The following is a 110369-nucleotide window of genomic DNA, read 5'->3' on the forward strand; positions in this document are numbered from 1 at the left end:
CAATTGATCCACCGGATCAATCGCTTAACGTCTTCACCGCGTCAGGCTCATAACCTGAAGGTCAGAGGTTCAAATCCTCTCCCCGAAACCAAAACCTAAAAAGCCCGTTCAATCTACAAATAGTCCACAAGACCGTTTGCTTAACGTCTTCACCGCGTCAGGCTTGTAAGCGCAATGCCCGTTGCCCATCAGCCAACGAAACGCAAGCCAAACCGCCTAAACGGACCTTAATGTTCCGGTTCAGAAAAATTTAGAACCAACTCCCAAGTTTGAACTGTAACCAGAAACGCAGTTCGGTTTTCGAGGAGAGTTCTATGGAAGGTGCACAGGTTCTAAGGCCATACAGAAACGTGTTTTCAGCTATGATTTCGGACTATGCCGAAGCAAGAACAGAACAGTTCAGGCGCAGGGTTTTCGCCAACACTGTAAAAGAGCTGGAGCGATTGAGCGATCGTCAATTGAACGACATCGGCGTCCCACGTGAACAGATAAAGCAAAGGGCATACCAAAGCGTCTATTTTGGCGTTCCCTATCGCCAATCGTAGGAATGAGCGCCGCTGAGTTCAGGTAAAGGAGGTACCAAGAAATGTTTGATGCTGTTCGCCCAACCGACCAGACGGCACCGTCTGCGAGTGCCTTGCTCTTATTCGACAGGGCGATGAGAATTCGGGCAATTCGTGGTGATATTGTTCGTGCCGCCCAATATCTGGACCGTTTCAGCGATAAACAATTATCCGAATTCGGGATCAATCGCGCTGACATTGAGGACACGATTCAAAGATATATTTGATAGCCTTGGGTGTTCCGCAATAGGTTAAGCGAAACTGGCAAGTTCAATAACGGTCAGTCCAGCGATCCTGGAGTGACCGTTTTTTTGTCAGGCTTTGTGCTCAACGATCTGCAAGTGCTGAGCCAGCTTGTCGATCTCTGCCATCCAGCCTTGCACCAATTTGGGGTCGCTTGGGGCAGCATGTACCCCGGCAGGAATTTCGCGTTTCAATACAGACTCAACAGCCAGAGACACAGGGATCGACACCAGCCGCGCCATTGCGGTTCCGCGTTCGTCACCCCAGGCGTCCATCACATAGGTCTTGTGCCAGACCTCAACGCCGTCTTTTTCCGCCTTCAGGCCCACGCACAGAACCACGCGGTCTGGCTCACCTTCGTCATAGGCGTTTTCAGTCCAGAATTGATCCGACATCTCTTTCAGGCGCGCATCCCCTTCGGGACCGGCGAGTGTTTCGATTTCCGTGAACACGTCCGACCAGGCATCTGCCCAACCGTTCAGGCGCAATGTGCCTCGGACGAATTCTTTGACTGGCCAGTGTTCCTCGAAATGGTACTGGGCCATGAAGGGGATCGAGTCGCGGTTCGGATAGACCTCAAAGCTCTCTGGGGTGGGCAGCGGTGCGATATAGCTGCTGATCGCGTCCCACGGGCGGGCGACATCCAGCGGGGCGTAGTCGCGGATCGACTTCGACGGCGAGCGCAGAGCCTTGAGAACCCCCAGCGGAGACCAACTGAACTTGTACCGGAACGGGTTGGGGTTTTTCGGGACACCGCCGCAATAGGAAATAAAGCTCAGGTGGTTTTGTGGGTCGAACGCATCCGAGGCGCGGTAGTCGTCGACCAAGGCGTGCGCCATCAGATGGTCGATACCCGGATCAAGCCCGACTTCATTGACCAAGGCGACCCCGGATTCGCGGGCCTTGTCGTCCAGCGCGCGCATTTCTGGCGCGATGTAGGAGGATGAGACGAAATTGGCCTGTGTTGAGATCGCCAGTTCCGCCAGCGGCACGTGCCAGTCGCCCGGCAACATGGATACGATCACATCGCCTTTTTCCAGCACTGCGCCCAAAGCGTCGATGTCAAAGGCGCGGATATCGTCAGTCAGGTCACCGACTTCGGCGCGGGCCTTGTCGATGGTCCGGTTCCAGACAGTGACCTTGTGGCCGCCCTCGATCAGGCGGCGCAGGCCGGGGATGGCCGACAGGCCGGTGCCACACCAGTGAATCGTCATCGCTCAGATCCCTTCGATATGAGTTTTGTAGGTTGCTTCTGCCCGATCCCAGACACCGCTGTCCAGATCGGTCAGGGTCAGCAGGGAGGGCAGCAGTTGCGCCGCGTAGTCTTCGGAACTTTCGACAGGCAGCATTGACGGCAGGTTGTCGATCGCCATGACATCCATAATCGGATCTGTGGCCACGCGCAGGGCGGGGGCGTCCCAAGTGGTTGCGCGGTCGTAGACCGGCACCGGGTTGTAGTCACTATCCGGGTCACAGGCCACATCGCCAATGGCGGTCAGCTTGCGTGGCGTGTTCAGTGCCTCACGCGGGACAAAGACCGGCGTGCCGGGACGCGCGAAGATGCAGTTCAGGAACAGGTCATGATCAAGGATTTCCGGGAAAGGTCCGCCGCTGGCGGTCTCGGCCATGTCCCATTTGGTGACGGAAACGCCCATCGCCTCGCACATATCCGCAGCGCCCGTGCCCACGCGCCCCAAAGCGCCGATGACGATGGCGCGGGGGCGGATGCCGGTGGCGTCCAGCTCGGCCAGCAATTCGGCGTTCAGCGCGTCTTTGTTCGGATATACCCCGACCGGAGGGCATTCCTGCCCGCGTTGCTGCGCGGCCCATGTTTTCAGCGTGACGGCCGCGCCCGCATACCCTGCCCAATAGCCAAAGGCGGCGACCCGGCGGCCATCTTCGCCGACCAGATATTCCAGATCATAAAGCGTACCGCCCCCGGCCTTGAAGCGTTCCAGCAGAGCGCGCCCCGAATGCTGCCCCTTATAGGCATGGCCGAACATGATGTGGCGATGCGGCAGGGGCGTGCCGTCCTCGGGCAGTTCTTTGAGGCCGAAGATGATCGCATCCAACGGGGCGTCGGGCCATGAATTCTCAGCGGCGATCTCGCAGCCTGCATCCTTGTAACCCTGCAGCGGGATCGCGCGCACGGAACTTTCCTCGACCGTCACGCGGATACCTTCGGCGATCAGGGCGGCGGCGCCTTCGGGGGTCAGCCCAACCCGTTCCTCGTTCGGGCGCTGTTCTGCCCGGACCCAGAGATGTGTCATTGTCGTTCCTTTTGTCAGAGCATTCCGGCGGCGCGTACGGCCTGCACCGACGGCCGCGCCTCCATCGCCTCGCGAAATGCGGTGATTTTGGGAAAGGCTGCGACGTCCACGCCGTCGCCCTCCAGCCAGCTACACACCACGTACAGATAGACATCGGCCAGCGAGATCGCCTCACCCAATACAAATGGTCCACGCAAACCGTTCGCCGAGATATAGTCGCATGACGCAGTCATTGTCTGCGCCACCTTGCCCTGCATGTCTTTCCAACTGGACTTCTTGTCAGCCCAGCGTGCCCCTCGCATCTTGTGCGCGTGGTTCACATGCATGGTCGAGGCAAGATAATACATCACCTCACGCATCCGTGCGGCCATAATCGGGTCAGATGGAACCAACCCGGCCTGCGGCGCAATAGTGGCGATATAATCCAGCAGCGCCCCCGTTTCGGTCAGGATACCCCCATCCACCACCAGCGCAGGCACGCGGCCCTTGGGATTGATCTGCTTGTAGGCGGGCTTGGTCTGCTCGCCGCCCGCAAAATCCAGCTTGATCGCCTCATACTCAAGCCCGGCCTCTTCCAGAGCGATGGCGACAGCGACCGAGATCGTGCGGGGGGCATAGTAAAGCTGCATCGGAGCCTCCGGTTACAGGTGAGTCTGGGCGAATTGCCGGTCTGGGGCCTCCAGGTGCGGAACTGCGTTGAACAGCACCGGGGCAAGCTGCGTGCCGATCGGGTGCAGACGATGCACCGAGGTGTTCATGATGGCAAGCGCCACCCGCGCCATGGATGGAATATCCAACCCCATCGCCTGCCGCACCACCATCGAGATCAACCCGCCCGAGGTCACGACAATCGCTGGACCACCTTCTGTGCCGATGTCGCGCAGCGCACCAGACACGCGGTTTTCAAATTCCTCGAAGGTTTCCGGCGCACCGGTGATTTCGCCCTTGGCCCATGCGTCAAAGGTGCGCGGCAGATGCTCGACAAACCCCTCGCGGTCGGTCGGAACTGCAATGCCGTGTTGTTCTTCAAATAGCTTGGCAATGGTGAAATACTCAAGCTCGTTCAGCCGCGCGTCCCGGGTCGGCTCTGGCAAACCCATGCTGGCGGCAGTTTCGACGTGGCGCGTGAGCGTTCCACAAAAAACCCGCGGATAATGCGCGCGTGTATCCTGTAGATGAGCGCCCAACCAGCGTGCCTGCTGGTGGCCCAACTCGCTGAGCTTGTCATAGTTTATTTCGTCACGCGCGGCAGTGTTCGCTTGGCCGTGACGCACCAGTGTAATATGTGACATGACCGTCCCTCTTGGGCGGAGTCTTAGGGCAGGTTACCGGTCGGGGCCAGAGCCGTTCGACCGGTGTTGGAAAATAATTCTTTTTGTCAGAATGTCTTGCCCAACGCTGACCTAGTCGTGATACATTTCGTGCAGCGCGAGTGTTGCGTAACGGAAAAAAGTTTCCTATACGCTACAAATCTGCTGTATGCCCCCGTATGCCGACCGGCTGGGCGACCATTGCTTTTTGTACAGCATTGACTGACAACGGGTTTGGAAAGGTCACGGATATGACTGACGCACCGAAACGCACTCCGCTTTATGATCTTCACGTCGAGCTTGGCGGAAAGATGGTCGATTTTGCGGGCTGGGAGATGCCGGTTCAGTACCCGCTGGGCATTATGGGTGAGCATAAGCAGTGCCGGGAAAAGGCGGCTGTGTTCGATGTCAGCCACATGGGGCAGGTGATCCTGCGTGGCGACAATGTGGGCGAGAAACTGGAAACGATCTGCCCACAAGCCTATGCGACGCTGAAGGAAGGCAAGGCGCGCTACGGGTTCTTTACGAATGCCGAAGGTGGAATCATGGACGACCTGATCGTGTCAAAAGCGGGCGATCACTATTTTGTCGTCGTGAACGCAGCGCTGCGCCATCAGGACATTCCGCATATGCGCGATAATCTGGACGGCGTCGAAGTGACCGAGATTTTCGATCGCGCGCTGGTGGCCGTACAAGGCCCCAAGGCCGAGGACGTTGTCGGTGCGCTCTGCCCGGCGGCACGAGACCTGAAGTTCATGGAAACCACCGTTGCCGATATCAACGGCGTAGAATGCCGGATATCGCGACTGGGGTATACTGGCGAAGATGGATATGAAATCTCGATCCCCGAGGACAGCGCGATCGAGATTACGCGCGCGTTTCTTGCGCACGAAGATTGCGAACCGGCGGGGCTTGGCGCACGCGATAGCCTGCGGCTGGAGGCTGGACTGTGCCTGTATGGAAACGACATCGACCAGACGACCTCACCCATCGAAGCGTCGCTGGGATGGGCCATCCAGAAACGCCGCAAGGAAGAGGGTGGATTTCCTGGCGCAGACCGTATTCAGCGCGAACTGGCCGATGGCCCTGCGCGCAAGCTGGTCGGCATCAAGCCCGAGGGCCGCGCGCCTGCCCGTCAGGGTGTTGAAATCCAATGTGCCGAGGGCAACACGATCGGCCAGATCACGTCCGGCGGGTTTGGCCCAACGGTCGGCGGGCCGGTTGCGATGGGTTATGTCTCTGCCGGTCATGCCGCGCCGGGCGAGACCGTGAGCCTGATCATCCGAGGCAAGCCGCAACCCGCGCAGATCGCGGCGCTGCCCTTCGTCACCCAGAATTACAAGCGTTGAAGTCAGGAGAGAGACAAGATGGCAACCTATTATTCCGAAGAGCACGAGTGGATCGATGTTGACGGCGACACAGCTACGCTGGGCATCACCAAACACGCGGCCGAGCAATTGGGCGATGTGGTCTTCGTGGAGCAGCAGGAAGTAGGCGAAGAATTCGCCAAAGACGGCGAGATCGGCGTGATTGAATCCGTCAAGGCGGCCTCGGAACTCTACGCGCCGGTTGATGGCGAGATCATCGAGGTGAACGAAACGCTGGCGGACAATCCCGGCGCGCTGAACGAAGATCCCGAGGGCGAAGCCTGGATCTACAAGATCAAGATCACCGACGCCTCGCAGCTCGAAGATTTGATGGACGAAGCCGGCTACAAAGACTTCATCGGCTAAACCCGAAGGGCGGCTCCTTGCGAGGATCCGCCCCTTCATCTGGCTAAAAATATCCCCGCCGGAGGCTCCCTCACTCTCCGCCGGACCTGACCATATGACAGGAGCGCAACGATGGCTTTCAAACTGACCGATTACGAAGCCTATGACTTCGCCAACCGTCGCCATATCGGACCCAGCCCGACCGAGATGCGCGACATGCTCAAGGTGATCGGCTTCAAGACGCTGGACCAACTGATCGACGCCACCGTTCCGCCTGAGATCCGCCAGACCGAACCGCTGGATTGGGGGCCGGCAATGACGGAACGCGACGCGCTGTTTCACATGAAAGAAGTGGCGAGCAAGAACAAGGTTCTGACCTCGCTGATCGGTCAGGGGTATTACGGCACGACAACGCCCGCGCCGATCCTGCGCAACATTCTGGAAAACCCGGCCTGGTACACCGCCTACACCCCCTATCAGCCCGAGATCAGCCAGGGGCGTCTTGAGGCGCTGCTGAACTTCCAGACCATGGTCAGCGACCTGACCGGGCTGGACGTGGCCAACGCCTCGCTGCTGGACGAAGCCACAGCCGCAGCCGAGGCCATGGCGATGGCGAAACGCGGCGGTCGGTCCAAGGCCAACAATGCGGCCTTTTTTGTCGACCGCAACTGCCACCCGCAGACCATCGCGGTGATCAAAACCCGAGCCGAGCCTCTGGGCATCGACGTGCAGGTGGGCGATCCGGACCAACTGGAAGCGGGCGCAGTCTTTGGCGCGATCTTCCAGTACCCCGGCACCCACGGCCATGTCCGTGATTTCTCGGCCGAGATCGCGGCGCTGCATGAACACAAGGCCATCGCTATCGTCGCTGCCGACATCCTGTCGCTGGCGCTGCTGAAATCGCCCGGTGAGATGGGCGCGGATATCGCCATCGGCTCGACTCAGCGTTTCGGCGTGCCGATGGGATACGGTGGCCCGCACGCCGCGTATATGGCGACCACCGACAAGCTCAAGCGCGCGATGCCGGGCCGGATCATCGGTGTCAGCATCGACAGCCGGGGCAACAAGGCGTACCGCCTTGCCCTGCAAACCCGCGAACAACATATCCGGCGCGAAAAGGCGAACTCGAACGTTTGCACCGCGCAGGCGCTGCTGGCCGTTATTGCCTCGATGTATGCGGTCTATCACGGCCCGGATGGGATCAAGGCCATCGCGCAATCGGTGCACCGCAAAACCTCGCGTCTGGCCGTTGGTCTGGAGGAAGCCGGATTTGCCGTTGAACCCGAAGTGTTCTTTGACACGATCACGGTTGAGGTCGGCCACCTGCAAAAGACAGTCATGGAAGCTGCCGTCGCCCGAGGCGTCAACCTGCGCAAGGTGGGTGAGACTAAGGTCGGCATCAGCCTGGACGAACAGACCCGGGCCGAAACGATTGAGGCCGTCTGGGGTGCCTTCGGTATCGACCGCAAGGATGACAGCTCGAACAAGCAATACCGCCTACCGGATTACGCCCTGCGCGAGACGCCCTATCTGACCCACCCGATCTTCCACAAGAACCGGGCCGAGGCCGAGATGACCCGCTATATGCGTCGTCTGGCTGACCGTGATCTTGCGCTGGACCGGGCGATGATTCCACTGGGCTCGTGCACCATGAAGCTGAACGCCACGATCGAAATGATCCCGGTCACTTGGCCCGAATTCGGCAACCTGCACCCCTTTGTTCCCGAAGATCAGGCGCAGGGCTATCACGAGATGATTGCCGATCTGAACGACAAGCTGTGCCAGATCACCGGCTATGACGCGATCTCGCAGCAGCCCAACTCGGGCGCGCAGGGGGAATACGCAGGGCTGCTGACCATTCGCAACTATCACTTTGCGCGCGGCGAAGGGCACCGCAATGTCTGTCTGATCCCGACCTCGGCGCACGGGACCAACCCGGCCTCGGCGCAGATGGTGGGCTGGCAGGTTGTGCCGGTGCAATCGGATGAGAACGGCAATATCGATCTGAATGACTTCCGCGCCAAAGCCGAGAAGCATTCCGATCATCTAGCCGGTTGCATGATCACCTACCCGTCGACCCATGGCGTGTTCGAGACCACCGTGCAGGAGGTCTGCCAGATCACCCATGACCACGGCGGTCAGGTTTATATCGACGGGGCCAACATGAACGCCATGGTCGGCCTGTCGCGTCCGGGGGATATTGGTGGCGATGTCAGCCACCTGAACCTGCACAAGACCTTCTGCATCCCGCATGGCGGTGGTGGCCCCGGTATGGGTCCGATCGGCGTCAAGGCACATCTTGAGGAACACCTGCCCGGCCACCCCGAATACGGCACCGCAGTCGGCCCGGTCTCGGCCGCGCCCTTTGGCTCGCCTTCGATCCTGCCGGTCTCATGGGCCTATGTGCTGCTGATGGGTGGTGCGGGTCTGCCGCAGGCCACGAAAGTGGCGATCCTGAACGCCAACTACATCGCCGCGCGGCTGAAGGATGCCTATCCGATCCTCTATACCTCCGAGACCGGTCGGGTGGCGCATGAATGCATCCTCGACACCCGGCCGCTGGACGCCGAGGCGCATGTGACCGTGGACGATGTCGCCAAACGTCTGGTCGATTCAGGCTTCCACGCCCCGACGATGAGCTGGCCGGTCGCGGGCACCCTGATGGTGGAACCCACCGAGTCGGAACCCAAGGATGAGCTGGACCGCTTCTGCGACGCCATGCTGTCCATTCGGGCCGAGGCACAGGACATCATCGACGGCAAGATTGATGCGGAAAACAACCCGCTGAAAAACGCCCCGCACACGGTGCGTGATCTGGTCGGCGACTGGGACCGCCCCTATACCCGCGAACAGGCGTGTTTCCCTCCGGGTTCCATGGGCGTCGACAAATACTGGTCGCCGGTCAACCGCGTCGATAACGCGTATGGGGACCGAAACCTCGTCTGCACATGCCCGCCCATGTCGGACTATGAGGAAGCCGCAGAGTAACCAGAACCCCGCCACGCGCGGGGTTTTTCTTAGGGTTGGAAATTGTCGGGCACGCCGAATGGCGGCGTGTTCACGCTCGTCCCGGTCAGCGCGTTCAGAAACGCCGCGAGGTTTTGGATATCCGCGTCCGACAGCGTAAGCGGCGTGATGTCGATCTTGCGGCGCTGACGTTCCATTTCCAACCTGTCATCCCAGACCACGAAATCGGCTTTGTGCAGCCAGGGAACCTTGGGCAAAGCTGCCATGTCGCGAGTCCATTGTGACAGGCTGCGTTCCGGGTCCAGATGATGGCGGATCATGCTGTCGAGATCGGGGAAAGCCCCGTTATGTCCGTATGGCGCGGTCAAAGCCACATTGCGCAGCATCGGTGTGCGAAAGCGATAAGCGTCCTCTAGCCGGTCGCTTTCACCCATGCGCCCGACGTCGCGCACGTAGGGGTCCCATTGCCGGGTGCGGCCCGGACCGAAGGGCGGCAAGGCCAGCGCGTGGAACTGTTGATCTGACATCAACGGACCGGAATGGCAGGTGGAACACTGGGCCTTGCCATAGAACAAGTCCATCCCGTCCTTTTGGGCGGGGGTCAGGGCGTTGGCGTCGCCTGCAAGATATTGATCGAACGGGCTGTCCGTGCTGCGCCACTCAACGGCCATGAACGCGGCCAGCGCGTTTGCGATCTGAGTGATCGTGATGTCTTCGGCCGTGTTGACCTCATCAAAGGCGGCGACCATCGCAGGGCCATAGCGCGGATCGGTGCGCACCCGTTTGGCGAGGATCGGCCAGCCCAGATCAATCCGATCAGCAACGGCACCGGTCACCTGATTTTCGCCGACATTTCCGGCCATTTCAAACTGCGAGGTCAGCGGGAACAACGCTTGTGCGGCCAGTAGTGAGTTCAGACCCTCAGGCAACCACTCCTGCGCAGGGGAGTTGAAGCCGTTGCCGTAAACGTCCGAGATACTCAGGCGGCCATCGTGGAAGACCGTGTGAATGTCTTTGGCCCCAAGGTTCCAAAGACCGGGCGAGTTGCGCGGAATGCGTTTGCGGATTTTATCCGCTCCGGTGCCCGGCGTACGATCTGGCCCCAGACCTTGGCCGCCTTCACCGATGCCCAGAGACACCCCGTCGGAGGTGCCGAAATCGGGATGGTGGCAATGGGCGCAGGCGATGTTCTGATTGCCCGACAGGATAGGATCGTAAAACAGTTGATGACCGATGGCGGCCTGTTCCATATCAAAGAGGATAAAGTCATCATCGCTCAGCGGGCGCGGCAAATCCTGCGCCGCCGCTGTACCGACGAAAAGGAAGAAAACCCCATGCGCCAGCTTGTATTTGCCATTTGCCTTTTTGCATCCCCGGCGCTGGCCGAACTGGAACAGGCCCGCGACATGATGGAGGCGGGCGAATTTGAAGCCGCGCGCGAGGAACTGCTGCCAGCCGCGCGATCCGGCAACGCCGAGGCCGAGGAATTGATCGGCGTGATGTATGGCCTTGGGCTGGGGGTCGAGCAGGATTACGAACGCGCGTTTGAATGGTATCTGCGTGCCTCGATGAAAGGGCACCCGGGTGCTCAGTCGGGTATCGGCTGGTATTATGAGCTGGGTTTGGGCATGCCCGCGCCCGACCTGGTGCGGGCCTATATGTGGTACACGCTCAGCGCCATTGGCGGCGATCCCGATGCGGCGATCAGCCTTGAAGAAGTGGTCAAGAAAATGTCGCCGGAGCAGATCGAAAGGGCGCATGTTCTGGTGAATGACTACAAAGGGTGGATGTACCCGTTTCGGTGAGGGCCGGACGCAACGCCCGGCCCTGTTCGCTTAGTTCAGGTCCGCATCGCGCGACGCATTGATGTCGGCTTCAGCCTCGGCAACCGCCTCGGTCAGTGCGTTGAACACCTCATCCCCGCGGCCAACATTGGTCTGGAACCACTCGTAAACGGGGGTTGCGGCCTCTTTGAATGCGGCCTTCTGATCGGGGGTCGGGACATAAAGGTCTCCACCACCGGCGACGAAGTCCTCATAGGCCTGGATCGACTTGCGCTTGGGCGAGGCAAAAGTGGCCTGTTGCAGCGCATAGAACCCGTCGACCACCACACGGCGCAGGTCTTCGGGCATCTCCTGGAACTTGGCGTTATTCATCCACCACAGCGCACCCATATAGGCGTGGCCGTCCAGCGTGACATATTGCAGACCCGCATCGGGGAATTTCATGCCCATGATGTCGGTGATGCCGTTTTTCGACCCCTCAACCACACCTGTCTGGAAGCTGGTGAACAGTTCCGGCCACGGGATAGGCGTGGGCGACGCACCCAGCGCTTTGACCAGTTCCTGCGGCAGGTCGGCGACCACGGTGCGGATCTTCAGACCTTCCATATCGGCGGGTTCAGCAATCCGGCGCTGCGTGTTGGCAAAGTTGCGCCAGCCGCCTGTGTTGCCGATGGTCATCAGACGGATCGCGCCGCCGGAATCCTCTAGGGCCATTTCGCGCATCTTGCGTGTGAAATCGCCGGACAGCACGTGCTCGGCCACGCGGTCATCGGCCATCAGGTAGGGCAGGTCGAGAACCTGTACGTAAGGGAAGATGCCCGACGCACCGCCCGAGGTAGAGATGTAGATGTCGATGGTGCCGTCGGCCACGCCCTGCAGACATTCTGCACCGTTCGAGCAAAGCTGGGTGCCGATGAAAAGTTCCACCTCAATCGCGCCGTTCGATGCGGCTTCGACATAGTTCTTGAAGACGATCAGGCCGTCATAGTCTTCGTCATTTTCATTCGAGTTCGCAGTGGCGCGCAGGGTGAAATCTGCGGCAGTGGCGGCAAGTGCGGATGCAGCCAGCACCGAGGTGGCCACCGCAGCGGTTTTGATAAAGTCTCTGAGCATTCGTTTCCTCCCTGTGATACTCAGTTCAGTTTGCAAATCCCGTTATCCTCGGGATCGTCATGGATAGTGCGGGGACATAGGTGATCAGGAAGATCACTATGATTTCGACAGCCAGAAACGGCAGGATCGCCTTGGCAATGGTCTCGACCTTTTCACGCGACACGGCGGCGGCGACGAACAGGACCAGCCCCATGGGTGGCGTGGCAAGGCCGACGGTTAGGTTGACGCTCATGATAATGGCAAAGTGGATCGGGTCTACGCCAAGGCTGGTGAAGATTGGCGCAAGGATGGGGCCAAGGATGATGATCGCCGGGCCTGCATCCAGGAACATGCCGACGACAAACAGCAGCAGGTTGATCAGGAACAGCAGGATCAACGGGTTTTCTGACAGGCCAAGGATCAGCGCTGCCAGTTGTTCCGGCGCGTGGCTGAGGCTGACAACCGTCTTGAAAGCCATCGCCGCACCGACCAGCAGCAAGACAACCGCCGAGGTCAGACCCGCATTGCTGAGAATCTCGGGCACCTCTTTCAGGGTCAGCGTGCGCAGGACGAAGAAGCCGATGATGAAGGCATAGCCCACGGCCACGGCTGCGGCCTCGGTCGGGGTGAAGATACCACCAAGGATACCGCCCAGAATAATCACCGGCGTCAGCAGCGGAAAGAACGCCTTGAGGCTGGCCTGACGACGCTCGGGCCACGTGTATTTGCGGCTTGCGACGGGGAAGTCGTATTTGTCGGCCATGACCTTGATCATCAACATCAGACCAACGCCGACCATCACGCCTGGCACGATACCCGCAAGGAACAGGGCCGCCACGCTTTCACCCATGACATAGGCGTAGATGATCATGATGCCTGAGGGTGGAATGATCGGCCCGATCACCGAACTGGCCGCGGTGATCGCGGCGGCGAATTTACGGGTATAGCCCTGCTTCTCCATCGCTGGGATCAGCATCGACCCCAGTGCCGAGGTGTCGGCCACCGCCGAGCCGGATAGACCGGCGAACAGGATCGAACTCAGCACATTCACATGGGCCAGACCGCCCCGGAAGTGACCCATCAACGCCTGAGAGAACTCGACCAGACGGATGGTGATGCCGCCGCGGTTCATCAGCTCTCCGGCCAGCATGAAAAAGGGGATCGCCATCAGCGGGAAGCTGTCCATGCCGTTATAGACGTTCCGGTACAGCAACGTGATGTCGTTGGTCTGACCGTTCAGCCACAGCAAAATGCCGGGCGCGGCCAAAAGCGCGAAAAAGACCGGCAGGCCGATCATCAGGAAAATCAGGAAGGTGGGCAGGAACCAGATCAGCATCTATTCAGCCCCCACCGGTCCGTCTGCGATATCGGGCAGCAGGTCTCCGCCCCCCATCAGAGTCACGATGGACCGCAGGATCAACTCGATATTCACCGCGATCAGTAGGATCACCCCGACCAGCAGCGAGGCCATCATCCAGCTACGCGGGACGCGATACCATTCGTCGAACCCGAAGGAGGTAGGGATATACAGCGCGGCCGTCGCGAACTTGCCGCCAAATCCGGTGACTTCGGACCAGCCGATATTGACCGCGACCAGCAGAACGGCCAGCGAGACGATCAGCAAAAACAAGGTCAGCAATTGGCCCAGCACGCGTGGCAGCATCATCGGCACCATGTCGATCGCCACGAACCCGCCACGCCGGAATGCGGTGGGGGCCATCAGGCCGGTCATCCACAACATGCAGAACCGCGCGGCCTCGTCCGGCCAGGGCAGGGCGTTGCCCAGAACGTATCGGAAGAACACCTGAATCAGGATTGCGATCACCATTAATGCAATCGCAACGACGCCAACCGCGCGGCCAAATCGCAGCACGGTTTCGTTCACGAATGCAATCGGCGCAAGCACCGATGCCAGTCCGCTCATGCGGATCCTCCCTTGTTCAGCCGAAGGTTTGGCCCCCGGTCGTCAGATCGCGCTTAGTGCTGCGCGAATTGGCCGAGTTTCCCGGCATAGAAGGTCAGCGCGTCTCCATCCGCCATGCTGACCTTGAGAACTTTGCCCACGACAATCACGTGGTCGCCTGCATCGTGATAGGCGTGCTGTTCACATTCAAACCGCGCCAGACAGTCCGGCAGCAGCGGTGTTCCGTTGCCGCACCGGTCGTGGTCGATGTCGCGCAGCGCAAACGCATCTTTCGAGCACCCGAAACACAGCTCGGCCTGTTCCGACGATAGCACGTGCACACTGAAATGGCGTGCCTTGTGGAAATAGGGGAAACGGCGCGAGCTGCGATCTCCGGCCCACATGATCAGCGGCGGATCCAGCGACAGGGACGAAAAGCTGTTGGCGGTGATGCAGACCGGGCCGTCATCGCTGTTGCAGGTGACAACGGTAACGCCAGTGGCGAACCGACCAAAGGCGTCGCGCAAAGTGCGGGTGTCGTCCTTATGTGGGACGAATGTGTGGGTCATGTCCTTTGAGATTGCATTCATCATGGTACCTCATGCCCCAGTGCCGCCTCGTACAGGCGGAACCAGCTTTCGCGATCCAGATTGACTTTCAATGCGTCCGAGATGGTCTTGATCCGGGACAGATTGTTGGTGCCCATCACCGGAAGGATGCCTGCAGGGTGCGCCAGCAGGAACGCAACGGCCACCGCCGCGCGGTCCACGCCGAATTCAGCGGCGATCTCATCCGCCACCACTCCGACTGGCGGGTTTCCGGCCATCAGCAGCCCGCCCCCAAGCGGCGACCACGCCATCACGGGCTGACCATGCTGCTGGTGAAAGGCTAGATCGCCATTGGTAAAGGGGCCGATCTGACCCAGAGAAATCTCGATCTGGTTGGTGACCAGAGGTGTCTTCATCGCCGATTGCAGCAGCGTCCAGTCCCAAGGGCGGAAATTCGACACACCGACCGCGCCGACCTTGCCGCTGGCGACAACCTCATCCAGCGCGGCTCCGGTTTCGTGGTGGTCCATGAACGGGTCAGGGCGGTGGATCAGCAGTAGATCGATATGGTCGATCGCCATCTCGGTCAAAGAGGTCTCGACCGATTTCAGGATGTGGGCGCGCGAGGTGTCGTAGTATTTGATCTTCGCGTCCGAATAGCGCCCGATCGGAGCCACGATATCGCACTTGGTGACGATCTCCATCTTCGCACGCAGCGCAGGATTTGCGCGCAGGGCATTGCCCAGCACCGCCTCGGCCCCGTAATCGCCATAGATATCCGCCTGATCGAAACTGGTGATGCCCTGATCCAGACAGGCTTGAATCTTGGCCTCGACATGAGCTGCCGACGTGTCGCTGTCATCGCCCAGCCGCCACATGCCGTAGACAAGGCGGCTCATTTCCAGCGTGTCGGATAGTTTTACACGTTGCATCAGCGACGAACTCCGTTGCCCAGCGGGGTAGCCGGGGTCATTGCAGGCACGCGCCCATAGGCTTCGGGCAGCGAGCAGGTTTTCAGGTTGGGCATGACACGCGCACCAAAGTGCTTTGCCTCATCCATGTGGGGATAGCCCGAGAAGATGAAGGCGCGGATGCCCATCTTTTGGTATTCTTCGATCTTGGACATGACCTGATCGGTTGACCCGACAAGGGCCGCGCCGCAGCCGGATCGCGCGCGGCCTACACCAGTCCAAAGACCGGGTTCGACATAGCCATATTCATCCGCCAGATCGCGGTTCTTGGCCTGATGCGCCACGCCCAGAGAGGTTGCGTCCAGCGCCCGTTCCCGGATCGCCCGACCGTATTCGTCATCCAGTTTCGAGACGATGAAATCCGCATATTCCTGCGCCTCGGCCTCGGTATCGCGAACGATCATGTGAACGCGCAGGCCATAGTCCAGCGTGCGGTTATAATTCTCGGCCACCGCGTGGACTGCCTTCATCCGTTCGGCCAATTGGTCCTTGGTTTCGGGCCACATCAGGTAGACGTCGCAATGCTCGCCACACAGGTCCAGCGCGGATGGAGAATACCCTCCGAAGTACAGCATCGGACCGCCGGTCTGATAGGGCTTGGCCGGATCGGTGGTCAGGCCCGAGAAATTGTAAACCTCACCCGCATGATTGATCTCGTCCTGAGTCCACGCCTGTTTCAGGATCTCGACCACTTCGCGCGAGCGCTGATAGCGGAACGCGCTGTCGGCTTTCTCGCCGGGGAAGTCGGACGAGATGATGTTCACCGTCAGCCGCCCTTGCAGCATGTGGTCCAGCGTCGCGATGGTCCGGGCCAGCATGATGGGCTGCATCTCGCCGCAGCGCACGGCGGCCAGCAGGTTGATCTTTTCCGTAATCGGCGCGCAACCGGCGACAAAGCTCAGCGTGTCCTGACCGACCTGATAGGAAGACGGGCACAGGATGTTACGGAACCCTTGCGCCTCGGCCTCTTTGACGATGCCGGAACAATGCGCCCAACTCGACCGCAGGTCACCATCTGGCACGCCCAGAAACTGGTAATCGTCCGAACACAGCGCGGCGAACCACGATACCTCGGCCGCATCCAGATCGGGGGATGTGATGGGGACGATGGTCATTTGATTCGTTCTCCGTGCATCTTTTGACTTTCCTCTTGCGTAGCAATCACTTTGATGTAGATCAATAGTGTATCAATTTTTTCCGCGACTCGGTGAAGCACCCCGAAATGACTGCCAACAGCCGCAACCCCAACGCGCTGCCGATCTATGTGCAGATCGCCGAGCTTTTGATCCGCGACATCGCCGCGGGCCGCCTGATTGATGGTGAGCGTTTGCCGCCTGAACGTGACATGGCCACGAACCTCAATGTCTCGGTCGGGACGTTGCGAAAATCGCTGGCGGAGCTTGAGAAAAAAGGGATGTTGGAGCGTATCCAGGGCTCGGGAAATTACATCCGCGAGACCGGAACGCAGAACAGCGTCTATGCAATGTTCCGGTTGGAGCTGCCCCAAGGCGGGGGCCTGCCGCGCGCCGATATCCTGTCAGTGGACCATCTGGAAAAGCCCGCCGACCTGCCGGAATTCGGGACTTCGACCAAGGGGTCGCGGGTGCGCCGGATGCGCTATTTGAATGACACAATCATCGCGGTCGAGGAAATCTGGCTGGACGACTCAGCCGGTCAGGTGGATCAGACGCTGCTTTCGGATTCGCTATACCGTTACTACCAGCAGCAGCTTGGGTTCTGGATCACACGGGCCGAGGATCGCGTTTCGGTCCGTTCGCTGCCTGACTGGACGCCTGAGACCTTTACAAAACCCGCTGGCGAAACGGCTGGCTATATCGAGCGGTTTAGTTGGTCCGAGGGGCCGGAACCGGTCGAGTTTTCAAAAACGTGGTTCGACCCGGATCGGGCCACCTATGTCCAACGTCTGAAGTAGAAGGAAACGCGCATGACCCGGACCATCCATTACGGGCTGATCGGATGCGGCATGATGGGGCAAGAGCACCTGCACAATATTGCTCTGCTAGAGGGCACGCAGGTGCCGGCGATCTTTGAGCCAGATGAGGCAATGGCCAGCGCCGCGCAAGCGATTGCGCCCGATGCGCAGATGGTGGCGTCGGTCCAAGACCTACTGGCCGTGGACGATCTGGATTGCATTGTGATCGCCAGCCCCAATCATCTGCACGTGGATCAGATTGAGCAGATCGCACAGGCGCGGCCCTTGCCCTTGCTGGTGGAAAAACCTCTGTTCACCGACCCGGCAGATGCGGCGCGGCTAGAGGCCATCCAGCGCGATTACCCCCATCCGATCTGGGTCGCGATGGAGTATCGCTATATGCCGCCGATCGCTGCCCTGATTGATGAGGCGCAGGTGACCGGCGGGGTCAAAATGCTGACCATCAAAGAACACCGCTTTCCCTTTCTGGACAAGGTCGGCAACTGGAACCGCTTCAACCGCAATACGGGCGGCACGTTTGTCGAAAAATGCTGTCACTTCTTCGACCTCATGCGTTTGATCCTGCAATCGGACCCGGTGCGCGTGACGGCCAGCGGCGGGCAGGCCGTTAATCATCTGGACGAGGCTTACGAGGGCGAGACACCTGACATTCTGGACCACGGCTATGTCATGGTCGATTTCGCTTCGGGTGCGCGTGCGATGCTGGAGCTATGTATGTTCGCTGAAGGCGCGCGGTATCAGGAGGAAATCTCGGCGGTCGGTCCAGACGCCAAGATCGAGGCGCTGGTGCCTGGACCGGGGCGTTTCTGGCCCGACCATCTGGGTGACGCGCCGGTGCCGCAACTGATCGTCAGCCCACGCAATCCCAAGGGGCCGGTCGCCAAGGACATCCCCGTCGATCCGCGTCTTCTGGCGGCGGGCGATCACAACGGGTCGACCTTCTACCAGCATCAGGGATTTCTGTCCGTTTTGCGCGGTGAGAAACCCGCCCCCGAGGTGACCTTGCAGGACGGGCTGTGGGCTGTGCGCATGGGGCTGGCCGCGCAGAAAGCGCTGGAAACCGGGGAAACGGTCCGGTTCTCCAGCTAGGACTATTCCGCGGCCTCTTTCTGTTGCGCAGACGCCAGAAGTGTCGCCAGTTCGGGGCGGCACGATCCGCAGTTGGTCCCGGCTTGAAGTGCTTCGCCGATGGCTTCGACGCTCAACAATCCTTGCGACTCGATGGCTGTCAGGATCGTGTTCACGCCCACGTCAAAACAGGAACACAGCACTGGGCCAGGGTCGGGCATATCGGCTGGGGCGCGACCGGACAAAAGATCGGGAACTTGCGGCAGAGTCGCCAGATAGTCGCGCATCACGGCGACGGGTTCCGGCGAGACAAACAAAGCTGCAACCAACTGACCGTTTTCGCGGAACGCCAGCCGTGCGACACCTCGGGCGGGGTCTTCAACCGCAGTGATTTCCGCATTTGGCAGCCGGAACAGTTCGCGTGCGGCGGCTTGCCAATCTTCCGCCATTTGCAAGCCTGCCAGTTCAGCGCGATACCCGGATTTCGTCGGCGTTTGCGCCCAGTACTCGCAAGAGGGGTTCATCTCACGATCCGAGACCGAAAACCCATACCATCTGGCTGCAAATCGGGTGACATTCACCACTGATGCCTTGCTTTCAGGTTGGCCCGAAACCGGGTCTGTTGCGGCGGCAACTACCGTGTCTATCCGGGCCGAAGGCGCGGTTTCTCCGGTCCAGTGAATCGGCGCAAAAACCTGTCCTTGGGTCACGCTGTTACTGATCCTGGCGCGCAGAATGGCCGTCCCTTGCGGGCTGAGCACCTCGACCAGATCGGCAGGGCGGATTCCGGTGCTTTGGGCATCCTCTGGGTGAATGTCCAGAAATGGCTCGGGCAAATGCGCGGACAAGCGCGAAGACAATCCCGTGCGTGTCATCGTGTGCCACTGATCCCGCAAACGCCCAGTGTTGAGCCAGAACGGGTATCGAGGCTCGGTTCTGGCGGCAGGCGGGCGCCAAGAGACAGGTAGCACACGGGCTTTGCCGTCTGGATGGAAGAACTGACCATCGGCAAAGAACCTACCGCCTTGCCGCGCGGCAGTGACCGGCCAGCGGGTGGGCTTCAACATGTCGTATCCGGTCGCATCCAGATCGGCGAGGCCCGAGATATCAAAGTCCCGCCCAAAACGCGCGGCGACGCCAGACAGGGCGGCATATTCAAGGAATATCTCTCTGGGAGACTGATAGTCGAACGCAGATTTCCAACCCATCCGGCGTCCAACTTCGGCCAGGATGTCCCAATCGGCGCGGGCCTGACCGGGCTTGGGCAACACCGAACGCTGACGGCTGATAGTGCGGTCAGAGTTGGTGACAGTGCCATCCTTCTCGGCCCATGCAGCGGCAGGTAGCAGAACATCGGCCAACCGCGCCGTGTCGGATCGGGCCGTGATGTCGGAAACTACGGTAAACGGGCAGGCGGCAATCGCGTCCCGAACGGCGTCGGCGTCGGGCATCGAGACAACCGGATTCGTGTGAATCACCCACAGTGCCTTGATCCGACCGTCACCAACGGCACGGAACATATCAACCGCTTTCAAACCCTGAACCTCGGGCATGTGCGGCGCGGACCAGAATTCACGCACGGCGGCGCGATGATCCGCGTTTTCGATATCCAGATGGCAGGCAAGCATATTGGCAAGCCCACCAACCTCGCGCCCGCCCATGGCGTTTGGCTGACCTGTGACCGACAACGGCCCGCAGCCCGGTTTGCCGATGCGCCCCGTGGCCAAATGACAGTTAAGGATCGAATTGACCTTATCACTGCCTGCGGTCGACTGGTTCACGCCCTGACTGAAGATCGTCACGACCTTTTCGGTGCCGATCCACAGATCGCAGAATTTGGCGATATCTTCTGGTTGCAGCCCCGTGACCGAGACATCGTCGGCCAGCGCGCTGTCCAGAGCTTCGCGAATACCGTTGGTATGCTTCACAAAGTCGGTATCGACCAGTCCACGCGCGTCAATCTGTGTAAGTAGGTGATTGAACAGCGCCACATCGCTGCCCGCTGCCAGCGGCAGGTGCAGATCGGCGCTGTCGCACGAGGCGGTCCGGCGCGGGTCGATCACAATGATCTTGGTCCCGCGTGACTGACGTGCTGCCATCAGGCGCTGATACAGAACCGGGTGGCACCATGCCAGATTGGACCCGACCAGAACCACCAGATCGGCCTCGTCCAGATCCTCGTAAGTGCCTGGCACGGTGTCGGTGCCAAAAGCGCGCTTGTGCCCTGCAACGGTCGAGGCCATGCATAGCCGCGAATTGGTGTCGATATTGGCCGAGCCGATGAACCCTTTCATCAGCTTGTTGGCGACATAGTAGTCTTCGGTCAGCAACTGACCTGAGACGTAAAATGCCACCGAGTCAGGCCCGTGTTCGGCAACGGTTTCTCGAAACCGGTTCGCGACAAGGTCCAGCGCATCGTCCCACCCTGTTTCCTGGCCCGAAACTATCGGAGAAAGCAGACGTTGGGACAGCCCGACAGTTTCGGCCAAAGCCGACCCCTTGGAACACAGCCGACCTAAGTTGGCTGGATGCTCGGGGTCGCCGGTGACTGTCAAACCGCCTGCGTCGTCCTGTTGCAACAGGACGCCGCATCCGACTCCGCAATAGGGGCAGGTCGAGCGGGTCGCGCAGGAACCGAGGTCTTTCACGCGGCGCTCCTTCGCTTAAGCGAGGCGCTGTCCAGCAGGATACGCTCGCCGTCCAGCTGCACCGGATAAGTGGCAATCTGCCCCTCATCCGCGCCCTGCGCCTGACCAGAGTTCAGGTCGAACACCCAGTTGTGCAGCGGGCAGGTAACGGATTGGCCATGCACGATGCCCTCGGACAATGGCCCACCCTTGTGCGGGCAGGTGTCCGAGGCGGCAAAGACTTCGTCCTCAGCCGTGCGGAACAAGGCGATACACCCAACGGGCGTTTTCACCACGCGCGCGCCGCGCAGGGGGATGTCGTCGATATGTCCGATGTCGATCCAGCTCATTCTGCGGCCTCCAGTGTCAGATCAGCGATGGGCGCAAAGCGCTGGGCTTCTTTGGCGTGTTCTGCCCACGGGTCTTTGCGGTAAATGGATTGGCTGAGTTCAAACCGCTCGACCAGAGCGCGGCGGTTGTCCAGATCGTCCACCACCGTTTCCTTGATCCAGTCGAGGCCGACCTTCGCCATCCATTTATACAGGCGGTCCAGATACTTGCCGCCTTCACGGTAGGCTTGGGTGACGGCCATGACGACCTCGATCGCCTCATCCTCGGTTGGCACCTGAACCAGTAGCTCGGTTTCCTTGACGTCCATGCCAGCTGCACCGCCGATGCTGATCTGATATCCGCTGTCGACACAGACCACACCGATATCCTTGCAGGTCGCCTCGGCGCAGTTACGCGGGCAGCCCGAGACCGCCAACTTCAACTTGTGCGGCGTCCACGAGCCCCAGAGGATCTTCTCGAGCTTCACGCCCAGCCCGGTGCTGTCCTGTGTCCCGAACCGGCAGTGATCGGTGCCGACACAGGTTTTCACCGTGCGCAGACCCTTGGAATAGGCGTGACCCGAGACCAGCCCGGCCTTGTTCAGATCGGACCAGATATAGGGCAGGTCTGCGCCTTTCACGCCCAGCAGGTCGATACGCTGACCGCCGGTGACTTTGACCGTGGGAACATCGTACTTCTCGGCTGCATCTGCGATGGCGCGCAGTTCCGCCGGGTTGGTGATGCCGCCCCACATGCGGGGCACGACGCTGAACGTGCCGTCCTTCTGGATGTTGGCGTGTTTACGTTCATTGACGAAACGGCTTTGCGGGTCGTCCTGATATTCCACCGGCCAGTCGGCCAGCAGGTAGTAGTTCACCGCCGGGCGACAGACATGGCAGCCGTTGAGCGTCTTCCAGCCTAGCTCTTGCCAGACGGCCTCCTGGCTTTTCAGCTCTTGCGACTTGATCAGGCGGCGGACGTCTTCGTGGGTCAGGTCGCAGCAGCCGCAGATGGGCTGCGCGGTGGGCATCTGGAAGTCGTCGCCCAGTGTGACCTGCAGAAGTTGCTCGACCAGTCCAGTGCATGTCCCGCAGGAGGCGCTGGCCTTGGTGGTTGCGCGGATCGTGCCCAGATCGGTTGCGCCATCTGCAATGGCCGCTGTGATGTCGGATTTGCAAACGCCGTTGCAGCCACAGATTTCCGCCTCAGGCGGCAATGCTGCAACGGCTGAGAGAGGGTCCGCAGAGCCGCCCCCCTGATAGGCCGGACCAAAGATCAGCGTCTCGCGCATCTCGGATACGTCCTCGGCGTCGCGGATCAGGCCGAAGAACCAGTTGCTGTCTGCGGTGTCGCCATACATGACCGCACCGACCAGCTTGTCTTCTTCCAGAACCAACCGCTTGTAGACACCACGGGCCGGGTCGCGGAACACGATGTCCTCGCGGGTGTCACCTTCGGCAAAATCCCCAGCGCTGAACAGATCACAGCCGGTGACTTTCAGTTTGGTCGACAAGGAGCGCTGTTTGAACGCAGCCTCGTCACCCAGCAGAGTCTGTGCCAGCACCTTGGCCTGATCGTAGAGCGGCGCGACAAGGCCGAAAATTTCGCCCTGATGTTCGACACATTCACCAACGGCATAGATGTCGGCGTCCGAGGTGATCATCTGATCGTCCACATGAATGCCGCGTCCAACCGCCAGACCGGTTTCTTGCGCCAGCGCGATGTTCGGGCGGATGCCCACAGCCATCACCAGCAGGTCACAGGGCAGTTCGGTGCCGTCGTCCAGCAACAGCGCCCGGGCCTTGCCATCCTTGCCTGCGATCTCGGTCGATTTGGCATTCAACAGAACTGTGATGCCTTTTTCTTCCAGCGATTTTTTCAGCAGATAACCTGCGGCGGGGTCAAGCTGACGCTCCATCAGATGGCCCATGATATGCACCACGGTCACGTCAGCCCCACGCGCGGCCATGCCTGCAGCGGCCTCAAGGCCCAGCAAACCGCCGCCGATCACGACCACCTTGTTGCCCGCGCCCATACCCATCATCTGTTCGGTGTCTTCCAGATCGCGATAGGCGATCACGCCGTCCAGATCATGCCCCGGCATCGGGATCATGAACGGGTTCGAGCCAGTGCCGAAGATCAGTTTGTCATAGGGCACATGACCGTTTTCACCTTCGATGACCTTCAGATCGCGATCGATCTTGACGACCTTCTCGCCGAACCGACAAGTGATGCCCCGCTCGGCATACCAATCGTCGTCATGGGTCACGATGTCTTCGTAAGTCTGATCGCCGGCCAGAACCGGGCTGAGCATGATGCGGTTGTAGTTCCCGCGCGGCTCGGCGTTGAACAGGGTAATGTCAAAGGCATCGGGGGCGGCGTCGGTCAGGTGCTCCAACACCCGGCCCGAGGCCATACCTGCGCCGATAACCACAAGTTTCTGTTTCATGTCATTCACTCCGCGGCAATGGCGTTGGGGGCAGGGCTTTTGGGCTTGGGTTTGGCCCCGTGCTCGTATTCCTCGAGGAAATCCAACACTTCTTGCCGGTATTCGTAGTAATCGGGATGGGCCAACAGCGCCTTTCGGGTGCGCGGGCGGGGCAGATCGACATTGGTGATCTTGCCGATCGTGGCCTGCGGACCGTTGGTCATCATCACCACGCGGTCGGCCAGCAGGATCGCCTCGTCCACATCATGCGTGACGCAGATGGTGGTGACTTTGGTACGTGACCAGACCTCCATCAGAACCTCTTGCAGCTCCCACCGGGTGAGACTGTCGAGCATCCCGAAGGGCTCATCCAGCAGCAGCAGCTTTGGTGACAGGGCAAAGGCGCGGGCAATGCCGACACGCTGACGCATCCCGTTTGAAAGTTCGGCCGCGGATTTGTCCATCGCGTCGGCCAGGCCGACCCGTTCCAGATAGTATTCAACCACATCCTGCCGTTCCGCCTGGCTTGCACGCGGATAGACGCGGTCTACACCGACCGAGACGTTTTCCTTGGCGGTCAGCCAAGGGAACAGCGAGGGCGACTGGAACACAACCGCGCGTTCGGGGTCTGCGCCTTCGACGTGGCGGCCATCCAGTTTGATCGCGCCTTTCGAGATTCCGTTCAGACCTGCGGCCATGGTCAGAACCGTGGACTTGCCGCAACCCGAGTGACCGATCAGCGAGATGAACTCACCCCGGTTGAGTTTCAGGTTAAAGTCCTCGACCACGGTCAGCGGGCCTTTGGGTGTGGGGTAGACCTTGTGCAACTGGCTGAAGTCCAGATAGCGTTCTTCGATCAAGCCCTCCTGCGCCTCTTTCAGCGCATTGGGGATGCCGTGGATCGGAGTCACGTCGGGTAGGGTCTTGGTGCCTTCGACTTTGGCCTCGATACCTACGTCCATCAGGTATTTCGTAACTTCACCACGCAGTGCCTTGAACGTTTCGTCATGGTTCATGGCGGAACGATCGCGCGGGCGGGGGATCGAGACCTTGAACTCGGTCCCAAGCGTGCCATCGGGGTTCAGCGGGATGATGCGGTCGGCCAGCAGGATCGCCTCGTCCACGTCATTGGTGATCAGGACACAGGTCTTGCGGTCGGCCTCCCAGATTTTTTCGATCTCTTCCGCCAGATTGCCACGGGTCAGCGCGTCCAGCGCCGAAAGCGGCTCGTCCAACAGTAGAACCTCGGGGTCCATCGCCAGCGCGCGAGCCACGTTCACCCGTTGGCGCATCCCGCCCGACAGTTCGGCAGGGCGGCGGGCGGCGGCGTGGCTCAGGCCGACCATCTTGATGAAATGGGCAACCTTTTCCTCTTTCTCGGCCTTGGGCATCTTGGGGAAGACCGCGTCCACGGCCAGCCGCACATTGCCCGTCACCGTCAGCCAAGGCATCAGCGAGTAGTTCTGGAAGATCACCCCCCGCTCGGGAGCGGGGCCAGTGATGGGTTTCTCGCGGTAGGTGACAGTGCCTTTCGACGGGAACTCGATCCCCGCCATCAGGTTGATCAGCGTGGTCTTGCCTGTGCCGGAAAAGCCCAGCAAAACCACGAACTCACCTTCCTGAACCGAGAGGTTGATGTCTTTCAGCACATCCGTCGCGGCGGTGCCGGTCCCGAAGGATTTGCTGACATTCTTGAAGTCGATCACAGCCATATCGGTCACCGGTTGTTCGAGAATGTGAACAGCGACTGCAGCGCGTACATCACACGGTCCAGCAGGAAGCCGATGATGCCGATGGTGAAGACAGCCACCATGATTTTGGCCAGCGAGCTGGACGAGCCGTTCTGGAACTCATCCCAGACGAATTTGCCCAGACCGGGGTTCTGCGCCAGCATCTCGGCCGCGATCAGAACCATCCAGCCGACACCCAGCGACAGGCGCAGGCCGGTGAAGATCAGCGGCAGGGCCGAAGGCAGCACCAGCTTGGTGATCTTGGTGTAGGTGTTCATTTTCAGAACCTTGGACACGTTCACCAGATCCTTGTCGATCGACGCCACACCCAGCGAGGTGTTGATCAGCGTCGGCCACAGCGAACACAGCGTCACCGTGATGGCCGAGATCAGGAAGGATTTCGCGAACCAGCCGTCGTTGGTGACATACACGGCCGAGACGATCATGGTGACGATCGGCAGCCAGGCCAGTGGCGAGACGGGTTTGAAAATCTGGATCAGCGGGTTCAGCGCAGCATTCGCCGTGGGCGACAGACCGGCAGCGATACCAAGCGGAACGGCGACGATGGTCGCGATCAGAAAGCCGAAGAAGACCGTTTTGATCGAGGTCCAGATTTGGTTGTAATAGCTCGGCGCGCCGGTATAGGCGACATTCTTGACCTTATCCGCCTGACCCGCTTCGATCAGCTTTTGGTTGCGCTTTTCAACCATCGCCTCGAACTTGGCTTTTTTGGCGGCCTTGGCCTGCGCGTCCTGATGAAGGCTGACAGCTTCGTCCCAGACTTGCGCCGGTCCGGGGACCGCGCCCAACGAGGTCTGTACCTTGGGCGCAAGCGTGCCCCAGAGCAGCAAAAAGGCGCAGATGGCCAGCAGTGGCACCGCCAGCAGACGCCAGATTTCGCCCATTTGTGCGCGGGGGTTGTCGCCTGCGGTTGCCCTTAGAATAGGTGTGATCCAGGCGAGGCCCAGAACCTGGAACCATTTGTCGGCGGCGTTGATCCGGGTGAAAAGGCGCGCTTTGCGGGCTTCGCGTTCGGCCTCGTTGGATAGCGTATCGTGGTCGATTGCTGTCATCTTGCGGTCTCCTGGCCCGGACACATGGCGCCGGGCGGGGGTGGAATTCTGTATTGGGATTGGTGCCCCCCGACCACGCAGAGCCGGGGAGCGAGGGGAGTTAGCCCTGAACTTCGGTGCCTATGACGACCTGCTCGCCTTTCAGGCCAATCGGCAGGCTTTGCAGATAGGCGTTGGGTTGGCGTGCGTCATAGGGGATGCCGTCGATGATATCTTCGGCGGGCGTCGGAGCCTTGTAGCCATCGCTGTCCCAGGGGAAGTCGGCTTCGTTCGCCAGACCTTCGTCCACCAGCATGCGGGCGGCGTCCAGATAGATGTCGGGGCGATAGACCGATTTGGCGACTTCATCGTACCATGCGTCGGTCTGCGGCTCGGCGATCTGACCCCAGCGGCGCATCTGGGTCAGGTACCAGATGGCGTCCGAATAGAACGGGTAAGTCGCGTTGTAACGGAAGAACACGTTGAAGTCGGGTACTTCGCGCTTGTCGCCCTTTTCATATTCAAACGTCCCGGTCATCGAGTTCGCGATCACGTCGTAATCGGCACCCACATATTCCGGTTGGCTCAGCATTTCGACCGCTGCGGGGCGGTTGGCGTTGTCGTTTTCGTCCAGCCAGATCGCAGCACGGATCAGAGCTTTGGTCACGGCGCGCGTCGTGTTGGGATATTCCTCGGCGAATTCAGCGGTGATGCCGAAGACTTTTTCCGGGTTGTTCTTCCAAAGTTCATAGTCGGTGATGACCGGCACGCCGATACCCTTGAACACGGCTTGCTGGTTCCACGGTTCACCCACGCAGTACCCATAGATGGTGCCCGCTTCCAGCGTTGCAGGCATCTGTGGCGGAGGGGTTACCGACAGGAAAACGTCTGCACCGATCTGGCCCGTTACATTCTCGGGGCTGTAATACCCCGGATGCAGCCCGCCAGCCGCCAGCCAGTAGCGCAGTTCATAGTTGTGGGTCGAAACGGGGAAAACCATGCCCATGTTGAAGGGCTTGCCTTCGGACTTGTATTTCTCGACCACCGGGGCCAGAGCCTCGGCCGAGATCGGGTGCTGCGGGCGGCCGTCATCCATGGTGGGGATGTTTGGCTTCATTTCTTCCCAGATCTCGTTCGACACCGTGATGCCGTTGCCGTTCAGGTCCATCGAGAAAGGGGTGACGATATGCGCTTCGGTGCCGTAGCCGATGGTCGCGGCCAGAGGCTGACCGGCCAGCATATGTGCACCGTCCAGTTGCCCGTCGATCACGCCGTCCAGCAGCACTTTCCAGTTGGCTTGCGCTTCCAGTGTCACGAACAGACCCTCTTCAAGGAAATAGCCGTTCTCGTAGGCTACGGCCAGCGGAGCCATGTCGGTCAGTTTGATGAAGCCGAAGGTCAGTTCGTCTTTCTCCAGTTCCAGCGTCTCGGCCAGGGCTGGGCTGATCAGGGCGGTGGTGGCGACAAGGCCAGCGAGGAATCGCTTCATGTGGGTCTGTCCCTTTTCTGTTGGTCCCGGTCATCCGGGAGGGGGGTAAAAAACAAAAAGCCGCTGCACGCTCTGGCCGGGAGGAGGGGCCAGAGAGTGAGCGGCTCTGCTCAGTCGTTCCCAATCTTTGGGATGAATTCTAAGGGTACACGCCATTGCGTACCGATGGAGGCAGGGTGCGAAACCGGGCGGTTCAGTTCAAGTCCATTTGCTGCGACGCGGCGTCAAATTCTGCGTTCGCACCATCTGGTGCAGGGCGTTGCATAATTTTTGTGCATCAGATGTCCTGCGGATCAAAAATGCGCCCATCCAAAAAAGCATCCGGCTTCAACGACAATTGCCCGTTATGCGACGCCACGGGGGTCGTTTCCCGAATCGCGCCCTCCAACTTTTCTGACGCGCCGGGCAGATCGGCACCGATTCCAGCAAGCTGACTTCGATAAATATCGCTGCGAAAAACACTACCCGCCTGTGCTAGCGCCATGTGCGGATCAAGATTGTACCGCTGTGCCAGGCGCTGGGCGATCCACTTGGCTTGGCTGCGCCAGGGAAAGTTCGCAGCTCCATCGTGGAACTCGACGAATCCGGGAACCTCGCGTTGTTCGGCCTGTCCTGAAATCGTGAAACGACCCGACAATGCGCGGTCGATAAGTTCAGAGGACAGGTTCAGATAAGTGTCACGCGCCAGAATCTCGGCGGCGGCGGTGTTGCTGCCCGGGCGGTGCAGCCAGCGACCGGCGCGCCACACCGCGCGCATCAGCTTGCCCAGCAAATGGGGTTCCGTGTCTGCCCATTCGGTGCGAACGGCCAGCACTTTTTCCGGCGCAAAGGCCCATATCGCCTGACCCGGCAGCAATAGAGCACCCGCTTGGGATTCCACGGCGACCGAGCCCCAGGGTTCGCCCACGCAGAACGCGTCAACATCGCCTTCGGCCAGCGCCTGCGCCATCAATGGCGGGGGAATCGTGCGCACCTCTATGCCGACGCGGGACAAATCGGTGGCTTCGATCCAGCAGTGTAGCAACTCGACATGCAGGGAAAAGGGAAATGGCACACCAAAGACCAAAGGACGGTCGGTTACCGAGGCCAACGCAGCGGCGGCCTTGAACGGGTCGTGGAAGTCGAAATCATAGCCGGTTTCCCGCAGGCGGTTTTCCAGTGCGCGACTGATGCCGATGACGTCACCGTTGACCGACAGGACCGAAACGGCCGACAGCGGCTGTGTCACCCCTCCCAGCCCCAAGGCCATCGCCACAGGAACAGGGGAAAGCAAATGCGCGGCATCCACGCGCCCAAACGCCAACATGTCCCGGACGGATGACCACGACGGCGCGGCGATCAATTCCAGCTCGATCCCTTCCGCTCGGGCCAGCCCCATTTCGTGGGCAACAATCAGGGGCGCTGCATCTACCAGCGGGACGTAGGCAACGGGGAGTGTAACAGCATTCATGACAGCAACCCCGATGCGGTGACCAAAGCCTCGGCCACGTCTGCCACCCGGCGGCCTTGATCCATAGCGGCCTTGCGCAGCAGGGCGTAGGCTTCTTCTTCTTCGACCCCGCGCGCCTTCATCAGCAGACCCTTGGCGCGGTCTATAACCTTTCGTTCTTCCAGTGCGCGCTTGGTCTCGGCCAGTTCCCGGCGCATCTGGCGCACGATCTGGAACCGGGCGATGGCAGCGTCCAGAACAGGTTTCAATCGGTCAGGCTGCATCCCGTCCACGACGTAGGCCGAAAGCCCGGCCTCAATCGCCGTTGATGCCAGATCGCCCGCCGCGCCCGAGACGAACATTGCCACCGGTCGCTCTAGCGGGCCCGAAGCCAGCGTGAGTTCCTCGAGCATATCTCGGGTCGGGTTGTCGATGTCGATCAGCACCACATCCGGCGTCAGAGCCGCGATCTTGCGCGCAAGGCTCGATACGTTCCCGATGACATGCACATCATATGCGCCAGACGCTTTGAGGGCATCTACGATAGCGATTGCACGTTCGCGGTCTTCTTCTACGACTACAATGGTCAGGGTGTCAGGCATGGCACCTTTTCACCGCCCCTTCGTCTGATCACAAGAGATCAGGGGGCAATCCGTTGAAGCCACGACCAAAGTGCCTAAAAAACAGTCAATTGCCAGCGGCGAGTCGGCAAATGGCCTCGCAACCGACGCCTATCGGAAACTTTTGACCGCGTTTTATGTCCGCAGACGTGTCGTTTTCTGGCAATGAAGTGTCTTTTCTACTTGCTGCATTGCGGCAGGGTTTCTAGGAGTGGCGGTGGGACACCCCTCCCCAACGAGGGGCGTGTATCTGGAAGGATAATACAGATGACTATCGAACAACCGGTCACGCGGCCGGCGAATCCGCGTTTTTCCTCTGGCCCCTGCGCCAAACCCCCCACATTTGATCTGAGCAAGCTGGCCGATGCCGCATTGGGCCGGTCGCACCGTGCCGCTGTTGGCAAGGACAAGCTGAAGGCGGCCATCGAAGGCACGCGCGAGGTGCTGGGCATTCCGGCTGATTACAAGATCGGCATCGTTCCCGCGTCGGACACTGGCGCGGTTGAGATGGCGTTGTGGTCGCTGCTGGGCGAACGCAAGGTCGAGATGCTGGCTTGGGAGAGCTTCGGTGCAGGCTGGGTCACCGATGTGGTCAAGCAACTGAAGATCGACGCCGAGGTGAAAACCGCCGACTACGGGCAGATCGTCGATCTGGCCTCGATCGATTTTGCCAATGACGTGGTGTTTACGTGGAACGGCACGACTTCGGGCGTGCGGGTTCCCAATGGCGACTGGATCGCGGCTGACCGTCAGGGTCTGACGATTTGTGACGCGACAAGCGCCGCCTTTGCGATGGACCTGCCGTGGGACAAGCTGGATGTAACCACCTTTAGCTGGCAGAAAGTGCTGGGCGGCGAAGCGGCCCACGGGATGCTGATCCTCAGCCCCCGCGCGGTGGAGCGGCTGGAAAGCTACACCCCCGCATGGCCGCTGCCCAAGATTTTCCGCCTGACCAAGGGCGGCAAGCTGATCGACGGCATCTTTACCGGGGCCACGATCAACACGCCCTCGATGCTGGCGGTTGAGGATTACCTGTTCGCGCTGGACTGGGCGCGCTCGGTTGGCGGCCTGCAAGGGCTGATCGCCCGGGCCGATGCCAATGCTGGCGCGGTGCATGCGTTCTGCGATCAGAATGACTGGATCGCAAACCTGGCCGAGGATGCAGCGACGCAGTCGAATACGTCCGTTTGCCTGAAATTCACCGATCCACGTATTCAGGATGGTGCGACATTCGCCAAAGCCGTGGCCAAACGGCTGGAGGCCGAGAACATCGCGCTGGATATCGGAGCCTATCGCGATGCCCCTGCCGGCCTGCGCATCTGGTGCGGCGGTACGGTCGAGACCTCGGACGTTGAGGCGATGCTGCCGTGGTTGGCCTGGGCTTTTGAAGCCGAAATCGCGGCACAAACCGAAGCTGCCTGACATTTTTACCGGGCCGCATCCGGCCCGGACCCTCCATACAATTCAAGGACCAGAGAATATGGCTCCCAAAGTACTCGTATCTGACAAGCTCAGCGAAACCGCCGTGCAGATCTTCCGCGATCGCGGCATTGATGTGGATTTCATGCCCGATCTGGGCAAGGACAAGGACAAGCTGGCCGAGGTGATCGGTCAGTATGACGGCCTTGCCATCCGTTCGGCCACCAAGGTCACGCCGACCCTGCTGGAGAAAGCCGACAATCTGAAAGTTATCGGTCGTGCCGGGATTGGCACCGACAATGTCGATAAGGAAGCGGCGTCCAAGAAGGGCGTGATCGTGATGAACACGCCGTTCGGCAACATGATCACCACCGCCGAACACGCGATTGCGATGATGTTCGCCGTGGCGCGGCAAATCCCCGAGGCCAGCACCTCGACCCATGCGGGCAAGTGGGAAAAGTCCAAATTCATGGGGATCGAGCTGACGAACAAGACGCTTGGCGTCATCGGCGCGGGCAATATCGGCGGAATCGTCTGCGAGCGTGCGCTGGGTCTGAAAATGAAAGTGGTCGCCTACGACCCTTATCTGGGCGAAGAGAAAGCCGCCAAGATGGGTGTCGAAAAGGTCGAGCTGGAAGAATTGCTCGCGCGGGCTGATTTCATCACGCTGCACGTGCCGTTGACCGACCAGACCCGCAATGTCCTTAGCCGTGAGAACCTGGCCAAGACCAAGAAGGGCGTTCGCATCGTGAACTGTGCCCGTGGCGGTCTGGTCGATGAGGACGCGCTGGCCGAGCTGCTGCAATCGGGTCATGTCGCTGGCGCGGCCTTCGACGTTTTCAGCGAAGAACCGGCCAAGGAAAACGCGCTGTTCAACCTGCCCAACGTGGTCTGCACGCCTCACCTTGGCGCTGCAACGACCGAAGCGCAGGAAAATGTGGCGCTTCAGGTGGCTGAGCAGATCTCGAACTATCTGCTGACCGGAGCCGTTGAAAACGCGCTGAACATGCCCAGCGTAACGGCTGAGGAAGCCAAGGTCATGGGGCCGTGGATCAAGCTGGCCGGACATCTGGGCAGCTTCATCGGTCAGATGACGGATGAACCGATCAAGGCGATCAACATCCTTTATGACGGTGTCGCGGCTGAAATGAACCTCGCGGCCCTGAACTGCTCGGTCGTGGCGGGGATCATGAAGAAATTCAATCCCGAGGTGAACATGGTCTCGGCCCCGGTTGTCGCCAAGGAACGCGGGATCAAGATCTCGACCACCAATCAGGACAAATCGGGCGCGTTCGAGGGGTACATCAAGGTGACCGTCGTGACGGAAAAGCGTGAGCGGTCCATCGGCGGAACTGTTTTCAGCGACGGCAAGCCGCGCTTCATCCAGATCAAAGGCATCAATATCGACGCCGAAGTGGGTGCGCATATGCTCTATACCACCAACGAAGACGTGCCGGGCATCATCGGCGCACTGGGTCAGACGCTGGGAGAGAGCGACGTCAACATTGCCAACTTCACCCTTGGTCGGACCGAAGCGGGCGGAGAAGCGATCGCGCTGCTTTATGTGGATGAACCTGTGCCGGCCGACGCGCGCGCAAAGCTGGCAGAAACCGGTCTGTTCACCCAGATCAAGCCGTTGCAGTTCGATGTTGCTTAAACGGCTCTGAATGATAACCAACTTGATGCCCGCGCCCAAAAAGCGCGGGCATTGTCTTTTTGCGTTTACCTGAATGGGCCACAATCGCATGACCCATAAGAAAGGCGAGGCAGTGATGACCCCAATCTACGCGATAGGAGATATCCACGGGCAGCTTGATATGCTGCACGCCGCGCTTTCGCGGATCGAGGAAGATGGCGGCCCCGATGCGCGTGTCGTATTCCTTGGCGATTATGTGGACCGGGGACCGAACAGTCGCGGCGTACTGGACCTTTTGATCGAAGGGCAGCGCGCGGGGCGGAACTGGGTGATGATCAAGGGGAACCACGACAGAATGATGGCGCGGTTCGTTCAGGCGACCGAGATCGCCGACACGCATCTGCCGATCACGCTTAGCTGGTTGCATTCGCGTCTGGGCGGGCGCGAGACGTTGGCCTCTTACAGGGTCACGGTCGAGGACACAGATCGCATTTATCAAGTCCATGAACGCGCGCGTCACGCGGTGCCACAGGCACATCTGGATTTCATCAATGCGCTGCCGCATTACCATGTGGAAGATGACCTGCTGTTCGTTCATGCCGGTATCCGTCCCGGTGTGCCTCTGGATCAGCAGTCCGAGAATGATCTGGTCTGGATTCGGCACGAATTTCTTGAGGATAAGAGTGCGCATCCGTGGCTGATCGTACATGGGCATACGCCGGTGGATCAGGCCGAACATTGCGGCAATCGGGTCAATCTGGATACGGGCGCAGGTTACGGCCAACCGTTGACATCGGCCGTTTTCCAAGGGCAGCGGTGTTGGCGTTTGACGGATCGCGGGCGGGTGCCGCTTATGCCTGTGTAAACAAGTCCTGATACCTGTCCCGCAGGATGTTTTTCTGAACTTTGCCCATCGTATTGCGGGGTAGTTCGTCCAGCACGATCAGCTTGCGCGGATGTTTGAAACGGGCCAACGCTTTCTGCACATTGGCCTCAACCAACGCGATGTCGGGCGTTTGGCCGGGTTCCGGCACCAGAATACCCAGAACGGTTTCACCAAAGTCCGGGTGCGGCACGCCGATCACGGCACTTTCCAGCACGCCGGGTTGATCATCCAGCACCAGCTCAACCTCTTTGGGGTAGATGTTGTACCCGCCCGAGATGATCAGATCTTTGCCACGCCCGACGATATGAACGTAGCCATCCGCGTCTACATGTCCGAGATCACCGGTGATAAAGAACCCATCTTTGCGCAATTCAGCAGCTGTCTTTTCCGGCATGCCCCAATAGCCCTGGAATACATTGGGGCCGCGCACCTCGATCATTCCGATTTCACCCTGAGGACGCTCGACCCCGGTTTCCGGGTCGGTGACCTTGAGCTCGACATCCGGCAACGGGAAGCCAACTGTTCCGGCCCGGCGTTCCCCGTCATAGGGGTTGGACGTGTTCATGTTGGTTTCGGTCATGCCATAGCGTTCAAGGATGCGATGGCCGGTGCGTGCCTCGAACCTTTCATGCGTTTCTGCAAGCAGCGGGGCCGAGCCTGATATGAACAGCCGCATGTGCTGCGCCAGATCGCCGGTAAAACGATCATCCGCCAGCAGGCGCGTGTAAAAGGTCGGGACGCCCATCATGGACGTGGCCTGCGGCATCAGGCGCAGCACGTCGCCCAGATCGAATTTCGGCAGAAAGATCATCGACCCGCCCGAGGCCAGCGCCACGTTCGTCGCCACAAACAGCCCGTGTGTGTGAAAGATCGGTAGCGCATGCAAAAGCACATCGTCGCGGGTGAAACGCCACTCCTGCACCAAAGTGTCGGCATTGGACAGCAGGTTGGCCTGCGACAGCATCGCGCCCTTGGACCGCCCAGTGGTGCCCGAGGTATAAAGGAAGGCCGCCAAGTCATCCTCGGTGCGCCGAACCGGTTCAAAGGCGGGCAACATGCCAAGCGCACGCCGCATGAGGCTGCCTTTGCCGTCAGCGCTCAGAGTTTCAAGCCGCGCATTTTGCGCTTGGGCGATTGGCGCAAGATCCGCTTCGGTCCGGGGATCACAAAGGACCAGCGACGCGCCGCTGTTTTCGATAAAATAAGTCAGCTCGCCAACCGTGTATCCCGTGTTGAGCGGCAGAAAGACCAACCCGGTTTGCGCACATGCCGCATAGACGGCCAAGGCTTCGGGCGACTTTTCTACCTGAACAGCCACTCGGTCGCCGGGTTCCAGGCCGTATCCGGTCAATGCGTTCGCGATCCGCGCCGCCATGTCCAGAAACGCGGCATGGGTCAGCGTCTGACCATCTGGCAATTGCAGGAACGGGGTGTCTTTTCCCGCGTGAATGCCAAACAAGCGATCATAGAGCGGGTTGCCCATGCCATCAGTCCTTATGCCGGATTGTCCGGTTCTGAATCTGGCTTGGAATGCGGGGGCGGTAAAGTCAAAATTGCGAGAATCCAGAACCTCTCAGAACTGAGTGGTCATGCGGTACCCGGCTGCAAAATACATCTTGGCAAAGGTAACAGGCTGCCCCTCAAGCCACGTGATACGCTCGCCTGTGAAAACCGGCTCACCTTCGGCGACATCCAGAAAGTCAGCCAGAGTTGCATTTGCGCGGCTGGCCAGAAAGGTCAGTTCCACATTGGTGAAAGGCACGGTCTGGATCAGCCATTCATTCGGGCCGATCTCTGAGAAATCCGCCTGCTTCACCTGCGGCACGCTGTCGGTGACGATCCAGCGATCTTCGTACTGAAAAGGCGTGTTGCCCGAATAGTGCATGCAGCGCACATGCACGACGTCCTGACCCGGCGATAGGGCAAGCCGCGCGGCCAGCCAGTCGGGGGCCGTTTTCTGATCGCAGGACACCAGCGCATAGCGATAGGTCCCGCCCAACGCCTCAACCTCGTCTCGGACCATGGGGATGGTGAACCGCGCCTGACGTTGCGGTGCGCTCAGGACTCGCGTTCCGGCTTTGCGGCGGCGTTCCAGATATCCTTCTTCGGCCAGTTCCCTAAGCGCCCGGTTGACGGTGGTGCGGGTGCACGAGAATTCGGCGGCAAGCGCTGACTCATTCGGCAGCAGCGAATCCGGCTGCCACTCACCAGACCGAATACGTGCCAGAACGGTCTTCTTGATGTCTTTGTAGCTGGTGTTTTCGGTGGGTTGGGTCATGTGGCCTCGGCTTTGGTGCCTTGTCTTAGAGTTCGCTTAGCAGTTCCGCAATCGCTGCCCGGTACGCTGGGATGATCTGTTCACGATGAATGTGTCGCCCTTGTCGCACCATATGGCGTCCAGCCGACCACAGGTCTGTCACCAACCCATCCGGGGCAGCAAAACAAAGACCGTCCAGCACCTGATCGTCACGCAAGGCACACAGCGTCGGGTGGGTGCGGTCGATGGCGACAAGGTCGGCTATTTTGCCCACCGCGATTTCCCCGCTGTTACGCCCCAGCGCCTGTGCGCCGCCAGCCGCGGCACCGGTATAAAGGGCATGGCCAACCGATCCTTCCGGCGAAACCATAATGGTGCGCGCCCGGTCGCGGAGGCGTTGCGAATACTCCAGCATCTGGAGCTCTTCGGGTAGTGAAATCCTGATATTAGAGTCTGATCCGACGCCGAACCGCCCACCATTGTTGATGTACTCCGCCCCGTTGAAGATACCGTCCCCAAGGTTGGCCTCGGTGATCGGGCACAACCCAGCCACGGCTTTGGATTGCGCCAACCGCTGCGTTTCCGCGTTGGTCATGTGCGTCGCATGGATCAGGCACCAGCGGCTATCCACGTCAAAGTTGCTGAGTAGCCAGCCAACAGGACGGTCGCCAAGGGCGGCTTCGACGTCGGCGACCTCCTGCATCTGTTCAGCGATGTGCATATGCACAGGACCGCTTGGTCGTGCGTCGAGTACGGTCTGAATGTGCTGCGCCGTGGTCGCGCGCAGGGAGTGGGGCGCGACCCCGATTACAGAATCCGAATGGGGCAGAGCCCGTTGGCACTCTTCAACCAGCCTTAGAAACCGATCTGCCGAGTTGCCAAATCGCAATTGCCCACCGGTCAGAGGCTCCTGCCGCACGCCGCCATAGGTGTATAGCACAGGCAGATGGGTCAACCCGATGCCGGTCTGACTTGCGGCAGCTAAGATGCGCTGGCTGAGTTCGGAAAGCGTGTTGAAGGGCTGCCCTCCTGGTTGATGGTGGACATAGTGAAACTCACCCACCGAGGCGTACCCGGCCTCCTGCATCTCCATGTAGACCAATGCTGCAATGGCTTGAACCTGCTTTGGGTTCAGCCTGTCCAGAAAACGGTACATCAGCGTGCGCCACGTCCAAAAGCTCTCGCGTCCGGCTGCGCGCACTTCGGTCATGCCCGCCATGGCCCTTTGGAACGCGTGGCTGTGCAGGTTGGCCAAGGCTGGCAGCAGGACATCAACGCGCACGTCATCTGACTTGGCTCCGACCCCGGTTTGTATCTGCGTTATCTGGCCATGCTCAACCTTGACCCAAAGATCGTGGAACCAATCAGAGCCTAGCAAGGCAGTTTTGGCGTGGATCGACATCAGTATCCCAATTTGTGTAGACTTTAAATATTTATACATATACGAAATGACAAATTGCAACGGAAACCCCAAGGAATCGTCATGGCGGCACAATCGGTCCTTTTCTGTTCTCAGGTGGCCTCGATGGTGCCGGGATCAGATCCATATGGTTTGGGCCGGGACATGGCTGTTGCGGTCGAAGGTGAGAGAATTGCGTGGGTCGGCCCAAAGTCGGCCTTGCCCCCTCAATATTCGGCGTGGCCACGCACGGATTTTGGGGACAGGTTGATGACACCGGCCCTGATTGACGCCCATACGCATATTGTATTCGGGGGCAACCGGGCAGCAGAGTTCGAGATGCGGCTGAACGGTGCCTCATACGAACAGATCGCCCGTGCGAGGGGCGGAATCCTGTCGACGGTCACGGCGACTCGGAAGGCCAGCGAAGCAGAGCTTTTGGCCGATGCCCTGACCCGCGTGGATGCTTTGATTGCGGAAGGTGTTGCCTGCATCGAAATCAAATCCGGTTATGGTTTGGATACTGAAACCGAACTGAAAATGCTGCGCGTGGCGCGACAGATCGGGCAGGTTCGCCCGGTTCGGGTCAGAACAAGCTTTTTGGGCGCGCATGCCGTGCCACCTGACTTTGCGGGCCGGCCAGACGACTATCTGAACGAGGTCTGCCTCCCAACCCTGCGTGCAGCTCAGTCCGAGGGGCTGGTGGATGCGGTGGACGGCTTTTGTGAAGGAATAGCTTTCTCACCCGACCAGATTGCTGTTGTTTTTGATGAAGCCAAGCACCTTGGGCTGCCCGTTAAACTGCATGCCGAACAGCTTTCTAATCTTGGCGGGGCAAGGCTGGCGGCCAGATACGGGGCTTTGTCCGCTGATCATATCGAGTATCTGGACAGCGCCGGCGTATCCGCGATGGCAGAGGCTGGCACCGTTGCCGTGCTTTTGCCGGGGGCGTTCTACACTTTGCGCGAGACGCAGGTTCCTCCGGTGCAGATGCTGAGGGACAATGGTGTGCCTATGGCGCTGGCGACGGATTGCAATCCGGGGTCGTCTCCGCTGGCCTCGATCTTGCTGACGATGAACATGGCTTGCACCCTGTTCCGCCTGACACCCGAAGACGCATGGGCCGGGGTCACCCGGAATGCAGCCCTGGCGCTTGGGTTAAGGGATAGCGGCACGATCGCTGTCGGTCAGCGCGCTGATCTGGCGGTGTGGGATGTTCAGCATCCGGCAGAGTTGCCATACCGGATCGGATTCAACCCCCTGCACACGCGCGTATTCGGAGGTCAGGTATGACGCGTTACGCTTTGGTGCCGGGGCAGGTTTCGCTGTCTGATCTTGCGGAAATCTATCGCACGCAGGCTTCGGCCTTTCTGAAAGATGGGTGCCGACCAGCCGTCGATGCGGCAGCGTCGCGCGTTCAGGACGCCGCCGCAGGAGAGGCGGCGGTCTATGGCGTCAACACCGGTTTTGGCAAACTGGCGAGCCATAAGATCAAAGCGGATGACACGGCCAAGCTGCAGTGCAACCTGATCCTCAGCCATTGCTGTGGCGTCGGGCCGGCCGTGCCCCGTCGCATTACACGGCTGATGATGACGCTCAAGCTGATCTCATTCGGGCGCGGAGCGTCGGGTGTGCGTTGGGACCTGATCGAGCTGTTGCAAAATATGTTGGAGCGCGGGGTTACTCCGGTTGTGCCTGCGCAGGGTTCTGTGGGTGCCTCAGGCGATCTTGCACCGCTGGCGCATATGACGGCTGTGTTGATCGGAGAGGGTGAGGCCGATGTCGATGGCCGCGTATTGCCGGGCCGCGACGCGCTGAAATCGGTCGGGTTAGAGCCTGTTGAACTTGGACCGAAAGAAGGGTTGGCCTTTATTAACGGAACCCAGTTCTCAACCGCATACGCGCTGGCCGGATTGTTTGAAGCCTGGCGCGCGGCCCAGAACGCTCTGGCCATTTCAGCGCTTTCGACGGACGCGATCATGGGCTCTACCGCCCCTCTGCGGCCCGAAATTCACGCCCTGCGCGGCCACCGAGGGCAAACCGAAGCCGCCGGAGCCATGCGATCCATTCTGGCCGGGTCTGAAATACGCGAGAGCCATCGTGACGGGGATACACGCGTTCAGGACCCGTATTGCATCCGGTGCCAGCCACAGGTCACGGGTGCAGCGATGGATGTCATGCGCCAGGCGGCGGCCACGCTTGAGGTTGAGGCCAACGCCGCCACGGACAATCCGCTGGTGCTTGAGGATGCAATTCTGTCAGGCGGGAACTTTCATGCCGAACCCGTGGGTTTTGCGGCGGATATGATCGCGCTGGCCCTGTCTGAAATCGGCGCTATTGCGCAGCGCCGTATTGCGCTCATGGTTGATCCGACCCTTAGCTTTGACCTGCCGCCCTTCCTGACGCCTGAACCGGGTCTGAATTCGGGCCTGATGATCGCCGAAGTCACCACTGCCGCGTTGATGAGCGAAAACAAGCATCTGGCGAACCCCTGCGTCACAGACAGCACACCGACATCCGCCAACCAGGAAGACCACGTCTCGATGGCGGCGCATGGGGCGCGACGTCTGATGCGCATGGTCGATAACCTGAGCTACATTCTGGGCGTCGAACTGCTGTGCGCTGCTCAGGGTGTGGAATTTCGCGCACCGCTTGGCACCAGCGCGCCATTGCAGCAGGTCATCCAGCGTCTGCGCGCGGACATCGACCCGCTAAAGGATGATCGCTATCTGGCCCCGGACCTTGAGGCCGCAAAAAGGCTGGTCGCCGACGGGGATATCCTGAGGGCGGTGGGCACCCCGATGCCGGAGCTTAACTGATGCAAGTGGTCAGCGTTCTAAGGGGCGACAGCCCGATCGTGCTGGGGCAACCTCATGGCGGGACGTTTGTGCCTGCCGATATCGCGGTGCGCCTGAACGACACCGGCCGCGCCCTCGCCGATACCGATTGGCACATAAACAGGCTCTACAAAGGGGTTTTCGACGGTGTATCCGTCGTTCAATCCAACATTCATCGCTATGTCATTGACGCCAATCGTGCACCGGACGGGGCGTCATTGTATCCGGGGCAGAATACGACGACGCTTGTGCCTTTGACGGATTTTGACGGGCGCCCGATTTGGGTTGAGGGTCAGGACCCTTCGGCGGACGAAACGGAAAGCCGACGGCAGGCGTTCCACGCGCCATATCACGATGCCCTGCAGCAAGAGTTGGAGCGGGTCCGTAATCGCCACGGTGTTGCGATCCTGTTCGATTGTCACTCGATCCGATCCGTGATCCCATATCTGTTTGAGGGCGAACTACCGGTGTTCAATACGGGCACAAATGGCGGCCAGAGTTGTCATCCCGCTATTGAGCAGGCTGTACATCACGTCGCGACTGATGCTGATGGATACTCATCCGTTTTGAACGGTCGCTTTCGGGGGGGATGGACAACGCGCCATTACGGTCGCCCGTCCGAGGGTATTCATGCGATCCAGATGGAAATCGCGCAGCGGGCGTATATGGACGAAACACCCCCATGGACATGGCGCGAGGAACGCGCCGCATCCCTGCGACCTCATCTGCGCAATATGCTGTCCCGTTTAAGCGAACTGGCGCTTTCAGGCGAACTCACCAACACAGGAGCCCACTTATGAGCGATCCGCGCAAAAACACCCGCGATGTCTATCCGCCGACCGGCCCCGAGTTGAATGCCAAAAGCTGGATGACCGAGGCTCCGCTGCGGATGTTGATGAACAACCTGCACCCGGATGTGGCCGAAAACCCGCATGAGCTGGTGGTCTATGGCGGTATCGGACGCGCGGCGCGGACATGGAAAGATTTCGACACGATCGTCGCTGGTCTGAAGGATCTGGAGGCGGACGAGACCTTGATCGTCCAGTCCGGCAAACCAGTGGCCATCATCCGCACGCACAAGGATGCGCCGCGCGTCTTGATCGCCAACTCCAACATTGTGCCGCATTGGGCGACCTGGGACCATTTTAACGAGCTCGATAAGAAGGGCTTGATGATGTACGGCCAGATGACTGCGGGGTCGTGGATCTATATCGGCACACAAGGTATCGTTCAGGGCACCTATGAAACCTTTGCCGAGGCCGGGCGTCAGCACTATGGCGGCGATCTGACAGGCCGGTGGATTCTGACCGCGGGTTTGGGCGGTATGGGTGGTGCGCAACCTCTGGCGGCTGTTTTCGCCGGAGCCTGTTGTCTGGCGGTCGAGTGCAACCCGGACAGCATCGACTTCCGTCTGCGGACCAAATATCTGGACGAAAAGGCCGACACGCTGGACGAGGCGCTGGCGATGATCGACCGCTGGACCAAAGCGGGTGAGGCGAAATCGGTTGGTTTGCTGGGCAATGCCGCCGAAGTTTTCCCCGAGATCTACCGCCGCATGGCCGAGGGCGGGGTGCGTCCTGATATCGTCACGGACCAGACCAGCGCGCACGACCCGATCAACGGTTACCTGCCGGTGGGATGGTCGATGGCCGAATGGCGCGACAAGCGCGAAACAGACCCTAAAGCGGTCGAAAAGGCCGCATGCGCGTCGATGAAACAACACGTTGCGGCGATGGTCGATTTCTGGAACGCAGGCGTGCCGACGCTGGATTATGGCAACAACATCCGACAGGTGGCGCAGGATGAAGGGCTGCAGAATGCCTTTGCCTTCCCCGGTTTTGTTCCCGCCTATATCCGCCCTCTGTTCTGCAAGGGGATCGGTCCGTTCCGCTGGTGCGCGTTGTCCGGCGACCCCGAGGACATCTACAAGACCGACGCCAAGATGAAGGAACTGTTCCCTGAGAACGAGCACCTGCATCGTTGGCTGGACATGGCGCGGGACCGGATCGCATTTCAAGGGCTGCCTGCCCGTATCTGCTGGATCGGGTTGGGCGATCGGCACCGCGCGGGATTGGCTTTCAACGAAATGGTGGCCAATGGCGAGTTGAAAGCGCCGGTCGTCATTGGTCGGGACCATCTGGATAGCGGCTCGGTTGCTAGCCCCAACCGCGAAACCGAGGCGATGCTAGACGGGTCTGACGCGGTGAGTGACTGGCCCCTGTTGAATGCGTTGATCAACACTGCCAGCGGCGCGACATGGGTGTCCCTGCATCACGGAGGCGGTGTGGGCATGGGGTTCAGTCAGCACGCCGGTGTCGTGATCTGCGCCGACGGAACCGAGGACGCCGCAAGGCGGTTGGAACGTGTGTTGTGGAACGACCCGGCCTCAGGCGTGTGGCGTCATGCGGATGCGGGCTATGACATCGCAAAGGATTGTGCGCGTGAACATGGTTTGCGGTTGCCGGGAATTCTGGGCTAGGCCGCATCAATCTGTCTCTGGTGAAAATGCTGCACCTGCGATATGCGCAGGGCAACTTGCAGGAGACCGAAGATGTACGTTGCCACACTGATCACCAACCCCGACGCGCCGACGCTTAACCAGACACTGGTGGAGTCGTTGCGCAATGCGTGGGGCGGGGGCGACATCGTTTGGCTTAGCCCGGACGAGGCGGCCGAGTTTTCGGTACCTCAAACGCCGGACAATCAATGGGTCGTCTGGGCGGATCTGCAGAACATGGGCGTTGATCTGGTTGTGCAACCCACCGAAGGGCGGCGAAAGAAGATGCTGCTGGCCGATATGGACAGCACAATGATCCAGCAGGAATGTATCGATGAGCTGGCGGATGAAGCGGGCGTAGGCGACCGCGTCAAGGATATCACCGCCCGCGCGATGAACGGAGAGCTGGATTTCGAGGGCGCGCTGACCGAACGTGTCGGTTTGCTGAAGGGTCTGGACGAGGCCGTGATTGCCAAAGTGCTGGCCGAACGGATCACCCTGATGCCCGGTGGCAAGGAACTGGTTGCGACCATGCGCGCAACCGGCGGATACGCAGCGCTTGTCTCAGGCGGGTTCACGGCCTTCACGGCAAAAGTCGCAGAGGTCTTGGGCTTCGATGAGAACCGGGCCAACACCCTGCTGGCCGAGAACGGTGAACTGACCGGCGACGTTCAGCGGCCAATTCTGGGACGGCAGGCCAAGGTGGACGCTCTGGAACAGATCACGGCACGGTTGGGTTTGTCCGAGGCGGATGTGATTGCCGTGGGCGACGGGGCAAATGATCTTGGGATGCTGGGCCGCGCCGGAACGGGGGTCGCGCTGCATGCCAAGCCCTCGGTCGCCGAGAAATGCGATGTTCGGGTCAACCACGGCGATCTGACCGCTCTGCTATATTTGCAGGGATACGCACGGTCCGAGTTCGCCCGGTCGTAACATCGGGGCTTTCCTCAATTTAACAAAAATGTTAATAAGTGGTCATGAACACACTTCTGACCGCCTTTTCCGCATTGTCCGACGCCACCCGGTTTTCGATCGTCGAGCAGTTGATGCAGGATGGGGAATTACCCGCCGGTGACCTGATCGAAGGGCGCGGCATGTCCGGTGCAGCGATCTCGCGGCATTTGAAGGTACTGCGCGAGGCAGGTCTGGTGCAGCAGCGCGTGCGCGGCACTCAGCGCATGTACTCCATCCGGGCCGAAGGGCTGCGGGCTGTCGCTGAATGGACCATCTCGAAACGGCAATTCTGGGAAAGCAGCCTTGATCGGTTGGGCGACGCTATCGAAAAGGAGCAGTCATGGCCGACCTGAAACTGGAACGAGAGTTCCCGATTGACCCCAAAGACCTGTTTGCCTGGATCAGCGATGCAGAAAAGCTGTTGCAGTGGTGGGGGCCGGAAGGCGTGCATGTGCCCGAACACAATCTGGATTTTTCACGCCTTGGCCCGTGGTATTCGGTGATGCAGAACGCAGAGGGCCAGCGTTTCAAGGTATCGGGGCAGGTCACGCATGTCGATCCGCCCAAATCCGTTGGGTTTACGTGGGGTTGGCATGACGATCAGGACCGGCGCGGTGCCGAAAGCCACGTCACGCTATTTGTTGAACCCGCTGGCCAAGGCGCACGGCTGATCATTGATCACCGCGATCTGGGTGACGACGATATCGCGGCCAACCACGAAAAAGGCTGGACGTCGACGCTCGACAAGCTTGCTGCACAGTTGAATTAGATTTCATTAGGGAGGAAAAAATGCCGCAATTTCTATTTGTTTATCACGGTGGCCATACCCCGACCGACCCGGCCGAGATCGAAGCGACCATGGCTGCCTGGGGTGCATGGTTCCAGAATATGGGCGCGGCGCTTGAAATCCCCGGAAACCCGGTTGGCCAGTCTTTTACGGTCAGTTCCAGCGGTGTGGTCGACAATGGCGGCGCAAACCCGGCTTCGGGCTTTACCGTCATCAAGGCCGACAGCATGGATGCGGCAACCGAGATGGCCAAGGGATGCCCAATGGTGGTGAACGGCTCTGGCTCGGTCGAGGTGGCCGAGGTGCACGAGATCGAGATGTGACGCCTAGCCGGGGAACCCCGGCGCTGGGCGGATCAGCCCACATTCCAGACCGCGACGGCTGTATTGCGTGGCGTTCATGAATTTGCGGGTGGCCGGGTGATCGGCCTCCAGCACGCCGAGGCTGACCAGAATGGCGGCAATGGCACATTCGCTTGCACGCGTGGTGCCGTCGGTGATCTTCAGCGCGACCCCCATGCGTTTTTCGGGAACGATGGCGACAAAGACGGCCTCGGCCCCGGTCTTGATTGCTGCACGGCCCTGCATGGCGCGCATCAGCTCGGTGCAGGCGCGGCTTTCCCCGGCAACAAGTTCAGGATGTTTGATCATCGCAGCCGTCAGTTGCGCCGCCGCGTCGCTGGCCCGATCCGACCTGTCTGCGGCGCTGGCGAACCACGCCATCGACCGCGCCAGCCCAGCCAGCGAGGTTGCAAAGTTCGGGGCCGAGCAGCCGTCGATCCCATAGGCCGGGCTGGTTTCGCCCGTTGTTTCTTCGATGGCTGACAGGCAGGCCTGTTGCACGGGATGGTCGATCTCAAGGTATTCCGGCCCGGCCCCCATATGCTGGGTCACGGTCAGGAACCCGCAATGCTTGCCAGAGCAGTTGTTGTGGATCTGGCAGGGCGTGTCATCCGCCAATATCAAACCGTCGCGTGCCGCCATGTCCTGCGGTTCTTGCGGACCGCAGCGCAGGTCATGTTCGGTCAGGCCCAGATGATCCAACCAGGCCGACACCCGATCCGTGTGAATATGCGCGCCGCTGTGGGACGCGCAGGCCAGCGCCAGATGCTCGGAATTCAGCCGGTATGTCGCCGCCGCTCCGGATGTGATCAGCGGCAGCCCCTGGATCATCTTGGCCGAGGATCGCGGATAGATCACCGCGTTGGGATCACCCCAGCTTTGCACGATCTGGCCGCTGTCGTCGCAGATCACCGCGTGGCCCAGATGCAGGCTTTCCAGCAAGGGGCCGCGCCACAGTTCTGTCATTGGTACTGGCTGCGTCATCTGGACCCTCCGTAACATGCGCAAAATTCTGCCAATCGCCCTTTCGCCTGTGGCGAAACCTGCGTTAGTGTGTGTATGTCGACAATCACCGGAATACGCAACTTACAGACGAACCAGGCAGGGTTCGCAGGCGACTCCGGTGGGTATGAGGTATTAGGTCGAGCTAGGAGGCTGGACAGATGGGATCAAAGCTTGTCCGCGTGATCGCGGGCCTTTGCGTGGCAGGGATGGCCACAACAGCAACCGCTCAGCAGGCGACCAGCACAAATCGGGTGGCAGCCAAAACGGACTGGAGCGTGTTCGTCGAGGATGATCCTACCGAATGCTGGAGCGTGTCCGCCCCGAAGGAAACGGTGAACACTCGCGGAGGGCGTGTTGTTTCGGTGCGGCGCAGCGACATCCTGCTGTTTGTTTTCTACCGCCCCAACGCCGAAGTGAAGGGTCAGGTCACATTCACTGGCGGCTATCCCTTTGCAGCCGGTTCGACAGTCAATCTGGACGTTGACGGCACCAAGTTCGAGCTGATCACCGAAGGCGAATGGGCATGGCCCGCGACCGAAGGTGAAGACCTGAAAGTGGTTGCAGCCATGAAGCGCGGCACCGAAGCTGTTCTGACAGCCCGATCCGAGCGTGGCACGCAAACCAAAGACACCTTCTCGCTGTTGGGGTTCACGGCTGCGATCGAAGATGCCGAAAAGCGGTGTACCAGCCAATAAACTTTGCCAAAAGTTCGTTCCGTTTTTCAATGGGTTTCCTTTAGTCGGATGTTGACCCTTAATTTGATCCGTATCAAAGAGAGGGTTCGAATTATCTGAACTAATCGGTTCAGTGAGAACGAAGGAACTTGATATGCTGAATAAATCTCTTGCCATGTTGTTGGTGACGGCTGCCGTATTTCTTAGTGCGTGTGAAAAAGAAGCTGATACCTATCCGGTATCCGGCGAACAGTGCGGCCCGCAAGATCCGGTGCAAACGCTGGACGCCACGGATTGTGATATCCTGCCTGCCGGGGTCTGATCGTCTTTCGGCACCAGAATCCAGTCTGAGCTAGCCTACGGGCTTCGGTCGCATGAGCCAAGCTGATGCGACCGAACCGCGTTTGGGGTCATTGCCGATTGCGTGCTATTGTAGCCGCCATTGCATCAATGATTTCCCCGGGGTTGGCTATGCGTCTCGTCTTTTTTGTCTTGTTGTTCTCGTCCTCCGCCGTGGCGGATCCTGCTTTGGAGTGCGGGGATGCCAGTTCTCAGGTCGAAATCGGAACATGTGTCGGCGACATGGAAAAGCGTGTCGGGCTGGCGTTGGAGACAAGTTTTTCGATTGCGATGCAGGCCGCAAAAGAGTTGGACGAGGTGACACAACGTGTCGTCGCCCAACCCGCTTTGGAAGCCTCACAAGACGCTTGGTTAGGATACAGGGACGCACAGTGCGACGCTGTGGGTGCTTCTTTCGGGGGCGGGTCCGGGACAGGCATCGCCATCACCTCCTGCCGGGTCGAGCTTGGCCGGGCGCGTGTGGACGAATTGTTGCGGCTTGCAAATTGATCGGTACGATTCCTTTTGATCTTTGCGCTGTGTCCTATATAGAGGCGCATCCCAAGCCAGAATCTGCCGAGATAGCCCTATGTCGCCCAAAGCGCCGATCACTCAAGATGTCATGACCATTCCTCGCAAGTTGCCTGAGGGGAAGGTGAACCTTGTCGGGTTGACCCGCGATCGTTTGCGTGAGGTTCTGATTGAACATGGCACGCCTGAGAAACAGGCCAAAATGCGCACCGGTCAGATATGGCAGTGGATCTATCAGTGGGGTGTGCGCGACTTTTCCGAAATGACCAACCTCGCCAAAGCGTATCGCGCGCAACTGGCCGAGAACTTTGTCATCGAAATCCCCGAAGTGGTGACGCGGCAAATCTCTGAGGACGGCACCCGCAAATACCTTGTGCGGATCGCAGGAGGCCACGAGGTTGAGGTGGTCTACATCCCGGAAGAAGACCGTGGGACGCTATGTATCTCGTCTCAGGTCGGATGCACGCTGACTTGCTCTTTTTGCCATACCGGGACGCAGAAACTGGTGCGGAACCTGACTGCGGCGGAAATCGTCGGTCAGGTGATGATGGCGCGCGACGATCTTGAGGAATGGCCGACCCCCGGCGCGCCCAAGGACGAAACCCGCCTTCTGTCGAATATCGTCCTGATGGGCATGGGCGAGCCGCTATATAACTTTGAAAATGTCCGTGACGCGATGAAGATCGCGATGGACCCCGAGGGCATTTCCCTGTCGCGCCGCCGGATCACCCTATCCACATCGGGCGTGGTGCCGGAAATTGCGCGCACCGCCGAAGAGATTGGCTGTTTGCTTGCCATTTCCTTCCACGCAACGACCGACGAAACCCGCGACGTGCTCGTGCCGATCAACAAACGCTGGAACATCGAGGAATTGCTGCAGGCGCTGGCCAGTTATCCCAATGTGTCGAATTCCGAGCGGATCACCTTTGAATATGTGATGCTGGATGGTGTGAACGACAGTGACGAAGACGCACATCGTCTGATTGATCATATCAAACGCCACAAAATCCCGGCCAAGATCAATCTGATCCCCTTCAATGAATGGCCCGGTGCGCCCTACAAACGCAGCTCGAAAAACCGCATTCGGGCCTTTGCGAATATCATCTACCAAGCGGGCTATGCCTCGCCGATCCGCAAGACTCGCGGTGAGGATATCATGGCCGCCTGTGGTCAGTTGAAGTCAGCAACCGAGCGTGCCCGGAAATCCCGTAGGCAGATTGCCGCCGAAGCGGGTCTGGAAGGGCAGTAAGCCTAAAATTTGCGCGACCAGATACCAGATTTCCTGCGCTGAACGCTGTCTATTGCATGCGCAATTTGATATATTTGTCTGGTCAAAGCGGGTGAATTTCTTTCACGGCTGCGCACATTGCGGTGAATGTATTGAACCGAGTTTGGCGAGATTGTTCTTTGCCGCTATTATTTTCTTTTACCTGGCGCGGCTTTCAAATGAACGGAATTGACCAGTTGGGCGATCATTATGTTTTCACGGTTGATAGCACATAATCTCAATTTGCTCTGCATCTTGGCCGTTGCGGGCTTTGCTGCGAAGCAGGTGGCGGCTCAGTCAAGCGATGAGGACGCTCATCTCGCGATTGAGAATCCTGCAGAGCTTTCCAAGGATGAGGCGCTGCGTATTTATGAGTCTTTGCAGAAGCGAATGGCGCAGGGATATGCTGCTGCACAGCTTGAGCAGCTCAGAAATTACCAGAACTGGCCCTTGTTCAATGATGCGCCGTATATTTCAGCAACCCACGGGCAGCGGTTTGTAAACAGTTATGCAAACCGCATGGCACACAACTATGGCACTCTGCAGGACGGTGAGAAACTGCCGATGGGTTCCGTGCTGGCAAAGGACAGCATGACCGTTACGGACGAAGGCAATACGCATCCGGGCGCGTTGTTCATAATGGAAAAACTGGCCGAGGGTGCCAGCCCCGACACGGCAGACTGGCGATATATAATGGTCATGCCGGATGGGTCGCTTTTTGGGGACACGATGGGCGATCGCGCCAGCGCCGTTTCCTATTGTCACGATTGCCACGAAGCCGTCGCGGACCGGGACTACACGTTTTTCGTGCCTGAGGAATACGTGGTGGGGAACTGACCATTCACGTCCGGCTGAAACGCGCTGCTCCGATGACTTCGATCAGCGTCTGCCGAACGGGGTCGGGCTGGGCTTCGACCGCGCTCAGGACCTCACGCAGTTCAGCACGCAGCCCATGCATCTGGTCGATCAATGAGATCATCATGGCCAGGGCATCCGCCTCCATATCGTACTGCTCGTGCAGTTCGCAGGCCAGTTCAAGACGCGCCACGTCCAGACTGTGATAGACGAGTCCCCGGTCTGTTTGCTCGGGGATGACGATCTCGGCGGCGAGGTATTCGGACAAGCGCAGCGACGTCAGTCGGGAAACGGTTTCGATCAGTTCTTCTTCGGTCAGGGAACGGGTCATGACGGCATTCCTTTGCGCGGATCATAGCTGTGGCTCTCGCGCCAAGTCTCGAAAAAGCCCTTCAGTTCATCGTCAACTCGGTCAGGCATCGAGATTGTCAGCTCGATCAATTGATCTCCGCGCTCGTTTGATCCGCGTTTCTTGACGCCTTTCCCGCGTAATCGCAGAGTTTTGCCGCTGCTGGTTCCCGCAGGGACGCTGACATTTACACCGCCATCTATGGTTGGGGCCGGGACTTTGCCGCCCAGTATGGCCTCGTCGATCGAGATTGGCAGTGTGATGTGGATGTCGTCTCCCTCTCGCTTGAATACGGGATGTGGCGCGACCGAAACTGTGACCAGAGCATCACCGGGCGGCCCTTCGCCGAAACCGGGGTCGCCTTTGCCCCGCAGACGGATTGTCTGGCCGTCGGTTATGCCTGCTGGAATTTTGACCTCGATCCGGTCGCCATCGGGCAGCGTTAGCTTCTGGCTAGCCCCGAACACGGCATCCAGAAAGCTGATTTGCAGGCTGTAGGCGCGATTGTGGCCGGGCGCGTGGAAGTCCTGTGTGCGCTGGCCAAAGCCGCCGCGTCCCCGCATGAACTCGGCAAAGATGTCGGACATATCGTCCGGGTCCGCAGCCCGTCCGCGATAGGGGTTTCCGGCGGCCTCGGCATAGTCGCGGTAATATTGCTGCTGCGGACGTTCCTGACCCGAGGCGTCAATCTCACCATTGTCATATCGCGCGCGCGTGTCGGGGTCTTTCAGCAGGTCATAGGCAGCAGCGGCGGCCTTGAACTTGGCCTCTGCCTCGGCGTCGCCGGGTTTCAGGTCCGGGTGACATTCCTTTGCGATACGCCGATAGGCTTTCTTGATTTCGGCGGCGGTGGCGTCTTTCGCAACACCAAGGACGGAATAAGGATCGTCGCTCATCTCACCTCTCATCGGTGGGGGTCTGATCTTGATAGTTCCGTTTTATCATGCGATTTCAATAGGCCAAAAGGAAGGGGCTTTTGAAACGCCTCGCTAAATCTCTTAATCCTGCTAATATCTTCATGTTTCTAATTGATTGCTGACGGAGACCTCAATGACGCGCAGACTCAAGTCCATTCTGGCCCTGTTGGTCGGTAACGCCATCGGGTTGTTGCTTGCCGCGATTTTGCTGCCCGAATTTGCGATCCAGCCGATCTCGTTCATCGTTGTGGTGATCGTCTTCACGCTGGTTCAGTGGATTGCCGAACCGCTGATCCTGAAGCTGGGAGAGAAGCGCGCCCCCGCGATCAAAGGTGGTATCGCGTTGATCGTGACATTCGTTGGCCTGCTGCTGACCGACCTGATTACCAATGGCCTGACCGTGGGCGGCATCTCGAACCTGTTGGCTGCGACCCTGCTGGTCTGGCTGGGGGCGCTGATCGCCAGCATCGTGCTGCCGATCTATGTGTTCACCGAGCTGCGCGAGCCAAAGAAGAAGTAATCACAGTGCATTCAGGCTGCTGTTGATGGCCTGCCACAGCTCCTCGACCGGTTCGCAGCCGACTGAGAGGCGAATGAAGGCCGGGTCCACATCATCGCCCCAGCGCGCGCGGCGCTCGGCCGAGCTGTGGACACCGCCGAACGAGGTCGCAGGCCGCAGCATCGGGCAAGAGGTGATGAAGGTTTCGGCCTTGTCTTCGCTTTCCAGCGTGATTGACAGCAGGAACCCGAACCGCGCGGTCTGAGCCTTGGCCAGCATGTGCGCGGGATCAGAGGGTAGGCCGGGGTAACGAATGGCCTTCACCGCCGGGTGATCTGCCAGCCGTTCAGCCAGCACTTGCGCCGAGGCGCACATCCGATCGAACCGCACATCCAGCGTTTCCAGCCCTCGATGCAGCAGCCATGCCTCATGCGGGCCGGGGATCGCGCCGGACACGCGCCGCCATTCCTCGACCCGCTCCATGATCTGCGCGTTGCGGCTGGAGACATGGCCCATCAGCAGGTCGGAATGCCCGCCCATCGCCTTGGTGTCTGACGCGACAACCACATCCACCCCCAGATCAAGCGGGCGCTGGCCCAGCGGTGTCATGGTGGTGTTGTCGGCAATCGTGATCCCTCCGCCCGCGCGCACGGCTTGGGCAATCGCGGGCAGGTCCATCATGTCGAGGCCGGGGTTCGAGGGGCTTTCGACAAAGACCACGTCGAACCCGTCAAACCCGCCCTCGGTAAAGGTGGTCGTGGGGCGTTCTGTGACCGATATTCCCAGACCCGACAGGAAGCGATCCGCCAGAACGCGGGTGACATAATACCCATCGGACGGGATCAGAATGCGCGACCCGGCCTTGATGGTGGCAAAGAAAGCAGCCGAGATCGCGGCCATGCCCGAGGGAAAAGCCAAACAGGGTGCGTCTTCCAGATGGGCCAGTACATGTTCCAGATGCACCCATGTGGGGTTGTCGACGCGGCCATAGGTTGCCAAACCGTCCGGCGCACCGGGCAGGTGGTACATGCTGCTTTGTGTCAGGGGCAGCGCCACAGGATCACCGGCGTTCAGGGTATTGCCGCGCAGGTGCAGCATCTCTCCGGGTTTGGGGGCCATGGCTCAGCGCCCCGGAATGTCGTCGCGAGGCGGGGCGGGTTCCCAGTTCTCTATGATGTCGACCGCCTCTTGCGCGGTGTCGACAAAGCGGAACAGGTCCAGATCTTCGTCCGAGATGGTGCCCGCATCTGCCAGCGCCTCCCAGTTGATCACCTTTTCCCAGAACGCGCGACCAAACAGCAGGAAAGGCACGCGGTCCATCCGGCCGGTTTGGATCAGGGTCAGCGACTCGAACAGCTCATCCAGGGTGCCAAAGCCGCCGGGGAAGATGGTGATGGCGCGGGCGCGCATCAGAAAGTGCATCTTGCGGATGGCGAAATAGTGGAAGTTGAAGCTGAGTTCGGGCGTCACGAATTCATTCGGTGCCTGTTCATGCGGCAGCACGATGTTCAGCCCGATGGAACAGCCACCCGCATCCAAAGCGCCGCGATTTCCGGCCTCCATCACGCCGGGGCCGCCGCCGGTGACGATCACGTTCTCGCGGCAGCCTGTCAGGTTCGATTTCTCGGTCATCAGCCGGGCAAACTCACGTGCCTCGTCGTAGTATTGCGACAGACCGGCCAGCGTTTCGGTCCGGGCGGTGTGTTTCTGCGACGGTTCCGGGATGCGCGCACCGCCGAACATGACGATGGTCGAGGTGATCTCACGCTCGGACATGATCATCTCGGGCTTGAGCAGTTCCAGTTGCAGGCGCACCGGGCGCAGCTCGTCCCGGCACAGGAACTCGTCATCGGCAAAGGCAAGGCGATAAGCGGGCGAGCGGGTCTGCGGCGTGTCCGGCACCTCGCTCGCGGTCGAGCGGTCGGTCTGCGCGTCGCGGAACGGATTGTGGCGGTCTTCTCTCATGCGTGAAGCTTCCCTGCTTGCGTGTTTCCAAAACAGCTATAGGGTTCGCGGTCAGAGTGCCAGTCACGGAAGAACAAGAATGAATTGGAAGAGCAAAATTTCAGCAGCCGCCGACCGGATCGCCGGGTATGCGCAGGTGACGCCCGTGATGGAAAGCCGTGCGCTGGGGCTGGATTATCCGGTTGAGATGAAGCTGGAGCATATGCAGCACACCGGCAGTTTCAAGGCGCGCGGGGCGTTCAACACGCTGCTCAGCATGGATGTCCCTGAGGCTGGTGTCGTGGCGGCGTCAGGTGGCAATCATGGCGCTGCCGCGGCTTATGCGGCACGGGCGCTGGGTCATCAGGCCAAGATTTTCGTGCCCGAACTGGCCGGCCCGTCCAAGATCGCTTTGATCCGGCAAACGGGCGCAGATTTGAGCGTGGTGTCGGGCGAATACGCCAATGCGTTGACGGCGGCACAGGCGCATGAGGACGCGACCGGCGCGATGCAGATACACGCCTATGACGCGCCAGCGACGGTGGCTGGTCAGGGCACCTGTTTCGCCGAATGGGACGCGCAGGGGTTGCAGGCTGACACTGTTCTGATCGCAGTTGGCGGCGGCGGTCTGATCGCGGGCGCGCTGGCATGGCTGCAAGGGGCGCGTAAGGTTGTGGCGGTCGAGCCCGAGACATCCTGTGCGCTGAACGCCGCGTTGAGGACGGGGGAACCTGTGGATGTCACCGTCTCGGGGATTGCGGCCAATGCGCTGGGCGCGCGGCGGATCGGGTCGATCTGTTTCGGACTGGCACAGGGCATGACATCGGTTCTGGTGTCAGATGAGGCCATTGCCAAAGCGCAGCAAGTGCTGTGGCGCGCCCATCGCATTCTGGTCGAACCGGCGGGCGCAACAGCTTTGGCCGCGTTGCTGTCGGGCGCATACCAACCCGAGCCGCATGAGCGCGTGGCGGTGCTTATCTGCGGCGGCAATATCTCTCCTGACCCTTTGGGCGGCTGAAACCGGCGCAATCGGACGCAAACTGCGCCTTCTGCGTCGCATTGCGGCCAGTCCATTGCTTGCGTATAGGCAAGACCAACGTGAACAGATTCTGCAGGGAGCCCCCCATGTCCAACGCTCAACTCGAAGCCGCCATCGAAGCCGCCTGGGACGCGCGCGACACAATTACCCCCGCCACCACCGGCGAGCAGCGCGAGGCGATCGAGGATACGCTGAACGCGCTGGACAGCGGCGCATTGCGCGTGGCGGAAAAGCTGGAGAGCGGCGACTGGCATGTGAACCAGTGGGCCAAGAAAGCGGTTTTGCTGGGCTTCCGTATCAAGGATATGGAAATTCAGGACGGCGGCCCACAGGCCGGTGGCTGGTGGGACAAGGTGGACAGCAAGTTCACCGGTTGGGGTGAAAACCAGTGGCGCTCGGCCGGGTTCCGTGCCGTTCCGAACTGCGTGGTCCGCAAGTCGGCCTATATCGCGCCGGGCGTGGTGCTGATGCCGTCTTTCGTGAACCTGGGCGCTTATGTGGATGAGGGCACCATGGTTGATACCTGGGCCACCGTCGGCTCTTGCGCTCAGATCGGCAAGAACGTCCACCTGTCCGGCGGCGTCGGCATCGGCGGCGTGCTGGAACCGATGCAGGCGGGTCCGACCATCATCGAGGATAACTGCTTTATCGGTGCGCGCTCTGAGGTGGTCGAGGGCTGTATCGTCCGCGAAGGCTCGGTTCTGGGCATGGGCGTGTTTATCGGCAAGTCGACCAAGATCGTCGACCGCGAAACCGGTGAGGTCACCTATGGCGAAGTGCCGCCCTATTCGGTGGTTGTCGCGGGTTCGATGCCGTCCAAGAACAATGTCAGCCTGTACTGCGCGGTGATCGTGAAGCGGGTGGATGAAAAGACCCGCTCGAAAACCGGGATCAACGAGCTGCTGCGCGACTAAACCCCGCGCCAACCGAACAAGGGCCGCAGCACCGCGCTGCGGCCTTTTTTGTTAGCCCTTCACCGGATAGCGATCGGGTTCCTCGAACACGTCGATCACCCGCGATCCAGCCTTGATCTTGCCGCCATGTTCAACGCCCGAGGGGATCGAATAGCTGTCGCCGGGGCGGTAGGTTTTGGTTTCATCACCGATGGTCAGTTCTACCTCACCTTCGATCACCGTTCCCCACTGGGCCTTATGCGAATGCATGGGCAGTTCAAAATCCTTCAGAAAGGTGAAAAACGCCACCAGCCCGGCATCTGACCGGATCACGGCGGTCTGCACGACATCCTCGGGGAAGGGGACATCTAGGCTGGGAAAATCGGTGATGAAATCTGGATAGGTCATGAAGCACCTTTTTGGCTGACGGCAGGGCCACTATGACGAGGCGCTTACGCTAGCGCAATCGCTTGACCGGGACAGTGCATGGGGCTATGGCCCCGCATGGAAAAGCAAAAGAAACCCTCTCGTCAGCAAGTTTACACCCTGCTCGTGCAGATCGGCCGCAAGGACGGTGACGGTTTGCCCGAAGGCGCCACCGGTGCGGCGTTGATGTGCTTTGCCAGCGGCGTGGATGAGGCAGAGGCGGTGCGCGAGACCGTGGCGATCCTAAAACAGGCGGACACTGCGCCTCTGGATGTGATCGGCTATGGCACTCTGGCCGAGCGAGAGGCGCAGGGCCACGACATTGATCCCGATGAACGCGCCCTGATGCAGCGCGCGCTGGACGAGAACGCGGTTGTCGTCGCGCAGATGACACCGTTTTTTGGGGATGAGGGACCAGCTTAGTTCCGAACCCCGAACCACTTACGGTAAATCTCGTCATAGGTGCCGTCTTCACGCAAGGACAGCAATGCTTGGTTGACCTCCTCGACCAGTGGCGAACCGGTCGGGAAGGCAATTCCATAGTTTTCGCGCAGAAAAACACCACCGGTTACTGACGCGATCCGCCGCCCTTCGTGCGAGGCATAATAGGACAGGATCGGGGCATCAAACACAACGGCGTCCAAGTCTTCGTCTCTGAACGCCTCCAGCATTGGTTCCAGACCCTCATAGCCGACAAACTCGATCTCGCGCCGGTTCAAGAAATTGGCCGCGGTCGAACCGGTGATCGTGCCAACCTGCTTTCCATAAAGATCGTTGACCGAGTTCACGTTGCCGCTGATGGCGTCCACGGTCATCACAGACGTAATCCGCGCTGTGAAGACGGATACGATAAACAGCGAAGATACGACCAGAACAACGCCCAACAGCCGACCAAATGGGGTGCGCGGCATCCGTTCCTCGAACCCGCCATTGACCACCAGGTTCAGCGCCCACCAGAACGAAGGGAACCACGCTTCGTCCAGCTTGCGGTCGAAATAAGGCTGCGAGCGGCGTTCAAACACCCACATAAGCATCCCGCCGCCCAGAAGGATTGCAAAAGCAAGCCCGATGGCGATGAACAGCTCGGGTGACAACAGCGCCTGTAACAGCGAGGGGCGGCGCACCGCGTCGGATGGGACCATGATCTGCAAACCCGCCTCGAATATCGGCTGGCTGAAGTCCATTTGCGTTTCACGCAAGGCCGTGATCGAAATATTGGCGATCGCCAGATCCGCAGACCCGTCCTGAACCGATCCCAGCATGTCACTAAAGGCTTCGGTGCGGCTGATCTCGTAGTCCCAATTCAGGGATTCAGACAGCGCTGCGAGCAAGTCCATTGAAAAACCGGTCTGCGCTCCGTCTTCGACAAAGGAAAACGGGGTGCGGGTCACGGTGGCGACCGACAGAGTCTGGGCCTGGCTTTGCTGTGCAAGAACGGCGAAAGTCAGGCAGATCAAAGCGAAAAGGGCACGTTTCATCGTCAATTTACCTGTTTCGCCGCCCTGTAACGCAGTTTTGAACGGTGCGGCAAGATGGTCTTTGGGTAAACAGTCATGATTTATTGGAACGCCAATCTGGTGGATTGGCAAAAAAGCCACTGAAATCGTGTCTGCAGGGGTTGGCAATTTGCTCAATTCGTTGAATCTGTGCGCGATCCCGCGAAAATACAGTCAGAAAGAGACGAAAATGACAGATCCGGTACAATTGACAGCGGACCTGATCCGTTGCCCTTCGGTCACACCAGAAGAAGGTGGCGCCCTTGTACTGCTTGAGAAAATCCTGTCCGACGCTGGATTTGACTGCACTCGGGTAGACCGTGGCGGCATCAGTAACCTATTTGCCCGATGGGGCGCAAAAGGGCATTCGCGCAGCTTTGGGTTCAATGGTCACACGGATGTTGTTCCGGTCGGGGATGAGGCCGCATGGACCATGCCGCCCTTTGGGGCCGAGATCAAAGATGGGGTCATGTACGGTCGCGGAACGACGGACATGAAGTCCGGTGTTGCGGCCTTTGCTGCGGCCGCGGTTGATTTCGTGCGCGAAACGCCTCCGGACGGGGCGGTGATCCTGACCATTACGGGCGACGAAGAAGGTGATGCCGTGGACGGGACGACCGCGTTGCTGGACTATATGGACAGCGCGGATGAGAAGATGTCGGTCTGTCTGGTGGGTGAGCCGACCTGCCCCAATACGATGGGCGAGATGATGAAGATCGGCCGTCGCGGTTCCATGAACATCTGGTTCACCGTGACCGGGGTGCAGGGGCACGCAGCCTATCCGCATCGGGCCAAGAACCCGATGCCTGCAATGGCGCGGTTGATGGATCGGCTGGCCAGCCACGAGCTGGATCAGGGCACGGACCATTTTGATGCTTCGACACTGGCAGTGGTGACAATCGACACCGGCAATCCGGCGACCAACGTGATCCCTGCGCAATGTACCGGCGCGGTGAATATCCGTTTCAACGATCTGCATTCCGGGGCCAGCCTCAGCGATTGGCTGCGGGCCGAGGCCGCTGCGGTGGCGGACGCGTTCGGGGTTGAGATCGACGTGCGGATCAAGATTTCGGGCGAAAGTTTCCTCACACCCCCCGGTCCTTTGTCTGATCTGGTTGCCAAGTCGGTTGAGGCGGAAACGGGTATGAGACCAGAGATGTCGACCACGGGTGGCACCTCGGACGCGCGGTTTGTCAAAAATCACTGCCCGGTGGTGGAATTCGGACTGGTCGGGCGCACGATGCACCAGGTGGATGAATGCGTCGAGGTGGCCCAGATCGAGCAGCTCAAGGCGATCTATACACGCATCCTGCGGGACTATTTCTCCTGACATGCAGCGCACCCTTGTGATCATGGTGAAAGAACCGCGGCCGGGGCGGGTGAAGACCCGACTGGGCCGCGATATCAGCATGGTCGGGGCTGCATGGTGGTTCCGGCATCAGACTCGATCGCTGATCCGGCGCTTGCGCGATCCACGCTGGCAGATCGTGCTGGCGGTCTCGCCAGATCGCGAGGGGCTGACCAGCCGCGTCTGGCCTGCGGACTTGCCGCGCGCCGCGCAGGGGCGTGGTGATCTGGGCGACCGGATGGGGCGGATGCTGCGTGGGATGCCAGTTGGCCCCGTCTGCCTGATCGGTGCAGATATTCCGGGGATCACCCGCGCTCATATTGCGCGGGCGTTCAGGGCGCTGGGGTCTTCTCAGATGGCCTTTGGGCCTGCGCCGGACGGCGGCTATTGGCTGGTAGGCGCTCAGCGATTTGGTGCGCTGCCGAGTGGTCTGTTCAAAGATGTGCGCTGGTCTACCGAACATGCGCTGGCGGACACGCTGACCTCGATCCCCGGCGCGCGTGTTGCTCTGCTGGATCAACTAAGCGATGTGGACACGGTGGCTGATCTGAAACGCTGATCCGCTTTTTTAGTCATGACGCCGTCGCACGCCCGTGTTACGCCGAATGTATGAGTCGCATACCCACCAAGCAGGAGGTCCTTGATTGGATCTCGGCGAACCCCACCCTGACCTCGAAACGCGATATCGCCAAAGCCTTTGGGATCAAGGGCGCGGCGCGGATCGATCTGAAACGCATCCTGCGCGAGCTTGAGGCCGAGGGCCATCTGGAAAAGCGCAAGCGCAGCTATGGCGACCCGGATCGTCTGCCGCCGGTCAGCGTGTTGCAAGTGAAGGCGCCGAACGCGGATGGCGACCTATTCGCCCGCCCGCTGGAATGGCATGGCGAAGGGGTCGAACCCATCGTGCTGCTGATCACCCGCGCCAGCGACCCGGCATTGGGCGAGGGCGACCGGATTCTGGCCCGCCTGACCGTGGTGCATGAGGAAGACCACAATTACGAGGCCCGCCTGATCCGCCGCATCGGAACAAACCCCCGCAAGATCGTGGGTATCTTCCGCAAAGGGGCCGAGGGCGGACGGATCGTGCCCATCGACAAGGCAGGCCAAAACGAGTGGCTGGTGCCCGATGGCGCGGTACATGGGGCCAAGGATGGCGAACTGGTCGAAGCGGAACAGGCCGGCCCCAAGAACCGCATGGGCCTGCCCCGCGCGCGCATTGTGGAACGGCTGGGCGATCCTACCGCGCCCAAGGCGGTATCGCTGATTGCGATCCACCAGCATGGCATCCCGGATGACTTCCCCGATAAGGTGATTGATGAGGCTGACAAGGCCAAACCGGTCGGCCTGAAAGGGCGCGAAGACCTGCGGGATATGCCGCTCTTGACCATCGACCCTTCGGATGCGCGGGATCATGATGACGCGTGCTATGCCCACGCAGATGATGACCCCAAGAACCCCGGCGGTCACGTGATCTGGGTCGCCATCGCCGATGTTGCTGCCTATGTGCAGCCCGGAACCGCGCTGGATCGCGAAGCACGCAAGCGGGGCAATTCCAGCTATTTCCCCGACCGCGTGGTGCCGATGCTGCCGGACCGTCTGTCGGGCGATTTGTGCTCGCTGCACGAAGGTGTCCCGCGCGCCTGTATCGCCGTTCGGATGCAGATCGACGCCGAGGGTAACAAGATCGGCCACCGGTTTGTGCGCGGCCTGATGCGCTCGGCCGCGTCGCTGCACTATGCCGAGGTGCAGGAGGCCATCGAAGGCAATCCGAACGACCGCACCGGGCCGCTGTTGGAGACGGTCTTGAAACCGCTCTATGCCGCCTATGCCGCGTTGAAGTCCGCGCGCGCGGTGCGGCAACCGCTGGAGTTGGACCTGCCCGAACGCAAGATTGTCCTCAGCGATACCGGTGAAGTGACCAGCGTGGCGTTCCGCGACCGGCTTGACGCGCATAAGCTGATCGAAGAGTTCATGATCCTCGCCAATGTCGCCGCCGCCGAGACGCTGATCGCCAAACGCCGCCCGCTTTTGTTCCGAGTCCATGAAGAACCCGCGCCCGAAAAGCTGGAGAGCCTGCGGGAAACCGCGCAGGCTGCCGGGCTGAATCTGGCCAAGGGCCAAGTGCTGCAGACCCGTCACCTGAATGCGTTGCTGAATGCGGCTGCGGGGACTGAGGATGCCGAGCTGATCAATCTGACGACCCTGCGGTCTATGGCGCAGGCATACTATAACCCTGAGAATTTCGGCCATTTCGGACTGGCGCTGCGGAACTATGCCCATTTCACCTCACCCATTCGTCGCTATGCCGACCTGATCGTGCATCGCGCGCTGATCTCGGCGCATGGCTGGGGGCAGGACGGGCTGACCGAGGATGAAATCGCGCGGCTTGATGAGACCGCCACCCATATCTCGGATACCGAGCGCCGATCCATGATGGCTGAACGCGACACCACCGACCGCTATCTGGCGGCCTATCTGAGCGAGCGTGTGGGCAATGAGTTCACCGGCCGTATCAGCGGCATTGCCCGGTTTGGCGCTTTCGTAAAGATGGACGAAACCGGCGCAGATGGACTGGTGCCGGTGCGGTCGCTCGGGCGCGAATTTTTTCATTTCGACCGCGAAGCCGGGACGTTGATGGGATCGGATACCGGCCTGATCATCGCCATCGGCCAACGCGTTACCGTGCGATTGACCGAGGCGACGCCGGTGACTGGCGGGTTGGAATTGGAGTTGTTGTCCATCGACGATCAGGCTCTGCCCCGGGGCCGTGGCCCTGCCAAACGCGGCGCACGGCGCAAGGTTGTCAGCAGCAAACGCAAGAAAGACAAAATCAAGCGAAAGATCGAACGCAAGCGCCGTCAGAGATGACAGGTCTCGCCCCTGTATTCCTAAGTCAATGGTGACGGGTTTCCCCGATCTGAACGGCAAGGTCGTGCGGCTCGGTCCAGTTAACCTCTGGCCGGATTGGGGCTGAAGGCGAAAGATTGCGACGTGTCTACATGATCGCTTTGTCGAAATGCAGTTTTGCGCTATCCTGAGGCTGAGCAGTAATCAGGAAATTCGGAATGCGTAAATGCATAGGCGGCGTCATGACCGCTGCATTATGGGCATCCATAGTGCAGGCGGAATCGCAGGACAATTCAGATAAACTGCAGGTCTTGCAGTTGGCCTCGGCCGATGTAACGGTCTCAATCCGACCGGTCATTCGACCTACAGCCAAGGAGTATCGGGTGTCTACCGAAGGAAACGCGCGATTTCAGGCGTGGCTGGGTGCCTTTCGTGAGCGCGCCCTTGAGCAGGGGATTTCCGGTTTGACCCTGGACCGTTCGCTGGAAGGCCTGACATATGACAAGGATGTCATCAAACGGGATCGCAATCAGGCCGAGTTTTCAAAACCAATTTGGGAATATCTGGACACCGCTGTCTCGGACCGACGTATTGCCGATGGCCGCGCAGGATTGCAGCGCCACGGCGACACACTGATCCGGATCGAGGCGCAGTATGGCGTTGAAAAAGAGGTTGTGGCCGCGATCTGGGGGTTAGAGACATCCTTCGGGTCCTTTCGGGGAAGCGACCACACCATCCGATCTCTGGCGACGCTTGCGTTTGATGCGCGTCGGGCGTGGTTCTTTGAAACTCAGTTGATTGCCGCGTTGCAGATCATTGAGGCCGGGGACGTCCGCCCTAACGACATGGTTGGAAGCTGGGCTGGGGCGATGGGGCATACGCAGTTCATGCCGACCTCATACCTGGATCACGCCGTGGATTTTGACAGAGATGGCCGCCGCGATATCTGGTCAGATGACCCGACCGACGCGTTGGCCTCTGCCGCGTCTTATCTGGCGCGCCATGGTTGGACGAAGGGGCAACCGTGGGGCGTTGAAGTTCGTCTGCCGCACGCGTTCGATTTTTCCACCGCCAAGCGAGACTACACGTTGTTGCCATCTGAATGGGCCGCGCAGGGTGTGACTGCAATGGATGGCAGCCCGGTGACAGATCATGGGCAGGCCGCGATCCTGCTGCCTGCAGGCGGGCAGGGCGTTGCGCTTATGATTTTTGATAATTTCAGCGTGATCGAGGCCTATAACGGCGCAGATGCTTACGTGATTGGTATCGGCCATCTTTCAGATCGCCTGTCCGGTCGCGCCCCGTTTCAAGCCGGTTGGCCGCGCGGGGATCGCGTGCTGAGTTTCACCGAGAAAAAGGAACTGCAGACGCGGCTGACCCAAGCTGGTTTCGACACGCAGGGCATTGACGGGCGGACCGGTCCCAACACGGTCAATGCCGTTCGCGCCTATCAACTGGCACAGGGGCTTTTGCCCGATGGGTATCCCAGCCTGAAACTGCTGGAACGCATGCGCTAAAAAAGGGCGGCCCCAAAGAGCCGCCCGTTTCAGTTTCCAAACAAGGTCAAATGCCGCTTATGACGCGGCTTTCATCAACGCCTGTTCGATGATGTCAGCCTGCGCCTCGTCCAGCGATTTGTGGATGCGCACAAACATTTCGTCGATATCTGACGGGGTCAGGACCAGCGGTGGCGAAATGATCATCCGGTCACCGACGTGGCGCATGATCAGGTTGTTGGCAAAACAGCGATCTCGGCAAACATAGCCTACGGTGCCGGGGGCCGAGGCGAACTTGGCGCGGCTGGCCTTGTCCGGGGTCAGCGCGATCGAGGCCATCATGCCGACGATTTTTGCCTCACCCACCAGCGGGTGATCAACCAGCGCCTCCCACTTTTCTTTCAGATAGGGAGCGGCGACGTCGCGGACATGTTCGACGATCTTTTCTTCTTCGAGGATGCGTAGGTTCTCTAGCGCGACTGCGGCCGCGACCGGGTGGCCGGAATAGGTGTAGCCGTGGTTGAACTCGGTCCCGCCGATGACCTCGGCAATCTCGTCATTGACGATTGACCCACCGATGGGCGCATAGCCCGAGCTGAGACCCTTGGCGATTGTCATGATATCGGGGCGGATGCCCACAGTTTGCGAGCCGAACCAGTTGCCGGTGCGACCGAAGCCGCAGATCACCTCATCCGCGATCAGCAGAATATCGTATTTGTCGCAGATGCGCTGGATTTCGGGCCAGTACGTGTCAGGTGCCACGATCACGCCGCCAGCGCCCTGCACGGGTTCCGCGATGAAGGCCGCGACGCGGTTTTCACCCAGTTCCAGGATCGCTTCTTCCAGCTCGCGCGCGCGGGCCAGACCGAAGTCCTCGGGCGACATGTCGCCGCCTTCGGCCCACCAGTTCGGCTGGTTGATGTGATGGATGTTCGGGATCGGAATGCCGCCCTGTGCGTGCATCCCAGCCATGCCGCCCAACGAGGCCGAGCCGACGGACGAACCGTGATAGGCGTTATGGCGACTGATGATGATGTTCTTGTCGGGCTGGCCTTTTTCGGCCCAGTAGGTGCGCACCAGACGGATATTGGTGTCGTTGGCCTCGGACCCGCCAGCGGCAAAGAAGACATGGTTCAGATCGCCGGGCGCAAGTTCGGCCAGTTTCTTGGCCAGCGCGATGGCGGGCACGTGGGTGGTTTTGAAGAAGGTGTTGTAATAGGGCAGCTCGCGCATTTGACGCGCAGCGGCCTCGGCCAGTTCGTCGCGACCATAGCCGATGTTGACGCACCACAGGCCCGCCATGGCGTCCAGAATTTCTTCGCCGTCACTATCGGTCAGATAGACGCCCTTGGCGCGGGTGATGACGCGTGCGCCCTCTTTCCCAAGCGCGCCGTTGGCTGAAAACGGGTGCATGTGATGAGCGGCGTCCAGCGCCTGCAACTCGGCGGTCGGCATATGATTGGTGATGGTCGACATCAGGGAATCTCCTGCAAGAGCGGTTGGGAATCACAATATGATCAAATTTTTTCCTGTCAATCGAATCACGATAATCTAGGAGTTCGCTAACGCATCTGCCATCAGTTCCATGCCCTGTTCGATGTCTTGCGCGGTTGCTTTCATAACAAGATCAGCGTCCTGATTGCGAAGGGCTGCGATGATGTCCTTGTGACGGTCGGGCAGGCTCTGAGTTCCGAATCGACCGCATACGACCCGCAGCGACGGTCCGAATCTGAGCCATAGACGTTCTGCCAGATCGTTGAGAATCGGTGCATCGGCATGAGCGTACAGGGTTTCGTGAAACTGGTGGTTCAGTCGCAGATACCCGCTGACATCGCCGTCGGCGATTGTCTGGTCCAACTGCTGGTCAAGATGTTCCAGATAGTCGACATCGGCAGGTAAAACGTTTGTGGCCGCCCGTCTGGAAAGCTCTGATTCGATTGATATTCTTGCATAAATCATCTGTTCCACGTCGCGCTGTGTCAGCAGCGGCACGCTGACCCTGCGGTTGCCCTGAAACACCAATGCGCCGTCCGATATTAGCCGTCGGATCGCCTCTCGCACGGGGGTCATGCCAACGTCGAGCGAATCAGTCAGCCCTTGAATTGTGACGGGCTGTCCGGGGACCAGTTCGCCATACATGATCTGGGATCTGAGTATCTGGTAGACCTGTTCATGAGCGGGTCGTTTCTGATCGGATGCGGACGACCCGAGCGCCTTATTTTTGATCAAATCCAAGTGGTTTGCCCTGTTTCCAATGATGTTGACTTGCCAGGTGCCTGACCTCGTGAAACCATACTTGGGATCGGGGGAAAACGCAAAACTTGATCAAATCCAAAAAAACGGGAAAATACCCGTACACTTGCAGGGAGAAAAAAATGTCAATCAAAACGCTGACCATGACAGCGGTCCTCGCGCTTGGGACTTCGGCGGCCTTTGCCGAAGAGGTGCGAGTTTACAACTGGTCGGACTACATCGACGAAGACCTTCTGTCCAAGTTCGAGGAAGAAACGGGTCTGACCCTCATCTATGACGTGTTCGACAGCAACGAGGTTCTAGAGACCAAGATGCTGGCGGGTGGCTCGGGCTACGATGTTGTCGTGCCGTCGGGCACGTTCCTTCAGCGTCAGATCCAGGCCGGAGCGTTTCAGGAACTGGATGCTTCACAACTGTCCAATTCGGGCAATCTGTGGGACGTCATTCAGGAACGCACTGCGGGATACGATCCGAACAACGCCTATTCGATCAACTACATGTGGGGCACCACCGGGATCGGCTTGAACGTGGGCAAGGTAAAGGAAGTGCTTGGAGAGGATGTTTCCCTGAACAGCATGGACTTGGTGCTGAAGCCTGAGAACATGGAAAAACTGGCGACATGCGGCGTACATTTCCTGGACGCTCCGTCCGAAATCATTCCAATGGTTCTACAATATATCGGCGAGGACCCTGACAGCCATGACACGGACGTGATTGGTAAGACCGAAGAAATTCTGACCAGCGTGCGTCCGCATATTCAGAAGTTCCACAGCTCGGAATACATCAACGCGCTGGCGAATGGCGATATCTGCGTGGCCGTGGGTTGGTCGGGAGACATCCTTCAAGCCCGTGACCGTGCGGCCGAGGCCGATAACGGGGTCGAGATTGAATACCACCCGTTCGCCGAAGGCTCGCTGATGTGGTTCGACCAGATGGCGATTCCGGCAGATGCGCCGAACCCCGAAGGTGCGCATAAGTTCCTGAACTTCATTCTGGACGCCAACAACATGGCGGCAGCGTCGAACTATGTCTATTACGCCAACGGTAACAAGGCCTCGCAAGAGTTCCTTGAGGAAGACGTGATCGGTGATCCGGCGATCTACCCGGATGATGCGACGATGCAGAACCTCTACATCACCACGCCCTACCCGGCGAAAACGCAGCGGGTCGTGACTCGTCTGTGGACCAAGATCAAATCGGGCACCTGATCCGATTTTCCAAGGCAGGGCGGCATGTCCGCCTTGCCCCATTTTCCAGATTGTCGAACGGGGGCCGTTTTGAACTCTGAAGTCTTTGCGCCGTGGGAGGACCCTCAGGCGAAACCCTTGATCCAGTTCCAGAATGTCACCAAGCGGTTTGGTGAGTTCACGGCGATCGACAATCTGTCTCTGGATATTTTCGAGAAAGAATTCTTCGCTCTGCTGGGGCCGTCGGGCTGCGGCAAGACCACGATGATGCGGATGTTGGCAGGGTTTGAGACGCCCACCGAAGGCCACATCATGCTGGGTGGTCAGGACATCGACCCGATCCCGCCGAACAAGCGGGCGGTGAACATGATGTTCCAGTCCTACGCGCTGTTTCCACATCTGAGTATCTGGGAAAACATCGCCTTTGGATTGCGCCGGGACAACATGCCCAAGCGTGACCTCGAAGAACGGGTCGAGGAAATGCTGCGCCTGACCCGGCTGGAACAATTCGCCCGGCGCAAACCGCACCAGATTTCGGGTGGCCAAAGGCAACGGGTTGCGCTGGCGCGATCTCTGGCCAAGGCTCCTAAGCTGTTGTTGTTGGACGAGCCTTTGGGCGCGCTGGACAAGAAACTGCGGCAGGACACGCAGTTTGAACTGATGGACATTCAGGAAAAGACCGGCACGACGTTTGTCATCGTGACTCATGATCAAGAGGAAGCGATGACCGTCGCCAGCCGTGTTGCGGTCATGGATCAGGGCAAGCTGATGCAGGTGGCAACGCCTGACAAGATCTATGAAAACCCGAACTCGGTCTACGTGGCGGATTTCATTGGTGACGTGAACATCATCGAAGGACGTGCAACGTCGAACGGGGAAGACACCTATCAGATCGACTGGGCCGAGGGGCAGGCGCCACTGACTGCGACCTCAGCCAATGGTCTGGCGCAGGGACAGGCCTGTCACTTGGCGATCCGGCCCGAAAAGATGACAATTTCTGCCGACCGCCCGGCTGACGCGATCAACGCGGTGCAGGGCAAGGTGCATGACATCGCCTATCTGGGCAATCTGTCCACCTATCACGTCGAGTTGCCGAACGGCACCATCATCAAGGCGCAGACGGCCAATACCCGCCGCATCTCGCGTCGTTCATTCACTTGGGAAGACCCGGTTTGGCTGTCCTGGACAGCGACGGCCGCGGTTCTGCTGGCCGACTGATGCGCCGCGCGTTCCTGATAGCCATTCCTTATGTCTGGCTGCTGGCGCTGTTTCTGGTGCCGTTCTTCATCGTCCTGAAAATCTCGCTGTCCGACATTGCGCTGGCGATCCCGCCTTACACGCCGACGCTGGATTTTTCGCAGGGCTGGGCGGGCATCAAAGAGTTCTTTAGCCAGCTTGACCTGGAAAATTATGTCTGGCTGACCGAGGATGACCTCTACTGGAAGGCTTACCTGTCCAGCGTCAAGATAGCACTGATTTCGACGTTTCTGACCCTGCTGGTGGGTTATCCGATCGCCTATGGCATGGCCCGCGCGCCTGCCGAATGGCGACCGACGCTGATGATGCTGGTAATCCTGCCGTTCTGGACCTCGTTCCTGATCCGGGTCTATGCGTGGATGGGCATCCTCTCGAACGAGGGGTATTTGAACCAGCTACTGCTGTGGACGGGCATAATCTCGACCCCGCTGACCATTTTGAACACTAATACGGCGGTCTATATCGGGATCGTTTATACCTATCTGCCCTTCATGATCCTGCCGATCTATTCGGCGCTGGAGCGGATGGACGAATCTCTGATCGAGGCGGCTGAAGACCTTGGCTGTTCCCGAATTCAGGCGTTCTGGCTGGTGACGATTCCACTGTCGCGCCCCGGCATTATCGCGGGCTGTTTCCTTGTGATGATCCCGGTGATTGGCGAATTCGTGATCCCCTCGCTTTTGGGCGGATCGGGTACACTGATGATCGGTAAGGTGCTGTGGGAGGAGTTCTTCTCGAACCGCGACTGGCCGGTGGCCAGCGCCGTGGCGGTGGTGCTGCTGCTGATCCTCGTGATCCCGATCGTGCTGTTCCAGCGCAATCAGCAGAAACAGACGGAGGCCGAGCAATGAACAGGCTAAGCTGGTTCAACGCGGTCTCGCTGACGCTGGGATTTGCGTTTCTCTACATCCCGATGATCATCCTGATCATCTTTTCCTTCAACGAAAGCAAACTGGTCACCGTCTGGGCCGGGTTCTCGACCAAATGGTACGGCGAACTGGTCCAGAACCAGGCGTTTCTGGATGCTGCATGGGTGACGATCCGGGTGGCCGTGTTCTCATCAACGCTGGCGACCATTCTGGGCACCGCCGCCGCCTATGTGCTGGTGCGTGGCGGGCGGTTCTTTGGCCGCACGCTGTTTTCCGGCATGATCTACGCCCCGCTGGTGATGCCCGAGGTGATCACTGGCCTGTCGTTGCTGCTGCTGTTCATCGGGATCGGGCTGGATCGCGGTATCCTGACCATCGTTCTGGCGCATACGACCTTTTCGATGTGCTTTGTCTCGGTCGTCGTGTCCTCGCGCCTTGTAACCTTCGATCAGTCGCTGGAGGAGGCCGCGTTGGACCTAGGTTGTTCACCTGCGCAAGCGTTCCGTCTGGTGACGCTGCCGATCATCGCGCCCGCCGTGATCTCGGGCTGGTTGCTGGCCTTTACCCTGTCGCTGGACGATCTGGTGATCGCGTCCTTCACCTCGGGGCCGTCGGCCACAACCTTGCCGATCAAGATATTCTCGGCCGTGCGTCTTGGCGTCAGCCCCGAGATCAACGCGCTGTCCACGATCATGATTGCGGTTGTCACGGTCGGCGTCATAACCGCGTCTCTGGTGACGAAGCGTGCGATGGTCCGGCAAAAGCAGGATGAGATGGCAGCGGCCCGTACCGAATGAAACGGCTGTTCCCGGACTACACCTACGGCCCCGGCCCGCGTGAGGGCTGTTGGTGGGACGAGACAATCGCCGCCCCGGATTGGCCGGAACTGCAAGGCGATCTGAGTGTTGACGCAGCCATCGTCGGGGCTGGGTTCACGGGCCTGTCTGCGGCTCTGCATTTGGCTGAGGCGGGCGTTTCCGTTGCCGTGCTCGAGGCCGAGACACCCGGTTGGGGCGCGTCGGGTCGGAATGGCGGGTTCTGCTGTCTCGGCGGCTCGAAACTCAGCCACAAAGCGATGGCTCGGATATACGGCGCCCCGGCTGCCGAACGCTATGGCGCGGCAGAAGCAGAAGCGGTTCACCTTGTTGCTGAGTTGTTGGATGCCCACGGGATCAAAGCGGACACCCATTCAAAAGGGGAAACCCAACTGGCCCACACTGCGCGTGCGATGGAAAACCTGCGCAGAAATGCAGACACGCCCGGAGTATTGCACGAGGCGCAAGACCTTTCGGGGCTCGGCTTCGGAGGGGCGTTTCACGGCGGGTATACCAACCCGGTCGGTTTCGGCCTGAACCCCAGAAAATACCTGTTCGGACTTGCAAATGCGGCAAGCAATGCCGGTGCGCAACTGTTTCAGAAAAGTGGTGTGCAAGCCCTTCGGAAATCCGCCAAGGGCTTTGACATTCGTACAGCGGCAGGTCGTGTGCGCGCTGAAAATGTACTGATCTGCACCAATGGATATTCAAGCGAAGATATCCCGGACTGGATGGCTGGCCGCTACATGCCTGCCCAGTCAACTGTTCTGGTGACGCGCCCAATGTCCGAGGCTGAACTGCAGGCGCAGGGCTGGACCACGGATCAGATGTCTTACGATACGCGCAATCTGTTGCATTACTTTCGTCTCATGCCTGACCGGAGGTTCCTGTTCGGTATGCGTGGCGGTTTGCGGTCTTCGGCCAAGGCCGAAGCTGCAATTCGCCAGAAGGTTCAATCGGACTTTCGCAAGATGTTCCCCGCATGGGCGCATGTGGACATCACCCATATGTGGTCCGGCATGGTGTGCCTGTCGCGCAGCCTGACGCCGTTTGCCGGGGCGGTGCCGGTGCAATCCGGGCTGTTTGCCGGGTTTGCATATCACGGAAATGGGGTTGCGATGGGCACCTATTGCGGACGTGCACTGTCGCGTATGGTGCTGGGGCAGGACGCGGCACTGCCAGAGCCGATTGGTCAGAATCCCGGCCGCTTTCCACTTGGTTTCTGGCGGCGTGCTTTGTTGCCACCGGCTTATGCGATGATGGCGTTGGCCGACCTCTGACCCTATCCGAGAGCTGCGATTTCCAAATCCAAAGCGGCGGCATAATCCGTCGCGCCATTTTCTACGCGCCAAAGACAATACGCCGCCATCCGCCACCCATACCACTTTTGCAATTCGCGGTACCTGTTCGTAACGTCCGGCTGATCATAGGCAGACAGAAACTGCGCTTTTTCCGCAGGACTTAAAGGTGCCCCACGATAAAGCTGTTGCATCGCCGGTGAAAGAAACAGTGCGATATCCTCGCACGGATCGCCTTGGGCAGGGCACTGCCAGTCGATCAGAGTTAAGCCCGAATCTGCCACAAGAATATTTCCAGCGACAGGATCGCCGTGAATCAGGCAAGTGCTGCGGCTGGGGGGCACTTCGCAGTCAGGGCGCAAATGCTCAAGGTGGGCTTTCTGGTCGGTTACGCATTGCGCCAAAATGCGCTCGGCGTGACGTTCCAGGTCGTCGCTGCCGTTGCAGCCCTTGGGTACTTGAATGGCGATGTCCAGCGCGTGCAGCTTGCGCAACAGTTTCGCGACGCGCGCAGGCTCTGATTGCCAGGGCGATCCCGGAGCGTGATCGTAAAAAACCCAGTGGCCGTTTTCATGCGCGCCCGTTGCACGCAGGCGGGGTGCGAACCCCATCGGTTCAAGCGCGCTCAGGCAGCGTGCTTCCAATTTTGCGTCATTGCGAAACAGCGGATTGGACAAACTAGTCCTGTACACCTTCAGAACCTTGTCGCCGTCACCGCCGAGAACTTTCCAAACCTGATTGGTGCGCCCGCCGTATAACGTATGGAACCGGGCGCCGGGCTCTATCAGGCCCGTGCTGCAGAGGTGGTCAACAAGACCAGAAGGCGGGGCAGTCGTGTCAGGCAGGGGGGTCACCGGTTCAGTCTGAGTCGAAGGTGGCAAAGCTTTGGCCTGCCTTGCCCCTCAGATCAAGCTCCAGCGCGAATGGCACTCACCTTATCTGCCGGTACAAGCTGGCCGGTTTCCAAAATTAGAAGCACTTCGCCGTCGGCGACTTGTGCTTCGACGACCCGGTTATAGACCGAGGCCGTTTGCTCGGACAGCACCTCATCTCCGTCATAGCTTTCGAGGGTGGCTGAGTAGATGCCCGCTGGAATTGGATTGCCAGCACTGTCCTGTCCAGCCCAAATGAACTCTGCCTGATTGGTTGGGACTGCAATTCTGTCGATCGCTGCACCGTTTGAGTCGCGAATAACAAGGGTCGCGCCGTCGGCTGCGGGGTCGGCTTGGGCGAACAGGGCGACGGGTTGGCTGTCAAATTGGAAGGCCGAAGCGGATCGCACGTTCATCCCAACCCAGCCCGCAAGGGCTTCCAGACCTACCCGACCGGTCGCCAGTTCAAGATTCGAGAGCAATTCGTTGGTTTGTACCTGTTGCTCGACCATCGAGAATTGCGCCAGTTGCGACGCATATTCGGACGAGTCCAATGGTTCCAGAGGGTCCTGATTTTTTGCCTGCGCAGTCAGCATCAACAGGAATGTTTCAAAATCCGAGGCAAGCCCTGCGGACTGGGTTCGAGCTGGCTGTGTCTGCGCGCCGGGTTGCGTTGCGGTATAGGTCGGATTGATCATGTCAAAGCCTCATATCAACGCGACCAGTCGCGCCCATTCGTGAAGGAACCGGGGAGTTTTCCCGTTGGCTGTCGTTCTGTTCCGTTTCCAAATACGAGTCGTGTTCCGCATCCGAGGCGTTTTCTTGCGCGTCAGATGGTGTTCCCAGATCGAAAGCCAAATCCCCCAATCCGAGGCTTTTGAATTCCGCCTCTAGGATCGAGATATGCCGACGCATCATTTCCAGCGTTTCCGGGCGTTCGGTGGCGATTGTCAGGTGCAAACCGTCGTCACGGCCGTTCAGAACAATAGAGACGCGCCCCAACTCCTCGGGGTTCAACGCGACTTCGATGGTTCCGGTCTGTGGCCGGGAGTTTATTGCCGCGGCCATCTGTCCTGCAATGGCGCGGGCCGTTTCCACCCGTGCGTTTGTTGCGAAGGTCTGCGCAGCGATCGTTGAGTCCCGCGAATTTGACAGAGGGCTGGTCTCTCCAAAAGGGGCAATCCTTTCATTTTCCGAAATCACCGCGGCATCAGTTTGAACACGTGCCTCGGTCTTGGTCGACAAACGCATTTGTTCAATGAGGGCCGTGCCTTCCGGTCGGGCCGAAACCCGTCGCGTCGATGATGTGTCTTTAGGAAGGTGTTGTGCTGCGACGTTCGTCTCAGGCGGGATCGGCAGCTCGGATGTCTTACGTTCTGGTGAGGACATTGCCGGCTGTGCGGTTGCAGCGGCTTGTTTGACCTCCACCAGATTTTTCGCGGAACGCTCTACCTCGCTGGGGGGCATGGATCGAAGCGTTGCCGGCGTTTCGTGATGTGCCAGAGTTTGAGGCTTGGGGGGGCTGACCGGCACACCATCTGGGCGCGCTGTCATTTCCGGGCGATTCGCAGCGTCAGAAGGAAATGGGCTGGAAAGATCGCTTGGACCAACACCCTGTGCCGGTTTTGCTGCCTGACGCATTTCGTCTGGTAGTGACGGCGCCAGAGCTACAGAAGGATCAACGAGATCGGGTTCTTCGGTGGCGTCGGTCGGATTGCTGTCTGGCAAACGCTCTGCCGCAACTGGCACGTCTGCATCCTTAGTTTGCAAATTGACGTGATCTTCCAGAACCAACTCAAACGACTCAACCGCAGTGTGTTGCGGCGGGGCCTTGGACTCCGAATTGGGTTTCGCAGGTGCGTTTGAGGCTGGCAGCACAGTCAAAAGAGGGTTGGGCATTTTGCTCCGTCTCCGGTTGTGTGTGCCGAAATCTGCCTGCAGGAAGTTACGTTTATTTTAACCGCTATCGCCTTTGATCGAGAAAGTTCGGAGTAAATTTCGGAGAATTCAATGGAAACAACAGCACCCGCTCTTCATACGACCCCTCATTTGGTATCCACCAAGTTACGTTCCGCCTCGGTCGAGCTTGAGGCGACTTTTCTTGCCGAAATGCTGAAGTCCGCCGGATTGGGAGAGGTTCGCGAATCCTTCGGTGGCGGTGCCGGCGAAGATCAGTTTTCTTCATTTCTCGTCCAGCATCAGGCGCGCCAACTGGCCGAATCCGGTGGCGTTGGCCTTTCAGAAATCCTGTTCAAATCGATGATGGAGAGAACCGATGCCGACCAAATCTGAACCGGATCTGCTTCGGTCTCTTGAGGAAGTTCTGGACCTGGAAAGAAATGCGCTTGTACAGGGCGACCTGGATCAATTGGGCCACATGATGCCGGAAAAGGAAAAGCTGATCGGCGCGATTGCGGGCCTTGAGGTTCGGGAAAGTGACGAATTGATTCGACTCCAGAAGAAAGTCGAAAGGAACCAGGCGCTTCTTAATAGTGCAGCAAGTGGGATTCGGGCTGTCGCGGACCGCATGGCCGAGATGCGGCGCGTGCGAAGTGAGTTCAGCACCTACGGGGCGGACGGGCGGCGCAGCGGCTTTGCAGTGCGTGGCCACGCGAAGCTGGAGAAGCGGGCCTAGCGACCGATTTGATTCAAATCCGAATTTTCCGAGGGTCGGACTTTAGGATTCCATTAGGGGATCAACTGCAAAGGTGGCCGGGCACCTGAAACAACAGGTGGCGCGAACGGCCGGAGGGCGGATCGCACCGATCAGAACGACGTCAAAGCCCGCAGGTGGTGCGGGGTCAGCATGGGCACAAAGGGCCCGAATGGAAAAAGGAAGAAAGCTATGTCCAGCATTCTGACCAACAATGGCGCAATGGTTGCGCTGCAAACCCTGAAATCGGTCAACAAGAACCTGGCGCAGACCCAGAACGCGATCTCGACCGGCAAGGACGTTGCGACCGCCAAGGACAATTCGGCGGTTTGGGCGATCTCCAAAGTCATGGAGTCGGATGTCAAAGGCTTCAACGCAATCAAGGACAGTCTGGCGCTGGGTGAATCGACCGTCGCGGTCGCACGGAACGCGTCGGAAACCGTGACCGATCTTCTGACCCAGATGAAAGGCAAGATTGTCGCTGCTCAGGAAGACAATGTCGATCGCGGCAAGATCAATGACGACGTCACTGCGTTGAAGGATCAGATCGCCTCTGTTGTAAGCGCGGCCCAGTTTAACGGGCTGAACCTGGTGGACGGGTCGACGGGCTCCGCTTCGATCCTGGCGTCGCTGGATCGAGACAGCACCGGGGCCGTCACCCCGTCGTCGATCAGCGTGTCGGGCCAGAACCTGTCCACAGGTTGCTACGCCGCGGTGCAGGTGTTTGACGGCTCGACCGGCGCGTCGGCCGGCAATGACAGGGTTGGTGCCACTATCGACAACGGCACAACCTCGGCGACAGCTCTGGTGACCGATGAATCCAGCGGCACTTTCGCGGCGGGCGACAAGGTTATCGTGGCTATCGACGATCAGGTCGTCTCTTACACTGTGTCTACCGCTGACGCTGCTGCCACCACAACAGGTGATCTTGTGGCTGTGGGCCTGAAGGCAAAAATCGAAGAGTTGGGAATTACCGGTCTGACTGTTGACTACGACTCTGGTACAGCCGGAACGCTGTCGGTGACGAATGGCACCGGTGAGGACCTCTCGTTTTCAGCCCAGTTTGTGAACGCTGGCTCGGGCGGACTGGGCGCGCTGACTGGTATCGACGTTTCGACCGGCGCAGGAGCGACGGCTGCGCTGGCTTCGGTCGAGGCACTGATTGATACATCGATCGACGCATCGGCAGCTTTCGGGTCGTCGCAGGGCCGGATCGAAACCCAGAAAGAGTTTATCTCGAACCTGGCGGACTCGTTTAAATCCGGTATCGGCTCTTTGGTGGATGCTGACATGGAGGAGACGTCGGCGCGCCTTCAGGCTCTGCAGGTTCAGCAGCAGCTTGCCACGCAGTCGTTGTCGATTGCGAACCAGGCTCCGCAGTCGATCCTGTCGTTGTTCCGCTAATCTCAGGAACCTGGTCGGGGCGTGGAAGCACGCCCCGGCTCTGATTGCCAAAAGCCGGATTATTGGAAGGACTTCAAGTGACACCGCAAACCTTGGCGCACCGCGCCTATGCTCAGACGGCCGCACCTACGCGTACACCGCGTGATACCGAGTATGAGGCCATCTCGAAAATCACGCGTCGCCTTAAGGCCGCGGCTGCACGACAGAAATCCGACTTTGGCGGTTTTGTGCACGCGCTGCATGAAAATCGGCGATTGTGGTCTGTTCTGGCAAATGGCGTCACGGATTCCGACAATGCGTTGCCCAACGACCTGCGCGCTCGGATATTTTATCTGGCCGAGTTCACGGAACAGCACAGCAGTCAGGTTCTGGGCAACAAAGCGACCGTCGAGCCCTTGTTAGAGATCAATATGGCTGTCCTTCGCGGATTGCGGCAGATGGGGGCAACCTGATGGGTGGTTTGGTTTTGAAACTTGCCCCAAAAGAGCGGGTGTTGATCAATGGCGTTGTTCTGGAAAACGGGGACCGGCGCAGCCGCTTTTCGATCATGACGCCCCAAGCGAATGTTTTGCGTCTTCGCGACGCCATACACCCAGACGAAGTAAACACACCGGTCCGCCGCGTCTGCTATGCAGCTCAACTCGTGCTATCCGGAGATATGGAGCCCGATCAGGCGCGGCAGCAATTGCTGCGCCGGGTCGAGGAGTTGAGTCAGGTCTTCACGGACACAGATAGCCGGAAGGTGCTTGCTGAAGCTACAGACGCACTTCTGGCTGAGCAGTATTACAAGTGCCTCAAATCCCTTCGTGCTCTTTTACCGAGAGAGGAGCGGCTGATGGCCTTTCAGCAATGACATTCCAGCCCGTTGTACCGTCAGGCGGCCTTGTCGGGTGGAGGTTTCTTCAGCGCACCTATGACGCGCAGTTGGATAGCTTTTCTTCCACCACCGTAAACGAAAGGGAAACCAAGTATTTTCTGGACAACATCCAAAAAGTTCAGACCGCTGAAGATTTGGTTTCTGATCGCCGCTTGCTGCAGGTGGCGCTGGGTGCTTTCGGCTTGGAAGGCGACATCAACAATCGCTACTTCATTCAAAAGGTGCTGTCTGATGGCACATCCGCCGAGGATGCGTTGTCAAACCGCTTGTCCGACAAAAGATATCGCGAATTGTCCGAGGCATTTGGCTTGGGGCCAGGTGAAATTCGCAAAACGGGTTTGATCACCTTTATGGAAGATATCGCAGAGGACAATGTGGTCTCGCGGTTTGAAGTCGCCGTGGTACAAAGCGACGAGACAATGCGAATCGCGCTTTACGCTCAGCACACGCTGGCGGATCTGGCGGTTCAGGACAGTGGCGCTGACACCAAGTGGTTCGATTTGATGAGCCTTCCACCCTTGCGGAACATGATGGAAACGGCACTTGGCCTTCCTTCGAGTTTTGCCCAATTGGACATTGATAGGCAGCTTGAGGTGTTCAAGGATAGGTTGGCAGGGCTAACAGGCTCGGATGACTTATCGCAGTTTTCAGAAGAAACAGCAGTCAATCTATTGACCGATCAGTACCTTGCACGCCGTCAGATCGCGCAGCTTCAAAGCACGATTTCACCCGCCCAGACTGCATTGATCCTGCTAGGGGCGTAGAATTCCGAACCCCAGCCAAGGTAAGCGGCGTCAAAGCGGGGCGCGTCAGGAATTCAGTACACCATCCGCAGAAGTTTGCAGAGCAAAGGACGCGACAGGCTGAGAAACGTTATGAAGTCTAATGTCCCCTAGCGGCACGGCGTCAGCGCAGGCCGGAACGATGTCGGATGATACGACAATCCTGTGGTTGACTGTCTTTCCGTATTCCCCCAGCCGCGCCGCGATATTTGCAGCACGTCCAATTACGGTGAAATCCAGTCGCTCACGCGAGCCGACGTTGCCGTATGTTACACGCCCATAGGCGACTCCGATAGAGCAATCACAGTGCTCGTCGGAACCTGACCGACGCAGCTCGCCCAGCTTTTCCACGATTTCAACGGCTGTGCGCTGCGCGTTGATGCGGGCCGTAATTGAATCGTCGCCTTCCGGGAAAACGGCAAGTACAGCATCGCCGATGAACTTGAGGACTTCGCCACCGTTTTCGTGAACGATGCCAGACACGGTTTCAAAGAACTCGTTCAACAGTCCGATATACTCAGCCCGGCCCAGCCTTTCTTCCAGGTTGGTCGAGTTGCGCAAGTCGCAGAACATGATCGCCGCGTCGATCTCATCCCCGTCACCGCGTCGGATTTCACCGCCCAGAACGCGCGCGCCCGAACGCTTTCCGACGTAGGTTTCAAGCAAGACCTGCGCGTTCTCACGCTGCATGAAAACTTCGTAAAACCGGGCAATCACCGACGAACACTCGAACACCAGTCCAAGATTTTCGGTGGTGAAGCCGTCGGGATGATCGCAGGTCAAGGTCAGCACATTGGTGCGGCCATCGGAAAACGGCAAAGGCATTGCGACATAGTCCGTTGCGCCCTTGGCCCGCAAATCTTCCATAATGGGAAAGCTGTTCTGAGGGTTGTCGTCGTTTAGGCGTTGGCGAACGCCGCCCAGCCCGTTCGACACATGCCGGAGGGGGCTGTTGATATAGGCCGGGTGGTCGTGAATCTCATAGGTGGGCACGTTGGTCGAGATTTCGTCCACGCCCTTTTCCCAGATATAGTGTTTACCCGCGATCAGGGGGTGTAGCGACCAGACCAGAATGCTGAGGCGCTGGATCGCGATTCCATGTTCCAGCATCTTCTCGGCCAGCGCTTTGGTGAAGCCTTCGGAGGTCGCGATCTCGGACGCGCCCCGCATTAGCCAATCAATCAAAGGCCCGCTGATATTACCGTCTTCGGGCGCCCTGAGTCGGTTTTGCCCCAGATCAATTCGGTCATAAGCAGCGGGCATGAACCCTATATGGCCTTGAATTGTTTTGCTTTCAGGCAACGCCTCTTCATAGGCCCAGACGCTGTTTGCCAGACGCTCGCCGTTCAGGACGACATCATGATAGGTCGCGGTCCCTTTGAAGGGGCAAAAGGTCTGCAAGTCGGTTTCGCCACCCAGATCCACGCATACGTCTTCGCGGGGGATGTAAATTGTTGGCGGCAGCCGGGTCTCATACATAACTTTGGCGTTGGAGCTTTGGGCCAGCAGAACATCGCCCCGGTAAATTGCGATCGGGCCGTCTAACCGTTCTGTCGAGATTCGATAACCTGCTGATTGCGGTGTGGCGTGGACGTTCATGATCAACCTCCCTGGCACGGGTTCCTTAAGGATGGGCTTTCAATCCCGAATTTCCAAGGGGCTGGGTCAACAGATTTCCAAACAACGGGTGTGCGTCCGCGCGTGCTCAGACCATCTGAATCACGTCCTTCTCGATGGAAAGCATATATCCTTTTTTGGCGATGTTCTTGACCAGCAACTCACTGACCATCTGGTTGCCCAGAGCATCGCGCAGCCTTTTGATCCGCGTGGCACCGGCGGCTTCTTCGCAATCAGAGGCGTCTTTGCCGGAAATAACGGCCTCGATCTGCGCGCCGGACAGCATTTCATCGTCCAATCTTGACTCGGCCAGAACCGCCAACGTCTCCATCGCGGCGGGTGTCAGTTTGAAGTCCATGTTGTTCAAATAGACCGTGTTTTCTTCGCGGCTGATCAGCAAAGACGTGACCTGAATGCCGGTCCTCTCAATCTGGGCCATCCGACGGTTCAGCAGGACGAGCATAACCAGAAACACCAGGGCGGTGACCAGCATGGCAGTGGCAAACACCAGCAGCACAAAAATGACCATTCTGTAACTGGACAGCGTATCTGCAAAGGCCGTCCCGGATTGCGCGAGGATTTCCAGCAGGCGAATCTCGGCCTGCGAGGTCAGGTCGCTTTCGATGAACAGACGTTCCACGCGCGCGTTAAATGCGTTGGCATCGGGGAGTGTCCAGAACAGGAAAACCGCCGCCGTTATCAGAATCAGAACGATGGCCGCGATACCTGCGCCAACCAGTCTTGCACCTGACCGCCGGGCCTCAGTAACGGAGATAGAATTTTCCGGCATTGGCCTTCCTTTTGTCCAACCCATCCGGCCCAAACACCGATATCACGTTCAGCAAGGTCCAGCCCGACCCGCGCAGGCGCTGCGAGACCTCTTTCTTTGCCTTGCCTTTTTCACAAGCCGAAACCTGCATGACGCCGTAATGCAGGCGCAGTGGATTGTCCTGCTTGGCTTTGTAGTCGGCATAGCAATCAGCCGCAGATGCAGCAGTGCCGACCGATATCAGGGCCAAGACAGCCAGAGAAGGGAGGATCTGTTTCATAGGCTGCATCCTGCGCATGGGTCACCCAGATATTCAATAACGCAAGGGCGTCTCGGGCATTGATATTCGATATCATCCGCCCGTTATTGCGTGTCTTCCAGGGGTGCCACCAAGTTTGATGCAAGAAATTCGACCGCCGCGTCGGATCGTCTTTGCACTCGAAAAAGGACAAGCATTATGCACCGGAAATTCATCGCGCTTATCGTTGCCACTGCTATTGCCATCACCGGCGTCTCGGTCTCGCAGGCTCGGGCCGCGGACGCGAGGGACATCCTCGGAGGTCTGGCCGCCATCGCGCTGATCGGCGCAGGTGTTCACTATTACAACAAAGAGAAAAGCCAAGCGCGGGTCAGTCGCACCCAACCGCCAGTTTACCATGCCAACCCAAACAAACCGCACTACCCGGTGCGTCCCCTGCCGCACCGGGTTGCGAAGTATGACCTGCCGCAAAAATGCCTGCGGACCTACGAGAAATATTCATCAAAGCGGCCCCTGCTTGGACCGAACTGCCTGAGCAAGCACTACAAACACGCCAATAGCCTGCCGCAAGAATGCAAGGTCGGTTTCTGGAACGGCAAAAAGGTCAAACGTGCCTATGAGCCTGCCTGCCTGCGCCAAAAAGGATACCGCGTGGTTTACCGGTAATCGGTTTCGAGCAGGAGCGGCGTCACAGAAGCGCCGTGGGGAGGGGGCAGCGCAGTCTGCCCCTTCCTTTTTACTTGCGGTTGGTCTTGAAACACGGTCTTTCCAAGGTATGACGAAACCTGACTACGAACTGGAAAAGGCCGCCGTTGCGCAGGGCTACACGCGGATCGCGGGCGTGGACGAGGTTGGCCGTGGGCCATTGGCAGGCCCGGTCGTAGCGGCTGCCGTGATCCTGAACGCCGATGACATCCCTGACGGGCTGAACGATTCAAAGAAACTGACAGCGAAACGCCGTGCCGGTCTGGATGCTGAAATACGTGCGCGGACAGAGTTCGCAATAGCCGAGGCAACGGTCGCAGAGATCGACGAGCACAACATCTTGCGTGCCTCGCATCTTGCGATGGAGCGGGCGGTGGCCGCGCTGGACCCGCCGCCGGACTATCTTTTGATTGACGGAAACTTGATTCCGCGTGGGCTGACGATCCCCTCTCAAGCCGTTGTCAAAGGCGACGCGCACTCGGTGTCGATTGCAGCCGCATCTATCGTTGCGAAAAACTGGCGTGATCAGGTGATGGTGGATTTGGCGCAACAGCATCCCGGCTATGGGTGGGAGACAAACGCCGGTTATCCGTCAAAACAACACAGGGACGCGCTGCAAAATCTTGGTGTGACCCCACACCATAGACGTTCGTTCAAACCCGTACACAATATCTTGTATCAAGGGTAAATTGTAAGCTGCTGATTCAAAAAAGAAATTGACGGCGAATCGTCTTTGACTCATCCTTGTCTCAACCAAATGAGCGCAAAAGCGCCGTGGATACTTGAGGCAGTAAAATGACAATAATCACCAAAAAGGGCGCAAAAGCGCTCCCTTTAAACACGATTCTATCCGGGGACTGCATCGATGTGATGAACAGTCTGCCCGAGGCGTCGGTTGACCTGATCTTTGCGGATCCGCCCTATAATTTGCAGCTGAAAGGCCAGTTGCATCGCCCGGATAACTCTCAGGTGGATGCGGTTGATGACCACTGGGATCAGTTTTCCAGCTTTGCAGCCTATGACCAGTTCACCCGCGACTGGCTGAAGGCGGCGCATCGTTTGTTGAGACCCAATGGCGCGATCTGGGTGATTGGGTCGTATCACAATATCTTCCGTGTGGGCTCGGCCCTGCAGGACGCGGGATACTGGATTTTGAACGACGTGGTGTGGCGCAAGTCGAACCCGATGCCGAATTTCCGCGGCAAGCGGTTCACCAATGCGCATGAGACGATGATCTGGGCCAGCAAACGCGAAGGCGCGAAATACACCTTCAACTATGAGGCGCTGAAGGCGCTGAACGAAGGTGTGCAGATGCGCAGCGATTGGGTGCTGCCGATCTGCACCGGGCATGAACGCCTGAAAGATGAAAACGGCGACAAGGCGCATCCGACGCAGAAGCCGGAATCGCTGTTGCATCGGGTTCTGATCGGCTCGACCAACCCCGGTGATGTGGTGTTGGATCCGTTCTTTGGTACCGGCACGACCGGGGCCGTCGCCAAGATGCTGGGGCGTGAGTTTATCGGGATCGAGCGCGAGGAAAGCTATCGCAAGGTGGCCGAGAAACGCATTGCCAAGGTTCGTAAATTCGACCGTGAAGCGCTGGAAGTCAGTGCCAGCAAACGCGCCGAGCCGCGCGTGCCGTTCGGTCAATTGGTTGAACGCGGCATGCTGCGCCCGGGTGAGGAACTGTATTCCATGAACCAGCGTCACAAAGCCAAGGTTCGCGCCGATGGCACGCTGGTGGGCAACAACGTCAAGGGCTCGATCCATCAGGTCGGGGCGCAGCTTGAGAATGCGCCGTCCTGCAACGGCTGGACCTATTGGTGCTTCAAGCGCGACGGCAAGACCGTGCCGATCGACGTGCTGCGTCAGCAGATCCGGTCGGAGATGCATAACTGATTTCACGAATACCGCCGGTGCCTGTGGCCTGACACAAGGCACTAAGCCTTGCCCCGCCGATCCCGGCGGGGTCTTTTGTTTTCTTCCCTTTCCAGTTCCGATATGAGCCTTTAACAGCTTGCAGCGCACCGAAGGAGTCTCAGCAATGTCGGACACCACAGCCAGTGAATCGCGCTTTGGACGGTTTTTCGTAACGCGCCCTGACAGCTACGATATGGATAATAAGTACACCGAAGCCGCGCTTGAGAAGCACAAGCGCGAGGGGCTTGTTCTGGCTGTCAGAGCCCGCTGGATCGCGATGGGTCTGACAGGCATTTTGTTGATCTTCCTGAACCCGCAATGGGAAGTGCTGTGGTATCACTTCATTCTGCTTTTGATCTGCGCAAATGGGTGGCTGATCCGCAAGGCCGGTCAGGTTGGGCAATCGCGCACCGAGCTTCTTTTGATCTTTGTGGACCTTCTGATCATGACGCTGGGCATGATCGTACCCAACCCCTTCAGCGATGATGTGCGGCCATTGGCCATGCAGTACCGATTCGACAACTTTCAGTATTTCTTCATCATTCTGGCTGCGGGAACGTTGGCCTATTCATGGCGCACAGTCGTCGCGATAGGATCGTGGACAGCATTGGTGTGGACGGCGGGCTGGCTGATTGCGTGGTGGGTCTCGACCCCGATTCCGGGCTTAAGTGAGCGTGTCGCGCAGGCTTTGTCAGGCTACCCAGACGTTGCTGAGCTGCTTGATCCCAACAGCTTTATGCCATCGCAGCGGATTCAGCAGGTGGTCGTGTTTGTGATGGTCGCCGTGACGCTTGGGGTTTCGATGCGGCGGCTCAATCAACTGCTGTTGACCAATGCTGGGCTGGAGCGTGAGCGCGCAAACCTGTCCCGGTATTTCTCGCCGAATGTGGTCGATCAGCTCAGCCAGAATGACGAACCTCTAAAACAGGTACGCAAAGAAAACATTGCGGTTCTGTTCATCGACATTGTCGGATTTACCAAATACGCCGCCGGGCGCGACCCCTATGAGGTGATCGAGGTTCTGCGCGGTTTTCACGCCCGTATGGAGACCGAGGTCTTTCGGCATCACGGGACGTTGGACAAGTATCTGGGCGACGGGTTGATGGCCACGTTCGGTACTCCGGTTCCAACCCCGTTGGACGCCACAAACGCCGTGGCCTGCGCTCGGGACATGGTGCATGTGGTCGACCGTTGGAACGTCGAACGGAAACGTCAGGGCGAGCCCGAGATTCAGGTAGGCATTGGTGTTCATTATGGATCGGTCGTTCTGGGCGACATCGGCGCAAACAGGCTGGAGTTCGCCGTCATCGGCGATGCAGTCAACGTAGCGGCCAAGCTCGAGGCATTGACTCGCGAGTACAGTGCGCGCGCTGTGCTGAGCGACGAGGTGTGCGCGAAGCTGACCGAAGAAGGCCAAAACCTGCCGGACCTGATGCGAGGTTTTGCCAAGCGCGAGAACCAGGTTGTGCGCGGCGTCGAGAAGCCCATGGATGTTTGGGTGCTTTAGGGTCGGTCTCCCGCCGAATTTACGTGCATCCAAGATGCAACTAAATTCGTTGGGCCGGGCAGCGCGCTGATGCGCGCTGAGGTCAGGTTCTTGGCAAAGGGTTGCACGACGCGTTGTAGGGCGCCCAATCGGTGATTTCGGGATAGTATTGCCGTCGCCAGGCCCGAACGCGCGGGTTCATGACTCGGCGCCAAAGTGGGGGCACCATCGCGGCGACCGTCATCACCGGATAGCCAAATGGAAGTTGCGGCGCGGTGTCTTCCGAGTGGTGCTGCAACAGCGGGAACCGGCGGTTGGGTTTGTAGTGGTGGTCCGAGTGCCTTTGCAGGTTGATCAGCAGCCAGTTTGACGCCTTATGTGATGCGTTCCACGAATGGCGCGGCAGAACGTGTTCGTATTTCCCATCGCCCAGATGTTTGCGGGTCAGCCCATAGTGTTCGACGTAGTTGACCAGTTCGAGCTGCCAGATGGCGACACCTGCCTGAATCAGGAACAGGGCCAAGCCCGACCAGCCGCCAATCAGAAACGCCAACAACAGCATGCCGCCCTGCAAGGTCCAATACCGCCAGAAGGGATTGGCGAGGTCGGTCCAGCGGCGGTCCTTACGAGCCAGCTTGTCCTTTTCAGCGCGAAACGCCGACACTAGGCATTGGCGCAGAACGCGGGGGTAGAACCGGTGAAATCCTTCGTTATAGCGCGCGGTCACGGGGTCTCGGGGGGTGCCGACAAACCGGTGATGGACCAGCAGGTGTTCGGACCGGAAATGCGAATACAGCACCATCGCCAAAAGGATGTCTCCCAGCCAGCGTTCCAGTCGCCCTTTCTGGTGCATCAATTCGTGGCTGTAGTTGATGCCGATCGTGCCTGAAAGGACCCCCATGCCAAAGAACAGGCCTATTTTTGACAGTGATGACAGGTGATTTGTGTGCGTCGCGTACCAGATGAGGCCATAGAGCGTCAGGAACTGCGCCGGAACCCACGCCTTGGTCAACAGGATGTACCACCGCAATGTAACGTCAGAGGTGTCAGGATCCGCGTTGCTCAATTCCAGACCTGTCAGCCGGTCCAGTAATGCAAAGGCCCACCAGGTCGACAGCGGCACCAGCAAAACCCACCACCCGCCCGCAAATGCGGTGATCCAGATCAGCGGGATCAGCAGGAAAGACACCCAGAACGGGAGGGCGGATTGCCAGCGGCTGGGGGATTCTGCTGCGGTCATCGAGTGGCTCCGAACGATTGCGCCAAGATTAGTCCTAGTCCGATATTCCGCACAATGGGTTACCGTTCGCGCCAGAGGTCGTACGCCTTGCGCATGACGGTTGGCAGATCGCTGGGTTGAAACCTGTGTTTGTCCACGACAAGCAGGTCATTCGGAGGCAATCCTTGGGGAAGCGAGGCGGTCCAGATCCGCAGGATCAGATGGAAATGAGTAAACGTGTGGCGCACCTCACCCGATAGCTGTTGCCATTCTGCTGGAAACGGAGGGGAATTCTCAGGCGCGTCGGTCCAGTCCGAGCCGGGCCAGCCCAGCATGCCACCCAACAGGCCCTTGTCCGGTCGCCGTTCCATCAGCAGGTCGCCATTCGCAGCCTGAGCAATATAAATATGCCCGTATCGCGTTGGCTTTGGTTTCTTCGCTGTCTTACGTGGCAGATCAGCCTGAGTTCCGGCCGCGCGTGCAAGGCAGGGGTCGCGCAAAGGGCAAATACCGCAGGCCGGGGATTTTGGCGTGCAGATGGTTGCCCCCAGATCCATGACCGCCTGCGCATAGTCGCCGGGTCTGCTGTTGGGCGTCAGCAAGGCGGCATGTTCTTTCAATACCGGTTTTGAGCCCGGCAGGGGATCGTGAATATCGTAAAGGCGGGACATGACGCGCTCGACATTCCCGTCAAGCACAGTTTCGGGTCGGTCAAATGCAATCGCCGAGATCGCAGCAGCGGTATAGGGGCCAATGCCGGGCAGTTTCAGCAGGGCGTCATAGGTGTTCGGGAATGTTCCATCGTATTCATCTGTCACCACGCGCGCGCATTTGAGCAGATTGCGGGCGCGGGCGTAATAACCCAGCCCGGCCCACTCACCCATGACTTGATCGTCGGGCGCTGATGCTAGCGCCTGTACCGATGGCCAGCGAGTGGTGAAGCGCAGGAAATAGTCGCGCACGGCGGCAACCGTGGTTTGCTGCAACATCACTTCGGACAGCCAGACGCGATAGGGATCGGGCAGCACCCCGGCGGCCCGGTCCTCCGGTCCAACCCGCCACGGCATTTCCCGCGCATGGCGGTCATACCAGGCCAGCAATTCCTCGCTTACGTTCAAATCGGCAGAGTCACGCAAGTTTTATGTATCTCCGTGTCGGGTTTCGCTGGCGCCCAGTGTCCTGCCCTCTACAATAGCGGCGCAGGAGTTGGAAACCAGATGCAACGCAGACGTTCTTCGACCCGCGGGTTCAAACGCACCGCGACATTGCTGAACGACCAGATCAGGCACGCCGGTGAAAGCCGGGGTTTCGCCGTAACGCGCCTTTTGACTCATTGGGCTGAAATTGTAGGGCAGGACATGGCTGCGATCGCGCGGCCCGTGAATGTGGGCTACGGAAAGGGCGGGATGGGGGCTACGCTGACCGTGCTGACCACCGGACCGCAGGCTCCGATGCTGGAAATGCAAAAGGAACAGTTGCGCGGTAAGGTGAACGCCGTCTACGGCTATAACGCAATCAGCCGGGTGCGTATCACGCAAACCGCTCCGATAGGATTTGCCGAGGGGCAGGCCAGTTTCGACCACAAGCCGAAAGCGCCGAAACCCAAGATCGAACCAGAGATTGCGGCCGAGGCGGACCGGGCAGCGCAGGACGTGCATGATGGCGATCTGCGCGCAGCCCTTGAACGTCTGGGCCGTAACGTATTAACCAAGCAAAAACGTTGAGAAAGGGCTGTTGAATGAGCCGTATTGCAACCGGAATCTGCGCGGCTGTCGCCATAGCCGCTGGCGGCTATTGGCTGTCGCTGTCGAATTCCCAATCCGCCAACCCCCTGATCAGCAGCGCCGAAGCGCAAGAGGCTGATCTGGATACCTCGACCATCGTTGAGATGGTGCAGGGGGCGAACGACGCACCGGTCGAGGTTATCGAATATGCGTCCTACACCTGCCCGCATTGCGCAAGCTTCCACAAAGGGCCGTATAAGCAGCTCAAGAAGGACTTTATCGACACCGGCAAGGTCAAGTTCATCTACCGCGAGGTATATTTCGACCGCTACGGCCTTTGGGCATCGATGGTGGCGCGCTGCGGTGGGCCCGAGAAGTTCTTTGCCATTTCTGACCTGATCTATGACGGCCAGTCCGAATGGACTCGCGCCGGTGGCCCGACCGAAATTGTGGACGAGCTGCGCAAGATCGGCCGTCTGGCCGGTATCGGGAAAAACCAGCTTGAGGCTTGCCTTCAGGACGGCACCCGCGCACAGACGCTGGTCGCCTGGTATCAAGAAAACGCCGAGCGCGACGGGATTCAGGCCACTCCGTCTTTCCTTGTGAACGGCAAGAAGATCGACAACATGTCTTACGATGATTTCAAAAAGATCATCGAAGACGAGCTGGGCAGCTAACGCAAGCGCGACCGGTCCGCGAGGGCCGGTCGCTGTTCAAGGCTTCGGCGCGACCTCAAGCAGCATCTGTTTGACCTTGTCGCCTTCGTTGATTGCCAGCCGGACGGGAAGGGTAATCACCTTGCTGCGAAACGCGGCTGGCAAGCGTACCGCGTCTTTCTCGGTCGTCACCATCTGAGCGCCAAGAGCGCGTGCTTCATTCTCAAGCCGTGTCATCAGCGCAGGGGTCAATGGCTGGTGGTCGTCCAGTGCCTCGGCACGCAAAAGCGTGGCCCCCTGCTGGCGAAGTGTTGCGAAAAACTTCTCGGGGTGGCCGATGCCAGCAAAGGCCAGAACGGGCGTGTCACTCCAATCCATCCCGGTTTGCAATGGCTCGACTGCGCCGGTCGCGCGCGGGACGGTCAAGCGGCCGCCCCATTGATCGCGGAACTGCTTTTGCGCGACAGCACCGCCGAGAGACAGCACAAGATCGGCGCGCTTCAGTCCAACGTCGACGGGTTCGCGCAAGGGACCAGCCGGAAGGCATAGCCCGTTTCCAAACCCTTTTTCCGCGTCCACGACAACGACCGAGAAATCCTTGGCCACGGAAGGGTTTTGAAACCCGTCATCAAGGACGATAACCGTGGCACCATCGGCTGCCGCGGCACGCGCACCCGCTGCGCGGTCCTTGGCGACCCAGACATCTGCGAAAGCTGCAAGCAACAGCGGTTCGTCACCAACCTCTGCGGCCGAGTGTTTGCCGGGTTCAACGCGGACCGGACCATCTAGCGATCCGCCATGTCCTCGGGTCACGACATGTGCCTTGTGCCACGCGTCGCGCAACTGTTCGATCACCCAGATCACTGTTGGCGTTTTACCTGTTCCGCCAGCATTCAGGTTGCCGACGCAAATGACCGGCACCCCCGGTGTCAGCCCAGAGTCCGAGGCCACCCGGCGCGCGGTTGCCGCCGCGTATATGCGCCCCAGCGGGGACAGCACGCGGGCCTGCAGGGAAAGTTTATTGGGTGCGGTGTTCCAGAAATCGGGTGCTCGCATGATCTCAACTCCGCTGATCCAGACAGTCCTGCACGATGTCGATTAGGTGGTCTGCCTGCGGTGCTCCCTCGGTTACGATTTGCCAACCCGCCAGCGCCATATCCGCCGCACGGTCAGGAGCCAGCAGCGCGACGACAGCGTCACCAAGTTCGGTGGCGCTTCTGACGGTGCGAGCCGCGCTCGCTCGGTCTAGTTGATCGTACAGTTGCTGGTGGCGATGCACAAACGGGCCGTGAATGATGGCAGACCCAAGCGCCGTGGCGGTCAGCGGGTCTTGGCCGCCAGCGCCCCGTTCCAGAGAGCTGCCCATGAAAGTCACAGCCGAAACGCGCTGCCAAAGGCCCAGGTCTTCGGGCTCTGATGACAGAATGACCTGGGTCGTATCCTCGATCGTTCCCCCGTCATCCCAGTTGACGCACCGCAGGTCCATGGATTCCAGGCGCTGACGTAATGGATCGGCCTCTGAAATGTCAGCCACATGCAGCACAAGCGCCAGTCGCGGCAGCATCCGCATTGCCTGACGATGGGCGCTGAGGACCGAGATGAACTCTTTGTCCTGAATCCAGGCTGCCAGCCAGACGGGGCGACCGGACAAAGCGTGCGTCATTTCGATTAGCTCGTCTTCTGGCCACGGGCGTGGATTGGGGCTGACATGCAAAGGTGGTGACACTTCGACCTTCGAGGAAGAAACTCCCAGGCGGCGTATGTGCCGTATCACGTCCGGAGTGGTCGCCAGGATGGTGTCGAAACAGTCCAGCGTATATCGGGTAATGTCAGGCAGCCACCGCCCCCCGCGGGCGACCTTGATATCGACCTCTGCCTCGATCAGGATCAGGGGAATTTCTCGCTCTGAGGCGCGGGTGATCAGGTTCGGCATGACGCCGCCGCCGACCCAAAGTCCGATATCGGGGTGCCAATGATCCAGAAACGCGCGCGCAGCCCCAGTCTGCTCGCTTGGCAGGGTGATCAGTGGATACATACAGGCATCCCATCGGGTCAGGTCGGCTTCTGGCGGGGCAGTCAGCACGACCGAAAGGTTCGGACGGGCTTGCTGCAATCTCTGGCAAAAATCCACAACGGCCCGCTGCCTTTCCTGCGTTCCGATGTGAATCCAAATCACCTCGCCCGTTGGACGAGGGACATAGGGTTGGCCGGTCGCGTTGGGCACACCCCACGACAGGATTCGATAGGCGGCCAGGCTAATCGAGCGCGGCTTGCTCATGAAGCGATGCCCGAGCTGTTCGGTTCAAGCTGCCCGAACAGTTTTTCATGAATGGGCGCGCCTGCTGCAATCACTCCGCTCAGGCGCGGGTGCGCATTGTTGAACCGCAAAGGTTGCCCCGATCTGTCCGAACAAACCCCGCCCGCTTCGCGTATGATCAGGTCCCCGGCGGCGATATCCCATTCCCAACTTGGACGAAGGGTCAGCATACCGTCGAACCGCCCTTGCGCGACAAGGGCCATCCGGTAGGCCAGCGAAGGGCGGTAGTTGCGCAGGAACTCGGGCGGCTGGCCCTGTAGCCAATGGCGCGCGTCCAGATTGGGTTTTGCAGCCAGTATTTCGGCGGACTTCAAATCGGTGACGCCCGAAACCCGTATTGGTGTTTCGTTCAGCGTCGCGCCTTGTCCTTTGGCGGCTGCGTACAGCAAGTCGCGAACAGGCAAGTAGATTACGGCCGCCGTCACCTCGCCTTCGTCTGCGATGGCAAGCGAATGTGCCCAGGTACGTGATCCTTCGGCAAAACTGCGCGTGCCATCAATAGGGTCGATGATGAACACCCGAGACTTGCTCAGTCGGTCCTGCGAATCCTCGGTTTCCTCGCTCAACCAGCCATAGTCAGGTCGCGCCGCGGGCAAGGTGTGTTCAAGCATCGCGTTAACGGCCAGATCAGCCTCGGTCACTGGGCCAGCACCGTCAGGCTTGTCCCACCGGCGCGCCGATCCTCCTGTATACCGGGTGGCGATCTTTCCCGCCTCCAGCGCGGCGTCGATGAGCAGGGGCAGGTCAGTTGCCGGCAAGTGTCATCCCTTCGATCAACAGGGACGGGACAACGCGGGACAGGTATGTCCGCGCGTCGTTTGCCGGAATGATCCGTTTGAGCATATCGCGCAGGTTGCCTGCGATTGTGCATTCATTGACCGGATAAGCGATCTCGCCGTTTTCGACCCAAAAACCAGACGCACCACGTGAGTAGTCGCCCGTGTTCGGATTGATCGTCGAGCCGATCATCGAGGTCACCAGCAGCCCTGTGCCCATGTCGCGCAGCAACTCTGCCCGGCTTTGATCCCCTTGTGTCAGGCTCAGGTTCCAGTTGCTGGGGGATGGAGGGCCGGATACGCCGCGCGCCGCGTTCCCCGTTGACGCCATATCGAGCTTGCGCGCACTGGACAGGTCAAGCGTCCAACCGGTCAGGGTGCCGTTTTCAACAATGGCCCTGCGGCAGGTTGGCAGACCTTCGGCGTCGAAGGGGCGTGATCCTGAAATGCGCGGGCGATGCGGGTCTTCGATCAGGGACAGGTGGTCGGGCAGAACCTGCTCACCCAGACAATCCGACAACCAAGATGCGCCTCGTGCGATCGCCGAACCGTTGCTGGCCCCCAGAAGATGACCAATCAGCGACGACGAAATACGCTCGTCAAACAGAACCGGAAATGTCCCCGTTGCGGGTTGGCGCGCCCCGACCTGTTGCACGGCGCGTTCTCCGGCGCTCTGGCCGATATCTGCCGGGCTGCGCAGGTCTGACTGGAACGTGCGGCTGTCGCCATCGTAGTCACGCTCCATCCCTGTGCCTTCGCCCGAGATCGCAACGCAGGATGTGGATCGGCTGCTGCGTACATAACCGCCGGAAAAGCCGTTTGTGGCGGCCAGATGGACGCGATGCGTCCCGTATGAGGCGGCCGCGTCAGAAACTTGTGTAACGCCCTGAACAGCAAGCGCGGCTGCCTCGGCCGCCAGCGCGTCCTGCATCAGGTCTTCGGCTGAAGGTTCAGGTGCCGGGTCAAAAAGTTCCAGCGCTTCAGTGTCCCAATTGGCCGCAAGCTGGTCAGATCGGGCCAGGCCAGCATAGGGATCCTCGGGCGCTTCACGCGCCATCGCTACGGCGCGTTCGGCCATGGCCGTCAGGGTTTCCGGGCGACTGTCCGAGCTTGAAACGATTGCTTGTCTCTGGCCGAGAAAAACGCGCAACCCCAAATCGGTACCTTCCGACCGCTCTGCGTGTTCCAGCGCCGCGCCACGTACCTCGACCGAGACAGAGGATCCGTCAAGCACGATGGTATCTGCCGCTTCGGCCCCAGCTTTACGGGCGGCTTCAAGCAAGACGTGGCTGATGTCTTCAGGTGTTCGGGTCATGGGGTCTCCGGTCTGTATATATTGGACCTAGCGTTGCGCTGCGCTGCTCGCAAGACCTGAAGCCGGGTATCAGTGGATCAGGAAATCAAAGAGTGGTGCAAATGGTGTCGTCGTACGCTCTATCCAATATGGCGGTTTGACTATGGAGTCATCGGATCGCTATCAATTGCAAAAATTTTCAGAGCTAGGAGTGCGCGGTTTGGCCCAGTTTTTTGTTGTCGACTTTGATGAACCTCATGTGGTTGCCACGGGCAAAGGGTCGAACAATATTATCAGCCAGTTCACGAGGGTCCTAACAAAGCTGCAAGTCCCTGCTGAAGTTTTACCTTTCCGGGAACTGATTGAGCGCGGACCGACGACCGATCCGAAAAGCTATGTTTTGCTGCATTACAACGAGCTTTTCGTCGTTCAGCATCAAAAAGTAGACTGGCTGCGCGCGCGCGAGGCAGAGCTTGCGGCTCTGGGTCACAAGGTCCTGCATTCCGTTGAACATGGGCGAGTCATTGGCCACAAAGTCCGCCAGAACAAGGTTTTGACTGCCGCCGGCGTTCCCATGCCCAAGTTGATAGAAGCGGGTGACAGTTTTCGCACAGTTTTTTCAAACGAAGTGTCAAACGCGCATGTTCCGGTTCAACTCGTGAGTGACGAAAGGGAACTGGATTCCTCGCGGTACAATACCGATTACATCAATTGCAGATACGAATACTAAGGTGAGCCTTGGCATATATCCATTCGCGCCATGGCAGTAGGCGAGCAGGTTTTGTTTTCGTGGATAAGAGCCGGAGAGGGACTCAATGTCCGAACCCGGGGTACGCCGGTTGATGCTGAAATGCTGACATATTTTCACGACCTGCTGATCAAACCCAATGTTGACCAAATCCGTGACATCGCGAAGAGCGTCAAGGATGCTGTGGGCGTTGGGCTTTACGCGCATGACATCCTTCCGTGCGCGGAAACCGGGAGGTTTTTTCTGTGCGAGACCAACTTTAAATTTTATGAAGGGATGTACCGGTTCCACATGCAGAGCATCGCCAAGGATCTGCCAACACCCGCCTATTTTAATGGTCGAACCACCGGACGGCGTATAGCACGAGCTCTGGTCCACGAGTTAGACTTGCAGACCTGAGTCAGATAGTGGGCGAAGCTCTGGTTATACTGAGCATCGCCCCTCTATCATCACTTGATCCGTTGACCATTGGCCAGAATCTGGCCGTCTTCCGTGAACTCGATTTTCGAGTTCAGTGTATCGGGTTCTTCGCCGGGAACAGCCATCAGACCCATCATCATCCGCGCGCCCATCGCGTCGCTGTCCGACAGCAGACCCATGCCGATCAGCGTATCGATCAGCGCGTTCGCCCCGGTCAGCGTCAGGTTTGCGACGCCCGACGGTGAGGGCAGGCCATCAAACTCTTCGGTGTTGCTGTTGTCGAAGGAAAAATCCCCCTCGCCCGTCAGTTTTGCGCCAACCAGCGACACCAGCAGTTCGTTGATCTTGAGAGAGTGCAGCTCACCCGGTGCTTCTTCGGCGAATTCCAGCGATTCAACAGCTTCGGGGTCGAAGAAGTTGGTCAGGATCTTGGCTGTGCCTGAGGTATCAATCGAAATCGTGGCCGGATCACGCGGTAGAGCGCCTGCCGGATCGAACATGCTCCACAAAACATCTGACATGGTGAAGTCGGTCATGTTGATGGCAAATCCAAAGGGTTGGATTTCCTCGGACTGCTGCACGGGAAACTCGAACTTCAGCCCGGCATTGGCCATTGCAATTTCGATCGGGAAAGGAAGGTCAGCGGTCGTCACTGCCAGTTTCGCGCTGTTTTGCTCGACGTCATAGGCCAGCCGTTGTGCGTCAAAACTTGCGGCAAAGCGGCCCCCCTCGGACTCGCTGCCCAACGAGAACGCCTCGCCATCGCTGGTGCCCTCCATCGCGGTTGTGCCAGAGCCGTAGGTGAACAGCCCGGAAAACTCGAACCCGGCATCGTAAAAGGCTTGCGGGTCCGCGACGTCAAAATCCGACGGGATCACGCTGGTACCTTCAAAATCAAGCTGGCGTAGGTTGCCGTCGATCTTTGCCGTTTCGTCGCTTTCGGGATCGTCGAACGCCAGGCTATAGGACAGCCCACCCGCCTTGAACGTCTGATCGACATCGCGATTTTCACCAACCTTCATCCGTGAACTGCCGGTCAGGTCCGTCATTTCCATGTCTGCGCCCAAGATTGCGCTGGGCATCTCCTCGCCGTTGACGTTCACGCCATCCAGTTTGATGCCCAGAGAGGCCGCCGAATAGTCATAGGTCATATCCTCGGACGAGCCCGAGACGACCATCTCAAGACCGTTATGGGTGTAAAGAATATCGGCCGAGAAAGTTTCACCTTCGCCTTCGCCCGATACGGTCATCGGGAAGCTTTCGGGGAAATCGATGCTGACTGTTCCGTCGCCGTTTTCGGTCAGGATCATCTCTGGCACACGCATCTGAAAGGCTGCGTCTTCTTCCGGCAGCGACATGGACACGGTCATGTCAGTGACGCTGGTCACGCTGCCGTTGACGGATTGCTCACCCGAAACAGTATAGCCCATCTGGGTCAGGTAGGACTGCCAGTCGTCCCAGACATCCTGCGCGGTTAGATCGGCCAGCGCCCCCTGAGTCACTATGGCATAGGCAAATACTGCGCCGCAGCTGCGGCGAAGAAAAACGGACATTATAGAACCCTTCTTGATAAATCTTGCGGGCATGGTCGTGTCTGTGGCGTCGGGCGTCAAGGGGCAAGGGGTGGACCCTTTCCCCGTTCACGCGGTAGAGGTTCACACATTCTCAAGACAACGGAGGTACAGGGTTCACATGCAAGGGAAAACCGTACTGATTACAGGGGCCAGCCGCGGCATCGGGGCCGAGGCGGGGCGTGTTTTTGCCGCAGCCGGGGCAAATGTCGTTCTGGTCGCGCGCAGCCGCGATCAAATTGCAACCTTGGCCGAGGCGCTGGGCGAAAACGCAATGGCGCTGCAATGCGACGTAAGCGATTTTGTGCAGGTGGAACAAGCCGTTGCCGATTGCGTGGACCGGTTCGGCGGATTGGACGTTTTGATCGGGAATGCGGGTGTCATTGACCCTATCTTTCACATGTCCAGCGCCGATGTCGCGGCGTGGAGCACGGCGATCGACATCAACCTGAAGGGCGTCTTTTACGGCATGCGCGCAGCGCTGCCCGTGATGCGGGCAGCCGGTGGCGGTACGGTGCTGACCGTATCCTCGGGCGCGGCGTCAAACCCTATCGAGGCGTGGAGCCATTATTGCGCCTCGAAAGCAGGCGCGAAGATGCTGACCGAGTGTCTGCATCTGGAAGAAGCCATTCACGGCATCCGCGCGATGGGATTGTCGCCGGGAACCGTCGCCACCGACATGCAGCGTGTCATCAAGGCAAGCGGCATCAACGCCGTAAGCCAGCTGGATTGGAGCGATCATATCCCGGCTGACTGGCCCGCTCGCGCGTTGCTTTGGATGTGCTCAGAGGATGCGGATGAATTTTTGGGAACTGAAATTTCGCTAAGGCGCGAAGACATTCGGCAAAGGGTAGGGCTGACGTGATCCAACTGACCAAGACTGACGGATTGTGGACCGTCACTCTCAACAACCCGGACAAGGCCAATGCGTTGACCGGGACCATGCTGACCGAACTGTGCGAAATAGCCGAAAACGCAACCGACGCGCGTGCCCTGATCCTGACCGGTGCGGGCAAGGTATTCAGTGCCGGTGCCGATCTGGACGAAGCGCGCTCGGGCCTTGCGACCTCGGACCTGTGGGAGCGTTTGTCCGGCGCCATCGCTGCTTTGCCGTGTCTGACGGTTGCTGCGCTGAATGGCACTCTGGCTGGCGGTGCCAACGGCATGGTTTTGGCCTGCGATCTGCGCATCGCTGTGCCATCAGCCAAGTTCTTTTACCCGGTGATGAAACTGGGTTTTCTGCCACAGCCCTCGGACCCAAAGCGTATGGCGGCACTGATAGGCCCGGCGCGCACCAAGATGATTCTGATGGCAGGGCAAAAGATCACTGCGGAAGAGGCGTATTCCTTTGGGCTGGTTGATCGCGTAGTTGAGCCCGACCTGCTGATGCAAACAGCGCATGAATTGGTTTCCGACAGCGTGCAGGCCGATCCCGGGATTGCGCAGGGTATCGCAAGGCTGTGCGAATGAGGTTATCCGCCCTTCGGTTGCGCGTTTCCGATCCGGAGCGTTTGTCGACATTTTACCGCGATGTTCTTGGTATGGCTGTCCAAGCTCAGGGCGTTTGCCAGCGTGTGGGCTATGGTGGCCCTGATGCCGAAGTGGTCATGATGCCGGGTGGCGGCAAATACAGCCACGATCAGGGGCAACGATACTGGAAGATCGGTATAACCGTACCGGATGTGGATCTGGCTGTGGCCTTCCTAAGCCAAAAGGGGGTGGAGGTTTCGAATCCAAAGCAATTTCTGGATATCGGTTACATGAGTCATCTGAGGGACCCCGAGGGGTTCGTGATTGAACTGTTGCAGTGGGATTTTGAAGGCAACCGCCCGGACTATGCGGCCAATCCGTCAAACCCGTTTGCAAAAGCACGCCTTGGTCAGATCACATTGCGCACGGGCGATATCGCCGCCGAGGATGCGTTTTGCCGTGGGCAGGGGATGCGCTTGTTGTCGATGCAGGATGTCGCACAATACGGGTTTGACCTGCATTTCTATGCCTTTACGGATGAAACGCCCCCGAATGGGGATTTATGGGCTGTCGATAACCGGGAATGGCTATGGAAAAGGCCATATACCACGCTGGAGTTTCAGCACGTTGCCGGTGGAACTTTCGCCCCCTCGCCGGATTATCGCGGGCTTGAGGTCAGCGGGCTTTCGTCCCCTATACATGACGCATTTGGGGACAGAGTTTGGCCCGGCTGACTATCGCGCCCGCCTGCGACCCGGCACTTTTGAGCGAAACCCCGGCGGGCGCTTGCGAACCCATTTCAGGAATTTTTCTAGCCTTGGATGAGCGCGCAAAGCCTCTACGGTATTGAACTCGCGCGCCAACTGGCTCTCGGTCAGGGTTGCGTGGACCTCTTTGTGGCAAATTACATGCAGTAAAACGGTCGGCCCGCCCTTGCCCCCTTTGAGTTTTGGGATCAGATGGTGCAGGCTGCCGTCCCCGTCTGGGATCGGGCGGTCGCAAAGCGGGCAGATAGGGTCACTGTTCGACATGGCGCGGTCAGGGTTGCGCTGGACGTCGCAGAAGGCAAGGGGACAGAAATGGCACAGGCAGTTGTGATCGGGGCCGGACCCGCTGGCCTGATGGCAGCCGAAGAACTGGCCGTCGCGGGCCATGATGTTCTGGTGGCCGAGGCCAAGCCCTCGGTCGCGCGCAAGTTTCTTATGGCTGGCAAGTCGGGCCTGAACCTGACAAAGGACGAGCCCTTGGACACTCTTGTGTCGTTCTACGGCCCGGCTGCGGATTGGTTGCGCCCGATGCTCGCAGAGTTCAACGCGGCCGATGTTCAGGTTTGGGCGCGTGATCTGGGGCAAGAGCTGTTCACCGGGTCCACAGGGCGGGTCTTTCCAACGGCGATGAAGGCGTCACCACTGTTGCGGGCTTGGCTGGGTCGACTCGATACGGCAGGCGTTCAGATCAAAACACGCTGGCAATGGGTTGGATGGGACGGCGAGGCTCTTGTGTTTGAGACTGCGCAAGGCCGTCAAAATACTTCAGCCGATGTCACGGTATTGGCGCTGGGCGGCGCAAGCTGGTCGCGTCTGGGATCAGACGGTCTTTGGACACAGGCGTTGGCGTCAAAAGGGGTTGAGCTTGCGCCTTTTCAACCTGCGAACTCTGCCGTGTCCGTGAATTGGAGCCATCACATGCAGCCACATTTTGGGGCCGCGCTAAAGTCGGTGCGCTGGATGGCCGGAAACATGACAAGCCGTGGCGAGGCCACGATCTCGGCAAAGGGGATTGAGGGTGGTGGGCTGTATTCGCTGACCCCGGCATTGCGCGACGGGGCGCCTTTGTTCGTTGATCTGGTTCCCGATCTGGACGAAGCCGTCTTGAAAACCCGGCTGTCGGCGAAAAAGCCCAAGACCACTCTTTCGCAGTGGTTCAGAAAAACGCTCCGCCTGTCACCGCAAAAGGTCGCTTTGTTTCATGAGATGGCGACGAGCGGCGATCGTTCGACCGATCAATTGGCACGCGCAATCAAGTGTTTACCCATTGACCACGCCGGTTTGCGCCCGATGGATGAGGCGATTTCGACGGCCGGAGGTATCATGCTCGGGGCGCTGGACGACAGGCTCATGCTGCGGTCAGTGCCAGGCGTTTTTTGTGCAGGCGAAATGCTGGACTGGGAAGCGCCAACAGGGGGGTATCTGTTGACGGCTTGTCTGGCGACAGGGCGCTGGGCAGGTCGCGGAGCCGCTGAGTGGCTGGAGCGCGCGCACTAACGAGGCTGCGCGAGCATGGCAAGCCGGATCAGCGCCCGCTCAACAAGGGCCATCGCCGGCGCCTTTTGCCCTGCGGACCGAAGCGTCAGGTCAGTATCGGTCAGAACCGTCAAGGCGGTCTGCAGTTTGTGCGCGCCCCAACCTTGCGCTTGCCGAACGATTCGGTCCCGGCGCTTGCCGTAGATCGGGGGGCGCATCTTGTTGATACCCTGCGCCGCCCCGCCCGGGTCCGACGCGCAAGCGTATAGCGTGCGAAAATGCCGGGTCGCTCCGATACACAAGGCCACGGCCTCGGTGCCTTGCGATTGCAACCTGCGGATCAGCGGGCCGATCTCTCCGGCATGGCCTTCGGCGACAACATTCAGGACGTCATCCAGAGCGGCCTCGGTCGAGCGTGGTGCGCAGGCCTCGACATCTTCAATGGTCAGTTCCGAGTTGTCGCCGAGCTTGTAAAGCGACAGTTTATCAACGGTTTGAGCAAAATCGCCGGGGCTGATTGCGAGGGCCAGATCAGTTAGCGCCGCCATCGATTCGCGTGGGATGTTCTTCAATCCGGCCTGAGTTAGAATGCGCTCGACCTCTCCTCGCGAAGGTGGGTCGTCATAAATGCCGGTTGCATAGGCGGCCGGGTGTGCCTCAAACGCCTTGCGGAGCTTTGAGCTGGCTTTGAGCGCTCCGGCAGTGACAATGATCTGCGCATCTTCAGGGCGCCAATCCTCTAACGCGGAAAGGATTGTCGGCGCGACGGTTTCCCTGGCGTCTTCGACCAGAACCGCACGCGGTCCAGGAAAGAACCCCACCGCTTTTACCGCGTCCAACAACATAGCGGGATCTTCGCGCAGATCCGCGCCTGCCATGCGTGTCAGACGCATTTCTTCTTCGGCATTGGCCCCCAGCAAAGCGGCCAGAACCTGCTGGCGCTTCAGTGCCACTCGCATCGTATCCGAGCCATAAATCAACAAGCCAGTTTTGCCTGCGTCTGGCTTGGCGAAATACCCCTCAGCCTCGCGTGGGCTTAGCTTCATTGGGTCAGGCCCGGCGCAGCATAGAGGCGGTTCACGATCTGATCGGACAGAATCACCATCAACCTGTCGGTGGCGTCACGCTCATCCGCCAGCGTCGAAACTGTCGAACCCGCAGCCGAATACCCGACAAAGTCAGAAACATTTCCCGATGTCACAACCTGACCTGTTTCGTTCGACTTAAGGGCAAATCTGGCCTGGCCTTCAATCGTATATCTGTCGGTTTGGTTGGTCGTCCGGATCGCCGCGCGCCGCGTCACGGTGACCACGTTTACGTTCAGTTCGTAATTCTTGACCGAACCCGCACTGCGACCAAGGCGTTGTTCCAGATTTTGGACCAGCAAATAGCTTTCTACGGTATTGGGTGCGGAAACCTGAACCTTGCCATGCAGCGCCGACCCGGAACCGCCAGGGGCGTAAACCGGTTCAAAGCCGCAGGCGGCAAGCGCCAGTGGCAGCATCAACAGGGTTCTGCGATCAAACAACGACATTCACGATCCGGCCCGGTACAACAATCACCTTTTTCGGCGCATTGCCATCCAGCGCCTTTTGGACAGCTTCGGTGCTGAGCGCGATTTTTTCAACCTCTGCCTTATCCATATCCTTCGCCACGCTGATTTCCGCGCGGCGCTTGCCGTTGATCTGGATGGGCAGAGTGACGGTGTCATCAACCAGCATCGCCTCATCCGCGACGGGCCAAGGGGCCGTGGCCACCAAGCCCTCGCCGCCCAGCAATTGCCAGAGTTCCTCGGACAGGTGCGGGGTCATCGGTGACATCAACTGAGCCAGCGTCTTGGCGGCCTCTTTCTTGGCCTCGCTGCCTGCCTTGGACTTCGCCAGCGTGTTGGTGAAGGCATAGAGCTTGGCAATGGACGCGTTGAAGCCAAAGGATTCAACGCCACCCGATACATCATGGATGGCTTTGTGCATCTCACGCAGCAGAGCCTCGTCTTCGGCATTGGCCGGAACGTTCGACTCGGCAATCTCGGAGGCGATGCGATGCACCCGGCTCAAGTGCTTGAACGCGGCCTCAGCGCCGGAGGCCGTCCATTCCACGTCACGCTCGGGCGGCGAATCGGACAGGACGAACCAGCGCGCGGTGTCTGCACCAAAGGCCGAGATGATGCTGACCGGGTCCACCACGTTTTTCTTGGACTTCGACATTTTGGCCGATGGGATGATCTCGACCTCAGTACCATCAGCCAGTTTACCGTCGGTCACGTCCTCAGGCAGGTGATAGACCGGGCGGCCGTTGGCGTCGCGGGTCTGATAGATTTCATGCGTGACCATGCCTTGGGTAAACAGCGCATCAAACGGCTCGATAGCCTTTTTCGGCAGATGGCCGGTGATGTTCATCGCCCGCGCGAAGAACCGGGAATAGAGCAGGTGCAGAATCGCGTGCTCGATCCCGCCGATATACTGGTCGACATTCATCCAGTATTCGGCCTCGGCCAAATCGGTGGGCGTTTCGGCACGGGGCGCGGTGAAACGGGCGAAATACCAGGACGAATCGACGAACGTGTCCATCGTGTCGGTTTCACGCTTGGCGGGCGCTCCGCAGGACGGGCAATCGCAGTCGCGCCATGTCGGGTGACGGTCCAGCGGATTGCCCGGTTTGTCGAATGTCACATCGTCGGGCAGGCGAACCGGCAGGTTCTCTTTATTCTCGGGCACCACGCCGCAAGAATCGCAATGCACAACGGGAATCGGGCATCCCCAATAGCGTTGCCGCGAAAGACCCCAGTCGCGCAGACGGTATTTGGTGACGCCTTCGCCCCAACCGGCCTTTTCTGCGAAATCAACGGTAGCATTGATGGCTTCGTCGCCCGTCGCCTCGGTTAGACCGGCGAAGTGATTCACCCAGCGGACTTTCTCGGTTTTCGGAGGGACAAAGGCGATCTTGTCGACCGGAGTATCGTCATCCAGCGCAAAGAATGTATCGACCACGGGCAACCCGTACTTACGGCAGAAATCCAGATCGCGCTGGTCATGTGCAGGGCAGGCAAAGATCGCGCCGGTGCCGTAATCCATCAGGATGAAGTTTGCGATCCAGACCGGCAGCTCCCAATTCGGGTCCAGCGGATGCTTGACGGTGATGCCGGTGTCATAGCCCAGCTTCTCAGCGGTTTCGATCGCCTCCTCAGTGGTGCCACCTTTGCGGCATTCCGTAACAAATTCAGCGACTTCTGGGTTTTCAGCCTCAAGCTGCTTGGCAATCGGGTGATCGGGTGAGATGCCGACAAAAGAAGCGCCCAGCAGCGTATCGGGGCGAGTCGTGTAAACGGTGATCGGCTCGCCGCCATCGGTGCGTTCAAAGCCGAACTGCAGGCCGCGCGACTTGCCGATCCAGTTCTCCTGCATCAGGCGGACCTTGGCGGGCCAGTTGTCCAGAGTGTCCAGCGCGTCCAGCAATTCCTCGGAATAGTCGGAGATCTTGAAGAACCACTGCGTCAGCTCGCGGCGTTCGACCAGAGCGCCCGAGCGCCAGCCGCGGCCGTTCTCCACCTGTTCATTGGCCAGAACGGTCATATCAACCGGGTCCCAGTTCACCACGGCGTTCTTGCGGTAAACCAGACCGGCCTCGAGCATATCCAGGAACAAAGCCTGCTGTTGGCCGTAATATTCCGGGTCGCAGGTGGCAAACTCACGCGACCAGTCGATCGACAGGCCCAGCGGCTTCATTTGCCCGCGCATGTCGGCGATATTGCCGTAAGTCCAGTCCTTGGGGTGGCCGCCAATCGCCATCGCCGCGTTTTCCGCAGGCATCCCGAAGGCGTCCCAGCCCATCGGGTGCAGCACATTGTGGCCGGTTGCCAGCTTATGCCGCGCGATCACGTCGCCCATCGTGTAATTGCGCACATGGCCCATATGGATTCGGCCCGAGGGGTAGGGGAACATCTCAAGCACATAGTATTTGGGCTTGTCCGCCTTGTGGTCGGCGGTGAAAATCCCGGCCTTGTCCCAGGCTTCCTGCCATTTTGCTTCGATTTCGTTGGCCGAGTAGCGCGACATCGTGCGGTCCTTCGTGAATGAAAACGCCGGGTCAGAGCCCGGCGTGGTAATATTGTGATTTTCGGCGGGTTGCTAGAGCTTGTTGTCCGCAATGCGCAACTGACGGGCGCGGGACAGGATGGCATCTTCGACCGCGCGTGTGGTCGCGGCACTGACCGGAGCACCGCCGCTGGACTGCAATGCCACCGACAAAGAGCGCGCTGCCAGCGCAGGATCGCTTATGTGAACCGTGGCCCTATAGGACCGTCCGCCACCCGGAGGTGTCCCGTAACCCGTTACAATCACACCCGTAAATGGATCGATCTCCTGAACCGGCAGGAAATTCAGCACATCAAGGGATGCTGCCCACAGATACCTGTTCACATTTGTGACTTGCTCTGCGTTTCTGGTGTCGAACACATCCCAGATGGTCGAACGGTTAGGGTCGTTCAGTTCGCGTTCGCTTGAACGGCCGCTGTCTGTATTAAGCAGATCAGGGTTCGGCGCGGCCCCTCGATTCTGTCCGCAGGCCGACACTGCGGCAGTCACTATGATCAAACCGATAATCGTCTGCAGGCGCATCGTCGACTGGTCCTGTTTCCACTTGGTCTCGTTCGTTCAGTGATACTCCTAGACAAGGTCCAGTTCGGCAACAACCCTCTTATTGTCACATTTCGACGGTATTGCAGACGCTTTGGGGCTGAAAACGGACTGTGGCATCCTTGCACCAATCTGTTGCCAATGCAGCCTGCCTAATTATGCCGACCTTGCGCGAAGGGGGCAAAAAGAGCGAAACGGTTCCCGTGCTGAGACATGTGCTGAGGCATATGTCGAGTAGAAAACTTTGAAACCGAGGGAAACAAGATGAAAAAAGTTCTCTTCGCATCGACCGCTCTGATCGCAACCGCAAGTGTTGCAGCGGCCGACGTACGCTTTAGCGGTTACGGCCGCTTTGGTATTGGATACCAAGAAGATCGCACCGGTTCGGTTGCGAGCTTCACTAACACCACTGTCACCACAGCAAGTGGCGGAGTCACCACCACTGTTACACCTAATGGTGTTGCCACTGGCGTCGACACCGACAACACCATCCTGATCTCGCGCTTCCGTCTGAACATCGACGGCGTCGTTGAAACCGATGGCGGCGTTGAGTTCTCGGCTCGTGTTCGTCTGCAGGCTGACGAAAACGCAGGCAACGGCGAAGCAAACAGTGCTGGTCTGAACGGCGCACGTTTCTCGGTCATCTACGGTGGTCTGCGTGTTGACGCGGGCAACGTTGCAGGTGCCTTCGACAACTTGGCAAACTACTACGGTAACGAGCCGGGCCTGGAAAACTTCGTTGGTCAGTACTCGGGTGTTGACTATGGCTTCCTGGGTTACTCGTCGACCGGTTCGGGTTCCAACGCTGTGTTCTTCCAGTACGCAGTTGGCGACTTCGCATTCGGCGCATCGTATGACCAAGCAACCGTTGCATTCGGTGGCGTTCCTGAAGATGCAGACCGCTGGGACATCAGCGCAACCTACACCTTCAACAACATCACCGCTGCTCTGGCCTACGGTCAGACCGATGGTGGCTCGTTCGGCATCGACCCCGAACTGCTGGTCTTCACCCTGGGTGGTGAATGGGGCGACTTCTCGGGCACCCTGTTTGTTGGTGACGAAAGCGACACCGCGGCGAACTCGGCTGGTGAAGCAACCGACGACACCTTCTACGGTCTGTCGGCAGCTTACAACGTTGGCGCAGCGACCACTCTGACCTTCGCTTACGGTGACGGTTCGGCTGATGGTGACACCCGTCAGTATGGTATCGGCGCAATCTACGACCTGGGTGGCGGTGCATCGCTGCGCGGTGGTATCGGCGACACCAAAGTCGGCAGCGCAGACAGCACCATCCGTGCTGACTTCGGTGCTCAGTTCAACTTCTAAGTTGATCTGAACCGCAAGGTTTAAGGGCAGGTCTTCGGACCTGCCCTTTTCTTTTGGGCTGACATGGTGTTTTCCTGCCCCAAACTGATTGAGGACCCCCATGTCGCTGCATGATATCGCCGCCCGTATCCAAAAAGCTGAATCTGCCGCAGGGCGACCGGAGGGGTCCGTCAAGCTGATAGCGGTGTCAAAGGTTCAACCGAACGAACGCGTTCGCAGTGTTCTGGACGAGGGGCACCGTTGTTTCGGCGAAAACCGGGTCCAGGAAGCCGCCGGAAAGTGGCCGGACTTTATGCAGGATTATTCCGACATTGATCTGCACCTGATCGGACCTTTGCAGACAAACAAGGCCCGCCAGGCGATAGAGTTGTTCAGCACCATCCATTCGGTGGATCGACCCAAGCTGGCCAAGACCCTTGCGCGGCTGGCGCAGGAGGTTGGCACTTGCCCTGATCTGTTCATACAGGTGAATACCGGAGAGGAGGAGCAGAAGGCCGGTATCCTGCCTGCTGAGGCAGATGCGTTTGTCGCCGAGTGCCGCGCTCTGGACCTGCCGATCATGGGCTTGATGTGTATCCCGCCCGTCGAAGAGGAACCTGCGCTGCATTTCGCGCTGCTTGCCAAGATTGCGGAACGCAACGGGCTGGCAGGGCTGTCCATGGGCATGAGCGGCGATTTTGAGAAGGCGATCGCACTGGGCGCGACTCATGTGCGCGTGGGGTCCGCGATCTTCGGCGAACGGGTTAAACCGCAGGAATAATCAGGCGCGTGTTCGGCGAAATCCTTCGGGCGATCCAGTGTAGATGATCGCGACGAAACGCGACGCAGCCTTCGGTCGGATAGCCCGGTCGTCTCCACTGATGAATAAAAATTGCAGAGCCACCCTCTGGTACGGCGTTAGGCCAGTTCCAGTCGGTCAGCAGGACCAGATCGTATAACGGGTCCGCGCGGCGTAGTTTTTCATGGCTGAACTGGTAGGGTACGCTGACCAGTTGGTTATAGCGATCATCGCCGCTGTCATCTGACCACAGATCGCCCGGTCCAATCGGAATGGCCCAGGGCGTTGGCGCCGTGATCCGGTCGGGTCGGTAAAGCATCCCGACGATACGGTGCACACCGGTTGGTGTCGCACCATCGCCTTCGCGCTTGGTGTTGCTCAGCCCGCCCTTGCCGATCGAACACGGCAAGGTGCGCCCTGCAAACCGAACGCCGCGAGGTGTAAGTACAAGGTCAAAGGGGGTCACAGCAAGTGGCCCGACTTTGCCGCCTTGGTCGCCAGATACTCGCGGTTATGAGCAGTTTCACCAACCTTGAGCGGAACGCGCTCGGTTACCGCGATTCCCGTCTTCTCCATCATCGCGATCTTGGCCGGATTGTTGGTTAGAAGACGGACAGAACTGAAGCCCAGCGACTTCAGGATATCCGAGCCCAAACGAAAATCGCGCTCGTCATCCTCGAATCCCAGCCGGTGATTGGCTTCGACCGTGTCAAAGCCCTGATCCTGCAGGAAATAGGCGCGCATCTTATTGGCCAGCCCGATGCCGCGCCCTTCCTGGTTCAGATACAACAGCACCCCGGCCCCTTCTGTTCCCATCTGGGCAAGGGCACCGCGAAGCTGAGGGCCGCAATCGCATTTGAGGCTGCCCATAAGGTCGCCCGTGAAACAGGCCGAGTGCAAGCGAGCCAATACGGGTTTGTTGCGGTCAGGACGTCCGATTTCGATTGCGTAATGTTCCTCACCGCCATCGTCCGGGCGAAAGACATGAAGACGTCCGGCCTCGGACACTTCCATGGGCAAGCGCGCTGCCACCACTTCGTTCAGGATGCTGCGATCCGCCAGATGCGGAGCTGCCCGTGTATGGTCAATACAGGTCAGGCCATGTGCGCCTGCAAAAGTGCGTCCGTCATCAATAGGGACAACGACGGCTGCAGGAAGCAGCCGCGCGGATTTGGTCAGTGCTATGGCGATGCGGTGTAGGTTGGCGCCGCCCTGACGTTGCGTCATCAGCGGGCCTTTCATCGGCGCGTTCAGATCATCGGACGGGTCGGCGACGGCTTGTACCCAGCCAATGTCGGCGTCCGCAGGTATGACGACGCGCGCAAGGTCGCCGTCATACGCCCGTGCCTTGAGTGTTTCCGCACGCCGCACGGTTATGGCAACGACCGGTTCGCCTCCCAGCCCTCGTAAATCCGCAAGGCGTTGAGGGCTCAGTGTTTCTGACGCGATTGCAAGAACGCTAAAGCCACTGTCATCCGTCAACACGACAGGCACGCCCATTCGCAGGTCTGCGCGGGCTCGTGCAAGCAGTTCCGAGATATCCGGGATAAGACTCATTCATGTTACCCTGTAACGATCAGCCCTTCCTGTAGCCTGATCGAGCAGAAATGTGAAACATTTCCTCATCCTCGGACACGAGGGCGTGAGACGATTGCAGCAAACCTTGTTGATTGCATCTTTCGCGCGCAAGTGGTGGAAAAGGCTTAGGAGGACCAGATATGGCACAGCTTAAGAAAATCCTGCTGGTGGATGACGACGAAGACCTTCGCGAAGCTCTGAGTGAGCAGCTTGTGATGACCGAGGACTTCGACGTGTTCGAGGCGTCCGATGGGCAGTCCGCCATGGAACGCGCCCGCGAAGCGATCTACGACCTGGTCATTCTGGATGTGGGCTTGCCGGATACCGACGGGCGCGAGCTGTGCCGCCTGATGCGCAAGCAGGGTGTCAAAAGCCCGATCCTGATGCTAACGGGGCACGATAGCGACGCCGACACCATTCTGGGCCTTGATGCCGGTGCCAATGATTACGTTCCCAAGCCTTTCAAATTCCCGGTCCTTCTAGCCCGCATCCGTGCCCAACTGCGCCAGCATGAACAATCCGAAGATGCGGTCTTTGTTTTGGGTCCGTATACCTTCAAGCCTGCGATGAAGATGCTGATCACCGAAGATGACCGAAAGATCCGGCTGACCGAGAAAGAGACGAACATCCTCAAGTTCCTCTACCGCTCGGCCGATGGGGTGGTCGCCCGCGATGTGCTGCTGCACGAGGTCTGGGGATACAATGCCGGTGTGACCACACATACACTGGAAACCCACATCTACCGCCTGCGCCAGAAGATCGAGCCCGATCCCTCAAACGCGCGCCTTTTGGTCACAGAGTCCGGCGGATATCGTTTGGTCTCTTAACCTTTGGTGGAATGACTCGGATCAAAGTGATACTCTGAGGGCAAATCAAGGTTACTCCCAACCCGTGCATGTCCGGGTTATGACATGTACCTCCCTGTTGGACTGCCGGGCCTTTGGCCCGGCTTTTTTGGGGGAGGGGGAGGTCGGCTTTGAGTTTGAGTGGTAAGCTAGGTAGCCTGTTCCATCACCAGAATACCGTAAGTTTTGCCATATGCTCTCGGAACATTCCTGAGGCATCATTTGGTATGGTTGCTCCATCTTCGAGCATTATCTTGGTTCGGATTAGTTCAGGGCCAAACTCTCTTTCATGGTAGAAGAATACAATTTCGATCTCCCGTCGACTTGCAATGTCTTGCTCAGAGACAAATCCTGACAATGCGCCCCCGCGCATTCGTGCTGGACGTGTACCAAGACATCTGCCGGGGCCGTTTATTACCAGATCGGCACAAAAATCTTACGTTCTGAAAGATATCTATCGCTCAGACTTCTATAGTGTTCAGAAGCATAAGGCGTGATGGATTCCAAGAAAGCTGTGACCGGAAATGCACACTCCAGTCAGGTGTACTTGACACCTGACACGCTAAACTCAGCGGACCAAGTTTCTTCATTTTCAAGATTGGCGATGAGGTGGGATCCGGCAAGGCGATTAAAGCGTGTGCCTTCTGCTAAGCTTGAATGTGCGGAAAAAAACGAGGCGAAAGCCATCAATCGAAAAAGAAGTTTCAATGGCCTTCCTGCATTTAAAGTTACTTTTGATAACAGGGTTTATGGTGCTGAACATATAGCCTGGTCCAAAGCAGTTCAACGTCCACCCGATCCGCATAACTGCCGTTCAGTCTCTTTCCCCATGGTACCCCACCCCAACCCACGCTAACCTCTGCCCAACCCGCGACAGAGGATTCCCGAATGCCCTTCACTCTTGCCACATGGAACATCAACTCGGTCCGCCTGCGCGAGCCTATCGTGCTGAAATTGCTGCAGGAAGAAGCCCCCGATGTGCTGTGCCTGCAAGAGTGTAAATCTCCGGTTGAGAAAATCCCCACAGAAGGTTTCGCGGAACTGGGCTATACCCACATGGTTGCGCGCGGACAGAAGGGGTATAACGGCGTCGCGATCCTGTCGCGCATCCCGATGGAGGAGGTGGGCGACAAGGACTTCGCCAGCCTCGGCCATGCCCGCCATATCGCCGCGCGGCTGGAGAATGGCGTGACCATCCAGAATTTCTACGTCCCCGCTGGCGGAGATGTGCCCGACCGTGAAGTGAATGAGAAGTTCGGGCAGAAACTCGACTACCTCACCGACATGCGCGACTGGTTCCATGCTGAAAAGCCCGAAAAATCCATTCTGGTGGGCGACCTGAACATCGCCCCGCGCGAGGATGATGTCTGGTCGCATAAGCAACTGCTCAAGGTCGTTTCGCATACACCGATCGAGGTCGAGGCGCTGGCCGAGACGCAGGATGCTGGTGGCTGGGTTGATATCACCCGGCAGGATATCCCCGAAGGGCAGCTTTATAGCTGGTGGTCTTACCGTGCGCGCGATTGGGATGCGGCGGACAAGGGTCGGCGGCTGGATCACGTCTGGGCCACGCCCGATATCTCGAACGCGGGGCATTCCAGCCGCGTCCTGCGCGATGCACGCGGGTGGGAAAAGCCAAGCGACCACGCTCCGGTCTTTGCAAGTTTCGACCTCTAATTTGGCAATTCAGCCCTTGGTTTCTGCCCTATGCGGTTGCATATAGGGCGCAAGTTTGAACGAAAGAGTGAGTGTCATGGACCTTTTGAACAGTGCAGCCAGCCCCGATACCGCGGATCTGATCAAGGACGGGTCCGAGGCCACGTTCATGGCCGACGTTGTCGAGGCTTCGCAGGAAACTCCGATTATCGTGGATTTCTGGGCGCCGTGGTGTGGGCCGTGCAAAACTCTGCGCCCTCTGCTGGAAGACGCTGTGACCGCCGCCAAGGGCGCGGTGAAAATGGTCAAGATCAACGTGGACGAGGCGCAGATGATCGCCTCGCAAATGCGTATCCAGTCTATTCCGACGGTCTATGCCTTCTTCAAAGGGCAGCCGGTTGACGGGTTTCAAGGCGCGTTGCCGGGGTCCGAGATCAAGGCATTTGTCGACCGTGTCATCGAGGCGGCAGGCGGTGAAAGCCCGGGCGGGCAACTGGATGACGCCGTTCAAGCGGCCGAAGAAATGCTGTCCGAAGGGGCGGCTGCGGACGCGGCGCAGACCTTTGCCGCCATTCTGGGCGAGGATCCGAACCATGCGGCCGCCTATGGAGGTCTGGTGCGCGCCCATATCGCAGCCGGTGATCTGGAACAGGCCGAGGCCATTCTGAACGGTGCCCCTGCCGAAATCTCCACCTCTGCCGAAGTAGAGGCTGCGCATGCGCAACTGGAGCTTGCCAAACAAGCCGCAGATGCGGGTCCTGTGGCCGAACTGACTGCTGCGGTTCAGGCTGACGCGGACAACCATCAGGCCCGGTTCGATCTGGCGCAGGCGTTGCACGCCAATGGTGACGTGGAAGAGGCCGTCAGCCAGTTGCTTGAACTGTTCCGCCGCGATCGCGAATGGAACGGCGGTGCAGCCAAGGCGCAGTTGTTCACGATCTTCGATGCGCTCAAGCCAAATGACCCGATTGTTCTGAACGGGCGGCGCAAACTCAGCTCGATGATATTTGCCTAATCTCTGATCAGAGCTACACTCGGGTACATGATGCATCCCGCTGACCTG

At 59.2% G+C, this 110369-nt stretch carries 112 protein-coding genes (1 of these 112 running past the window's edge); 61 read left to right on the forward strand and 51 right to left on the reverse strand.

Annotated elements, in window-relative coordinates; all coding sequences use genetic code 11:
* Positions 1 to 314 precede the first annotated feature (314 nt).
* Both ACR0KS_RS14820 and ACR0KS_RS14825 read left to right on the forward strand, forming a co-directional pair.
* Positions 315 to 545: a DUF1127 domain-containing protein gene (locus tag ACR0KS_RS14820; RefSeq protein ID WP_480693255.1), complete on the forward strand. Its 231-nt coding sequence runs from the start codon at positions 315 to 317 to the stop codon at positions 543 to 545.
* Positions 546 to 586: 41 nt separating this feature from the next.
* The gene (locus tag ACR0KS_RS14825) at positions 587 to 790 is read left to right on the forward strand and encodes a hypothetical protein (protein ID WP_170567391.1); all 204 of its coding nucleotides are present in this window, start codon (positions 587 to 589) and stop codon (positions 788 to 790) included.
* Positions 791 to 877: 87 nt separating this feature from the next.
* Here ACR0KS_RS14825 and ACR0KS_RS14830 read toward each other — a convergent pair whose 3' ends face one another.
* Genes ACR0KS_RS14830 through ACR0KS_RS14845 form a run of 4 tightly spaced genes read right to left on the reverse strand, consistent with a single transcriptional unit; the run spans position 878 to position 4368 of the window.
* A complete protein-coding gene (locus ACR0KS_RS14830; protein ID WP_170567389.1) occupies positions 878 to 2020 on the reverse strand; it encodes a saccharopine dehydrogenase C-terminal domain-containing protein in 1143 nt (380 codons plus the stop codon).
* A gap of 3 nt (positions 2021 to 2023) precedes the next feature.
* Entirely contained in the window at positions 2024 to 3076 is a 1053-nt protein-coding gene (locus tag ACR0KS_RS14835; RefSeq protein WP_170567379.1) for a saccharopine dehydrogenase, read from the reverse strand.
* A 14-nt stretch (positions 3077 to 3090) separates the two neighbouring features.
* Positions 3091 to 3705 carry a glutathione S-transferase family protein gene (locus tag ACR0KS_RS14840; protein WP_170567377.1) on the reverse strand — a complete coding sequence of 205 codons (615 nt, stop codon included), beginning with the start codon at positions 3703 to 3705 and terminating at the stop codon, positions 3091 to 3093.
* 12 nt (positions 3706 to 3717) lie between these two features.
* Positions 3718 to 4368, reverse strand: coding sequence for a histidine phosphatase family protein (locus tag ACR0KS_RS14845; RefSeq protein WP_170485847.1), 651 nt, complete (start codon positions 4366 to 4368; stop codon positions 3718 to 3720).
* Positions 4369 to 4637: 269 nt separating this feature from the next.
* Between ACR0KS_RS14845 and gcvT the strand changes: the two genes are divergently transcribed.
* From gcvT to gcvP, 3 genes are all read left to right on the forward strand, one after another.
* Positions 4638 to 5735, forward strand: coding sequence for a glycine cleavage system aminomethyltransferase GcvT (gene gcvT, locus ACR0KS_RS14850; RefSeq protein ID WP_170567376.1), 1098 nt, complete (start codon positions 4638 to 4640; stop codon positions 5733 to 5735).
* An 18-nt stretch (positions 5736 to 5753) separates the two neighbouring features.
* Positions 5754 to 6119 (forward strand): glycine cleavage system protein GcvH, encoded by a 366-nt coding sequence (gene gcvH, locus ACR0KS_RS14855; RefSeq protein ID WP_170388869.1) that lies wholly within the window; start codon positions 5754 to 5756, stop codon positions 6117 to 6119.
* A 111-nt stretch (positions 6120 to 6230) separates the two neighbouring features.
* Positions 6231 to 9086: an aminomethyl-transferring glycine dehydrogenase gene (gcvP, locus tag ACR0KS_RS14860; RefSeq protein WP_170567374.1), complete on the forward strand. Its 2856-nt coding sequence runs from the start codon at positions 6231 to 6233 to the stop codon at positions 9084 to 9086.
* A 29-nt stretch (positions 9087 to 9115) separates the two neighbouring features.
* Here gcvP and ACR0KS_RS14865 read toward each other — a convergent pair whose 3' ends face one another.
* Complete coding sequence (locus ACR0KS_RS14865) at positions 9116 to 10315, reverse strand: cytochrome c peroxidase (RefSeq protein ID WP_170567372.1); 1200 nt, start codon at positions 10313 to 10315, stop codon at positions 9116 to 9118.
* A gap of 84 nt (positions 10316 to 10399) precedes the next feature.
* Here ACR0KS_RS14865 and ACR0KS_RS14870 point away from each other — a divergent pair, with 84 nt between their 5' ends.
* On the forward strand, positions 10400 to 10870 hold the full coding sequence (locus tag ACR0KS_RS14870; protein ID WP_170567406.1) for a tetratricopeptide repeat protein: 471 nt from the start codon (positions 10400 to 10402) through the stop codon (positions 10868 to 10870).
* 30 nt (positions 10871 to 10900) lie between these two features.
* Here ACR0KS_RS14870 and ACR0KS_RS14875 read toward each other — a convergent pair whose 3' ends face one another.
* Genes ACR0KS_RS14875 through ACR0KS_RS14900 form a run of 6 tightly spaced genes read right to left on the reverse strand, consistent with a single transcriptional unit; the run spans position 10901 to position 16478 of the window.
* A complete protein-coding gene (locus ACR0KS_RS14875) occupies positions 10901 to 11962 on the reverse strand; it encodes a TRAP transporter substrate-binding protein (RefSeq protein WP_170415834.1) in 1062 nt (353 codons plus the stop codon).
* A gap of 25 nt (positions 11963 to 11987) precedes the next feature.
* The gene (locus ACR0KS_RS14880) at positions 11988 to 13277 is read right to left on the reverse strand and encodes a TRAP transporter large permease (protein ID WP_170485843.1); all 1290 of its coding nucleotides are present in this window, start codon (positions 13275 to 13277) and stop codon (positions 11988 to 11990) included.
* Positions 13278 to 13865 carry a TRAP transporter small permease subunit gene (locus ACR0KS_RS14885; RefSeq protein WP_170567370.1) on the reverse strand — a complete coding sequence of 196 codons (588 nt, stop codon included), beginning with the start codon at positions 13863 to 13865 and terminating at the stop codon, positions 13278 to 13280. It abuts the gene before it with no gap.
* A 53-nt stretch (positions 13866 to 13918) separates the two neighbouring features.
* The gene (locus tag ACR0KS_RS14890) at positions 13919 to 14434 is read right to left on the reverse strand and encodes a flavin reductase family protein (RefSeq protein WP_170415864.1); all 516 of its coding nucleotides are present in this window, start codon (positions 14432 to 14434) and stop codon (positions 13919 to 13921) included.
* A complete protein-coding gene (locus ACR0KS_RS14895) occupies positions 14434 to 15324 on the reverse strand; it encodes an aldo/keto reductase (RefSeq protein WP_170567368.1) in 891 nt (296 codons plus the stop codon). The genes ACR0KS_RS14890 and ACR0KS_RS14895 overlap by 1 nt, the downstream gene beginning before the upstream one ends.
* Positions 15324 to 16478, reverse strand: coding sequence for an LLM class flavin-dependent oxidoreductase (locus ACR0KS_RS14900; RefSeq protein ID WP_170567366.1), 1155 nt, complete (start codon positions 16476 to 16478; stop codon positions 15324 to 15326). Before ACR0KS_RS14900 ends, ACR0KS_RS14895 begins: the two co-directional genes overlap by 1 nt.
* Positions 16479 to 16585: 107 nt before the next feature.
* Between ACR0KS_RS14900 and ACR0KS_RS14905 the strand changes: the two genes are divergently transcribed.
* Together ACR0KS_RS14905 and ACR0KS_RS14910 are read left to right on the forward strand one after the other, a co-directional pair.
* Entirely contained in the window at positions 16586 to 17296 is a 711-nt protein-coding gene (locus tag ACR0KS_RS14905; RefSeq protein WP_170567364.1) for a GntR family transcriptional regulator, read from the forward strand.
* Positions 17297 to 17308: 12 nt separating this feature from the next.
* On the forward strand, positions 17309 to 18406 hold the full coding sequence (locus ACR0KS_RS14910) for a Gfo/Idh/MocA family protein (protein WP_170567362.1): 1098 nt from the start codon (positions 17309 to 17311) through the stop codon (positions 18404 to 18406).
* Between the two features lie 2 nt (positions 18407 to 18408).
* Here the strand turns inward: ACR0KS_RS14910 and ACR0KS_RS14915 are convergent, their stop codons facing one another.
* The 8 genes from ACR0KS_RS14915 to ACR0KS_RS14950 all read right to left on the reverse strand — a co-directional run bounded on the left by ACR0KS_RS14915 (position 18409) and on the right by ACR0KS_RS14950 (position 30072).
* Complete coding sequence (locus ACR0KS_RS14915; RefSeq protein WP_170567360.1) at positions 18409 to 21033, reverse strand: nitrate reductase; 2625 nt, start codon at positions 21031 to 21033, stop codon at positions 18409 to 18411.
* On the reverse strand, positions 21030 to 21362 hold the full coding sequence (nirD, locus tag ACR0KS_RS14920; RefSeq protein WP_170567358.1) for a nitrite reductase small subunit NirD: 333 nt from the start codon (positions 21360 to 21362) through the stop codon (positions 21030 to 21032). Before nirD ends, ACR0KS_RS14915 begins: the two co-directional genes overlap by 4 nt.
* The gene (gene nirB, locus ACR0KS_RS14925) at positions 21359 to 23791 is read right to left on the reverse strand and encodes a nitrite reductase large subunit NirB (protein WP_170567356.1); all 2433 of its coding nucleotides are present in this window, start codon (positions 23789 to 23791) and stop codon (positions 21359 to 21361) included. The genes nirD and nirB overlap by 4 nt, the downstream gene beginning before the upstream one ends.
* Positions 23792 to 23796: 5 nt before the next feature.
* A complete protein-coding gene (locus ACR0KS_RS14930; RefSeq protein WP_170567354.1) occupies positions 23797 to 25482 on the reverse strand; it encodes an ABC transporter ATP-binding protein in 1686 nt (561 codons plus the stop codon).
* Positions 25483 to 25487: 5 nt separating this feature from the next.
* Positions 25488 to 26573 carry an ABC transporter permease gene (locus tag ACR0KS_RS14935; RefSeq protein ID WP_170388854.1) on the reverse strand — a complete coding sequence of 362 codons (1086 nt, stop codon included), beginning with the start codon at positions 26571 to 26573 and terminating at the stop codon, positions 25488 to 25490.
* A gap of 100 nt (positions 26574 to 26673) precedes the next feature.
* Positions 26674 to 28041: a CmpA/NrtA family ABC transporter substrate-binding protein gene (locus ACR0KS_RS14940; protein ID WP_170567352.1), complete on the reverse strand. Its 1368-nt coding sequence runs from the start codon at positions 28039 to 28041 to the stop codon at positions 26674 to 26676.
* Positions 28042 to 28318: 277 nt separating this feature from the next.
* Positions 28319 to 29491 carry a CmpA/NrtA family ABC transporter substrate-binding protein gene (locus ACR0KS_RS14945; RefSeq protein ID WP_170388852.1) on the reverse strand — a complete coding sequence of 391 codons (1173 nt, stop codon included), beginning with the start codon at positions 29489 to 29491 and terminating at the stop codon, positions 28319 to 28321.
* On the reverse strand, positions 29488 to 30072 hold the full coding sequence (locus ACR0KS_RS14950; RefSeq protein WP_170388851.1) for an ANTAR domain-containing protein: 585 nt from the start codon (positions 30070 to 30072) through the stop codon (positions 29488 to 29490). The genes ACR0KS_RS14945 and ACR0KS_RS14950 overlap by 4 nt, the downstream gene beginning before the upstream one ends.
* 285 nt (positions 30073 to 30357) lie before the next feature.
* Between ACR0KS_RS14950 and ACR0KS_RS14955 the strand changes: the two genes are divergently transcribed.
* The 3 genes from ACR0KS_RS14955 (at position 30358) to ACR0KS_RS14965 (ending at position 34010) form a co-directional block, all read left to right on the forward strand.
* Positions 30358 to 31512, forward strand: a complete 1155-nt coding sequence (locus tag ACR0KS_RS14955; RefSeq protein WP_170567350.1) for a phosphoserine transaminase — start codon at positions 30358 to 30360, stop codon at positions 31510 to 31512.
* Between the two features lie 58 nt (positions 31513 to 31570).
* Positions 31571 to 33166 carry a phosphoglycerate dehydrogenase gene (gene serA, locus ACR0KS_RS14960; protein ID WP_170567348.1) on the forward strand — a complete coding sequence of 532 codons (1596 nt, stop codon included), beginning with the start codon at positions 31571 to 31573 and terminating at the stop codon, positions 33164 to 33166.
* Positions 33167 to 33254: 88 nt separating this feature from the next.
* Positions 33255 to 34010, forward strand: a complete 756-nt coding sequence (locus ACR0KS_RS14965) for a metallophosphoesterase family protein (protein ID WP_170567346.1) — start codon at positions 33255 to 33257, stop codon at positions 34008 to 34010.
* Here ACR0KS_RS14965 and ACR0KS_RS14970 read toward each other — a convergent pair.
* The 3 genes from ACR0KS_RS14970 to ACR0KS_RS14980 form a co-directional block, all read right to left on the reverse strand.
* Positions 33997 to 35514 carry a malonate--CoA ligase gene (locus ACR0KS_RS14970; protein WP_170567345.1) on the reverse strand — a complete coding sequence of 506 codons (1518 nt, stop codon included), beginning with the start codon at positions 35512 to 35514 and terminating at the stop codon, positions 33997 to 33999. The genes ACR0KS_RS14965 and ACR0KS_RS14970 overlap by 14 nt on opposite strands.
* Before the next feature lie 90 nt (positions 35515 to 35604).
* Positions 35605 to 36309 (reverse strand): GntR family transcriptional regulator, encoded by a 705-nt coding sequence (locus ACR0KS_RS14975; protein WP_170567343.1) that lies wholly within the window; start codon positions 36307 to 36309, stop codon positions 35605 to 35607.
* 25 nt (positions 36310 to 36334) lie between these two features.
* The gene (locus tag ACR0KS_RS14980) at positions 36335 to 37693 is read right to left on the reverse strand and encodes a formimidoylglutamate deiminase (RefSeq protein WP_480693262.1); all 1359 of its coding nucleotides are present in this window, start codon (positions 37691 to 37693) and stop codon (positions 36335 to 36337) included.
* Positions 37694 to 37771: 78 nt separating this feature from the next.
* On the opposite strand from ACR0KS_RS14980, the gene hutI reads away from it, so the two are divergent.
* The 8 genes from hutI (at position 37772) to ACR0KS_RS15020 (ending at position 45085) form a co-directional block, all read left to right on the forward strand.
* The gene (gene hutI / locus ACR0KS_RS14985; RefSeq protein ID WP_170567338.1) at positions 37772 to 38980 is read left to right on the forward strand and encodes an imidazolonepropionase; all 1209 of its coding nucleotides are present in this window, start codon (positions 37772 to 37774) and stop codon (positions 38978 to 38980) included.
* Positions 38977 to 40506 carry a histidine ammonia-lyase gene (gene hutH, locus ACR0KS_RS14990; RefSeq protein WP_170567336.1) on the forward strand — a complete coding sequence of 510 codons (1530 nt, stop codon included), beginning with the start codon at positions 38977 to 38979 and terminating at the stop codon, positions 40504 to 40506. Before hutI ends, hutH begins: the two co-directional genes overlap by 4 nt.
* Positions 40506 to 41324 (forward strand): N-formylglutamate deformylase, encoded by an 819-nt coding sequence (gene hutG, locus ACR0KS_RS14995; protein ID WP_170567334.1) that lies wholly within the window; start codon positions 40506 to 40508, stop codon positions 41322 to 41324. The genes hutH and hutG overlap by 1 nt, the downstream gene beginning before the upstream one ends.
* A complete protein-coding gene (hutU, locus tag ACR0KS_RS15000) occupies positions 41321 to 43003 on the forward strand; it encodes a urocanate hydratase (protein WP_170567332.1) in 1683 nt (560 codons plus the stop codon). Before hutG ends, hutU begins: the two co-directional genes overlap by 4 nt.
* A 72-nt stretch (positions 43004 to 43075) precedes the next feature.
* Complete coding sequence (gene serB / locus ACR0KS_RS15005; RefSeq protein WP_170567330.1) at positions 43076 to 43954, forward strand: phosphoserine phosphatase SerB; 879 nt, start codon at positions 43076 to 43078, stop codon at positions 43952 to 43954.
* Between the two features lie 44 nt (positions 43955 to 43998).
* Entirely contained in the window at positions 43999 to 44328 is a 330-nt protein-coding gene (locus ACR0KS_RS15010; RefSeq protein ID WP_170567329.1) for a metalloregulator ArsR/SmtB family transcription factor, read from the forward strand.
* The gene (locus ACR0KS_RS15015) at positions 44316 to 44744 is read left to right on the forward strand and encodes an SRPBCC family protein (protein WP_170485820.1); all 429 of its coding nucleotides are present in this window, start codon (positions 44316 to 44318) and stop codon (positions 44742 to 44744) included. The genes ACR0KS_RS15010 and ACR0KS_RS15015 overlap by 13 nt, the downstream gene beginning before the upstream one ends.
* 20 nt (positions 44745 to 44764) lie before the next feature.
* Positions 44765 to 45085 carry a YciI family protein gene (locus tag ACR0KS_RS15020; RefSeq protein ID WP_170567326.1) on the forward strand — a complete coding sequence of 107 codons (321 nt, stop codon included), beginning with the start codon at positions 44765 to 44767 and terminating at the stop codon, positions 45083 to 45085.
* Positions 45086 to 45088: 3 nt separating this feature from the next.
* On the opposite strand, the gene ACR0KS_RS15025 is transcribed toward ACR0KS_RS15020, so the two are convergent.
* Positions 45089 to 46087, reverse strand: a complete 999-nt coding sequence (locus ACR0KS_RS15025) for an asparaginase (protein WP_170567324.1) — start codon at positions 46085 to 46087, stop codon at positions 45089 to 45091.
* A gap of 179 nt (positions 46088 to 46266) precedes the next feature.
* On the opposite strand from ACR0KS_RS15025, the gene ACR0KS_RS15030 reads away from it, so the two are divergent.
* The 5 genes from ACR0KS_RS15030 (at position 46267) to ACR0KS_RS15050 (ending at position 49756) form a co-directional block, all read left to right on the forward strand.
* Positions 46267 to 46803, forward strand: coding sequence for an invasion associated locus B family protein (locus ACR0KS_RS15030; RefSeq protein WP_170388835.1), 537 nt, complete (start codon positions 46267 to 46269; stop codon positions 46801 to 46803).
* Between the two features lie 133 nt (positions 46804 to 46936).
* Positions 46937 to 47104, forward strand: coding sequence for a hypothetical protein (locus ACR0KS_RS15035; protein ID WP_170567322.1), 168 nt, complete (start codon positions 46937 to 46939; stop codon positions 47102 to 47104).
* Between the two features lie 149 nt (positions 47105 to 47253).
* On the forward strand, positions 47254 to 47631 hold the full coding sequence (locus ACR0KS_RS15040) for a lysozyme inhibitor LprI family protein (protein WP_170567320.1): 378 nt from the start codon (positions 47254 to 47256) through the stop codon (positions 47629 to 47631).
* Positions 47632 to 47710: 79 nt separating this feature from the next.
* Positions 47711 to 48901 carry a dual-specificity RNA methyltransferase RlmN gene (gene rlmN / locus ACR0KS_RS15045; protein ID WP_170567318.1) on the forward strand — a complete coding sequence of 397 codons (1191 nt, stop codon included), beginning with the start codon at positions 47711 to 47713 and terminating at the stop codon, positions 48899 to 48901.
* A 228-nt stretch (positions 48902 to 49129) separates the two neighbouring features.
* Positions 49130 to 49756, forward strand: coding sequence for a cytochrome P460 family protein (locus ACR0KS_RS15050; protein WP_170567315.1), 627 nt, complete (start codon positions 49130 to 49132; stop codon positions 49754 to 49756).
* 4 nt (positions 49757 to 49760) lie between these two features.
* Here ACR0KS_RS15050 and ACR0KS_RS15055 read toward each other — a convergent pair whose 3' ends face one another.
* Positions 49761 to 50105 carry a hypothetical protein gene (locus ACR0KS_RS15055; protein WP_170567314.1) on the reverse strand — a complete coding sequence of 115 codons (345 nt, stop codon included), beginning with the start codon at positions 50103 to 50105 and terminating at the stop codon, positions 49761 to 49763.
* Positions 50102 to 51019, reverse strand: a complete 918-nt coding sequence (locus ACR0KS_RS15060) for a J domain-containing protein (RefSeq protein ID WP_170567312.1) — start codon at positions 51017 to 51019, stop codon at positions 50102 to 50104. Before ACR0KS_RS15060 ends, ACR0KS_RS15055 begins: the two co-directional genes overlap by 4 nt.
* 154 nt (positions 51020 to 51173) lie before the next feature.
* On the opposite strand from ACR0KS_RS15060, the gene ACR0KS_RS15065 reads away from it, so the two are divergent.
* Positions 51174 to 51560: a hypothetical protein gene (locus ACR0KS_RS15065; protein WP_170567310.1), complete on the forward strand. Its 387-nt coding sequence runs from the start codon at positions 51174 to 51176 to the stop codon at positions 51558 to 51560.
* Here ACR0KS_RS15065 and ACR0KS_RS15070 read toward each other — a convergent pair whose 3' ends face one another.
* Positions 51561 to 52658, reverse strand: a complete 1098-nt coding sequence (locus ACR0KS_RS15070; RefSeq protein ID WP_170567308.1) for a cystathionine gamma-lyase — start codon at positions 52656 to 52658, stop codon at positions 51561 to 51563. It lies immediately after the preceding gene.
* Between the two features lie 3 nt (positions 52659 to 52661).
* Complete coding sequence (locus ACR0KS_RS15075) at positions 52662 to 53504, reverse strand: LOG family protein (RefSeq protein ID WP_170388826.1); 843 nt, start codon at positions 53502 to 53504, stop codon at positions 52662 to 52664.
* Positions 53505 to 53583: 79 nt separating this feature from the next.
* Here ACR0KS_RS15075 and ACR0KS_RS15080 point away from each other — a divergent pair, with 79 nt between their 5' ends.
* A complete protein-coding gene (locus ACR0KS_RS15080; protein ID WP_170567306.1) occupies positions 53584 to 54501 on the forward strand; it encodes a threonine/serine dehydratase in 918 nt (305 codons plus the stop codon).
* 107 nt (positions 54502 to 54608) lie between these two features.
* Positions 54609 to 55436, forward strand: coding sequence for a 2,3,4,5-tetrahydropyridine-2,6-dicarboxylate N-succinyltransferase (dapD, locus tag ACR0KS_RS15085; protein ID WP_170415773.1), 828 nt, complete (start codon positions 54609 to 54611; stop codon positions 55434 to 55436).
* A 51-nt stretch (positions 55437 to 55487) separates the two neighbouring features.
* On the opposite strand, the gene ACR0KS_RS15090 is transcribed toward dapD, so the two are convergent.
* Positions 55488 to 55823 carry a cupin domain-containing protein gene (locus ACR0KS_RS15090; protein WP_170388823.1) on the reverse strand — a complete coding sequence of 112 codons (336 nt, stop codon included), beginning with the start codon at positions 55821 to 55823 and terminating at the stop codon, positions 55488 to 55490.
* A 96-nt stretch (positions 55824 to 55919) separates the two neighbouring features.
* Between ACR0KS_RS15090 and ACR0KS_RS15095 the strand changes: the two genes are divergently transcribed.
* Positions 55920 to 56264, forward strand: a complete 345-nt coding sequence (locus ACR0KS_RS15095) for a hypothetical protein (RefSeq protein ID WP_170567404.1) — start codon at positions 55920 to 55922, stop codon at positions 56262 to 56264.
* On the opposite strand, the gene ACR0KS_RS15100 is transcribed toward ACR0KS_RS15095, so the two are convergent.
* A complete protein-coding gene (locus tag ACR0KS_RS15100) occupies positions 56261 to 57319 on the reverse strand; it encodes a transporter substrate-binding domain-containing protein (RefSeq protein ID WP_170567304.1) in 1059 nt (352 codons plus the stop codon). The genes ACR0KS_RS15095 and ACR0KS_RS15100 overlap by 4 nt on opposite strands.
* 208 nt (positions 57320 to 57527) lie before the next feature.
* Between ACR0KS_RS15100 and dapE the strand changes: the two genes are divergently transcribed.
* The 4 genes from dapE (at position 57528) to ACR0KS_RS15120 (ending at position 63049) form a co-directional block, all read left to right on the forward strand.
* Entirely contained in the window at positions 57528 to 58667 is a 1140-nt protein-coding gene (gene dapE / locus ACR0KS_RS15105) for a succinyl-diaminopimelate desuccinylase (protein WP_170567302.1), read from the forward strand.
* Position 58668: 1 nt separating this feature from the next.
* Positions 58669 to 59244, forward strand: a complete 576-nt coding sequence (locus tag ACR0KS_RS15110; RefSeq protein WP_170567293.1) for a TIGR04282 family arsenosugar biosynthesis glycosyltransferase — start codon at positions 58669 to 58671, stop codon at positions 59242 to 59244.
* A 50-nt stretch (positions 59245 to 59294) separates the two neighbouring features.
* Positions 59295 to 61553, forward strand: coding sequence for a ribonuclease R (rnr, locus tag ACR0KS_RS15115; RefSeq protein ID WP_170567291.1), 2259 nt, complete (start codon positions 59295 to 59297; stop codon positions 61551 to 61553).
* A 197-nt stretch (positions 61554 to 61750) separates the two neighbouring features.
* Positions 61751 to 63049: a lytic murein transglycosylase gene (locus ACR0KS_RS15120; protein WP_170567282.1), complete on the forward strand. Its 1299-nt coding sequence runs from the start codon at positions 61751 to 61753 to the stop codon at positions 63047 to 63049.
* Between the two features lie 57 nt (positions 63050 to 63106).
* Here ACR0KS_RS15120 and ACR0KS_RS15125 read toward each other — a convergent pair whose 3' ends face one another.
* Both ACR0KS_RS15125 and ACR0KS_RS15130 read right to left on the reverse strand, forming a co-directional pair.
* Positions 63107 to 64504, reverse strand: coding sequence for an aspartate aminotransferase family protein (locus tag ACR0KS_RS15125; protein WP_170567280.1), 1398 nt, complete (start codon positions 64502 to 64504; stop codon positions 63107 to 63109).
* Between the two features lie 75 nt (positions 64505 to 64579).
* Positions 64580 to 65263: a GntR family transcriptional regulator gene (locus ACR0KS_RS15130; protein ID WP_170567278.1), complete on the reverse strand. Its 684-nt coding sequence runs from the start codon at positions 65261 to 65263 to the stop codon at positions 64580 to 64582.
* A gap of 140 nt (positions 65264 to 65403) precedes the next feature.
* Here ACR0KS_RS15130 and ACR0KS_RS15135 point away from each other — a divergent pair, with 140 nt between their 5' ends.
* Genes ACR0KS_RS15135 through ACR0KS_RS15155 form a run of 5 tightly spaced genes read left to right on the forward strand, consistent with a single transcriptional unit; the run spans position 65404 to position 70689 of the window.
* Entirely contained in the window at positions 65404 to 66489 is a 1086-nt protein-coding gene (locus ACR0KS_RS15135; RefSeq protein WP_170388814.1) for a polyamine ABC transporter substrate-binding protein, read from the forward strand.
* 24 nt (positions 66490 to 66513) lie between these two features.
* Positions 66514 to 67686: an ABC transporter ATP-binding protein gene (locus ACR0KS_RS15140; RefSeq protein ID WP_480693256.1), complete on the forward strand. Its 1173-nt coding sequence runs from the start codon at positions 66514 to 66516 to the stop codon at positions 67684 to 67686.
* Positions 67686 to 68576 (forward strand): ABC transporter permease subunit, encoded by an 891-nt coding sequence (locus ACR0KS_RS15145; protein ID WP_170485857.1) that lies wholly within the window; start codon positions 67686 to 67688, stop codon positions 68574 to 68576. Before ACR0KS_RS15140 ends, ACR0KS_RS15145 begins: the two co-directional genes overlap by 1 nt.
* Positions 68573 to 69391 carry an ABC transporter permease gene (locus tag ACR0KS_RS15150; protein WP_170388811.1) on the forward strand — a complete coding sequence of 273 codons (819 nt, stop codon included), beginning with the start codon at positions 68573 to 68575 and terminating at the stop codon, positions 69389 to 69391. The genes ACR0KS_RS15145 and ACR0KS_RS15150 overlap by 4 nt, the downstream gene beginning before the upstream one ends.
* A complete protein-coding gene (locus ACR0KS_RS15155) occupies positions 69388 to 70689 on the forward strand; it encodes an NAD(P)/FAD-dependent oxidoreductase (RefSeq protein ID WP_170567273.1) in 1302 nt (433 codons plus the stop codon). Before ACR0KS_RS15150 ends, ACR0KS_RS15155 begins: the two co-directional genes overlap by 4 nt.
* A gap of 2 nt (positions 70690 to 70691) precedes the next feature.
* On the opposite strand, the gene ACR0KS_RS15160 is transcribed toward ACR0KS_RS15155, so the two are convergent.
* From ACR0KS_RS15160 to ACR0KS_RS15170, 3 genes are read right to left on the reverse strand one after another with little or no spacing between them, the layout of a single operon-like run.
* Positions 70692 to 71561 (reverse strand): phosphotransferase, encoded by an 870-nt coding sequence (locus ACR0KS_RS15160; RefSeq protein ID WP_480693257.1) that lies wholly within the window; start codon positions 71559 to 71561, stop codon positions 70692 to 70694.
* Positions 71562 to 71614: 53 nt separating this feature from the next.
* Positions 71615 to 72277 (reverse strand): flagellar hook capping FlgD N-terminal domain-containing protein, encoded by a 663-nt coding sequence (locus ACR0KS_RS15165; protein ID WP_170567271.1) that lies wholly within the window; start codon positions 72275 to 72277, stop codon positions 71615 to 71617.
* 1 nt (position 72278) lies between these two features.
* The gene (locus ACR0KS_RS15170) at positions 72279 to 73478 is read right to left on the reverse strand and encodes a flagellar hook-length control protein FliK (RefSeq protein WP_170567269.1); all 1200 of its coding nucleotides are present in this window, start codon (positions 73476 to 73478) and stop codon (positions 72279 to 72281) included.
* Between the two features lie 111 nt (positions 73479 to 73589).
* Between ACR0KS_RS15170 and ACR0KS_RS15175 the strand changes: the two genes are divergently transcribed.
* The 6 genes from ACR0KS_RS15175 (at position 73590) to ACR0KS_RS15200 (ending at position 77277) form a co-directional block, all read left to right on the forward strand.
* A complete protein-coding gene (locus ACR0KS_RS15175; protein WP_170567267.1) occupies positions 73590 to 73871 on the forward strand; it encodes a rod-binding protein in 282 nt (93 codons plus the stop codon).
* Positions 73855 to 74214 carry a flagellar biosynthesis protein FlgN gene (locus tag ACR0KS_RS15180; protein ID WP_170567265.1) on the forward strand — a complete coding sequence of 120 codons (360 nt, stop codon included), beginning with the start codon at positions 73855 to 73857 and terminating at the stop codon, positions 74212 to 74214. Before ACR0KS_RS15175 ends, ACR0KS_RS15180 begins: the two co-directional genes overlap by 17 nt.
* Before the next feature lie 210 nt (positions 74215 to 74424).
* Positions 74425 to 75636: a flagellin gene (locus ACR0KS_RS15185; protein WP_170567263.1), complete on the forward strand. Its 1212-nt coding sequence runs from the start codon at positions 74425 to 74427 to the stop codon at positions 75634 to 75636.
* Between the two features lie 77 nt (positions 75637 to 75713).
* Complete coding sequence (gene flaF, locus ACR0KS_RS15190; RefSeq protein WP_170388804.1) at positions 75714 to 76088, forward strand: flagellar biosynthesis regulator FlaF; 375 nt, start codon at positions 75714 to 75716, stop codon at positions 76086 to 76088.
* The gene (gene flbT / locus ACR0KS_RS15195) at positions 76088 to 76489 is read left to right on the forward strand and encodes a flagellar biosynthesis repressor FlbT (RefSeq protein WP_170415745.1); all 402 of its coding nucleotides are present in this window, start codon (positions 76088 to 76090) and stop codon (positions 76487 to 76489) included. The genes flaF and flbT overlap by 1 nt, the downstream gene beginning before the upstream one ends.
* A complete protein-coding gene (locus ACR0KS_RS15200) occupies positions 76486 to 77277 on the forward strand; it encodes a DUF1217 domain-containing protein (protein WP_170567261.1) in 792 nt (263 codons plus the stop codon). The genes flbT and ACR0KS_RS15200 overlap by 4 nt, the downstream gene beginning before the upstream one ends.
* A 45-nt stretch (positions 77278 to 77322) precedes the next feature.
* Here ACR0KS_RS15200 and ACR0KS_RS15205 read toward each other — a convergent pair whose 3' ends face one another.
* The 3 genes from ACR0KS_RS15205 to ACR0KS_RS15215 form a co-directional block, all read right to left on the reverse strand.
* A complete protein-coding gene (locus ACR0KS_RS15205) occupies positions 77323 to 78894 on the reverse strand; it encodes a DUF427 domain-containing protein (protein WP_170567259.1) in 1572 nt (523 codons plus the stop codon).
* Between the two features lie 106 nt (positions 78895 to 79000).
* Positions 79001 to 79702, reverse strand: coding sequence for a helix-turn-helix domain-containing protein (locus ACR0KS_RS15210; protein ID WP_170415739.1), 702 nt, complete (start codon positions 79700 to 79702; stop codon positions 79001 to 79003).
* Complete coding sequence (locus ACR0KS_RS15215; protein ID WP_170567257.1) at positions 79674 to 79961, reverse strand: hypothetical protein; 288 nt, start codon at positions 79959 to 79961, stop codon at positions 79674 to 79676. The genes ACR0KS_RS15210 and ACR0KS_RS15215 overlap by 29 nt, the downstream gene beginning before the upstream one ends.
* Before the next feature lie 177 nt (positions 79962 to 80138).
* Between ACR0KS_RS15215 and ACR0KS_RS15220 the strand changes: the two genes are divergently transcribed.
* The 4 genes from ACR0KS_RS15220 (at position 80139) to ACR0KS_RS15235 (ending at position 84072) form a co-directional block, all read left to right on the forward strand.
* A complete protein-coding gene (locus tag ACR0KS_RS15220) occupies positions 80139 to 80606 on the forward strand; it encodes a hypothetical protein (protein WP_170567255.1) in 468 nt (155 codons plus the stop codon).
* Positions 80607 to 80715: 109 nt separating this feature from the next.
* Positions 80716 to 81333 carry a ribonuclease HII gene (locus ACR0KS_RS15225; RefSeq protein ID WP_170567253.1) on the forward strand — a complete coding sequence of 206 codons (618 nt, stop codon included), beginning with the start codon at positions 80716 to 80718 and terminating at the stop codon, positions 81331 to 81333.
* A gap of 107 nt (positions 81334 to 81440) precedes the next feature.
* Positions 81441 to 82544: a site-specific DNA-methyltransferase gene (locus ACR0KS_RS15230; RefSeq protein WP_170567251.1), complete on the forward strand. Its 1104-nt coding sequence runs from the start codon at positions 81441 to 81443 to the stop codon at positions 82542 to 82544.
* Between the two features lie 145 nt (positions 82545 to 82689).
* Positions 82690 to 84072: an adenylate/guanylate cyclase domain-containing protein gene (locus tag ACR0KS_RS15235; protein ID WP_170567249.1), complete on the forward strand. Its 1383-nt coding sequence runs from the start codon at positions 82690 to 82692 to the stop codon at positions 84070 to 84072.
* 82 nt (positions 84073 to 84154) lie between these two features.
* Here ACR0KS_RS15235 and ACR0KS_RS15240 read toward each other — a convergent pair whose 3' ends face one another.
* Entirely contained in the window at positions 84155 to 85291 is a 1137-nt protein-coding gene (locus ACR0KS_RS15240; protein WP_170567247.1) for an alkane 1-monooxygenase, read from the reverse strand.
* A gap of 59 nt (positions 85292 to 85350) precedes the next feature.
* Positions 85351 to 86406, reverse strand: a complete 1056-nt coding sequence (gene mutY / locus ACR0KS_RS15245; protein WP_170567245.1) for an A/G-specific adenine glycosylase — start codon at positions 86404 to 86406, stop codon at positions 85351 to 85353.
* An 81-nt stretch (positions 86407 to 86487) separates the two neighbouring features.
* Here mutY and ACR0KS_RS15250 point away from each other — a divergent pair, with 81 nt between their 5' ends.
* A complete protein-coding gene (locus ACR0KS_RS15250; RefSeq protein WP_170388792.1) occupies positions 86488 to 86994 on the forward strand; it encodes a DciA family protein in 507 nt (168 codons plus the stop codon).
* Between the two features lie 14 nt (positions 86995 to 87008).
* Positions 87009 to 87671 carry a DsbA family protein gene (locus tag ACR0KS_RS15255; RefSeq protein ID WP_170415726.1) on the forward strand — a complete coding sequence of 221 codons (663 nt, stop codon included), beginning with the start codon at positions 87009 to 87011 and terminating at the stop codon, positions 87669 to 87671.
* A gap of 36 nt (positions 87672 to 87707) precedes the next feature.
* Here the strand turns inward: ACR0KS_RS15255 and lpxK are convergent, their stop codons facing one another.
* Genes lpxK through ACR0KS_RS15275 form a run of 4 tightly spaced genes read right to left on the reverse strand, consistent with a single transcriptional unit; the run spans position 87708 to position 92058 of the window.
* Positions 87708 to 88706, reverse strand: coding sequence for a tetraacyldisaccharide 4'-kinase (gene lpxK, locus ACR0KS_RS15260; RefSeq protein WP_170567243.1), 999 nt, complete (start codon positions 88704 to 88706; stop codon positions 87708 to 87710).
* 4 nt (positions 88707 to 88710) lie between these two features.
* Complete coding sequence (locus ACR0KS_RS15265; RefSeq protein WP_170388789.1) at positions 88711 to 89928, reverse strand: glycosyltransferase N-terminal domain-containing protein; 1218 nt, start codon at positions 89926 to 89928, stop codon at positions 88711 to 88713.
* The gene (locus tag ACR0KS_RS15270) at positions 89925 to 90725 is read right to left on the reverse strand and encodes a 3'(2'),5'-bisphosphate nucleotidase CysQ (protein ID WP_170567241.1); all 801 of its coding nucleotides are present in this window, start codon (positions 90723 to 90725) and stop codon (positions 89925 to 89927) included. Before ACR0KS_RS15270 ends, ACR0KS_RS15265 begins: the two co-directional genes overlap by 4 nt.
* Complete coding sequence (locus ACR0KS_RS15275) at positions 90712 to 92058, reverse strand: TldD/PmbA family protein (RefSeq protein WP_170567239.1); 1347 nt, start codon at positions 92056 to 92058, stop codon at positions 90712 to 90714. The genes ACR0KS_RS15270 and ACR0KS_RS15275 overlap by 14 nt, the downstream gene beginning before the upstream one ends.
* A 199-nt stretch (positions 92059 to 92257) precedes the next feature.
* Between ACR0KS_RS15275 and ACR0KS_RS15280 the strand changes: the two genes are divergently transcribed.
* Positions 92258 to 92767, forward strand: coding sequence for a hypothetical protein (locus ACR0KS_RS15280; protein WP_170567237.1), 510 nt, complete (start codon positions 92258 to 92260; stop codon positions 92765 to 92767).
* Between the two features lie 120 nt (positions 92768 to 92887).
* On the forward strand, positions 92888 to 93184 hold the full coding sequence (locus ACR0KS_RS15285) for a hypothetical protein (protein ID WP_170567235.1): 297 nt from the start codon (positions 92888 to 92890) through the stop codon (positions 93182 to 93184).
* 50 nt (positions 93185 to 93234) lie between these two features.
* Here the strand turns inward: ACR0KS_RS15285 and ACR0KS_RS15290 are convergent, their stop codons facing one another.
* Positions 93235 to 94758 carry a DUF2125 domain-containing protein gene (locus ACR0KS_RS15290; protein WP_170388786.1) on the reverse strand — a complete coding sequence of 508 codons (1524 nt, stop codon included), beginning with the start codon at positions 94756 to 94758 and terminating at the stop codon, positions 93235 to 93237.
* Between the two features lie 139 nt (positions 94759 to 94897).
* On the opposite strand from ACR0KS_RS15290, the gene ACR0KS_RS15295 reads away from it, so the two are divergent.
* The 3 genes from ACR0KS_RS15295 to ACR0KS_RS15305 are packed head-to-tail and all read left to right on the forward strand — an operon-like array spanning position 94898 to position 96980.
* A complete protein-coding gene (locus tag ACR0KS_RS15295; protein WP_480693263.1) occupies positions 94898 to 95641 on the forward strand; it encodes an SDR family oxidoreductase in 744 nt (247 codons plus the stop codon).
* Complete coding sequence (locus ACR0KS_RS15300) at positions 95638 to 96246, forward strand: enoyl-CoA hydratase/isomerase family protein (RefSeq protein ID WP_170567233.1); 609 nt, start codon at positions 95638 to 95640, stop codon at positions 96244 to 96246. The genes ACR0KS_RS15295 and ACR0KS_RS15300 overlap by 4 nt, the downstream gene beginning before the upstream one ends.
* Positions 96243 to 96980 carry a VOC family protein gene (locus ACR0KS_RS15305; protein ID WP_170567231.1) on the forward strand — a complete coding sequence of 246 codons (738 nt, stop codon included), beginning with the start codon at positions 96243 to 96245 and terminating at the stop codon, positions 96978 to 96980. Before ACR0KS_RS15300 ends, ACR0KS_RS15305 begins: the two co-directional genes overlap by 4 nt.
* On the opposite strand, the gene ACR0KS_RS15310 is transcribed toward ACR0KS_RS15305, so the two are convergent.
* On the reverse strand, positions 96981 to 97277 hold the full coding sequence (locus tag ACR0KS_RS15310) for an HNH endonuclease (protein ID WP_170415711.1): 297 nt from the start codon (positions 97275 to 97277) through the stop codon (positions 96981 to 96983). It abuts the gene before it with no gap.
* A 48-nt stretch (positions 97278 to 97325) separates the two neighbouring features.
* Between ACR0KS_RS15310 and ACR0KS_RS15315 the strand changes: the two genes are divergently transcribed.
* Positions 97326 to 98510 (forward strand): TIGR03862 family flavoprotein, encoded by a 1185-nt coding sequence (locus ACR0KS_RS15315; protein ID WP_480693258.1) that lies wholly within the window; start codon positions 97326 to 97328, stop codon positions 98508 to 98510.
* Here ACR0KS_RS15315 and holA read toward each other — a convergent pair.
* From holA to ACR0KS_RS15335, 4 genes are all read right to left on the reverse strand, one after another.
* Positions 98507 to 99535, reverse strand: a complete 1029-nt coding sequence (gene holA, locus ACR0KS_RS15320; RefSeq protein WP_170567227.1) for a DNA polymerase III subunit delta — start codon at positions 99533 to 99535, stop codon at positions 98507 to 98509. The two genes, ACR0KS_RS15315 and holA, sit on opposite strands and share 4 nt — an antisense overlap.
* On the reverse strand, positions 99532 to 100023 hold the full coding sequence (lptE, locus tag ACR0KS_RS15325) for an LPS assembly lipoprotein LptE (protein ID WP_170559966.1): 492 nt from the start codon (positions 100021 to 100023) through the stop codon (positions 99532 to 99534). Before lptE ends, holA begins: the two co-directional genes overlap by 4 nt.
* Complete coding sequence (leuS, locus tag ACR0KS_RS15330) at positions 100010 to 102544, reverse strand: leucine--tRNA ligase (RefSeq protein ID WP_170567225.1); 2535 nt, start codon at positions 102542 to 102544, stop codon at positions 100010 to 100012. Before leuS ends, lptE begins: the two co-directional genes overlap by 14 nt.
* Positions 102545 to 102616: 72 nt before the next feature.
* Positions 102617 to 103105 (reverse strand): DUF3576 domain-containing protein, encoded by a 489-nt coding sequence (locus tag ACR0KS_RS15335; protein WP_170388778.1) that lies wholly within the window; start codon positions 103103 to 103105, stop codon positions 102617 to 102619.
* A gap of 282 nt (positions 103106 to 103387) precedes the next feature.
* Between ACR0KS_RS15335 and ACR0KS_RS15340 the strand changes: the two genes are divergently transcribed.
* The gene (locus tag ACR0KS_RS15340) at positions 103388 to 104449 is read left to right on the forward strand and encodes a porin (protein ID WP_170567223.1); all 1062 of its coding nucleotides are present in this window, start codon (positions 103388 to 103390) and stop codon (positions 104447 to 104449) included.
* Positions 104450 to 104549: 100 nt separating this feature from the next.
* Positions 104550 to 105209: a YggS family pyridoxal phosphate-dependent enzyme gene (locus ACR0KS_RS15345; protein ID WP_170559961.1), complete on the forward strand. Its 660-nt coding sequence runs from the start codon at positions 104550 to 104552 to the stop codon at positions 105207 to 105209.
* On the opposite strand, the gene ACR0KS_RS15350 is transcribed toward ACR0KS_RS15345, so the two are convergent.
* Positions 105193 to 105693: a L,D-transpeptidase family protein gene (locus ACR0KS_RS15350; RefSeq protein WP_170567212.1), complete on the reverse strand. Its 501-nt coding sequence runs from the start codon at positions 105691 to 105693 to the stop codon at positions 105193 to 105195. The genes ACR0KS_RS15345 and ACR0KS_RS15350 overlap by 17 nt on opposite strands.
* Complete coding sequence (gene ribA / locus ACR0KS_RS15355) at positions 105690 to 106784, reverse strand: GTP cyclohydrolase II (protein WP_170415697.1); 1095 nt, start codon at positions 106782 to 106784, stop codon at positions 105690 to 105692. The genes ACR0KS_RS15350 and ribA overlap by 4 nt, the downstream gene beginning before the upstream one ends.
* A 161-nt stretch (positions 106785 to 106945) precedes the next feature.
* Between ribA and ACR0KS_RS15360 the strand changes: the two genes are divergently transcribed.
* From ACR0KS_RS15360 to ACR0KS_RS15375, 4 genes are all read left to right on the forward strand, one after another.
* A complete protein-coding gene (locus ACR0KS_RS15360; protein WP_170415695.1) occupies positions 106946 to 107632 on the forward strand; it encodes a response regulator transcription factor in 687 nt (228 codons plus the stop codon).
* Between the two features lie 906 nt (positions 107633 to 108538).
* Positions 108539 to 109327: an exodeoxyribonuclease III gene (locus ACR0KS_RS15365; RefSeq protein ID WP_170559952.1), complete on the forward strand. Its 789-nt coding sequence runs from the start codon at positions 108539 to 108541 to the stop codon at positions 109325 to 109327.
* Positions 109328 to 109403: 76 nt separating this feature from the next.
* On the forward strand, positions 109404 to 110321 hold the full coding sequence (locus ACR0KS_RS15370) for a thioredoxin family protein (RefSeq protein ID WP_170567208.1): 918 nt from the start codon (positions 109404 to 109406) through the stop codon (positions 110319 to 110321).
* 27 nt (positions 110322 to 110348) lie between these two features.
* Positions 110349 to 110369, forward strand: the beginning of a protein-coding gene (locus ACR0KS_RS15375; RefSeq protein WP_170553983.1) for an LON peptidase substrate-binding domain-containing protein. The gene runs 621 nt beyond the window's last position; 21 of the gene's 642 nt are visible here — the first part of the coding sequence; the start codon lies at positions 110349 to 110351; the stop codon falls past the right edge of the window.

It is taken from the genome of Ruegeria sp. BC7 (assembly GCF_056539165.1).

Excerpts from the sequence above, each read along its gene's own strand:
- ACR0KS_RS15285 (WP_170567235.1), top strand. The coding sequence starts at position 92,888 with ATGCTGACATATTTTCACGACCTGCTGATCAAACCCAATGTTGACCAA.
- ACR0KS_RS15180 (WP_170567265.1), top strand. The coding sequence starts at position 73,855 with ATGCCGACCAAATCTGAACCGGATCTGCTTCGGTCTCTTGAGGAAGTT.
- nirD (WP_170567358.1), bottom strand. The coding sequence starts at position 21,362 with ATGAGCTGGATCGACATCGGACATATCGACGACATCCCCCTGCGCGGC.
- ACR0KS_RS14885 (WP_170567370.1), bottom strand. The coding sequence starts at position 13,865 with ATGAGCGGACTGGCATCGGTGCTTGCGCCGATTGCATTCGTGAACGAA.
- ACR0KS_RS15230 (WP_170567251.1), top strand. The coding sequence starts at position 81,441 with ATGACAATAATCACCAAAAAGGGCGCAAAAGCGCTCCCTTTAAACACG.
- hutI (WP_170567338.1), top strand. The coding sequence starts at position 37,772 with ATGGCGGCACAATCGGTCCTTTTCTGTTCTCAGGTGGCCTCGATGGTG.
- ACR0KS_RS15170 (WP_170567269.1), bottom strand. The coding sequence starts at position 73,478 with ATGCCCAACCCTCTTTTGACTGTGCTGCCAGCCTCAAACGCACCTGCG.
- ACR0KS_RS14870 (WP_170567406.1), top strand. The coding sequence starts at position 10,400 with ATGCGCCAGCTTGTATTTGCCATTTGCCTTTTTGCATCCCCGGCGCTG.
- ACR0KS_RS14945 (WP_170388852.1), bottom strand. The coding sequence starts at position 29,491 with ATGAATGCTGTTACACTCCCCGTTGCCTACGTCCCGCTGGTAGATGCA.
- ACR0KS_RS15235 (WP_170567249.1), top strand. The coding sequence starts at position 82,690 with ATGTCGGACACCACAGCCAGTGAATCGCGCTTTGGACGGTTTTTCGTA.
- ACR0KS_RS15365 (WP_170559952.1), top strand. The coding sequence starts at position 108,539 with ATGCCCTTCACTCTTGCCACATGGAACATCAACTCGGTCCGCCTGCGC.
- ACR0KS_RS15030 (WP_170388835.1), top strand. The coding sequence starts at position 46,267 with ATGGGATCAAAGCTTGTCCGCGTGATCGCGGGCCTTTGCGTGGCAGGG.
- ACR0KS_RS15335 (WP_170388778.1), bottom strand. The coding sequence starts at position 103,105 with ATGCGCCTGCAGACGATTATCGGTTTGATCATAGTGACTGCCGCAGTG.
- ACR0KS_RS15040 (WP_170567320.1), top strand. The coding sequence starts at position 47,254 with ATGCGTCTCGTCTTTTTTGTCTTGTTGTTCTCGTCCTCCGCCGTGGCG.
- ACR0KS_RS14845 (WP_170485847.1), bottom strand. The coding sequence starts at position 4,368 with ATGTCACATATTACACTGGTGCGTCACGGCCAAGCGAACACTGCCGCG.
- lpxK (WP_170567243.1), bottom strand. The coding sequence starts at position 88,706 with ATGCGAGCACCCGATTTCTGGAACACCGCACCCAATAAACTTTCCCTG.
- ACR0KS_RS15345 (WP_170559961.1), top strand. The coding sequence starts at position 104,550 with ATGTCGCTGCATGATATCGCCGCCCGTATCCAAAAAGCTGAATCTGCC.
- ACR0KS_RS15205 (WP_170567259.1), bottom strand. The coding sequence starts at position 78,894 with ATGAACGTCCACGCCACACCGCAATCAGCAGGTTATCGAATCTCGACA.
- ACR0KS_RS14910 (WP_170567362.1), top strand. The coding sequence starts at position 17,309 with ATGACCCGGACCATCCATTACGGGCTGATCGGATGCGGCATGATGGGG.
- ACR0KS_RS15010 (WP_170567329.1), top strand. The coding sequence starts at position 43,999 with ATGAACACACTTCTGACCGCCTTTTCCGCATTGTCCGACGCCACCCGG.
- ACR0KS_RS14930 (WP_170567354.1), bottom strand. The coding sequence starts at position 25,482 with ATGGCTGTGATCGACTTCAAGAATGTCAGCAAATCCTTCGGGACCGGC.
- ACR0KS_RS15110 (WP_170567293.1), top strand. The coding sequence starts at position 58,669 with ATGCAGCGCACCCTTGTGATCATGGTGAAAGAACCGCGGCCGGGGCGG.
- gcvH (WP_170388869.1), top strand. The coding sequence starts at position 5,754 with ATGGCAACCTATTATTCCGAAGAGCACGAGTGGATCGATGTTGACGGC.
- ACR0KS_RS15265 (WP_170388789.1), bottom strand. The coding sequence starts at position 89,928 with ATGAGCAAGCCGCGCTCGATTAGCCTGGCCGCCTATCGAATCCTGTCG.
- ACR0KS_RS15140 (WP_480693256.1), top strand. The coding sequence starts at position 66,514 with ATGTCCGCCTTGCCCCATTTTCCAGATTGTCGAACGGGGGCCGTTTTG.
- ACR0KS_RS15150 (WP_170388811.1), top strand. The coding sequence starts at position 68,573 with ATGAACAGGCTAAGCTGGTTCAACGCGGTCTCGCTGACGCTGGGATTT.
- ACR0KS_RS14895 (WP_170567368.1), bottom strand. The coding sequence starts at position 15,324 with ATGCAACGTGTAAAACTATCCGACACGCTGGAAATGAGCCGCCTTGTC.
- ACR0KS_RS14970 (WP_170567345.1), bottom strand. The coding sequence starts at position 35,514 with ATGGGCAACCCGCTCTATGATCGCTTGTTTGGCATTCACGCGGGAAAA.
- ACR0KS_RS15055 (WP_170567314.1), bottom strand. The coding sequence starts at position 50,105 with ATGACCCGTTCCCTGACCGAAGAAGAACTGATCGAAACCGTTTCCCGA.
- ACR0KS_RS15095 (WP_170567404.1), top strand. The coding sequence starts at position 55,920 with ATGGAAAAGCAAAAGAAACCCTCTCGTCAGCAAGTTTACACCCTGCTC.
- ACR0KS_RS15210 (WP_170415739.1), bottom strand. The coding sequence starts at position 79,702 with ATGCCGGAAAATTCTATCTCCGTTACTGAGGCCCGGCGGTCAGGTGCA.
- ACR0KS_RS15250 (WP_170388792.1), top strand. The coding sequence starts at position 86,488 with ATGCAACGCAGACGTTCTTCGACCCGCGGGTTCAAACGCACCGCGACA.
- hutH (WP_170567336.1), top strand. The coding sequence starts at position 38,977 with ATGACGCGTTACGCTTTGGTGCCGGGGCAGGTTTCGCTGTCTGATCTT.
- ACR0KS_RS14975 (WP_170567343.1), bottom strand. The coding sequence starts at position 36,309 with ATGACCCAACCCACCGAAAACACCAGCTACAAAGACATCAAGAAGACC.
- ACR0KS_RS15155 (WP_170567273.1), top strand. The coding sequence starts at position 69,388 with ATGAAACGGCTGTTCCCGGACTACACCTACGGCCCCGGCCCGCGTGAG.
- flbT (WP_170415745.1), top strand. The coding sequence starts at position 76,088 with ATGGGTGGTTTGGTTTTGAAACTTGCCCCAAAAGAGCGGGTGTTGATC.
- ACR0KS_RS15135 (WP_170388814.1), top strand. The coding sequence starts at position 65,404 with ATGTCAATCAAAACGCTGACCATGACAGCGGTCCTCGCGCTTGGGACT.
- ACR0KS_RS15360 (WP_170415695.1), top strand. The coding sequence starts at position 106,946 with ATGGCACAGCTTAAGAAAATCCTGCTGGTGGATGACGACGAAGACCTT.
- ACR0KS_RS15065 (WP_170567310.1), top strand. The coding sequence starts at position 51,174 with ATGACGCGCAGACTCAAGTCCATTCTGGCCCTGTTGGTCGGTAACGCC.
- serA (WP_170567348.1), top strand. The coding sequence starts at position 31,571 with ATGGCTCCCAAAGTACTCGTATCTGACAAGCTCAGCGAAACCGCCGTG.
- ACR0KS_RS15035 (WP_170567322.1), top strand. The coding sequence starts at position 46,937 with ATGCTGAATAAATCTCTTGCCATGTTGTTGGTGACGGCTGCCGTATTT.
- ACR0KS_RS15305 (WP_170567231.1), top strand. The coding sequence starts at position 96,243 with ATGAGGTTATCCGCCCTTCGGTTGCGCGTTTCCGATCCGGAGCGTTTG.
- ACR0KS_RS15220 (WP_170567255.1), top strand. The coding sequence starts at position 80,139 with ATGCACCGGAAATTCATCGCGCTTATCGTTGCCACTGCTATTGCCATC.
- ACR0KS_RS14825 (WP_170567391.1), top strand. The coding sequence starts at position 587 with ATGTTTGATGCTGTTCGCCCAACCGACCAGACGGCACCGTCTGCGAGT.
- ACR0KS_RS14875 (WP_170415834.1), bottom strand. The coding sequence starts at position 11,962 with ATGCTCAGAGACTTTATCAAAACCGCTGCGGTGGCCACCTCGGTGCTG.
- rnr (WP_170567291.1), top strand. The coding sequence starts at position 59,295 with ATGAGTCGCATACCCACCAAGCAGGAGGTCCTTGATTGGATCTCGGCG.
- ACR0KS_RS15340 (WP_170567223.1), top strand. The coding sequence starts at position 103,388 with ATGAAAAAAGTTCTCTTCGCATCGACCGCTCTGATCGCAACCGCAAGT.
- ACR0KS_RS15175 (WP_170567267.1), top strand. The coding sequence starts at position 73,590 with ATGGAAACAACAGCACCCGCTCTTCATACGACCCCTCATTTGGTATCC.
- gcvP (WP_170567374.1), top strand. The coding sequence starts at position 6,231 with ATGGCTTTCAAACTGACCGATTACGAAGCCTATGACTTCGCCAACCGT.
- serB (WP_170567330.1), top strand. The coding sequence starts at position 43,076 with ATGTACGTTGCCACACTGATCACCAACCCCGACGCGCCGACGCTTAAC.
- ACR0KS_RS14840 (WP_170567377.1), bottom strand. The coding sequence starts at position 3,705 with ATGCAGCTTTACTATGCCCCCCGCACGATCTCGGTCGCTGTCGCCATC.
- ACR0KS_RS15185 (WP_170567263.1), top strand. The coding sequence starts at position 74,425 with ATGTCCAGCATTCTGACCAACAATGGCGCAATGGTTGCGCTGCAAACC.
- ACR0KS_RS15240 (WP_170567247.1), bottom strand. The coding sequence starts at position 85,291 with ATGACCGCAGCAGAATCCCCCAGCCGCTGGCAATCCGCCCTCCCGTTC.
- ACR0KS_RS15290 (WP_170388786.1), bottom strand. The coding sequence starts at position 94,758 with ATGTCCGTTTTTCTTCGCCGCAGCTGCGGCGCAGTATTTGCCTATGCC.
- ACR0KS_RS15020 (WP_170567326.1), top strand. The coding sequence starts at position 44,765 with ATGCCGCAATTTCTATTTGTTTATCACGGTGGCCATACCCCGACCGAC.
- ACR0KS_RS14955 (WP_170567350.1), top strand. The coding sequence starts at position 30,358 with ATGACTATCGAACAACCGGTCACGCGGCCGGCGAATCCGCGTTTTTCC.
- ACR0KS_RS14820 (WP_480693255.1), top strand. The coding sequence starts at position 315 with ATGGAAGGTGCACAGGTTCTAAGGCCATACAGAAACGTGTTTTCAGCT.
- ACR0KS_RS14880 (WP_170485843.1), bottom strand. The coding sequence starts at position 13,277 with ATGCTGATCTGGTTCCTGCCCACCTTCCTGATTTTCCTGATGATCGGC.
- ACR0KS_RS15120 (WP_170567282.1), top strand. The coding sequence starts at position 61,751 with ATGCGTAAATGCATAGGCGGCGTCATGACCGCTGCATTATGGGCATCC.
- dapD (WP_170415773.1), top strand. The coding sequence starts at position 54,609 with ATGTCCAACGCTCAACTCGAAGCCGCCATCGAAGCCGCCTGGGACGCG.
- ACR0KS_RS15370 (WP_170567208.1), top strand. The coding sequence starts at position 109,404 with ATGGACCTTTTGAACAGTGCAGCCAGCCCCGATACCGCGGATCTGATC.
- ACR0KS_RS14965 (WP_170567346.1), top strand. The coding sequence starts at position 33,255 with ATGACCCATAAGAAAGGCGAGGCAGTGATGACCCCAATCTACGCGATA.
- ACR0KS_RS14900 (WP_170567366.1), bottom strand. The coding sequence starts at position 16,478 with ATGACCATCGTCCCCATCACATCCCCCGATCTGGATGCGGCCGAGGTA.
- ACR0KS_RS15060 (WP_170567312.1), bottom strand. The coding sequence starts at position 51,019 with ATGAGCGACGATCCTTATTCCGTCCTTGGTGTTGCGAAAGACGCCACC.
- ACR0KS_RS14835 (WP_170567379.1), bottom strand. The coding sequence starts at position 3,076 with ATGACACATCTCTGGGTCCGGGCAGAACAGCGCCCGAACGAGGAACGG.
- hutG (WP_170567334.1), top strand. The coding sequence starts at position 40,506 with ATGCAAGTGGTCAGCGTTCTAAGGGGCGACAGCCCGATCGTGCTGGGG.
- ACR0KS_RS15275 (WP_170567239.1), bottom strand. The coding sequence starts at position 92,058 with ATGACCCGAACACCTGAAGACATCAGCCACGTCTTGCTTGAAGCCGCC.
- gcvT (WP_170567376.1), top strand. The coding sequence starts at position 4,638 with ATGACTGACGCACCGAAACGCACTCCGCTTTATGATCTTCACGTCGAG.
- ACR0KS_RS15315 (WP_480693258.1), top strand. The coding sequence starts at position 97,326 with ATGGCACAGGCAGTTGTGATCGGGGCCGGACCCGCTGGCCTGATGGCA.
- ACR0KS_RS15090 (WP_170388823.1), bottom strand. The coding sequence starts at position 55,823 with ATGACCTATCCAGATTTCATCACCGATTTTCCCAGCCTAGATGTCCCC.
- ACR0KS_RS14905 (WP_170567364.1), top strand. The coding sequence starts at position 16,586 with ATGACTGCCAACAGCCGCAACCCCAACGCGCTGCCGATCTATGTGCAG.
- ACR0KS_RS15075 (WP_170388826.1), bottom strand. The coding sequence starts at position 53,504 with ATGAGAGAAGACCGCCACAATCCGTTCCGCGACGCGCAGACCGACCGC.
- ACR0KS_RS15025 (WP_170567324.1), bottom strand. The coding sequence starts at position 46,087 with ATGACGCAGCCAGTACCAATGACAGAACTGTGGCGCGGCCCCTTGCTG.
- ACR0KS_RS14940 (WP_170567352.1), bottom strand. The coding sequence starts at position 28,041 with ATGAAGCGATTCCTCGCTGGCCTTGTCGCCACCACCGCCCTGATCAGC.
- ACR0KS_RS15225 (WP_170567253.1), top strand. The coding sequence starts at position 80,716 with ATGACGAAACCTGACTACGAACTGGAAAAGGCCGCCGTTGCGCAGGGC.
- ACR0KS_RS15215 (WP_170567257.1), bottom strand. The coding sequence starts at position 79,961 with ATGAAACAGATCCTCCCTTCTCTGGCTGTCTTGGCCCTGATATCGGTC.
- hutU (WP_170567332.1), top strand. The coding sequence starts at position 41,321 with ATGAGCGATCCGCGCAAAAACACCCGCGATGTCTATCCGCCGACCGGC.
- ribA (WP_170415697.1), bottom strand. The coding sequence starts at position 106,784 with ATGAGTCTTATCCCGGATATCTCGGAACTGCTTGCACGAGCCCGCGCA.
- ACR0KS_RS15200 (WP_170567261.1), top strand. The coding sequence starts at position 76,486 with ATGACATTCCAGCCCGTTGTACCGTCAGGCGGCCTTGTCGGGTGGAGG.
- ACR0KS_RS15310 (WP_170415711.1), bottom strand. The coding sequence starts at position 97,277 with ATGTCGAACAGTGACCCTATCTGCCCGCTTTGCGACCGCCCGATCCCA.
- nirB (WP_170567356.1), bottom strand. The coding sequence starts at position 23,791 with ATGAAACAGAAACTTGTGGTTATCGGCGCAGGTATGGCCTCGGGCCGG.
- ACR0KS_RS15070 (WP_170567308.1), bottom strand. The coding sequence starts at position 52,658 with ATGGCCCCCAAACCCGGAGAGATGCTGCACCTGCGCGGCAATACCCTG.
- dapE (WP_170567302.1), top strand. The coding sequence starts at position 57,528 with ATGACAGATCCGGTACAATTGACAGCGGACCTGATCCGTTGCCCTTCG.
- ACR0KS_RS15050 (WP_170567315.1), top strand. The coding sequence starts at position 49,130 with ATGTTTTCACGGTTGATAGCACATAATCTCAATTTGCTCTGCATCTTG.
- ACR0KS_RS14830 (WP_170567389.1), bottom strand. The coding sequence starts at position 2,020 with ATGACGATTCACTGGTGTGGCACCGGCCTGTCGGCCATCCCCGGCCTG.
- lptE (WP_170559966.1), bottom strand. The coding sequence starts at position 100,023 with ATGTCGTTGTTTGATCGCAGAACCCTGTTGATGCTGCCACTGGCGCTT.
- ACR0KS_RS14865 (WP_170567372.1), bottom strand. The coding sequence starts at position 10,315 with ATGGAACAGGCCGCCATCGGTCATCAACTGTTTTACGATCCTATCCTG.
- ACR0KS_RS15100 (WP_170567304.1), bottom strand. The coding sequence starts at position 57,319 with ATGAAACGTGCCCTTTTCGCTTTGATCTGCCTGACTTTCGCCGTTCTT.
- ACR0KS_RS15165 (WP_170567271.1), bottom strand. The coding sequence starts at position 72,277 with ATGATCAATCCGACCTATACCGCAACGCAACCCGGCGCGCAGACACAG.
- ACR0KS_RS14950 (WP_170388851.1), bottom strand. The coding sequence starts at position 30,072 with ATGCCTGACACCCTGACCATTGTAGTCGTAGAAGAAGACCGCGAACGT.
- ACR0KS_RS15255 (WP_170415726.1), top strand. The coding sequence starts at position 87,009 with ATGAGCCGTATTGCAACCGGAATCTGCGCGGCTGTCGCCATAGCCGCT.
- ACR0KS_RS14935 (WP_170388854.1), bottom strand. The coding sequence starts at position 26,573 with ATGACAGCAATCGACCACGATACGCTATCCAACGAGGCCGAACGCGAA.
- rlmN (WP_170567318.1), top strand. The coding sequence starts at position 47,711 with ATGTCGCCCAAAGCGCCGATCACTCAAGATGTCATGACCATTCCTCGC.
- ACR0KS_RS15080 (WP_170567306.1), top strand. The coding sequence starts at position 53,584 with ATGAATTGGAAGAGCAAAATTTCAGCAGCCGCCGACCGGATCGCCGGG.
- holA (WP_170567227.1), bottom strand. The coding sequence starts at position 99,535 with ATGAAGCTAAGCCCACGCGAGGCTGAGGGGTATTTCGCCAAGCCAGAC.
- ACR0KS_RS14890 (WP_170415864.1), bottom strand. The coding sequence starts at position 14,434 with ATGAATGCAATCTCAAAGGACATGACCCACACATTCGTCCCACATAAG.
- ACR0KS_RS15295 (WP_480693263.1), top strand. The coding sequence starts at position 94,898 with ATGCAAGGGAAAACCGTACTGATTACAGGGGCCAGCCGCGGCATCGGG.
- ACR0KS_RS15015 (WP_170485820.1), top strand. The coding sequence starts at position 44,316 with ATGGCCGACCTGAAACTGGAACGAGAGTTCCCGATTGACCCCAAAGAC.
- leuS (WP_170567225.1), bottom strand. The coding sequence starts at position 102,544 with ATGTCGCGCTACTCGGCCAACGAAATCGAAGCAAAATGGCAGGAAGCC.
- ACR0KS_RS15125 (WP_170567280.1), bottom strand. The coding sequence starts at position 64,504 with ATGTCGACCATCACCAATCATATGCCGACCGCCGAGTTGCAGGCGCTG.
- ACR0KS_RS15145 (WP_170485857.1), top strand. The coding sequence starts at position 67,686 with ATGCGCCGCGCGTTCCTGATAGCCATTCCTTATGTCTGGCTGCTGGCG.